This is a genomic window from Peribacillus sp. P4_B1, assembly GCF_056402395.1.
This window is the reverse complement of sequence record NZ_JBFUHM010000018.1, coordinates 1-98,019: the sequence shown is the minus strand read 5'-3', so window position 1 is coordinate 98,019 and position 98,019 is coordinate 1. Positions and strand designations below refer to the sequence as shown.

General features: G+C 40.6%; 98 protein-coding genes, 4 pseudogenes and 4 riboswitches. Of the genes and pseudogenes, 46 read left to right on the top strand and 56 right to left on the bottom strand.

All coding sequences use genetic code 11. The features are described from left to right. Positions 1-260: 260 nt before the first annotated feature. Complete coding sequence (locus tag AC1DVK_RS12820) at positions 261-419, bottom strand: YjcZ family sporulation protein (protein WP_081108718.1); 159 nt, start codon at positions 417-419, stop codon at positions 261-263. A gap of 481 nt (positions 420-900) precedes the next feature. After that, positions 901-1,330: pseudogene (locus tag AC1DVK_RS12815) on the bottom strand (transposase); the annotation flags it as partial. Between AC1DVK_RS12815 and AC1DVK_RS12810 the strand changes: the two are divergent. Then, on the top strand, positions 1,324-1,650 hold the full coding sequence (locus AC1DVK_RS12810) for a hypothetical protein (protein WP_477626612.1): 327 nt from the start codon (positions 1,324-1,326) through the stop codon (positions 1,648-1,650). The pseudogene AC1DVK_RS12815 and the gene AC1DVK_RS12810 overlap by 7 nt on opposite strands. Before the next feature lie 326 nt (positions 1,651-1,976). On the opposite strand, the gene AC1DVK_RS12805 is transcribed toward AC1DVK_RS12810, so the two are convergent. The 3 genes from AC1DVK_RS12805 to AC1DVK_RS12795 form a co-directional block, all read right to left on the bottom strand. Further along, the gene (locus AC1DVK_RS12805) at positions 1,977-2,768 is read right to left on the bottom strand and encodes an enoyl-CoA hydratase (RefSeq protein WP_061465994.1); all 792 of its coding nucleotides are present in this window, start codon (positions 2,766-2,768) and stop codon (positions 1,977-1,979) included. 99 nt (positions 2,769-2,867) lie between these two features. Continuing rightward, positions 2,868-4,484: a long-chain fatty acid--CoA ligase gene (locus AC1DVK_RS12800; protein ID WP_477626611.1), complete on the bottom strand. Its 1,617-nt coding sequence runs from the start codon at positions 4,482-4,484 to the stop codon at positions 2,868-2,870. Then, complete coding sequence (locus AC1DVK_RS12795; RefSeq protein ID WP_410864211.1) at positions 4,481-4,690, bottom strand: transposase; 210 nt, start codon at positions 4,688-4,690, stop codon at positions 4,481-4,483. The genes AC1DVK_RS12800 and AC1DVK_RS12795 overlap by 4 nt, the downstream gene beginning before the upstream one ends. A gap of 271 nt (positions 4,691-4,961) precedes the next feature. Between AC1DVK_RS12795 and AC1DVK_RS12790 the strand changes: the two genes are divergently transcribed. Next, positions 4,962-5,840: a dimethylarginine dimethylaminohydrolase family protein gene (locus tag AC1DVK_RS12790; RefSeq protein WP_176432072.1), complete on the top strand. Its 879-nt coding sequence runs from the start codon at positions 4,962-4,964 to the stop codon at positions 5,838-5,840. Positions 5,841-5,999: 159 nt separating this feature from the next. Here AC1DVK_RS12790 and AC1DVK_RS12785 read toward each other — a convergent pair whose 3' ends face one another. The 3 genes from AC1DVK_RS12785 to AC1DVK_RS12775 all read right to left on the bottom strand — a co-directional run bounded on the left by AC1DVK_RS12785 (position 6,000) and on the right by AC1DVK_RS12775 (position 7,423). Further along, on the bottom strand, positions 6,000-6,485 hold the full coding sequence (locus AC1DVK_RS12785) for an HIT family protein (protein WP_410864213.1): 486 nt from the start codon (positions 6,483-6,485) through the stop codon (positions 6,000-6,002). 127 nt (positions 6,486-6,612) lie between these two features. Beyond that, positions 6,613-7,008, bottom strand: coding sequence for a hypothetical protein (locus AC1DVK_RS12780; RefSeq protein ID WP_089364928.1), 396 nt, complete (start codon positions 7,006-7,008; stop codon positions 6,613-6,615). A 268-nt stretch (positions 7,009-7,276) separates the two neighbouring features. Continuing rightward, complete coding sequence (locus AC1DVK_RS12775) at positions 7,277-7,423, bottom strand: hypothetical protein (RefSeq protein WP_477626610.1); 147 nt, start codon at positions 7,421-7,423, stop codon at positions 7,277-7,279. 304 nt (positions 7,424-7,727) lie between these two features. Here AC1DVK_RS12775 and AC1DVK_RS12770 point away from each other — a divergent pair, with 304 nt between their 5' ends. Continuing rightward, entirely contained in the window at positions 7,728-8,171 is a 444-nt protein-coding gene (locus AC1DVK_RS12770; protein ID WP_410864215.1) for a DinB family protein, read from the top strand. 208 nt (positions 8,172-8,379) lie between these two features. Here the strand turns inward: AC1DVK_RS12770 and AC1DVK_RS12765 are convergent, their stop codons facing one another. The 5 genes from AC1DVK_RS12765 to AC1DVK_RS12745 all read right to left on the bottom strand — a co-directional run bounded on the left by AC1DVK_RS12765 (position 8,380) and on the right by AC1DVK_RS12745 (position 11,754). Continuing rightward, positions 8,380-8,541 (bottom strand): hypothetical protein, encoded by a 162-nt coding sequence (locus AC1DVK_RS12765; RefSeq protein ID WP_477626609.1) that lies wholly within the window; start codon positions 8,539-8,541, stop codon positions 8,380-8,382. Between the two features lie 242 nt (positions 8,542-8,783). Next, positions 8,784-9,056 carry a transcriptional regulator SplA domain-containing protein gene (locus AC1DVK_RS12760; protein ID WP_477626608.1) on the bottom strand — a complete coding sequence of 91 codons (273 nt, stop codon included), beginning with the start codon at positions 9,054-9,056 and terminating at the stop codon, positions 8,784-8,786. Between the two features lie 114 nt (positions 9,057-9,170). After that, complete coding sequence (locus AC1DVK_RS12755) at positions 9,171-10,037, bottom strand: Cof-type HAD-IIB family hydrolase (RefSeq protein WP_477626607.1); 867 nt, start codon at positions 10,035-10,037, stop codon at positions 9,171-9,173. Positions 10,038-10,184: 147 nt separating this feature from the next. Beyond that, entirely contained in the window at positions 10,185-10,541 is a 357-nt protein-coding gene (locus tag AC1DVK_RS12750; protein ID WP_061461998.1) for a YlbF/YmcA family competence regulator, read from the bottom strand. Positions 10,542-10,614: 73 nt separating this feature from the next. Next, positions 10,615-11,754, bottom strand: coding sequence for a DUF445 domain-containing protein (locus AC1DVK_RS12745; RefSeq protein WP_477626606.1), 1,140 nt, complete (start codon positions 11,752-11,754; stop codon positions 10,615-10,617). 137 nt (positions 11,755-11,891) lie between these two features. Here AC1DVK_RS12745 and AC1DVK_RS12740 point away from each other — a divergent pair, with 137 nt between their 5' ends. The 6 genes from AC1DVK_RS12740 (at position 11,892) to AC1DVK_RS12715 (ending at position 17,450) form a co-directional block, all read left to right on the top strand. After that, positions 11,892-13,253, top strand: a complete 1,362-nt coding sequence (locus AC1DVK_RS12740) for a YheC/YheD family endospore coat-associated protein (RefSeq protein WP_477626605.1) — start codon at positions 11,892-11,894, stop codon at positions 13,251-13,253. A gap of 16 nt (positions 13,254-13,269) precedes the next feature. Then, on the top strand, positions 13,270-14,340 hold the full coding sequence (locus tag AC1DVK_RS12735) for a YheC/YheD family endospore coat-associated protein (protein ID WP_089364922.1): 1,071 nt from the start codon (positions 13,270-13,272) through the stop codon (positions 14,338-14,340). A gap of 3 nt (positions 14,341-14,343) precedes the next feature. Further along, positions 14,344-15,711, top strand: coding sequence for a YheC/YheD family endospore coat-associated protein (locus AC1DVK_RS12730; protein ID WP_477626604.1), 1,368 nt, complete (start codon positions 14,344-14,346; stop codon positions 15,709-15,711). Continuing rightward, entirely contained in the window at positions 15,708-16,904 is a 1,197-nt protein-coding gene (locus AC1DVK_RS12725; protein ID WP_089364920.1) for a YheC/YheD family endospore coat-associated protein, read from the top strand. Before AC1DVK_RS12730 ends, AC1DVK_RS12725 begins: the two co-directional genes overlap by 4 nt. A 63-nt stretch (positions 16,905-16,967) precedes the next feature. Further along, positions 16,968-17,171 carry a YheE family protein gene (locus AC1DVK_RS12720; protein WP_061461992.1) on the top strand — a complete coding sequence of 68 codons (204 nt, stop codon included), beginning with the start codon at positions 16,968-16,970 and terminating at the stop codon, positions 17,169-17,171. Between the two features lie 90 nt (positions 17,172-17,261). Further along, positions 17,262-17,450: a hypothetical protein gene (locus AC1DVK_RS12715; RefSeq protein ID WP_061461991.1), complete on the top strand. Its 189-nt coding sequence runs from the start codon at positions 17,262-17,264 to the stop codon at positions 17,448-17,450. 185 nt (positions 17,451-17,635) lie between these two features. On the opposite strand, the gene AC1DVK_RS12710 is transcribed toward AC1DVK_RS12715, so the two are convergent. The 4 genes from AC1DVK_RS12710 to AC1DVK_RS12695 form a co-directional block, all read right to left on the bottom strand. Continuing rightward, a complete protein-coding gene (locus AC1DVK_RS12710) occupies positions 17,636-17,875 on the bottom strand; it encodes a hypothetical protein (RefSeq protein ID WP_477626603.1) in 240 nt (79 codons plus the stop codon). A gap of 120 nt (positions 17,876-17,995) precedes the next feature. Continuing rightward, positions 17,996-20,077 (bottom strand): CDP-glycerol glycerophosphotransferase family protein, encoded by a 2,082-nt coding sequence (locus tag AC1DVK_RS12705; RefSeq protein ID WP_477626602.1) that lies wholly within the window; start codon positions 20,075-20,077, stop codon positions 17,996-17,998. Beyond that, positions 20,062-23,415 carry a CDP-glycerol glycerophosphotransferase family protein gene (locus AC1DVK_RS12700; protein WP_477626601.1) on the bottom strand — a complete coding sequence of 1,118 codons (3,354 nt, stop codon included), beginning with the start codon at positions 23,413-23,415 and terminating at the stop codon, positions 20,062-20,064. Before AC1DVK_RS12700 ends, AC1DVK_RS12705 begins: the two co-directional genes overlap by 16 nt. Positions 23,416-23,940: 525 nt before the next feature. Next, positions 23,941-24,735 (bottom strand): MBL fold metallo-hydrolase, encoded by a 795-nt coding sequence (locus tag AC1DVK_RS12695; protein ID WP_061461987.1) that lies wholly within the window; start codon positions 24,733-24,735, stop codon positions 23,941-23,943. A 504-nt stretch (positions 24,736-25,239) separates the two neighbouring features. Here AC1DVK_RS12695 and AC1DVK_RS12690 point away from each other — a divergent pair. After that, positions 25,240-26,124, top strand: a complete 885-nt coding sequence (locus AC1DVK_RS12690) for a PucR family transcriptional regulator (protein ID WP_289320859.1) — start codon at positions 25,240-25,242, stop codon at positions 26,122-26,124. Positions 26,125-26,248: 124 nt separating this feature from the next. Further along, positions 26,249-27,394 carry an ABC transporter ATP-binding protein gene (locus AC1DVK_RS12685; RefSeq protein WP_061461985.1) on the top strand — a complete coding sequence of 382 codons (1,146 nt, stop codon included), beginning with the start codon at positions 26,249-26,251 and terminating at the stop codon, positions 27,392-27,394. 67 nt (positions 27,395-27,461) lie between these two features. Here the strand turns inward: AC1DVK_RS12685 and AC1DVK_RS12680 are convergent, their stop codons facing one another. Together AC1DVK_RS12680 and fumC are read right to left on the bottom strand one after the other, a co-directional pair. After that, positions 27,462-27,704: a hypothetical protein gene (locus AC1DVK_RS12680; protein WP_061461984.1), complete on the bottom strand. Its 243-nt coding sequence runs from the start codon at positions 27,702-27,704 to the stop codon at positions 27,462-27,464. Positions 27,705-27,813: 109 nt separating this feature from the next. Next, positions 27,814-29,196, bottom strand: coding sequence for a class II fumarate hydratase (gene fumC / locus AC1DVK_RS12675; protein WP_061461983.1), 1,383 nt, complete (start codon positions 29,194-29,196; stop codon positions 27,814-27,816). 336 nt (positions 29,197-29,532) lie between these two features. Then, positions 29,533-29,646, top strand: a riboswitch (SAM riboswitch). Between the two features lie 87 nt (positions 29,647-29,733). Between fumC and AC1DVK_RS12670 the strand changes: the two genes are divergently transcribed. Together AC1DVK_RS12670 and metC are read left to right on the top strand one after the other, a co-directional pair. Further along, a complete protein-coding gene (locus AC1DVK_RS12670; RefSeq protein ID WP_477626600.1) occupies positions 29,734-30,846 on the top strand; it encodes a methionine biosynthesis PLP-dependent protein in 1,113 nt (370 codons plus the stop codon). Beyond that, positions 30,843-32,024, top strand: a complete 1,182-nt coding sequence (gene metC / locus AC1DVK_RS12665) for a cystathionine beta-lyase (RefSeq protein WP_477626599.1) — start codon at positions 30,843-30,845, stop codon at positions 32,022-32,024. The genes AC1DVK_RS12670 and metC overlap by 4 nt, the downstream gene beginning before the upstream one ends. Positions 32,025-32,134: 110 nt before the next feature. Here metC and AC1DVK_RS12660 read toward each other — a convergent pair whose 3' ends face one another. The 3 genes from AC1DVK_RS12660 to AC1DVK_RS12650 all read right to left on the bottom strand — a co-directional run bounded on the left by AC1DVK_RS12660 (position 32,135) and on the right by AC1DVK_RS12650 (position 36,286). Continuing rightward, positions 32,135-32,383, bottom strand: a complete 249-nt coding sequence (locus tag AC1DVK_RS12660; RefSeq protein ID WP_061461980.1) for a type B 50S ribosomal protein L31 — start codon at positions 32,381-32,383, stop codon at positions 32,135-32,137. Between the two features lie 136 nt (positions 32,384-32,519). Continuing rightward, positions 32,520-34,538, bottom strand: a complete 2,019-nt coding sequence (locus tag AC1DVK_RS12655) for an ABC transporter ATP-binding protein (RefSeq protein WP_477626598.1) — start codon at positions 34,536-34,538, stop codon at positions 32,520-32,522. After that, complete coding sequence (locus tag AC1DVK_RS12650) at positions 34,535-36,286, bottom strand: ABC transporter ATP-binding protein (protein ID WP_477626597.1); 1,752 nt, start codon at positions 36,284-36,286, stop codon at positions 34,535-34,537. Before AC1DVK_RS12650 ends, AC1DVK_RS12655 begins: the two co-directional genes overlap by 4 nt. 507 nt (positions 36,287-36,793) lie before the next feature. Here AC1DVK_RS12650 and AC1DVK_RS12645 point away from each other — a divergent pair. The 4 genes from AC1DVK_RS12645 (at position 36,794) to AC1DVK_RS12630 (ending at position 41,108) form a co-directional block, all read left to right on the top strand. Further along, positions 36,794-36,964: a hypothetical protein gene (locus tag AC1DVK_RS12645; protein WP_155727248.1), complete on the top strand. Its 171-nt coding sequence runs from the start codon at positions 36,794-36,796 to the stop codon at positions 36,962-36,964. Positions 36,965-37,293: 329 nt separating this feature from the next. Beyond that, positions 37,294-37,959 carry a DUF2515 family protein gene (locus AC1DVK_RS12640; RefSeq protein ID WP_477626614.1) on the top strand — a complete coding sequence of 222 codons (666 nt, stop codon included), beginning with the start codon at positions 37,294-37,296 and terminating at the stop codon, positions 37,957-37,959. Positions 37,960-38,255: 296 nt separating this feature from the next. Next, a complete protein-coding gene (locus AC1DVK_RS12635) occupies positions 38,256-38,609 on the top strand; it encodes a hypothetical protein (protein ID WP_061461976.1) in 354 nt (117 codons plus the stop codon). 384 nt (positions 38,610-38,993) lie between these two features. Then, the gene (locus AC1DVK_RS12630; protein WP_477626596.1) at positions 38,994-41,108 is read left to right on the top strand and encodes a peptidoglycan D,D-transpeptidase FtsI family protein; all 2,115 of its coding nucleotides are present in this window, start codon (positions 38,994-38,996) and stop codon (positions 41,106-41,108) included. Between the two features lie 52 nt (positions 41,109-41,160). On the opposite strand, the gene AC1DVK_RS12625 is transcribed toward AC1DVK_RS12630, so the two are convergent. The 3 genes and pseudogenes from AC1DVK_RS12625 to AC1DVK_RS12615 all read right to left on the bottom strand — a co-directional run. Next, positions 41,161-41,628, bottom strand: coding sequence for a CBS domain-containing protein (locus AC1DVK_RS12625; RefSeq protein WP_125161110.1), 468 nt, complete (start codon positions 41,626-41,628; stop codon positions 41,161-41,163). Between the two features lie 68 nt (positions 41,629-41,696). Continuing rightward, positions 41,697-42,544: pseudogene (locus AC1DVK_RS12620) on the bottom strand (FGGY-family carbohydrate kinase); the annotation flags it as partial. Positions 42,545-42,600: 56 nt separating this feature from the next. Next, a pseudogene (locus AC1DVK_RS12615) lies at positions 42,601-42,690 on the bottom strand (hypothetical protein); the annotation flags it as partial. A 40-nt stretch (positions 42,691-42,730) separates the two neighbouring features. Between AC1DVK_RS12615 and AC1DVK_RS12610 the strand changes: the two are divergent. From AC1DVK_RS12610 to AC1DVK_RS12600, 3 genes are all read left to right on the top strand, one after another. Then, positions 42,731-42,901: a hypothetical protein gene (locus AC1DVK_RS12610; protein WP_477626595.1), complete on the top strand. Its 171-nt coding sequence runs from the start codon at positions 42,731-42,733 to the stop codon at positions 42,899-42,901. Between the two features lie 269 nt (positions 42,902-43,170). Next, the gene (locus tag AC1DVK_RS12605; RefSeq protein ID WP_061461973.1) at positions 43,171-43,962 is read left to right on the top strand and encodes a TIGR00266 family protein; all 792 of its coding nucleotides are present in this window, start codon (positions 43,171-43,173) and stop codon (positions 43,960-43,962) included. A gap of 65 nt (positions 43,963-44,027) precedes the next feature. Further along, positions 44,028-44,258, top strand: coding sequence for a hypothetical protein (locus AC1DVK_RS12600; protein WP_061461972.1), 231 nt, complete (start codon positions 44,028-44,030; stop codon positions 44,256-44,258). Positions 44,259-44,260: 2 nt separating this feature from the next. Here AC1DVK_RS12600 and AC1DVK_RS12595 read toward each other — a convergent pair whose 3' ends face one another. Further along, on the bottom strand, positions 44,261-45,010 hold the full coding sequence (locus AC1DVK_RS12595; protein WP_477626594.1) for a glucose 1-dehydrogenase: 750 nt from the start codon (positions 45,008-45,010) through the stop codon (positions 44,261-44,263). 248 nt (positions 45,011-45,258) lie between these two features. Between AC1DVK_RS12595 and AC1DVK_RS12590 the strand changes: the two genes are divergently transcribed. After that, positions 45,259-45,555 carry a phasin family protein gene (locus AC1DVK_RS12590; RefSeq protein WP_061461970.1) on the top strand — a complete coding sequence of 99 codons (297 nt, stop codon included), beginning with the start codon at positions 45,259-45,261 and terminating at the stop codon, positions 45,553-45,555. A 15-nt stretch (positions 45,556-45,570) separates the two neighbouring features. Further along, entirely contained in the window at positions 45,571-47,241 is a 1,671-nt protein-coding gene (locus AC1DVK_RS12585; protein ID WP_410861966.1) for an ABC1 kinase family protein, read from the top strand. A gap of 57 nt (positions 47,242-47,298) precedes the next feature. Here the strand turns inward: AC1DVK_RS12585 and AC1DVK_RS12580 are convergent, their stop codons facing one another. From AC1DVK_RS12580 to AC1DVK_RS12565, 4 genes are all read right to left on the bottom strand, one after another. Continuing rightward, positions 47,299-48,231 (bottom strand): catalase family peroxidase, encoded by a 933-nt coding sequence (locus AC1DVK_RS12580; RefSeq protein ID WP_477626593.1) that lies wholly within the window; start codon positions 48,229-48,231, stop codon positions 47,299-47,301. 264 nt (positions 48,232-48,495) lie between these two features. Continuing rightward, complete coding sequence (locus AC1DVK_RS12575) at positions 48,496-48,810, bottom strand: YbjQ family protein (protein ID WP_061461967.1); 315 nt, start codon at positions 48,808-48,810, stop codon at positions 48,496-48,498. After that, complete coding sequence (locus tag AC1DVK_RS12570; protein ID WP_284471551.1) at positions 48,791-49,009, bottom strand: sigma-Y antisigma factor component; 219 nt, start codon at positions 49,007-49,009, stop codon at positions 48,791-48,793. Before AC1DVK_RS12570 ends, AC1DVK_RS12575 begins: the two co-directional genes overlap by 20 nt. A 262-nt stretch (positions 49,010-49,271) precedes the next feature. Then, a complete protein-coding gene (locus tag AC1DVK_RS12565; protein WP_061461965.1) occupies positions 49,272-49,700 on the bottom strand; it encodes an Lrp/AsnC family transcriptional regulator in 429 nt (142 codons plus the stop codon). A 118-nt stretch (positions 49,701-49,818) separates the two neighbouring features. Between AC1DVK_RS12565 and AC1DVK_RS12560 the strand changes: the two genes are divergently transcribed. Next, positions 49,819-50,214, top strand: coding sequence for a carboxymuconolactone decarboxylase family protein (locus AC1DVK_RS12560; RefSeq protein WP_477626592.1), 396 nt, complete (start codon positions 49,819-49,821; stop codon positions 50,212-50,214). Positions 50,215-50,330: 116 nt separating this feature from the next. On the opposite strand, the gene AC1DVK_RS12555 is transcribed toward AC1DVK_RS12560, so the two are convergent. After that, the gene (locus tag AC1DVK_RS12555; protein WP_061461963.1) at positions 50,331-50,798 is read right to left on the bottom strand and encodes an Lrp/AsnC family transcriptional regulator; all 468 of its coding nucleotides are present in this window, start codon (positions 50,796-50,798) and stop codon (positions 50,331-50,333) included. A 171-nt stretch (positions 50,799-50,969) separates the two neighbouring features. Between AC1DVK_RS12555 and hisC the strand changes: the two genes are divergently transcribed. Beyond that, on the top strand, positions 50,970-52,082 hold the full coding sequence (gene hisC, locus AC1DVK_RS12550) for a histidinol-phosphate transaminase (protein WP_477626591.1): 1,113 nt from the start codon (positions 50,970-50,972) through the stop codon (positions 52,080-52,082). A gap of 95 nt (positions 52,083-52,177) precedes the next feature. Here the strand turns inward: hisC and AC1DVK_RS12545 are convergent, their stop codons facing one another. Continuing rightward, positions 52,178-53,554, bottom strand: a complete 1,377-nt coding sequence (locus AC1DVK_RS12545) for an amino acid permease (RefSeq protein ID WP_410861971.1) — start codon at positions 53,552-53,554, stop codon at positions 52,178-52,180. A 115-nt stretch (positions 53,555-53,669) separates the two neighbouring features. Here AC1DVK_RS12545 and AC1DVK_RS12540 point away from each other — a divergent pair, with 115 nt between their 5' ends. Beyond that, complete coding sequence (locus AC1DVK_RS12540) at positions 53,670-53,882, top strand: hypothetical protein (RefSeq protein ID WP_410861972.1); 213 nt, start codon at positions 53,670-53,672, stop codon at positions 53,880-53,882. Positions 53,883-53,940: 58 nt separating this feature from the next. On the opposite strand, the gene lpdA is transcribed toward AC1DVK_RS12540, so the two are convergent. The 4 genes from lpdA to pdhA are packed head-to-tail and all read right to left on the bottom strand — an operon-like array spanning position 53,941 to position 58,772. Beyond that, a complete protein-coding gene (lpdA, locus tag AC1DVK_RS12535) occupies positions 53,941-55,365 on the bottom strand; it encodes a dihydrolipoyl dehydrogenase (protein ID WP_477626590.1) in 1,425 nt (474 codons plus the stop codon). Beyond that, positions 55,366-56,646 (bottom strand): dihydrolipoamide acetyltransferase family protein, encoded by a 1,281-nt coding sequence (locus tag AC1DVK_RS12530; RefSeq protein WP_477626589.1) that lies wholly within the window; start codon positions 56,644-56,646, stop codon positions 55,366-55,368. 30 nt (positions 56,647-56,676) lie between these two features. After that, the gene (locus tag AC1DVK_RS12525) at positions 56,677-57,660 is read right to left on the bottom strand and encodes an alpha-ketoacid dehydrogenase subunit beta (protein WP_477626588.1); all 984 of its coding nucleotides are present in this window, start codon (positions 57,658-57,660) and stop codon (positions 56,677-56,679) included. Then, complete coding sequence (pdhA, locus tag AC1DVK_RS12520; protein ID WP_410861976.1) at positions 57,660-58,772, bottom strand: pyruvate dehydrogenase (acetyl-transferring) E1 component subunit alpha; 1,113 nt, start codon at positions 58,770-58,772, stop codon at positions 57,660-57,662. The genes AC1DVK_RS12525 and pdhA overlap by 1 nt, the downstream gene beginning before the upstream one ends. 706 nt (positions 58,773-59,478) lie before the next feature. On the opposite strand from pdhA, the pseudogene AC1DVK_RS12515 reads away from it, so the two are divergent. Further along, a pseudogene (locus tag AC1DVK_RS12515) lies at positions 59,479-59,645 on the top strand (transposase); the annotation flags it as partial. 62 nt (positions 59,646-59,707) lie between these two features. Here AC1DVK_RS12515 and iadA read toward each other — a convergent pair. After that, positions 59,708-60,883 carry a beta-aspartyl-peptidase gene (gene iadA, locus AC1DVK_RS12510; RefSeq protein ID WP_477626587.1) on the bottom strand — a complete coding sequence of 392 codons (1,176 nt, stop codon included), beginning with the start codon at positions 60,881-60,883 and terminating at the stop codon, positions 59,708-59,710. A 195-nt stretch (positions 60,884-61,078) separates the two neighbouring features. Between iadA and AC1DVK_RS12505 the strand changes: the two genes are divergently transcribed. Beyond that, entirely contained in the window at positions 61,079-61,387 is a 309-nt protein-coding gene (locus tag AC1DVK_RS12505) for a hypothetical protein (RefSeq protein ID WP_477626586.1), read from the top strand. Between the two features lie 197 nt (positions 61,388-61,584). Here AC1DVK_RS12505 and AC1DVK_RS12500 read toward each other — a convergent pair whose 3' ends face one another. Next, positions 61,585-63,621, bottom strand: coding sequence for a transglycosylase domain-containing protein (locus tag AC1DVK_RS12500; RefSeq protein WP_089363756.1), 2,037 nt, complete (start codon positions 63,619-63,621; stop codon positions 61,585-61,587). Between the two features lie 300 nt (positions 63,622-63,921). Between AC1DVK_RS12500 and AC1DVK_RS12495 the strand changes: the two genes are divergently transcribed. After that, on the top strand, positions 63,922-64,449 hold the full coding sequence (locus tag AC1DVK_RS12495) for a universal stress protein (RefSeq protein WP_410861978.1): 528 nt from the start codon (positions 63,922-63,924) through the stop codon (positions 64,447-64,449). Positions 64,450-64,533: 84 nt separating this feature from the next. Here AC1DVK_RS12495 and thiT read toward each other — a convergent pair whose 3' ends face one another. After that, the gene (thiT, locus tag AC1DVK_RS12490; RefSeq protein ID WP_477626585.1) at positions 64,534-65,112 is read right to left on the bottom strand and encodes an energy-coupled thiamine transporter ThiT; all 579 of its coding nucleotides are present in this window, start codon (positions 65,110-65,112) and stop codon (positions 64,534-64,536) included. Between the two features lie 109 nt (positions 65,113-65,221). Next, a riboswitch (TPP riboswitch) is annotated at positions 65,222-65,323 on the bottom strand. A 235-nt stretch (positions 65,324-65,558) separates the two neighbouring features. On the opposite strand from thiT, the gene AC1DVK_RS12485 reads away from it, so the two are divergent. The 3 genes from AC1DVK_RS12485 (at position 65,559) to AC1DVK_RS12475 (ending at position 69,401) form a co-directional block, all read left to right on the top strand. Then, positions 65,559-66,446 (top strand): cation diffusion facilitator family transporter, encoded by an 888-nt coding sequence (locus AC1DVK_RS12485; RefSeq protein ID WP_125161088.1) that lies wholly within the window; start codon positions 65,559-65,561, stop codon positions 66,444-66,446. 234 nt (positions 66,447-66,680) lie between these two features. Then, entirely contained in the window at positions 66,681-67,790 is a 1,110-nt protein-coding gene (locus AC1DVK_RS12480) for a histidine kinase N-terminal domain-containing protein (protein WP_477626584.1), read from the top strand. 279 nt (positions 67,791-68,069) lie between these two features. Beyond that, complete coding sequence (locus AC1DVK_RS12475) at positions 68,070-69,401, top strand: hemolysin family protein (RefSeq protein WP_410861981.1); 1,332 nt, start codon at positions 68,070-68,072, stop codon at positions 69,399-69,401. Between the two features lie 49 nt (positions 69,402-69,450). Here the strand turns inward: AC1DVK_RS12475 and uptA are convergent, their stop codons facing one another. The 4 genes from uptA to AC1DVK_RS12455 form a co-directional block, all read right to left on the bottom strand. Next, entirely contained in the window at positions 69,451-70,080 is a 630-nt protein-coding gene (uptA, locus tag AC1DVK_RS12470; RefSeq protein ID WP_061465991.1) for an undecaprenyl phosphate transporter UptA, read from the bottom strand. A gap of 163 nt (positions 70,081-70,243) precedes the next feature. Further along, positions 70,244-70,408 (bottom strand): Lmo0850 family protein, encoded by a 165-nt coding sequence (locus AC1DVK_RS12465; RefSeq protein WP_477626583.1) that lies wholly within the window; start codon positions 70,406-70,408, stop codon positions 70,244-70,246. Between the two features lie 104 nt (positions 70,409-70,512). Beyond that, positions 70,513-71,226, bottom strand: coding sequence for a FixH family protein (locus tag AC1DVK_RS12460; RefSeq protein ID WP_477626582.1), 714 nt, complete (start codon positions 71,224-71,226; stop codon positions 70,513-70,515). A 93-nt stretch (positions 71,227-71,319) separates the two neighbouring features. Next, positions 71,320-71,892 (bottom strand): YitT family protein, encoded by a 573-nt coding sequence (locus AC1DVK_RS12455; protein WP_410861983.1) that lies wholly within the window; start codon positions 71,890-71,892, stop codon positions 71,320-71,322. 614 nt (positions 71,893-72,506) lie between these two features. Between AC1DVK_RS12455 and AC1DVK_RS12450 the strand changes: the two genes are divergently transcribed. Beyond that, on the top strand, positions 72,507-73,859 hold the full coding sequence (locus tag AC1DVK_RS12450) for a hemolysin family protein (protein ID WP_289338042.1): 1,353 nt from the start codon (positions 72,507-72,509) through the stop codon (positions 73,857-73,859). A 346-nt stretch (positions 73,860-74,205) separates the two neighbouring features. On the opposite strand, the gene ytvI is transcribed toward AC1DVK_RS12450, so the two are convergent. Beyond that, a complete protein-coding gene (gene ytvI / locus AC1DVK_RS12445; protein WP_176431975.1) occupies positions 74,206-75,249 on the bottom strand; it encodes a sporulation integral membrane protein YtvI in 1,044 nt (347 codons plus the stop codon). Positions 75,250-75,377: 128 nt separating this feature from the next. Here ytvI and AC1DVK_RS12440 point away from each other — a divergent pair, with 128 nt between their 5' ends. Further along, positions 75,378-75,581 carry a hypothetical protein gene (locus AC1DVK_RS12440; RefSeq protein ID WP_081108978.1) on the top strand — a complete coding sequence of 68 codons (204 nt, stop codon included), beginning with the start codon at positions 75,378-75,380 and terminating at the stop codon, positions 75,579-75,581. A gap of 15 nt (positions 75,582-75,596) precedes the next feature. Here the strand turns inward: AC1DVK_RS12440 and AC1DVK_RS12435 are convergent, their stop codons facing one another. Continuing rightward, positions 75,597-75,755, bottom strand: a complete 159-nt coding sequence (locus AC1DVK_RS12435) for a hypothetical protein (RefSeq protein WP_477626581.1) — start codon at positions 75,753-75,755, stop codon at positions 75,597-75,599. Between the two features lie 304 nt (positions 75,756-76,059). Between AC1DVK_RS12435 and AC1DVK_RS12430 the strand changes: the two genes are divergently transcribed. Beyond that, entirely contained in the window at positions 76,060-76,479 is a 420-nt protein-coding gene (locus tag AC1DVK_RS12430; RefSeq protein WP_061461943.1) for a MarR family winged helix-turn-helix transcriptional regulator, read from the top strand. A 62-nt stretch (positions 76,480-76,541) separates the two neighbouring features. On the opposite strand, the gene pdxR is transcribed toward AC1DVK_RS12430, so the two are convergent. Continuing rightward, positions 76,542-77,933 (bottom strand): MocR-like pyridoxine biosynthesis transcription factor PdxR, encoded by a 1,392-nt coding sequence (gene pdxR, locus AC1DVK_RS12425; protein WP_410861986.1) that lies wholly within the window; start codon positions 77,931-77,933, stop codon positions 76,542-76,544. Between the two features lie 103 nt (positions 77,934-78,036). Between pdxR and AC1DVK_RS12420 the strand changes: the two genes are divergently transcribed. Then, complete coding sequence (locus AC1DVK_RS12420; protein ID WP_289320883.1) at positions 78,037-78,615, top strand: GNAT family N-acetyltransferase; 579 nt, start codon at positions 78,037-78,039, stop codon at positions 78,613-78,615. Positions 78,616-78,891: 276 nt separating this feature from the next. Here the strand turns inward: AC1DVK_RS12420 and AC1DVK_RS12415 are convergent, their stop codons facing one another. Next, on the bottom strand, positions 78,892-79,347 hold the full coding sequence (locus AC1DVK_RS12415) for a GNAT family N-acetyltransferase (RefSeq protein ID WP_089363786.1): 456 nt from the start codon (positions 79,345-79,347) through the stop codon (positions 78,892-78,894). 17 nt (positions 79,348-79,364) lie between these two features. After that, positions 79,365-80,381 carry a nitronate monooxygenase gene (locus AC1DVK_RS12410; protein ID WP_477626580.1) on the bottom strand — a complete coding sequence of 339 codons (1,017 nt, stop codon included), beginning with the start codon at positions 80,379-80,381 and terminating at the stop codon, positions 79,365-79,367. Between the two features lie 142 nt (positions 80,382-80,523). Between AC1DVK_RS12410 and trhO the strand changes: the two genes are divergently transcribed. Next, the gene (gene trhO, locus AC1DVK_RS12405) at positions 80,524-81,489 is read left to right on the top strand and encodes an oxygen-dependent tRNA uridine(34) hydroxylase TrhO (RefSeq protein WP_061461940.1); all 966 of its coding nucleotides are present in this window, start codon (positions 80,524-80,526) and stop codon (positions 81,487-81,489) included. A gap of 266 nt (positions 81,490-81,755) precedes the next feature. Here the strand turns inward: trhO and AC1DVK_RS12400 are convergent, their stop codons facing one another. Beyond that, entirely contained in the window at positions 81,756-82,388 is a 633-nt protein-coding gene (locus AC1DVK_RS12400) for a superoxide dismutase family protein (protein WP_061461939.1), read from the bottom strand. A 169-nt stretch (positions 82,389-82,557) separates the two neighbouring features. After that, a complete protein-coding gene (locus AC1DVK_RS12395; RefSeq protein ID WP_477626579.1) occupies positions 82,558-83,865 on the bottom strand; it encodes a CitMHS family transporter in 1,308 nt (435 codons plus the stop codon). Between the two features lie 213 nt (positions 83,866-84,078). Here AC1DVK_RS12395 and AC1DVK_RS12390 point away from each other — a divergent pair, with 213 nt between their 5' ends. Next, positions 84,079-85,290 (top strand): MFS transporter, encoded by a 1,212-nt coding sequence (locus AC1DVK_RS12390; RefSeq protein ID WP_089363747.1) that lies wholly within the window; start codon positions 84,079-84,081, stop codon positions 85,288-85,290. A 397-nt stretch (positions 85,291-85,687) separates the two neighbouring features. Next, positions 85,688-85,778, top strand: a riboswitch (cyclic di-GMP riboswitch). A 473-nt stretch (positions 85,779-86,251) separates the two neighbouring features. Here the strand turns inward: AC1DVK_RS12390 and AC1DVK_RS12385 are convergent. After that, the gene (locus AC1DVK_RS12385) at positions 86,252-86,419 is read right to left on the bottom strand and encodes a helix-turn-helix domain-containing protein (protein ID WP_410861990.1); all 168 of its coding nucleotides are present in this window, start codon (positions 86,417-86,419) and stop codon (positions 86,252-86,254) included. 250 nt (positions 86,420-86,669) lie between these two features. Beyond that, a complete protein-coding gene (locus AC1DVK_RS12380) occupies positions 86,670-86,870 on the bottom strand; it encodes a hypothetical protein (protein WP_477626578.1) in 201 nt (66 codons plus the stop codon). Positions 86,871-87,223: 353 nt separating this feature from the next. On the opposite strand from AC1DVK_RS12380, the gene AC1DVK_RS12375 reads away from it, so the two are divergent. Continuing rightward, on the top strand, positions 87,224-88,681 hold the full coding sequence (locus AC1DVK_RS12375; protein ID WP_089363744.1) for a SulP family inorganic anion transporter: 1,458 nt from the start codon (positions 87,224-87,226) through the stop codon (positions 88,679-88,681). 85 nt (positions 88,682-88,766) lie between these two features. Next, positions 88,767-88,913 carry a hypothetical protein gene (locus tag AC1DVK_RS12370; RefSeq protein WP_155727240.1) on the top strand — a complete coding sequence of 49 codons (147 nt, stop codon included), beginning with the start codon at positions 88,767-88,769 and terminating at the stop codon, positions 88,911-88,913. 98 nt (positions 88,914-89,011) lie between these two features. On the opposite strand, the gene AC1DVK_RS12365 is transcribed toward AC1DVK_RS12370, so the two are convergent. Next, positions 89,012-89,941, bottom strand: a complete 930-nt coding sequence (locus tag AC1DVK_RS12365) for a manganese-dependent inorganic pyrophosphatase (protein ID WP_061461933.1) — start codon at positions 89,939-89,941, stop codon at positions 89,012-89,014. A 293-nt stretch (positions 89,942-90,234) separates the two neighbouring features. Beyond that, a riboswitch (cobalamin riboswitch) is annotated at positions 90,235-90,416 on the top strand. Between the two features lie 139 nt (positions 90,417-90,555). Between AC1DVK_RS12365 and AC1DVK_RS12360 the strand changes: the two genes are divergently transcribed. The 4 genes from AC1DVK_RS12360 (at position 90,556) to AC1DVK_RS12345 (ending at position 94,648) form a co-directional block, all read left to right on the top strand. Continuing rightward, a complete protein-coding gene (locus tag AC1DVK_RS12360) occupies positions 90,556-92,853 on the top strand; it encodes a ribonucleoside-diphosphate reductase subunit alpha (RefSeq protein WP_089363743.1) in 2,298 nt (765 codons plus the stop codon). 46 nt (positions 92,854-92,899) lie between these two features. After that, positions 92,900-93,952: a ribonucleotide-diphosphate reductase subunit beta gene (locus AC1DVK_RS12355; protein ID WP_061461932.1), complete on the top strand. Its 1,053-nt coding sequence runs from the start codon at positions 92,900-92,902 to the stop codon at positions 93,950-93,952. Then, positions 93,942-94,361 (top strand): flavodoxin domain-containing protein, encoded by a 420-nt coding sequence (locus AC1DVK_RS12350; protein ID WP_061465985.1) that lies wholly within the window; start codon positions 93,942-93,944, stop codon positions 94,359-94,361. The genes AC1DVK_RS12355 and AC1DVK_RS12350 overlap by 11 nt, the downstream gene beginning before the upstream one ends. Positions 94,362-94,480: 119 nt before the next feature. Next, entirely contained in the window at positions 94,481-94,648 is a 168-nt protein-coding gene (locus AC1DVK_RS12345) for a hypothetical protein (protein ID WP_477626577.1), read from the top strand. Positions 94,649-94,716: 68 nt separating this feature from the next. Here the strand turns inward: AC1DVK_RS12345 and AC1DVK_RS12340 are convergent, their stop codons facing one another. Both AC1DVK_RS12340 and AC1DVK_RS12335 read right to left on the bottom strand, forming a co-directional pair. Beyond that, the gene (locus tag AC1DVK_RS12340; protein ID WP_028393295.1) at positions 94,717-94,914 is read right to left on the bottom strand and encodes a cold-shock protein; all 198 of its coding nucleotides are present in this window, start codon (positions 94,912-94,914) and stop codon (positions 94,717-94,719) included. A gap of 198 nt (positions 94,915-95,112) precedes the next feature. Beyond that, positions 95,113-95,604, bottom strand: coding sequence for a hypothetical protein (locus tag AC1DVK_RS12335; protein WP_089363742.1), 492 nt, complete (start codon positions 95,602-95,604; stop codon positions 95,113-95,115). Positions 95,605-95,720: 116 nt separating this feature from the next. Here AC1DVK_RS12335 and AC1DVK_RS12330 point away from each other — a divergent pair, with 116 nt between their 5' ends. Further along, positions 95,721-96,200 carry a GNAT family N-acetyltransferase gene (locus tag AC1DVK_RS12330; RefSeq protein ID WP_250211813.1) on the top strand — a complete coding sequence of 160 codons (480 nt, stop codon included), beginning with the start codon at positions 95,721-95,723 and terminating at the stop codon, positions 96,198-96,200. Here AC1DVK_RS12330 and modB read toward each other — a convergent pair. Next, positions 96,162-96,815, bottom strand: coding sequence for a molybdate ABC transporter permease subunit (gene modB / locus AC1DVK_RS12325; protein WP_089363741.1), 654 nt, complete (start codon positions 96,813-96,815; stop codon positions 96,162-96,164). The genes AC1DVK_RS12330 and modB overlap by 39 nt on opposite strands. Positions 96,816-97,061: 246 nt before the next feature. On the opposite strand from modB, the gene spx reads away from it, so the two are divergent. Together spx and AC1DVK_RS12315 are read left to right on the top strand one after the other, a co-directional pair. After that, positions 97,062-97,457: a transcriptional regulator Spx gene (gene spx, locus AC1DVK_RS12320; protein WP_284471583.1), complete on the top strand. Its 396-nt coding sequence runs from the start codon at positions 97,062-97,064 to the stop codon at positions 97,455-97,457. A gap of 388 nt (positions 97,458-97,845) precedes the next feature. Continuing rightward, positions 97,846-98,019 (top strand): glutaredoxin domain-containing protein (locus AC1DVK_RS12315; protein ID WP_477626613.1); only part of this gene is annotated, 174 nt, incomplete at its 3' end.

Below are 98,019 nucleotides of genomic sequence, written 5' to 3'. Positions count from 1 at the left end.
ACTTTAAGGGGACTTAAAAAATTGTCGATGCAGGCGATGCTTATTTTCGCTGCCATTAATTTAAAGAAGATGGCCAATTGGACATGGCGAGGTCCAAAAATGGCCTAACATAGTGGGCTCGTAGAGCCCCAATCTCCTAACTTCAGGCAAAAATTCAAAGGGAATCTCAAAAAGGGGTTCGGAATTTTTTAATTCCGAACCCCTTTTGTCTACAAACTGAAAAATCCGACCAATTGAGGTCGGATTTTTTTTATAATGTTTTAGCAGTATCCGCCATATCCGCCGCCGTATCCACCGCCGTACCCGCCGGCACAACTACATCCAACAATGATTAAGAGTATAAACAATACGACTATAAAGGCGAAACCTCCACCAAATCCAATACCGCCACCGCCACAACTATTGCCACAACCTGACATATCTAAACATCTCCTTTTTTTTTAGGAGGAACTCAAATGGGTTATATATTCTTATGCCCTAATCTGGAAAAAGTTACTGATTGGCAAGCCTTTTAAATGTGCGATTCTTTACATTATCTTATATTTAAATTAGAGAAAAAAAGGTTAAAGAAATAAAAAGAAAAATTAAAATTAAAGGAACTGACAGATAGGGGCAAATTCTTTAACCCATTTATTACGTCTGATACACCATATTCGCCCCTTAATTCTCTTACTGAATTACCCGAGTGATAAAGATCTACAATGGTCTTCTTGTATTCATTATTATATTTCTTCCCTGTATTCTAACGTTCCAATACGAACACGTCCTCTCAAAAATCATTGACTTAACTAAAATACGTCCATGAAACTACACTAACTCCAACCTCTCCCCTTTTTAAAAAAGAACGCACAACACCGATGCTCTCACAAAGGAATCATACGTTTGGATTGTCAAACTAAATCAAACAACTTTTTTAAGGGATAATTTTTTATATTCTAGAGGACTTAAGTAGCCAAGAGTGGCGAACTCAGTCTTAATGATTTTAAAGGTCGCTTCCGCGACAGCGTTATCATAAGGGCAACCTTTCATACTTAGTGAACGACCAATCTCAATTTGTTTAACGTTTCGTCAATCAGTTTGTTTTTAAATTCATTTCCTCGATCTGTGTGGAAGAGCTGAATATCACGGAGGTTCCCTTTTATAGATGCAAACGCTCTTGCCACAAGCTTCGCGTCCTTGTTAGGTCCTGTGTTAATCCAATGATTTCACGATTAAAGAGATCGACAAAGTCACAAATGTAATGCCATTTATTTTTGACTTTGACATATGTTAAATCGCTGACCACTACTTTTTTCTCTTCTTCTTGAAGGAATTCCCGATTTAATGCCGAATAAGATTGATTGTTTTATATTAGTCTCTCCAGCAAGAATACGGTCAGGGTCTAAATTTGAAATGATTAAGAATATTTATCTTCCTTTAATCCTGTTCAATACTACTTCATCTGAAAAATATCTCAATAAAATTACAAACATTATGTCAACTAATAGTATGAAAGAAATTGATAAACTCATTATTGGAGATATATTTAAATTTATTAAACTTGATCAAGAAATGCCTAAATTAATGGAGAAGGAGGAATTAATGCATTACAGCTGTCCAACTTTGATTATCGCAGGAGAAAAAGATATCTTTTCCCAGCCAATCGATTAAACAAAGTAGTAAGAGAAATCATATCAAATTTAATTGCATTCAAAACATTGGATATGGGACATTTTCCTTCTGGAGAACATTTAATAGAAATTAACAATGAAATTAAAGAATTTTTAAATACTCACTACGAATATCGAGTTAAATAGTATTCGAGTACACCAGATTATAAAACTTATATGCTTATTCCAGAAAAGGGCGCTTTCCGGAGTAACGAAAAAAGTCCAATTTCTCAATTTAAATGCTGAGAAATTGGACTTTTTTATATTCACTTATAGTGCAAAATAACGCTTAAAATAGATGAAAATAACTCATAAAGTGACATACAGTCATTTTCCGATGAAGTTTGGTTTTCTTTTTTCGACGAAAGCTTTTATTCCTTCTTGGTGGTCCGCTGTTTGACGCATTTTCATTTGAGCAGCTTTTTCAATCTCAAGGATCTTAATTAATAGCGGGCGATTTTTTTCACTAAGAATCTTTTTCGTTTTAATCATGGCCTGAACCGGGCTTTGCAGCCATGATTGCACCTTCTTCTCTACCGCATGTTCCAAGGTTCCGTCTGCCACTTCATGAATGAGGCCCTTTGCTTTTGCTTCAAGCGCTGTAAGCACTTTACCTTCCCAGATCAATTCTTTCGCACCTACTTCACCAAGACGGCGTTCAAGGAAAAAGTGTCCGCCGCCATCAGGGATTAATCCAATCCCGATAAAATTCATCGCAACCTTACTGTCCGAATCGGCAATAAGGTGATCGGTTGCAAGAGCTATACTCAACCCAAGCCCTGCAGCTGCACCATGAATGGCACTGATGGTCAATTTAGGCATGAAGTATAGAGTTGTCACCAATTCACTGATTCCATCCATCAGTTCATCGAAAGCGTTTTCTTTTCCAGGCGCGAGCATCATCTTAATGTCACCACCTGCGGAAAATGCTTTCCCATTCCCTTTTATAATGACGACGTCCACTTTATCATTCTCACTTACTTCCTTAAGGGCATTAATGAAATCATGCAGCATTAACGGATTTAAAGAATTCATGGCCTCTGGACGGTTCATTGCAACAGTAGCGGTCCGGTCCGAATATGTGACTAAAACAGTGCCTGCAGGTAATGTCGATTCAATACTCAATTTATTTCCTCCTCTTTTGTTCTATGAATCTATTATATAGTTTTGATAAGTTGTCAGAATAGGGTGAAAAGTTTCAATTAAATAAACATATTATCACTTCTTGATATATTTATCCTGAAGCTGATCTCGCAAAGCCCTTTTCAGGAACTTCCCAACACCCGTTTTCGGAATATCTTCCAAAAAGACCACTTCATCCGGCAGCCACCATTTTGCAAATTGCGGCTTTAAAAATTCGATGATGTCTTCTTGGGACACCTGCCCCTTGTATTCGTCTTTCAAAACAACACAAGCAATCGGTCGTTCCTGCCATTTTTCGTGAGGCACTGCAATCACCGCCGCCTCAAAGACTCCTTCATTGGCCATTAATGCATTCTCTATATCAACGGAAGAAATCCACTCACCGCCGCTTTTAATCAAGTCCTTAGTCCTGTCGACGATTTTCACGAATCCTTCTTCATCAATCGTGACAACATCCCCGGTATAAAGCCAGCCATCTTTAAAAGTATCCTCTGACCGCTCATCCTTAAAATATTCATTCGCAATCCATGGACCTCTAATTAGTAATTCGCCCATTTCTTTTCCATCAGGTTTTACTTCGCCGTCCTGGCCGATCACTTTAATTTCAATCATTGGCGAGACAAGGCCCTGCTTGGCCTTCAACTCATATAGTTCTTCTTCAGGGAGGTCTTCCTGATAGCTTTTTGGTTTGGAAACAAAAACGAGCGGGCTTGTTTCAGTCATTCCATAGGCATGCAGGAATGGAATCCCGTACTTTTGTTCAAAGGTTTTAATCATGCTTTTTGGGGCAGCCGACCCTCCGCATAAAACTGCGCGAATGCTGCTCATATCATAGCTACCTTCTTCCAGCTCCTTCAATAGGCCCAGCCATATCGTCGGAACCCCTGCTGCAATTGTAACCTTCTCCGTTTCTATAAGCTTTGCCAAAATTTTTGGGGTGAAGTAGGGTCCAGGCAAAACCATCTTAGTGCCAAACCAAACACTGGCAAAAGGCATGCCCCAAGCATTCACGTGAAACATGGGCACGACTGCAAGGGCCACATCCCGTTCGCTTATTGCTGTAGAATCAGCAAGTCCCAATGCAATCGCATGCAACAAAATCCCGCGATGTGAATAAACCACACCTTTTGGATTCCCGGTCGTGGCGGAGGTATAACATATGCCGGCAGGAGCATTTTCATCCAAAGCTTGAATGAAGGGCTGTTTTGGATTCCCTTCGGCTAATAACTTTTCATAATGATAAATTGGTGAAAGGGTCGTTTCAGGCAGCTCATCTTTATCGGTCATTAAGATATATCCTTCCACGGTCGTTAACTCATCTTTAATCGCTTCTAACAGGGGGATGACATCCGGATCTATCAGTAATAATCGATCTTCCGCACTATTGATGATATAAGAAACATGTTGGGGTGAGAGACGCATATTAATTGTATGTAGGACAGCGCCATGACAAGGAATCGCAAAATAAGCTTCTAAATGCCGATGATGGTTCCAGGCAAGTGTTCCAACACGGTCACCTGTTTTAATACCGAATTTTTCAAGGTTACTAGCTAGCCTTCTTGTACGCGCAGCAATTTCAGCATACGTAAAAGTGTGAATTCCACCATCCGTACGCGAAACTACCTCTTTCTTCGGAAAATATTTTTCAGCTCTCTCAATGATTTGAGTCATGATTAATGGAGTATCCATCATTCCAATCTCCCCCTTGTATTGAAAACGTCTTCATTATATATTCGACCAGAAAAAAAATAATCCTTTATCCCTAGGTGCTTTTTACTTTTAAGACCATATTTTTTCGCTATAGCAGATTGGCTACCCTCATTATTTAAATAACTTTGGTCAACCTGAATCTTGAATTCCTCTGAATAAGTTTGAAATTTATCCCCTTTTTTAGCCATAATAAAATTCCCTCCAAGAAATTGTGTAACATCCATGTTTTTTCATGGACTTTTTACACTGGCTACTTTAAGGGGGAATATCAACCAGATCCTTTTTTTAAAATATTCTAATCGTTCACCCTGCAGTTCTAAGAATGTCGGAATTATAGGTCAACGGCCCGTTTTTAAGTTAAAGACAAAGAATAACGAGGCAACGACCTATTTTTTATGTTTCTTTCCAGAAAAAGAGGTAATAGTAAAGATACAATTATATTTAAAAGGGAGCTCATTTATGGTAAACAAGATAAACGAAGAACTTGAGGCATATTGTGCGAGCGAATATTCAAAGCTATCACGGGTGATCGTCTGTGAACCTCGTTATATGGAGATCCGTGAAATCATTAACGAAACGCAAAAAGAGTTTATAGAAAAAAATATCGATAAGGAACTTGCCAGGGAACAGCACGCCCAATTTATTAAGGCACTTGAACATGAAGGGATTGAAGTCATCAAACTTCCGCCTAAATATACATATCCAGAACAGGTTTTTACGAGAGATATCGGTTTCACTCTTGGCAATACCGTTTACGTAGCCGAGATGGCTACAGGTATCAGGCAGGGTGAGGAACTATTATTGAAATCCTGGCTCGAAACGAATGGTATCCCATTTTTCAACCTCCGCGAAAACCATATAGAGGGAGGGGATGTCATTATCGACGGAAAAACCATCTATATTGGAGTCAGTGATAGAACGAATGAAACATCTATTAAGCATCTCCAAACCTTATTACCGGAATACGAAATCATCGCGGTGCCTTTCATTGAAAAATTCCTTCATTTAGACTGCGTTTTCAATATCATATCACCAACAGAGGCGCTTATTTTTCCAGAGTCCTTTACAAAAAAAGAGTTGGATTTATTAGCTTCACGTTATGACATAATTGAAGTGACTATAAAAGAACAATTCACATTAGGGACCAATGTGCTTTCCATTGGGAATAAAAAATTATTCAGCCTCCCATGTAATAAAAAGGTAAATAGTCACCTTCGTGAACGCGGATACGAAGTCATAGAAGTTGATATAAGCGAAATCATCAAGTCCGGTGGCTCTTTCCGTTGTTGCACCATGCCATTATTGAGGACAACGAATAAGAAGATTGATCCAGCCTGAGAAGAATGAAAAGATTTTACCGTACTTGCCCTTTTGAAGCCCTGTTTAATTCAACTTTTTCAAACATTATTGTTGATTTTTGTACAAACAAATGAGACCGCTTGAGTGGTCTCTTTAATTTTATGGAGCTCCCGCATCTGTTTGAGGAACAAGGAATAATTAAGGGTTTAGTTCTTTTTTTAAAGCCTTGATTCCATCAAGTACACTTTTAAAATTTTCATCATTGTTCAATTTATTTCTTGCATGGAGCAAAACCGGTCTAACAGATTCCACCGAACGTCCAAAATCGTACATCCATTCATATCGAGGAACCATCCAAGTATGAAAATGGTGGAGAGTATCCTCATTGTAAAAATAATAAACATGTTCTATCCCTAGTACCTCCCTTTGAGCTTTTCTAATCTTGGATAATATGTTTATGTAATCAACCTTCTCCAAGTCATATAATTCATCAAAGCACTTAATATGGCGTTTGGATGCTAAAATAACTAAACCTACAATGGGATATGCAACGTCTTGGTGAGCATGAAAATACTCGGTTTCGACTATTGCACCACCATCCGCTTCTATCTCCCCATTCGTCAAAGCACAGCTTAAACATTCGATTTCAATCGTTTTTCCATTAAACAAAGTCATTTTCCTCATAAATCCCTCCAAAAGAGTACTTAATTAACTCTGTTGATTTTCGTTAATGTACATAGATATCTATAATCTGATAATAGAATGCTTGTTTTTTTGAAATGACAGGACTTGGATATCCACTTTCTTTTAATTAGTGCAGCAGTCTTAATAGAATTTCAGAATCCTTTCTATTTAACTGTACAAACTGGCTATGTTTATCCCGCGTCAATTCCACACTATTTTCTTCGGAATTAACCCAAACATAATACACGGGTATCTTCCCTTCATCTTTATCATCATTAAAATAAAAGATATAGTCCGCCTTAGGATGACCTTTCTCCAACTCGTATTTGTCCCAGTCAGCATTCTTTATTATCTCTTTTGTTTTTTCTGTTCTTTCAATCTCTATCTTTTCTTTATATGCTTCGAATTTGTAGTTTTTACCTTCATATTTTTGAATGGAAATATGTTCTTGCTTTGTTGTACAACCTGCGGTAAATGTTATTGATAATAGGCTAAGTGCAAGCAGGAATGGTTTCCTTTTCATTACATGTCATCTCCTCATACCTTAGGTGGATTATTTATCCAATATATTTCATTATACTAGTCCACTCAAAAGAGTAATAGGAATGTTTATCGTTTTAAGCAGTAAAAAAACCTCAAGTTTTTCACTTGAGAGTTCATGCCCCCGGTATCCCTTCGGCTATAGCCTGCGTTCAACCAAACCCAACCGAAAACCATGCTTATCACACCTGTCAATCGGATGAGTGAACGATTGACTTTTTTGGACAAAGAAATTTTGACAAAGGGGATACTTAAAATCGACGTGAACAGAAGCTTGCTAAACAGAGACCCACACCCATACCAGTATGATAATGTAAATGGTACCCTGCCAGGCTGCTTAACGAGGAAAGCATTTCATCGAGATCTGTAATGATTTTCCCATCCACTTCATGTTTCAATAATAATGAGCCCAGATGACTATATCCTTCCAATAAGAGTACAGAGTCCTTCTGATCTGAAGGATTCGAAAAGCAAGTGATCCATTATCAGCCTTTTACCATCAAAATCAGCTCGGTTTCCTGCATTGCCTGCTCAACCATCGTTTTGTATACCTTTTTCGCCGACTGTGTCGTCAACATCATTGTGGCCCCTTCTTCCAAACCTTTTGAAAAGACATATCTAAAGTTTGATAATATTGAAATATCCTTGCTATAATTTCAAGAGATAGTCTTTATTAAAAAGAGATTGAAAGGGGAATGTAAAATGAATTATGTAAAAAATCAGCTAACGGTTATGCGCGGCAGTCTTTTAAAAGAAATCGAGGGAATCAAACCAGAGTTCATGGATGTGCAGCCTGAAGGTTTTAATAATACAATCCATTGGCATCTTGGACATGTCCTTACTGCAGCCGAAAATTTTTTATTGAAATCCAACAGTGAATTGCCAGCGAATTACAGCCAGCTATTTGGATATGGCTCAAAACCCTCCGACTGGACCGGGGATGTACCTTCCGTTGAAGTTTTAAAGCAACAGCTGCAAGAACAACTTGGCCGACTTCTTGAAATTCCTGAAGAACGATTGACAGAGAAAACAGCAAAGCCTTTCAACGGAATGGAAACAGTGGGGGAATTCATTAATTTCGTAGTCCTGCACGAAGCCAATCACATTGGACAAATTCATGCAATGAAACTCTTACTAACTGATTAAGCCACAGGCTGTCACTCTGAAAATGGGTGACAGTTTTTTTTATGAACAAGGATTTGCTTTCATACATAATAGGAGTTACATATATGAACCCATTAAAGTAACGCTTCTAATTTATTAGAGGGGATTTTTTTGAAATGACCATTGATCTCATTACCCCTGACTTCCAACCATTTAACCATAGGGTTTCAACAACACCATTAAATGGCATCTAGGTCACACCCTGTTTGTATCGAAAAAATTCTTTCTTGACCACCCTAAAAGTCGGCAATTTTTTTCCTGCGTAATATGCTGATTCATTCGCTAAAGGCACTAATTCTTCCGAATGGATAAACGCCGTTCCAGCCATTGAAGTACTGAGTCGACAATTCAAAGAATAATACGACCTCCTTCTCTCCATTCCCGAAGAACGCCTGAATGAAAAACTAGAGAAACCTTTCAAAGGTTTTATAACGTATGGCGAAATGGTCAATCTTGCGGCTATTTGACGAAAACTTTTCATATGGGTCAAATTCTGCGCTTCTGCGAAGATCGATGTTGCAGGCCAATTATCAAAAGGAGCCCCCGCTAAGGCGAGGGCTTTCATTTTTTCATTCTTTCTCCGTACACGTCTTCTCAAGTCATCTGGTCCTGGTTATTCATATAATCACTGTATGCTTTTTCCGCTGCGGCTTCCGAAGAGAACAATGCATCATCATCTTCAATAGTATGAAATGTATCGTTCAAGAACAAGGCAACTGCATTTGGATCTTTGGGATGCGGGACAATTTCCGCTGCCCTTATATTCGAAACGGTAGGAACATGGGGATTATTATAAATCACAAACACCTCGTCTCCGACTTGAACCTCTTTCGCGTTGATTACACCCATTGAATTCTTCCTTTCCATTACTGATTTCCTTTAGTTTATGGAAAGATGCTTAGAATTATTTATGACAAATACCAGGCCGCGTAAAGCGGAATTATATGAATGGGGCCCCTTCTATATGAAGGAGCCCGACATTCACTTAAGCATATTCATCTTCTGCAGAAAATCGATTGGATGCTGTTTCCGGAAAAATTCCCTTAGCATGTAGGCCACACCATCTTGATCATTGGAGCGCGTCACCCATTTTGCCATTTTCCTAACTTCCTCATCCGCATTGCCCATGGCAACACCCAGACCAGAACAGGCAATCATCTCCATATCATCCAATCCATCTCCAATCGAGACGATTTCCGTTCTTTTCACCTCTAAATGATCAGCTAAATACAATACACCACTCCATTTAGAAACACCCTTTGGAACAATTGTCAGCTTATGTCCTGGATGCAAGATTGCATCTACCTCAGGGAACATTTCCTTTATTAATTTCAGCATATCATTTTGATCACTTTTTTCTGAAAATATTATATCCATTTTCGTAGGGGCCATCGGCTGGTCAATGAGCTCTTCACTGATATCATCCACATAATTTTGCGCATAAATATTTTGATCATTCAGATACATAACCGTTTTGCCAAGTAAATTCTCCGGGAGGTTCACCCGATTTCCCAGCGAGTATTTTTCATGGACGAGCAAAATTTGGCACGTGGCCTTTTCAAGCATTTGTACAAGCTCTGCAGTCAGTTCTTCTGAAATTCTTTTTACCATAATGGGCTTTTCAATGGAAGCTCCGACAAAAGCTCCTTGCTGAGCAACGATCATCGGATTTATTTTTAGGGCTTTGGCCACTTTTTTTGCTGAATGATAGTTTCTTGACGTTACAAGTGCAACATGGACACCTTTTTGGTGTACATAATCGATTGCTTCTTTAGTCGATTTATTTAAACGGCCATTCGATTGGAGCAATGTCCCGTCGATATTGACCGCAAGTAGACGATATACCATGCTGATCTCCCCCATCTGTAGTATCCTCTTTCAAATTTATGACAAAAATTTAGAGAGTAGAACAAATAGTAGCTCATGCCCCTTGCATACGGTACATTCTTGGGAACAAAAAAACTCCCAACCATTTTAGAAGGGAGTCTCCAACTCTTATTGCTGTTGCTCAGGCAAGCCATATAAATCTTCAAGCGGCTTCATGATAATTTTATTGAGGTCTGCGATCACCATGCTCATCCGTTGTTCAGCTTCCATCAATTGTGAAATGGTTGGGTTTTGTTGGACAAGCTGTACCGTCTTTTGTGCTTGCTCAACCTCTTCTGGAGCGATCTCCTGTCCCATCATTTGCTTTTGCTGCAATGACATCTGCAGATTGCGGAAGTTTTCAAACATTCCTTTTGTTGCTTCATCAGAATTGACAAGATCATATAAGCGTTGCAAGTCGGCATATTCATTACTTGCCCTAATCGCCTTTTCCATTTCGTACGCTGCATCATATACGTTATTCATTTATTTCCCCTCCCTGTAATCATTGTATTCCTACATCTTTTCCACTATAACAAATCCACTTGAGAATTACACGTCATCCTATTAAAACAGTTACGAAACCTTGAAATAAACCGATGATTCCACCAAGCAAAGCCCCGAGGTATGTGATCATGGACAATTCTCTCTTAGTGATTGAAACGACCATTTCCTCAAGCCGGGACACCGAAAATGACGAAACCTGTTCTTCCACGATATCGTCCAAGTGAAGCTTTTGGAAAAGCGGCTGAAAATGCTTGATTAAATACTCGGCACCTTTTCCCACGAAAATCGGGACACCTTTTTCCACAATGGTGTTAGTGAAACTGGCTGTCAATTCTCGAACCGGCTTATTCATGATAGAAGAGACTGGCATCATTTCTGCCGTTTTTTCGGTAATCAATTGTCTAATCGTTTCTTTACCGATCAATTCCTCTATTTTCTCTACATCCCATTTCTCCAGATTTCCCCACTCTTTCATCATCATCCCTGACAATATATCAATCGTTCGGGATTGTTCAAAGAATTTTATGATTTCCGGCTGGATCTTATCAATTAACTTTTCGTTTCCAATGAACATCTGAATTAAATTGATCATCTTGCCCCGTTCCTTGAAGAAATCATCCAACATGTCTTCAAGACGGCCTTTGCCTTCTGCACTGTTAAAATACTCTTTTCCCTTTTTTACGATGAATCGTGACATATCAGGAATCGAGTCAAGTGCTTTTTGTTGAATCTGCGGCGGGACGATATCCTTCAAGCTTTTGCTCCGGTTCTCTTCCGACCATGTTTCATATTTACCAAGAATGAATGCTTGTAATCTCTGTTCTATCGTGAATGAAGAATTCTTCATTCCCAATTGATCAAGCAATTGAGCAGTACTTTTTTCCGTGGACAATGCTTTCTTTACTTCTGCCTGAACGAAAATTTTCATATTCTGTATAGAGGCATCATTGATGACTTTACTTTGGATGCTCTCTGGCGTGATTAAATGATCAACCACCAACTTACCCAACTGTTTCGCTAACTCATCCTGCCGCTTCGGGATCAACCCTGGTGTCAACGGCAGCTGTTTCCCGAAAATATAGATTGGTTTATAAGGTCTGAATAGCATTCGGATAGCCAATAAATTGGTGAAACCTCCTATTACAGCACCTACGACAACCATAAACAGTATCTTTATCCAAAACTCACCCATGAAAATTTCTCCTTTTATTGCTTGAACTATGGGCTTAATGACACCTTCTGATAAAAAAAACATAGAATGTGTTATCCACTTTTGCCCATCATTTAATTATAAAAGGATATCAAACTTAGTGCAAACGGGGAATTATTATGAACCTTAACCATCAGAAAGTTTTCATTACGGTAAACCCTGCAGTGACTAGAAAGAAGGCGCTTCTGTTTATCGAAGAAAAACTATTTGAGGAATGGGGCCTTCAATTTGGAGAACCCGTTACGATCATGGCTGGATGCCGTTCCGTCCCTGTGCTTGTCCAACCATTCCCTTCATCAATGCCTACATTGAAACTTTCATTTGACATGAACCAGATTTTATCCTTACCTGCTTTTCCAGATCCAATTTCCGTCTCATTTCATAAGGAAGGAAGGTCAATCAAAATAGGCCCTTTCTTCGCTGCACTCATGAACCAGACTCCCTTGCAAGACGGGACATTCGGCGAAATGGAAAAATTTTACCAGGAAATGAAATCATACTGTAATCAACAGGGTATCCCCTTCTATTTAGTAAAACTTCAGTCGCTTACAGATGGAGTAGTAGAAGGATATCAGACAGGGCCAGATGGCTGGCACATCTTGCCCCTCCCCATTCCTGATGTCTTTTATAACAGGATCCATTCGCGCAAACTTGAAGCATCGCATGCTTTCGAGCTGTTCAAAAATGAACTGGAGGCACGGTCGATACCGATGTTCAATGGAAGGTTCCTTTCCAAATATGATGTACACGAGCTATTGATTTCAGAAAATGATTTGCTGCCAAATTTGCCTGATACGATACTTTTTAACGAAAAGGAGCCGTTCTTGACATTTATAGAAAAGCATTCGGTAATCTACTTCAAACCGGCATCTGGCAGTCAAGGCAGGAATATTTGCAGGTTAACGCAAGTAGCTGAAAAATGGAAAATCGAGCACTCCGGACATCTCCGGGATGTACATTTTGCAGATACGGATGAAAAATTGTATAACGCCTTAAAAAGATTTTCCAGAAAACAAGCCTTCATTCTTCAAAAGGGGATTTCCCTTTTCGAAACTGATCAGAGAAAAGTTGATTTCCGCATACTGCTTCACCGGAATGATCAGCTTCAATGGAAAGTTACATCAATGGTTGCCCGGATTGGAGACCCAGGCACTATTGTTTCCAATCTTGCACAAGGCGGATTAATGAAAAACGGGCCAGATTTCCTAAGGGAAGCATTTGACCTTCATGAAGCCAGCCACATATATCAAAAGCTCGTACGTCTGGCTAAAAACGCAGCCCAGGCCTTGGTCGAAAACCATGACGATTCATTCGGCGAGCTCGGAATCGATTTAGCACTGGATACCGATACACACCCATGGATCATCGAAGTGAATTCGAAACCATCGAAAAAATTTCAAGGCAACTATGAAATCTTTCGTCCATCAGTAAAATCCATCATAGATTTCATGCTCGTCCTTAACCGCGAAAACTATCCATAAAAGGAGTTGCTAGCACGTGTTAATAGGATTAATGGCCACGTCGGATTCACATGAAAACAATTACTTCACCGAAATAGCCAAAACCGCTAAATCATTTAATATGAAAGTTTGTAAATTCACACCGGAAAATATTGATAGGGATTTAAAAAAAGTGCGGGGCGAGCGTTTTGATGCCGAGAATGAAACATGGATTCCAACTTCCTTTGATTTACCTGATTTTGTATATGATCGCTGTTTTCATGGATTATCCCGTGAGTCAACGGAAACGCGAGATAAAATCGATTGGTTAAAAGATAACTCGAATTTCTTAGGGCTTGGACTTCCTGGTAAATGGGAAGTTTACCAAATCCTAAAAAATCATCCACTCCTACAAGCATTTTTCCCAGAGACCTTTCAAGTGACAACACCTGAAGATATTACCGATCATTTGGAACGCCTGGATAAGGTGATTATTAAACCTGAATTCGGTGCAGGCGGTACAGGTATCTATCTTCTATCAAAAACCGCAGACGGAACTTTGGTTTCCATGACGAAAAAAGGCACCAAATACGATCGCCAATTCACCTCCACATCTCAGCTGAACAAATGGCTGCATCATTTATTAAATCGATACCGTTACCTTTGCCAGCCATATTTGGATCTTTGCAACGAAAAAAACGAGCCATTCGATTTACGAATTTTACTACAAAAAAACGAGAAGAATCAATGGATGGAACGGGGCCGCGGAATTCGCACTGGACAAAAAGACGGAATTACATCAAATCTCGCCACGGGCGGGGAAGCCATTTCATTGGATACTTTCATCAAAAAAAACCCGGAAACGATTTCGATTGCTGTCGAACAAAAGATCCAGCATATCCTTCGCACCCTTCCTAGAGAAACCGAGGCCGTTTTTGAAAGGTTATTCGAGTTGGGAATTGATCTAGGCATCGATAAAAAAGGGCAAATATGGATAATGGACATCAACTCGAAACCCGGCAGGAAAATCATTCAGGCAATTCAGCCGGAGGCCATGAAAGATATTCATCGTGCACCATTTCAATATAGCCGGTATTTAGCCGATCATCTTCAGAAAGCAGGTGAATAGAAAGTGAGAAAGACTTATCCTGCCGAAATTGCCGCTATCCCTGGCAATGTTCTATTCTACCCTTCAGAGCTTGGAGATTTGGCAGAGATTGAATTAATTTATTTCGGGCGGCATTCATGTCCTGCCATCGTTAAACAAAACCCGGCCATCAATCAATCAATCGTCCTATCAGAAAGTCTTGCGGAATCGCTAATATTCGATCAGACCGATATTCCTCTTCATTTATTCATATACGGCAAGAGCATCCATATTGGTCCGCTTGTCGGAATTTTTTCTTCAGGCTTCACTGGCATTTCCAACAAACCATTGGGGGAGAGATCGGATTTTTTTGCAAAGCTCCTTTCACTGAGCCGGACAACAGGCTGTATCCCCTTTGTTTTTGGAGAAAATGTAATCAATTGGGATGAGGAGACAATCAAAGGTTATGTGTTTGAGAACGATGACTGGCACATTTGTGAATTTCCTTTTCCAAATGTCATCTATGACCGCCTCCCCAATCGTTTGACGGAAAATCGCGATGGACCAAAAGAGGTGAAGCATAAATTTCAAAAAGAATATACCATTCCATGGTATAATCCAGGTTTTTTCAATAAATGGGATGTAAATGAAAGGTTATGCGCGGATGAGCGGGCACTGCCTTATTTACCTGAAACGTATCCATTTCAATCCATATCCGTGGTGGAAACCCTTCTTTCCCATTACCGCCAAGTTTATATTAAACCAATTCACGGCAGTCTCGGACTAGGCATTCATCAAATTATTTATGATAAGCATGAAGATGTTTACTATTGCCGCTATAAAAATGAGGCAAAAGAAAATAAATTGCAAAAGTTTTCCACACTGGAAGCCATCGTTAAACATATCTTTCATGACCGACCCCTTGAGAATCTTATCGTACAGCAGGGCGTCCCATTAATTCGATCTGAAAAACGCCCTGTAGATTTCCGGGTCCATACGAACAAGGACAGTAATGGAATATGGCAGGTAACCGCGATCGCCGCAAAAATAGCCGGTGCCGGCAGCGTCACGACCCATATTAAAAGCGGGGGCGTCATCAAAACGGTTGCCGAACTGTTTGGAGATGACGATGAGGCGAAAGAAGTCGAACAAAAGCTATCTGAGGCTGCACTGGTTTTAAGTGATAGTATGGAAAAGCACTTGGACGGCATAATCGCAGAAATAGGTTTTGATTTTGGATTGGATAAAAAAGGGCAGGTTTGGATGTTTGAGGCCAATTCCAAACCAGGACGTTCTATCTTTTCCCATCCAAAGCTCAAGGATTTCGAATTGCTAACCAGAAAGCTAAGCCTTGATTATGCCATTTATCTTACGGAACAGACCATTACAAATTCAATCAGTGTACAGCGATGAACATTTTCTACGATATCCCCTCTGAAAACTGGTACCACACCGAAGAGAATGCGGAACTTTTCGCCGGAGCTGCCGTAGAGGAAATAAGCTATAAAAAGGACCATTTGAATCAACCCCTAATTCCAATCACAGTATTTCCAGGTAACCGGATGCTTGTCGTCGGAATTTTGACTGCTTCCAATCCCAAAAAGGAATCAGGCTTGGGAGGAAACTTGACCCTTTTTCGGGACCTATCATCATTTTTATTGAAGCACGGGATTCTGACCTTTGCATTCACAGGAAATGCCCTTCACTCCGAGACGTTGAGAGGGTATGTTTTTTCCTCCATTTCAAACAAGTGGATTGAGTGTAAGATGCCGCTCCCAGACATCGTCTATAACCGAATCCCCTCAAGGGGCTATGAGGCGTCAGAGGAATTCCAACGTCTTATCACTCACCTTAAAGAATATAGAATGAACCTATTCAACCCTTGTTTTCTTGATAAATATGTAATGTTCGAAGCTTTAATGGAAGATGGATCCCTCACCAATCACCTTCCACCCACCATGATTCTAAGGAACAGCGATTGCCTGGATGCTTTTCTGGAAACCCACAGGCATATATACCTTAAACCCTGCAAAGGAAGCCAAGGGAAGGGCATTTATACGATCATCAAAAATCATGATGATACGCTTTTGTTCAATAGCCTGAAGCATAGTGAATCCTTCCCTGATTTCGCCTCATTCTGGGAAACGAAAAAAAAGGATTTATTAAAAAGAAGCTACCTTGCCCAACAGGCGATCAGCCCAAAAAAACTTCTTGGACATCGTTACGATTACCGGATTCTCGTCCATTATGAAAAAGGTTTTTATAAAGTGACCGGCAAAGCAGTAAGGATGTCACAAACTCAGGAAATCACTACCCACACTCCACAAGGGGGTAAGCTTTTCCCTTATCAAAACCTGCAATCAAGAAGCTTGAATCTAAAATTAGCGAATATCGCTCAAAAATGCGGAGAGATTCTTTCTAAAAAAGTCGGTTTTCTCGGTGAGTTTTCCATTGATATTGGGGAAGACGAAACAGGCTCGCTCTTCATATACGAAGTGAACTCAAAGCCCATGCAGTTCGATGAAGAGGAAATTGAAGTCAACAGGCTTTTGCATTTAAAAAACCTTTTCATCGAATTAACTTTTTCCAACCTGAAAATAAAATAACACCTCCAGCTGCCGTTTTCCATTATAATGAAATGAGAGACAGCATATATGGAGGTTATACATATGATCACCCATTTTCAATGGTCACCACTGCATAAAAATTTGCCAGGATGGAAAATTTCCTTTTATTTCAACAAGCAGGCAGTTCAAGCCATATATCATAAAGATGGATCCATCGAGTGGACAGCCAACAAACCTTCTGAAACAGAAGAAACCAAACTAAAAAGCATGATACATGACTTAATGGTCTATCATGTATATGAATGAACCCTATCCCCCCTTTTGATTTTGAAACCCCTGAACAGTATAAAAAACTCTCCTTTGCCTAAACTAAAGAAAAGGCTGGAGGGATTTATTTTGGATAAAGAAAAAATGACATTTTTGAAGGATACCGAATATGATGGCAAGGACTCTGTTTTCCTGGATATCGACCGTATCATCAATGAAGGAATGGCAGGCGGAAATGTGTATGAAGTCGCTAACCTTCAAAACATCGAGGAAGCACATGATTTTTATGATGAAACAGATCCCAATATCAATAAATAAACCCAGTAGGGGCTCTCTTTGGAGGGCCCTGATCCAATCGGAATACAAAGAATGAATCACCAGGTCAGGTAGAAATCCGACTAAGTTTTCAATAGAGATACATAAGGACAAAAAGAAAATACGAACTAAGCTCTTTTCCTTTAGCTATGACTAGTACACCCCTAATTCAAGGCTCAAATATCCTGCTATGTATCAAATACTGGCAATATCCCGAACATTTCCCCTCTCACTTTTTCATAACCATTTCTAGATTGTGCAAGTGCTTCTTTTTCATTTGAACTTTTTACATATATATTAATTTCCTTTGCCAGTTTTTTACGAGTTTTGATAAAATCCATAACCTGTGTTTTTAAATTATCGGTAAAGTATTCAACCATTCCAAACATCAATAGCCCTAATGTCCGTGCGATCATTTGACCGGACATTCCTTATGATTTGTTATTATTTAAAGAATAAAAAAACAACTTCCTCACGGAAGTTGTTTGAGTGCATACGAAACATAGCAACAAATAAATGTATTCGCCATTTTTCAATTGTAAATGTACTTATTTAGTTTTCAACCGAATTCGTTCTCCCACTCTCTTTATGGGTTTCACATTATTAAGTTTACTCCAAAGGAAACGTAACCCAGGATTACTCAAAAGCCTTGAAATCGACTGCTTGCGTTTAATCTTCTTCAACATCCCTTGTTTCTCTTGAATTCCATTATAAACTCGTTGGCTATTGGAATGATCAATGTAGGGAAGATACATTTCTCTTAAAAGACCAAAGCCTTCTTTTTCTTCAAAACCGGTTTCTGTATAATCTTTAATGGTCGATATCAACTTTTCTGTAGTGAAAACTTGATCACCAAATAACTCATGATCTAAATCCATATAACTGCCTTGATACTTATTGTATGTTTCTAGATCGAATTGGTAGAAAATTACAGGCTTTTTCTGATAAAACATATCCCACGCAACACTTGAGTAGTCCGTAATCAACATGGAAGTTTGCATTAATAAGGAATTTAAGTCCTGTTCATTAGAAATGATGATCCTATGATTATTATTTGAAAAATGGTCAATAAAGTCTTCGAATTTAGGATGCAAATAAAAATACAGCGTCAAATCATGTTGCTCCAATAGCTGGCTCAATTCTTTAGATTGTAAAAACGTCCTGAACACTTGAACATACTCACTTTTTTCCACTTCCTCAAAAGGCAAGTTTTCAAGCCAAACACGCCATGTCGGCATTAATAAAATACTTTTTCCCTTAGACTTATTTTCAATGACATCCCATCGCGGCAGGCCACTTACAATAAGTTCCTTTTTACTATAGCCGAAATGATTCTGGATGATTTTTCCTTCAGCAGGTGAAGAAACGACAAAAAGACTTGGTGCATTAATGCTTGATTTTTTAAAGATGCTATTAAGTTTCTTCAAGCCAATAACACCATGTTGTAAAAAGACAAGCGGCTTATAATTCATCGCTTTTCTAATGCGGCCCTTTTGAATGCGTATGTCGTACGCATGCCCTTTTGTTTCAGAAGACACTAGCAGCTGAGCAGAAAACATGTAAACCATATATTTAAAGCTCATGAATTCAACTACTCTATTTCTCATGCCTTCCAATTTCGGATAATCTTCTGAATCAGGCTTTATAATATAATAAGCTTGTTGATGCTTATGATTTTCATAAATATATTTAAAGAAATAATAACCGTTATCTTGGGCCCTATCAGCCGTTTTCTCGTAAATCAACCAAATATTTTTTTTCATATAATAAGGACGAAGAATATTAAAAACCCAAGAAGCAAGAATTTCTTTAAAAAAGTACATATTCGATTCGTATTCTGTTTTTTCCTTATAAGTTAATGCCAATGTACCTGATGCCGTGATATATGGATAAATCCAAAAACCGTTATCAAAAGTATAGGACATTCCAAAAAGTCTTTTATTCAACTTTCTTGATGCCGACCACGTAGGATTCTTAAATCGAATATAATGATCATTCCCATCAACCCTGACTAACAAATAAAAATCATAATAAAACGGGCGCAATTCCATTGAATCAACATCGATTTCAAAAGAAAGTTTATCTTTCCCTTTCACCTTGAACAAATACTGCTTGTCCTCGGATATATCCCTCGGCTTTAAGACTAGTCCGACCATTTCATATTCCCTTTTCATTTCAAGGCGTACGGTACCAGTCAGGAAGTTACCTTTAAAATTTAAAGACATCAGCGACATTTTTGCTGAAAGAACCTCATCCGACAGGTGGATCGGTTGTTTAATCACGATGCTTAAACCACCATTTCTGGTGATGTAGGGGGTTATCACTTGAACGCCAATAGAGGGGATTGAATGGAAATACTCATTCTTTCCCCCGCTAATTTGTATTCGATGCAGTTCCCCATTTTCTTCCACATACAATTTCCAGCGTGATGCCGCTTGATAATATTCTGCGTTAAAGCTTTTAAGGTCGATTACCATTTTTGAATCGATTATATCCGTATCGAATGTCCATCTTATTTTCATGCTTTCTTCAATGCCAATGATTTCCACTGGATGGGGATTCTTGAAATGAAAGGAGATTTTTTCATCTTTACATACTAGATGATCCACCGTGATTATCTTCTGTCCCATAGGCCGCGAACCCCCCTTTCATTCAGATTCATTAAATGATCTCTTAATGAAAAAGCCAGCTTCCTAGTTATTTTTTTGCGTTTTGCAAAGCGCCACATCTTTCTCAGCAATGTCACCTTTGTGAGTTTTTTATAAAAAGAAACTTTTCTTGGCTTTAATCTTTTTTCATTCTTTAAAATATTATTATAAATACGTTCACTGTTTTGATTGTCGATATTAGCGAAGTATTGACTTCTTTTCTCTTTAAAGATTTCTTGTTCTTCAAAGTTGTTACGTATGCTATTTTCAATGGAAGTTAACAAATCATCCGTATTCAGTGCTTGATCCCCGAATAATTCTTTATTCATATCCATGTAGCTTCCTTGTAATTCCGTATATTCATCGAGATCGAACTGATAAAAGATAGTCGGTTTTTCAAGATAGTACATATCCCAAGCAACACTTGAGTAGTCAGTGATCAAGAGTGCCGATTCACGGATCAACTTGCTGATATTAACATCACCAAACTTGATTATCTCGATCTGATCACAAGTTGTATGGAATTGATCAATAAAAGGCTGAAATTTAGGATGGACATAAAACTTCAATTCCACCTGGTGTATCCGGAGCAAGTCCATCAATTTCTCCGAATTCAATAAACCGATATAACTTTTAAAGTAATTCGATTCAATGAATGCATCATTAGACACTTCATTAAGCCAATTCCTCCATGTAGGCATTAAGAAAATTTGTCGTTTTATTGGAGTTTCTTCTTTGTTTACGTCATCCCATCGACTTAAACCGGTAACGATGATATCCTTCTCGTTATATCCAAAATAATTTTTCACGATTTCTTTTTCAAAATCTGAAGAGGTAACGAACAAATCCACTTCCTCTGATGAACCCTTATTTAGCGTACTATCGATTTTCTTTAAACCCAGCACTCCATGTTGTAAAAAGACAATTCTCTTCCTTCTTAAATACTCAATCACTTTACCCTTTTGTACACGCCAAACATAAGAATGTCCCTTGGTTTCTGATGCGATGAGCAGTTTAGAGGAAAATAAATAGATCAAGTGTTTAAAGCTCATAAAGTGGATTACACGATCCTCAAACCCTTTAAGGTTAGCCATATCAGGAGAATCTTTTTTTATAATATAATAGACATTTCTCTCCGGTTGTTCATTATAGCAATATTTAAAAAAGTGATAGCCATTATCCTGTGCGGTTTCTGACATCTTCTCGTAAACAAGCCAAATATTTTTATGATCATAGTACCTATTAAGCATTTTATAAACGAAGTAGGATATTTTTTCTTTCCACTTGAAAATTGGTGCTTCATAAACACTTTTCATTCTGTATGTTAACGCAAGAGAGTTACTTCTTGTAATGTAAGGATATACAACATGGTCGTCCTCTTTTGAATATGAATAATCATTAATAGTCCTATTCAATTTTTTACGGACATTATCTGTTGGACGTTTAAGTTTTAATTCGTAATCCTCACCTTCTACGTCAACCAATACATAAAAATCCCAATAAAACTGTTCAAATTCGTGCTCGTCCAAATTGACTTCAGATAATATGCTCTTCTTCTTTAAAGTCACGGGAAGTCGCGTAAATGCCTCATTGTTACGATGCTTAAGTAACATTCCCTTTACTTGATAACTTTGAGCGTCTGGCAAAGAGAGTATTATTTCGATTTCAAGTATCGATTTTTTTAGAACAACATTCTTAATCAGAATTTTTGACTTTAATTTTTCATGCCGAAGTGCAAACTCTGTACCAATAACAAAGGAGAGTTCATTCCGGGCTGTTAAATAAGGTGTAAAAACATTCTCTTCATCTGCCTGAATCGAAGGTAAATATCTTTCTTCCATAGGAAGTTTCTTTTGGTCGTAAAAACCAACCCGATTCAATTCCATTACATTCGCATACGTTATCTCAATGAAAACATCCCACCTTGATGGAATTATCCCACTTCTAATAAATGGCTCCAAATTCGAATGGACTTCAATTTGTCGGGAGTTTATTTTTAGAATCGATGGCACTCGATGCATTTCTCCGCTTTTTCTATTTTTAATAACTACGTACGCGGAATTAACCTTGGCATCTTGGATATCTTCCATGGAAAAAGATAATTCATATTCATGGAAGCTTAAGTCATGTATTGGCAGTCTATTCTTCGTAATATAGAAACGTGCTTTATTGACGTCTTCACTTTCACCCAATAGAATTCCCAACTCAGCTTTAGGCGAGATATAAGCCATGGCGTGAGTTTTCACCAGTTCAAGAGGTAGCTGTTCCAATTGAGGAAATGCAAATGTTGATATGGGTTTTAATTTACTTAACTGTACATCCCCGGCAATGACCTCTTTAACATAAACCTTCCACTTTTGACCAGTTTTAAAAAAGATATCATTAAAGATTTTTTTCAAATCGATTACTAAAAGTTGTCCATCCTGTCTGAATTCGTGCGTTTGAACCCATTCTGCTGATGTGCTTTTTTCAAAAACAACGGAAGTGGGCTGACAGGAAGGCTCCATCAATCGAACAAGAAGATGGTCACCCTTTATTTCAAGTTCATCAAAATATCGTGTTTTAATGCTTTCCAATGAATTAGCCAACGGATCCATTTCGTAAAAGGAAAGCTCACTATGTCTGTGAACAAGGTTGGAATTGAACTGAAGTTTGTATGACTTTAAAACCTTGCCGATTTTCGCTTCAACATACAAGTTGGCAGAGGAAGGAATTTCAGCAAGTTTTGATAAATCCACTTCTATTGTATTCCTTTCACCCTGCACGGCTCCAATTGCTGAGGTGCACTCGGTTGCAGGATCATATATTGTCAGAAATAGCTTACCTAACTCTCCTTCTTCATGGAAAAACCTTGCCTTTTCCCCCTCCACTTCCATAGCGGAGATGTATAAATTATCCGAAACCACTTTACAGGATGCACGAAATATGCTGGCTGAATTGCCATACATTATACTTAGGGTGTTTTTTTTGTTCAGAAAGATGATTGCAGTCTCGTTTTGTGAAATTTGATAATAAGAACGGGCGAACAATCGATTCTTCATTCTTTTTATAGTAGGTTTGACCAGTCTGAACAACTCTTGGTTCATTTTAAGCAAAATTGTATAAGTTGTCCTATGTACATCTGGCCAGTTCATATTATCAAGTGAAATGGTCAAACAGGTTTCCTCATTCAAACTTTTACAAATTACTTTATCGTAAATATGTTCTTCTTTCGTTTCATTATCTTGCAATATTATATCGGCTGATTCTATATTTTCATTTATGATTATTTCAATCTTTGAGCCTCTTAAGTTAAAACTGGTTGCATGAATTGTTTCCACTAGTTGATCACCTTTTTTTCAATGTAATGTAGCTTGTTCATATTCTATGACTATCATACTATAAAAAGCAGCCCATTTTTAATGAAACTGACAATCCCTCGTTTAAATAAATATTCAAATAATTTCATGAATTTAAACAATAGGCCTCTTGTTATGATATTGTGAATTGCATACTTTTAAACATATGATTATACCAAATCACGTGAACATCAAGAAAGCGGCCCGAGGCAAATGCGTTTAAACTTTGATTATTTTAGAAATTCATTTCTATTCACCCGATTAGATTTTACCTCCTATGCATTACTCTCGGTATTCTCATGGAGTTCGGATCCTTTTTCTTTCCATACTGTCTATCCCCTGTATCTACCTATGGTCACGCAATTTCCGTTTGCGCATTAAGTCTTTTTTAGAAAATTATGAAGACCCAAGATTTAACTCCTACACTCTTCCATGAAAACGGCAAGAAGCGATAACCCCTTGCCTTCAATGGAAAATCCCCCTTATTTCATTCATTCTCCCTTGCGCTCAAAATATTTCCTTTAGTATTGATGTAATGATATGCTCCGAATCCCATTCATGCTCAGATATCTCGATAAGGGGATATCGATTCGGTAAAACGAGTTGCTGTATCTCATGAACGGTCAGTCCTTGATGATGTAAACGCAAAATTTCACCACGGAGGTTTTCCAAATAATCTAGTTTTTTTCGGAACATTTCCTTTCCATCCGGAACATGCCCGGCATGACAGCAATACACTTCTCCAAAATCATATTGGAGTAATCTTTTTATAGAATCGATGATGATCGGGACAGACTCTTCCCGTAAGACAAGCTTTGTTTTTGGTGTTACGAAAAGATCTCCGGAAAAGAGCATGCCATTACTGTGATTCAAATACACCATATGGTCCTTCGCATGACCAGGGGTAAAAATCGGCTCCCACTTTTGGGTGCGGGAATGAATGGCCTTCCCTAGCGGATCAGCCTTAAAGGCGTCTCTCTTCCCCCAAAATATTTTGCGATACTCAGGATATTCAGCATCCTTCGCACAAGCATCGACCGACATCGGATGAATGAATATCGGAACCTTTTTATGTTCCATTATCCAGGCTGCGCCCCCTGTATGGTCCTCATGATAGTGTGTCAGCGCCACTAAATCGAAGTCTGCGGACTCATAGAATGGAACAAGCCCTTCCAATAATATCTGCGCACCTGTATCTATCAATAGGCCATCCGTTAAAAAAACATAGACACTCATCCCCGACTTGCCGCTAGGAGTCCCGTGCACACAAACCACATCATTTACTGTCTTTATCTCTATCATGCATTTCCTCCCCATTATTGGAAAAAGTAGTTTCATCTGCCTTTTTTATATTATTATAATACATGTATTATCTCTTTACCCTTTTGACAAGAAAATAATGGAATAATCAACCTGGATGGAAAGGCTTGATAATTGTCATTTAGCCCATTTTTAGAGGAATGGTTTTTAACGAAAAGCACGGAACAAAAAGCAGGAGCAAGCCGAGGGCGGACCACCCGCGGAAAGCAAGTGCCTTTTGTTCCAATCAACGTTCAAATTACAAGCCATAAAAAAACTGTAGGCAAACTTGAACTGCCCCGTAAATGTTAGACACCAAACTAACATTTACGGAGTGTTTTTCTATGGCTAAATTTTCTGCCGAACAGAAAATATTTATTACGTGTCTTTACCTAGAAGGAATGCACTTTCCCTTCTCGGAAAAACTGGCAATATCCTATCCTATTCTTTTGAACTTTATTCTTTTTCGCTATAATGATATGGAAAGGGAGAAAGAAGGTGGAAATGATGCTTGAAAATCTCAAACAAAAATTCCCGAACGCTCTTACCAATAAAAAGGATACTAATGATTTTACTGACTATGTTTGGTTCGAAGACACAAGAAGTATACTTGGCATTCCCCGTTCAGAAATCACAGCTGAAGAAATCCGTTTATTGGAACTGCTTTTTGTTCCTTCCATAAACCAAAATAACCTCAATACGTTTCCAGGCACATCATGGAAAACTTTTTTATCCGAACCGAATGCACCATTGCCTTTAACAAGCTGGGAGAATGTTCGATTCATTCATTTCAAGCTTACTCATGCTGATTATTCCCACTCCGATTTTGAAGACGCCTTCCTCGCTTTCGTTCCATCTGACGCAGCCATTGTCTGGGAAAATGAAACGGCAGGAATCTTAATTGAAACCGACAAGGATGAATCTTTATCAAATAAAGAACTAATCGCCATTTCTTCCACGCTTGAAAGTGACTTTTATGTAAAGACCCGAATGTTCACCGGGCGCTTTCACCCAGTAAATCAAGACCTGCATCATCATAGGAATCAGGAGAAAAAATGTTTTGCTTTGGCACAAGTAAATCTGCCGGATCTAAAGGTGGCTGATTTGGCAGACATCATCCCCCATTCTTTAATAAATGACCTATCCGTTACGAATTCAAAGTGGTATATCAATGAGATTCTCGGCAAGACCAAACAGGATACTGAACTTATCAAAACGATTAAAACGTATATCGAATGTAACTCCAATGCTACCTATGCCGCCAAACAGCTTTATATACATCGGAACAGCTTACAATACCGGATAGATAAATTCACTGAAAGAACTGGTCTCGATATTAGAAACTTTCGTCACGCCTTGACTGCGTACTTGATTATATTAATGAATGATTAATTTTCATCAAGAACAGGGATTGTCATCCATTTTTGTGCAATGTGCCCATACTTTTTTCTAAACTGATAGCTTAGACTATAGTTAATTAGTACAAGTAATCAGGAGTTTAAAAGGGGGATTTTTCATGGCAGAGTTAATATTAGATCATATATTCAAGATTTATGATAAAAAGGTAACGGCTGTTAAAGACTTCAACCTTCGTGTTGCCGATAAGGAATTCATAGTTTTTGTGGGACCTTCAGGTTGCGGTAAATCGACGACATTAAGGATGATTGCCGGACTGGAAGACATTTCCCAAGGGGATTTATATATAGACGGCAAGCGAGTCAATGATGTCCCTCCGAAAGATCGTGATATTGCGATGGTTTTCCAGAACTACGCCTTATATCCCCATATGTCCGTCTATGACAATATGGCATTTGGATTGAAGCTCAGGAAAACACCAAAAGCGGAAATCAAGCAAAGGGTCAATGATGCTGCAAGGATCCTCGGACTTGAAGAGCTGCTAAACAGGAAACCTAAAGCCCTTTCCGGTGGTCAGCGCCAGCGTGTGGCACTTGGCCGTGCAATTGTAAGGGACGCAAAGGTTTTTTTGATGGATGAGCCACTATCCAATCTCGACGCAAAGCTGCGGGTTCAAATGCGGGCGGAAATCGCTAAACTACATAAACGGCTGGACACCACGACGATATATGTCACACATGACCAAACAGAGGCAATGACAATGGCGACACGTCTTGTCGTAATGAAAGATGGTATCATCCAACAGGTCGGTGCACCAAAGGACGTTTACGAGAAACCCATTAACGTTTTCGTCGGCGGTTTTATCGGATCGCCTGCCATGAACTTCTTCACCGGAACATTAAAAGAAGGCACGATTAAAATTGGTGCACAAACGCTAGAAATACCCGAATTGAAGATGAAAATGCTGCGTGATCAAGGATATGTCGGAAAAGATATAATCCTTGGCATCCGTCCGGAGGATTTCCATAATGAAGGAGTTTACTTCACGGAGTCCCCAAACACAACATTCACAACCCAAATTGATGTAGCCGAGCTCATGGGCGCAGAGATCATGCTTTACTCCACATTAGAGGGGCAGGACTTCGTCGCACGGGTCGATGCCAAGAATATTATCCAGGCAGGCGAGAAAATCAAACTTGCCCTTGACATGAATAAAGCCCACTTTTTCGATAAAGGGACCGAACACCGCATTTTAGTTGAAGAAGATGAACAGATGCAGGAAAGCATGAAGTTATCTGCTAATTAAACGCAAAAAGACCCGTTCATGAATGGGTCTTTTTGCGTTTATTCAAATAATATCTAATGGGCAAACCCTATTCCTGGACCAAAACCACTTCATCATGTCCGCATTCAGAGCATTTCATGAGATGCGGGCATTGGCCTTTTTGAAGGGATTGAGGGTATCCGTCGTTTTCTTTAAGTGTGTCGATATCCATATAAGCACTGTAATCATCAGCGTAATCCATGAATTTCCCTTTATCATCAAGACCACTGCTGCACTCCGGGCAATTTACATGAATTTTTCTTAGACCGTTGCAAAGCGGGCATAAAGACATTGTTTTTCCTCCTGTCCCCGATACTTATGATTTCATTATTTGCTGATTCCATTATTTTAACATATGGGAACACCCTCCCTAAAACCAGCGGGAGGGCACTCCTATGCAATTATTTATTAACCATGTCAGCAGGATCTACCCATGCTTTGAATTCAGCTTCCGTCAGGAATTCTAATTTCAACGCCGCTTCTTTTAACGTTGAGTTGTCCTTGAATGCAGTTTTGGCGATCTTGGCTGCTTTTTCATAACCAATATGCGGGTTCAATGCTGTTACCAACATAAGTGAACGGTCTACATTTTCTTTGATTTTATCTTCATTTGCAGTGATGCCAACTGCACAATTAATGTTGAAAGAGTGAATGCCTTCCGTCAATAATTTCACCGTTTGCAGGAAGTTATAGATGATGACTGGTTTGAATACATTCAGTTCAAAGTTACCTTGGCTTGCTGCAAAGCCAATCGTCGCATCGTTACCCACGATTTGTGTCGCAATCATGGTAAGCGCTTCACTTTGTGTAGGATTGACTTTACCTGGCATGATGGAGCTGCCTGGTTCGTTTTCAGGAATGGCAATTTCGCCGATTCCGCTTCTAGGGCCACTTGCCAGCCATCTGACATCGTTCGCAATTTTCATTAAATCCGCTGCCAATGCTTTCAACGCACCGTGTGCGTAGACGATTTCGTTATGGCTTGTCAATGCATGGAACTTATTATCCGAAGTGACAAAGGGATGTCCTGTATCTGCTGCAATTTGTTTGGCCGAAAGTCCTGGGAATTCTTTTTTTGTATTGATTCCCGTTCCTACAGCCGTTCCGCCTAGGGCCAGGTTCAATAATTTTTGGCTGCTTTCCTGAATCATCGCGAGATCTTTATCGAGCATCGCTTTCCAACCGGAAATTTCTTGTCCCAAAGTCAGTGGTGTTGCATCTTGAAGATGTGTCCGGCCAATTTTCACGACATCCCAAAATTCTTTTTCTTTTGAATCGAAAGTATCACGAAGTGCTTTGATGGCAGGAACCAATTTTTCAGCGACTTCCATAAAGGCTGCAATATGCATGGCGGTCGGGAAAGTATCATTGGAGCTTTGTGCCTTGTTCACATCATCATTCGGGTGAAGGGTTTCGGATTCACCATTTTCTTTTAACCATTCATTCCCTTTGTTAGCGACCACTTCATTCACGTTCATATTACTTTGCGTACCGCTTCCCGTTTGCCAAACTACAAGTGGGAAATGTTCATCAAGCGTACCTTCAAGGATTTCGTCGCAAATCTTAACGATGGCATTCTTTTTAACCTCCGAAAGATCGCCAAGATCAAAGTTCACCTTTGCCGCAGCTTGTTTAACGTATGCAAATGCACGAACTAATTCAATCGGCATTTTTTCGTTACCGATTTTGAAATTGTTACGGCTTCTCTCCGTTTGTGCACCCCAATATTTATCGGCAGGAACTTTCACTTCACCCATCGTATCTCGTTCGATTCTGTATTCCATGTGTTCTCCTCCTATTGTTTGCACTATTCATCGAAGACCATATGTATATGAAATGAATAATGTCATATTATTCTTTCTCTTTATACATTGTACAAACTTTATTTTTTTAATGCAAAAATAACCGGCCAAGCCTCCCCCTTTTTCTTTAAAATCCATTTAAAATCGTGTTTATCCCTGGACCCATGCAAATTTTGGATATTCTTTTTAGATACATAAAGTGTTGACACCGCTAGTCTCCAATTGCCCTTTTCATGAAAATCAAAGCATTATCATCCAAAATGTTCTTGACAGCATTTTATATATATAGTAAATTCAAAAGAAATTGAATAATCTAAACTCTTATCGAGAGAGGTAGAGGGAATGGCCCGATGACACCTCAGCAACCTTCATTTGTTTCAAACCAATGAAAAGGTGCTAATTCCACAAGTTTGTGAACTTGGAAGATAAGAAGAATGACTCGTCCCTATTTAATCAAAGTCTTCTTCTTAAAGAAGACTTTTTTTTATTTTATTTAACTAAAAAGGAGCAGTGAAAACTATGTACAAAACTGAAACATATCTTGCTCAATTAGGAAATCGCAGTGAAACGGCGACAGGAACAGTCAATCCGCCAGTTTACTTTTCAACAGCTTTTCGCCATGAAGGAATCGGCCAATCGACTGGATTTGATTATACAAGGACAGGTAATCCTACACGCCAACTATTGGAACGATCCATCGCAGATCTGGAAAAAGGCGACCAAGGGTATGCCTGCAGTTCAGGAATGGCAGCCATTTCTACTATACTGGCCTTATTTAAATCAGATGATGCATGGATTGTCAGCGAAGATCTTTATGGCGGTACATATCGTCTGTTGGAACAAGGGTTTAAGAAATGGGGATTGAAGTGCGACTATGTGAACACTTGTTGTTTGGAGGATATTGAAAAAGCCATCACTCCTCACACGAAAGCCATCTTCATCGAAACTCCCACTAACCCTCTTATGCAGCAAACGGACATTAGCGCCGTTGCAGCATTGGCCAAACGATTTAATTTATTGTTAATCGTTGATAACACTTTTTACACGCCTCTTATTCAACAACCCATCCTGCTTGGAGCAGATATTGTGATCCACAGTGCAACCAAGTATCTCGGTGGTCATAATGATGTGCTCGCTGGACTGATCGTTGCTAGCGGCGCTGAATTATGTGATGCACTTGCCTTCCATCATAATGGCATGGGAGCTGTCTTGAGCCCCTTTGATTCCTGGCTGCTGATGCGCGGAATGAAAACCCTGGCATTACGGATGGAACGTCATGAAAAGAATGCCAAGATACTTGTAGATTACTTGGCGGAACATGATTGTGTTACAGATGTATTGTATCCCGGTAGAGGCGGCATGATTTCATTCCGGATCATTGATGAAGCGGCGGTCAACCCATTTTTACAATCACTCTCATTAATTTCGTTTGCAGAAAGCCTTGGAGGGGTTGAAAGCTTCATCACCTATCCTGCTACACAAACACATGCCGATATACCGCTTGAAGTCAGAACGGCGAACGGGGTTTGCAATCGCCTGCTGCGCTTCTCCGTCGGCATTGAAGACAGCGAAGATTTGATCCAGGACTTACAGCAAGCATTCGCACATGTAAAAAGGGAGGCACTACAATGACCACTCATGATTTCAGCTTTGAAACCAAATTACTTCATAATCAACATAAATTCGATCCTGCAACAGGCGGTGTGAGCGTCCCCATTCAGCACGCATCCACTTTCCATCAATCCGATATCGATCAATTCGGCAAATATGATTACAGCAGAAGCGGGAACCCAACTCGCGAAGCACTGGAAGATATCATTGCCGAACTTGAGGAAGGCACTCACGGTTTTGCCTTTTCATCAGGTATGGCAGCCATTTCAACAGCTTTCCTGCTGTTGTCTGCCGGAGACCATATCGTCATTTCCGAAGATGTGTATGGCGGTACGTTCAGGATGGTCACAAACGTTTTGACGCGTTTCAATATTGAGCATACATTCGTTGACATGACGGACCTTGAAAGCATTAAAGCTGCCATTCAGCCAAATACGAAAGCCATATACATCGAAACGCCTTCAAATCCATTACTTAAAGTGACCGATATTAAAGCAGTATGTGATATCGCGAAAAAAGCCGGTGCCTTAAGCTTTGTTGATAATACATTCTTGACCCCAGCATTACAAAAACCACTGAATCTGGGCGCTGATGTTGTCCTTCATAGCGCAACGAAATTTTTATCCGGCCATAGTGATGTGATAGCTGGACTTGCCGTAGTAAAAGATCCGGATTTGGCAGTAAAACTCGGTTCCCTCCAAAACTCCTTTGGAGCGGTTCTTGGTGTACAGGACGCCTGGCTTGTAATGAGAGGTCTGAAAACCTTGTCCGTTAGAATGGAACACTCCCAAAAAGGGGCAGAAAAGATTGCCGCCTACTTAAATGAGCAGCCTTTGGTGAAAAAGGTTTATTATCCTGGCCTGGCCGATCATCCACAGCACGAAATCCAGCAAGGCCAGTCGCTTGGTGCAGGGGCGGTCCTATCATTTGAATTGGAAAGCGAAGAAGTCTTCCGCTCTTTCGTGAACACTGTCGAGCTTCCTGTCTTTGCCGTAAGCCTTGGAGCGGTCGAATCGATTTTATCCTACCCGGCCAAAATGTCCCATGCTGCCATGCCTGCTGATGAAAGGGAAAAGCGAGGCATCACGAACAGCTTGCTCCGCCTCTCTGTCGGACTTGAAAATCCGGACGATTTAATCAAGGATTTCGATGCTGCCCTCGTAAATATTGCAAAAGGGGAAGCAATTGCTGCAAAATGATTAAAGGATGGGTGCCTCATAAATTATGGGCACCCACTTGTTTGCATCATTTTAATTCTTTTTCAACCTATTAATAAATAAAGGCCAACGATTTCTCGATGGCCTCTCTTTCATTTCTTCATATTATATTTATCCAAAAATCGGTCCACCCGTCCGCCTTTTTCAGCAAACTTCTGCTTTCCAGTATAAAAAGGGTGGGTATCTGAACTGATCTCCACTTTTAATAACGGATACGTTTGCCCATCTTCCCACTCGATCGTTTCATTGGACGTTTTCGTGGAACCTGTCAAAAATTTATAACCACTGTTGGTATCCATAAATACTACTTGTCGATAATCGGGATGAATTTCTTGTTTCACTATTATCACCTCATTGTTAATATGGGTATACGTTAAACGTAATCATTACTATTATTAATCATTTTGCTTGAAGGTGCCAATAACCGGCACCTCCTTATAGTTTAATCTTGATTATCCATACTTATTCAATTGTGCTTCAACCGGCCATCCCGTTATGCGGACCGGCCTGCAGTTCATACATTTGATAATACTTCCCTTTTAATTCCATTAATTCTTCATGTGTACCTTGCTCGGAAATCCGCCCTTTATCCAGTACAAGAATTTGGTCGGCATTTTTAATCGTGGAAAGTCTATGTGCAATGATGAAGGTCGTTCTCCCTTTTTTCAGCACATCCATTCCCTCCTGGATAATTGCCTCGGTTTCAGTGTCGATGCTTGCAGTCGCTTCATCCAATATCAGAATCGCCGGATTGAATGCAAGAGCACGTGCAAAAGAGATGAGCTGCCGCTGTCCAGAAGATAACGTTCCTCCTTTTTCAATCACGGGTTCATCCAGCCCTAAAGGAAGATGCTTCAGCACTTTGTCCCCTCCTACATCTTTTAATGATTTTTCAACCATTTCCCTTGTGATGCCTTTATGATTCAGACTGATATTGGAAGCGATGGTGCCAGTAAATAAATAGGGATCCTGTAGGACGATTCCCATATGCTCCCTAAGCGTTTGATGGGGGATATCCAAAATATTCCTTCCATCAATTTTGATTTGCCCTTCGCTGCTATCATAAAAACGGAACAGTAAATTCATTATTGAACTTTTTCCTGATCCAGTATGGCCTACTAAAGCGACCGTTTCCCCTTGCTTAGCTGAGAAGGAAATGTCCCTTAACACATATTCTTCATCCTTATAGCCAAAAGAAACATTTTCAAATTGCACGTTTCCTTTGTATCTGGATATGTTTTCATCACTGACAGCCAATCCCTGCTCATCCAATAAACTGAATGCCCGCTCCCCTGCAACAAGTGCCTGTTCTAGGTTGGCGAACTGATTGACGATTCCGTGAAGCGGATGAAGCAATCGGCTGATCAAATCAACAATTGCATACATCATTCCTAAAGAAATGGCTGAACTCGCTGTAAGGGAAATCCCGCCGAAATACCAGACGAATGCCATTAGCGCCAAAACCTTAATGACACCAATCAAGTTTCCACCCGTCAACGAATTCAAATGGAGCATTTTATTTTGATAGGAATAATGCTCCCGGTTCAAATTTTCAAATGTTTGCTTCGTTTCCTTTTCACGTCCAAATGCCTGAATGATGCTCATTCCAGAAATGGATTCATTGATCATCCCATTAATATCGCTGACCCGTTCCCTAATGATGTGATTATATTTCGAGGCGAATTTACGGTATACAGTCGTCCAGATAACGATGATCGGAATAAGTAAAAGACCAATGGTACCAACACGTGCATCCAGAATAAACAAAGCAATGAGAACGCCGAAGATATTAATTGTGCTCGAGAAAAAGTTGGCGAGCACGGTTACATATAATTCCCGGATCGCTTCCGTATCATTAGTGACCCTTGCTACAACTTTTCCCGCTGGCATATTATCGAAATAACGTATCGGTAAACGGGAAATATGCTTAAAAATATCATTTCGCATCTTCTGAATGATTCGGTTGGCCGCTTTCTGCAAATAAAAACTCTGCCCATATTGAAAAATGGAAGAAATGATGACAAGGCCAAAGTAAAAAGCCACAAGCTTAAGGATCCGCGGAATTTCCGGTTGGTAAAACCGCATCACTTCCTGACTGGTCAACTTCACTGCTTGCACCCGTTGCTCTTTTCCGTCTTTCTTGATGATCAACGATTGGTTCTCCAAGGTTCTGCGTCCATCCATTGGTACAGCTTCATTTACGAAGACAAATTGATTGCCAACCTGCAGAACGTGGACTTCCCTGCCTTTCTTCTCACCTTCAGTGAAGTAATCAGCCCGTTTATACCATTTTTCTTCATACTCCACAGCATCTTTTCCTTTAACCGTTTCATACCAGGAGGATTCGATGCCAAGTATATGTGAATCAATGATTTTCTTGGCAACGAACGGACCCGTTAAATCGGCCGCTACCGAAAGTGCCAGCATGATCAGGGCGCCAATGATCAATTTTTTATAAAGGGCAGCATAATTAAAAAGTTTCTTTACGACCTTCATGCCTTCACCCCCGTTCCTTCATCAACCTGCTGCCGCTCGTATTGCTCCCTATACCAGCCATTATCCTGCAGTAAATCTTCGTGAGTCCCCTCTTCGATGATCTCTCCGCCATCCAACACGATAATCCTATCCGCGTGCTGAACGGCTGATAAGCGATGGGTTGTGATGATGGTCGTTTTCCCTGCCCGTTCATTTTGGATATTTTCAATGATGGTCGTTTCCGTTTTCGCATCCACAGCGGATAAGGAATCATCCAATATTAGGATTTCTGGATTTTTGATCAGTGCCCTGGCAATCGAGATCCTCTGCTTTTGCCCTCCAGATAGAGCGACACCCTTCTCACCGACAAGTGTCTCAAGGCGGTTGGGCAGCATCATTAAGTCCTTCTCAAAATCCGCAAGCCGGATAGCTTCAGCCAGTTCATCTTCCGTTGCATCCATTTTACCGAATAAGATATTTTCCCTCACAGACTTTGAGAATAAAAAATGGTCCTGTGGGACATAGCCGATCCAATTACGAATATCTTCAAGGTCCAGTTGCTCCAGCGGTATGCCTGCAAAAGCAATTTCTCCTCTTCCTAAAGGATATTCCCGCAGCAATTGCTTCACGAATGTCGTTTTTCCACTTCCTGTCTTCCCAACTATCCCTAATGTTTGACCACGCTCAAGCTGAACGGAAATATTGGATAGATTCACAACTGTTGAGGATGGGTATGTAAAAAACACGGAATTGAATTGGATATTTTCCGGATTCGGAATACTCTCCAGACCCAATGAGTTCTTCACATCCGCCTCATATGAAAGGGTGTCTTGAACACGGTCAAGCGAAGCATTCCCCCTTTGCATGACATTGATCAGTTCGCCCACCGCGATCATCGGCCAAATTAACATACCTAGGTAAACATTGAACGAAACAAGTCCGCCAAGCGTTATGGCCTGTTGAAAAACAAGATAAGCCCCGTAGCCCAAACCGATTAAATAACTGATGCCGATGATAATGCTTATCGTCGGATCAAAGAGGGCGTCGATTCTTGCCACCGCGAGATTTTTGCGATAAACATCCTCTGTCATTTCATCAAATCGCTTTTCATCCTCCCGTTCCTGGACATAAGCCCGGATGACCCGGACACCTGAAATGGATTCAAGGACCTTGTCATTTAAAGAACCAAAGGCTGCTTGTGCATCCGTAAAACGTTTGTAAATTTTCTTCACGTAGATTTGCATCATCACTGCCATGATCGGAAGTGGCAGCACCGCCGCAATCGTCAACTCCCAGCTGATGGTGGCGCCCATCATGACCACAACCGTAATGGTGAACAGAACCGAGTCAACGAGCGTCAATATCCCGAAACCAGCTGTGAGGGAAATTGCCTTTAAATCATTGGTTGCCCTGGCCATTAAATCCCCTGTACGGTTTTTTTCATAAAAAGTCGGCGTCATTTTCAGTAAATGGCTCATAAATCCGGACCTTATTTTTCGTTCGACCAAGTTTCCGCCGCCGAATAACAGAAAACTCCATAAGTAACCAAATAGGTAGCTTCCGCCCAGTACCATAAGCAAATAAACAACGTATTTCATGACACCCTCCTGCGTCATGCTGCCATTGTTCATATCATCGATGGCATTTCCGACGAGCTTTGGCGGGATAACCTCCAGGATATTGACTAGACATAGAAATAAAATGGCATAGGTATAGCGCTGCCACTGTTCTTTAAAGAACCAGGACAGCTTTTTAAAAATCGCAAACATGAATTCCCCTCCCTTTTGTTAAAACCTTTCCCTTCACTAACCGCTTTCTGGATCTCCGGGCTGCAGTAAGACTCCCAATGTCATTTGTCTCATTTAAAACTCCTCCTATCTCTTATATGGAAAGGCCGCTATTGCACCTGTATCCCCAAAGCCAAAAAGCCTCCGCCAATTAGCGGAAGCTTTTTTAGATGTGTAAGAACACATATAAAGGCGCAGGCCGCGAAAATTCACAACCTGCGCTTTAAAATGATCAATGAGCACGTTCTAATCCTTTGTTCTAGAAAGACAAAGTTTCAGGGCAGGCGGACGTATGATATTCAATTGTGATATCTATGTGCTTAACTGATTTAGTCATGACGTTCGCCTCCTTCTCCTTGATTAATGGTAATATTTAACTTATATTAAAAGATTACTACGTGTGTATATTTTTGTCAATTGTGACTTTTCTAGATTATTGATGGATAATCCTTTATTCTTATAATGACGTAACCTAAGGAGGTTCAGCATATGCCATGGAGAAAATATATACTCCTAGCGGTTCCCTTTTTATTATCATCCATTTTCATCTTATTTGCCGTACCGGTCCAATATAGACCGGTTTCCTTCATTCCTGTTTTACTTTTCTGGATAGTTTATTATATTTTATTGTACCGGGAAAAGAAGAAGAAAAATAACTGATGACGAAAGAAAACCATCAACAATCAACTTGAGGGCGTTGCAAATGCAACGCCCCTTTCTTGACGGCCCTGCATATAATGATCGAAAAACATTCGTGGTGATTGTATGTTCTCGCAATATGTGCAGAAGCTGTTAGGCAAACTCCCTGTCAAAACAAAACCCATCATCGATGCTGAAAGATATGACACGCTAAAATCCCATTTACAAAAAGAGCTTTTTCAGCCTTTGGATGTGTCTAAAGCTTTTTTACCTATGGAATCGGCTCTTATAAAAAGCATTCGAACCGAAGCAGCTGCCTGGAACCGGAATAATGCTACAAGAACTCATATCTGGCCTTTTATAATCGTAATCCAGAGGTCCATTGGGCCTTTTTAGCACATATGGTTTCGAGGAATGGGGGATACCATATGACTGATTTGAAAAGTTCATCCATGACCCATCTCTTTGACAGAGCGGAACGGCAGAAATTTTTCCAGTTCCTTGAGCGCGCCAATTCAGCGATATTTGCCGATGCCTTCCCCCAGCTGCTTTTATATGAACATTCTAAACAAAAAGAACTTCCAATACGGAAATATTTTCCGGTATTCCGCATTTCAAGATTCATGGCCCCGATTTGGGAATCTTTCATCGAAGAACCCCATTCACCCCTTTTGACAACATCCCTTATCATTAATGAACAAAGAATGCTTCAGGAAAGGGTAATAAAACGCACCCGCCATGGTGAAATCCTTCGAAGGCTTGATTTTCAGCTGCAGGAATACTTAGGCTTCATGAACGTTATCTTTCCTTACGCGAATAAACAAGACGGACTCCGTTCCTTGACCGGCCTGACCGTAGACCGCTTTGCCAATCCGAAACAGCGTATTGAAACGGGAAAATTCTTATACGGGCTTCTTTTTCAGGATCCGGTTGTTTTTCACGGTGTTGGCCAATTTACAAAAGAGGTTACACACTGGTTCAAGAGAGGATTACTGGGAAAGCATATATACCTCTGATGCATCCGCGGCAAAAGATGATAAAGTTTATAGCCCCATTCTTCATGATGCATGGGCAGATCAAATTGTCTTTCCTCCCCCTTCCATTGATTGGTTCACGAATGAAAGCTTCATAGAAGATTTAAGAAGTTCACCGATTATAAAAAAAGCGGACCTGACCAACAAGGTGCTTGAAAATGTAAAGCATCTCAAAACCCTTAACGGAATGAAAGCCATTTTCTAGATCAAGCCTCTTACTTTGAATATCCCATCCTCCATTTGGCAAGAATGGTTAGCAAAAAGAATGGGTGAATCGAATGAGAGGCATTGTACTATTGAATCCAAACTACAATATCGGGGATTTACATGCAAACGAAAGCTTTGCAATCCAAAAGATCGTGACGGACAAGTATATAGACGAAAATAATATTTCCCCGGTCATATTGAATCCGTATCAAATCCATCCTTATTACACCATCCCGCATGAGCTTCTTTTCAATTTACAGAATCGAAAAAAGTGTCAAATCGATTGCCTGGTGCTTCACTCTCTAGCTACGATAGAACGTTTCATCTATATTTACCCTGAAAAGTGGCTTGAGCTATGCGGATATTTCAAAGAGACAATCAGTGTGGCGACTCAAACTCCCGTTCGGAAATACGAAGCAAATTAATGCTTGAATAAAAAATCATGGTACTTAAGGCATTGTGGATCGATTCTCCAGGGTGAAAAGTCCTTGATTGTTCATTTACAATAACCATCATTCTATTTGAGGCTCCCTTTTTTACTGAGCTACACGATAATAAAACTCTTTTATTATTGGCGCCGTATTCTTCCCCCTCTTTTTTATCTATTAAAATCCCTCGCAAATCATTGGCAATTAATTCGTATTAATTTTCCCAATTGCGCGATTACTAGTATTTTTATAACTCCTAAACTATCTTTTGGAAATATAGATAAATTTACGGATAAAGCATAGAAAAATAAGTTAATTTTATATATCATTGGAGATAGGAATTTTCTTATTTTTTACTTTTACTAGAAAGGAATGTTAATGATGACCAAAGAAAAAAAGAAAAAAAACCCAATTCCTTTCCGATTGAACATTTTTTTCTTTTTAATATTCATTTTATTTTCAAGCTTAATAATCCGGCTTGGCATCGTCCAAATCGTGTATGGGGATGATTACCTCCGTGAAGTCGATCGAACGGAAAACGATGTGGCCAATACCCCCGTTCCCCGTGGGAAGATGTATGACCGGAACTTAAATCCGGTCGTTGATAATGAGCCACGCAATGCCATTACCTATACGAAATACCCGAATACGAAAACGGCCGATATGGTAAAGACGGCTGAGGTCCTTGCTACCTTGATAGAAAAAGATACAAAAAAGGTAACGACCCCGGATAAAAAGGATTTTTGGATTTTAAAACATCCGAAAAAAGCCGAAGCTTTGATTACCAAGACCGAGAGGAAGAAAGTAGACGAAAAGAAACTGAAGCAAAAAGATTTATACAAACTTCAAATGGAACGGGTAACCGATGAGAATATCAAGGAATTCACCAAGGATGAATTGGAAGTGATAGCCATCTTCCGGGAATTCAATAGTGGCTATGCCCTCGCCCCTTCCATCGTGAAGAACAAAGATGTCACTACAAAGGAATATGCCAGGGTCAGTGAGCATTTGGATGAAATGCCAGGCGTTGACGTAACGACTGATTGGGAAAGGACCTATAAGTATGACGAGACCCTCCGCTCGGTTCTGGGCAAAGTCTCTTCTTCCGAAGAAGGGATTCCCAGTGAAAATATTGACTATTATCTGGCACGCGACTATACCAGGAATGATCGGGTCGGAAAAAGTTATCTCGAAAAACAATATGAAGATGTCCTGCGCGGCCAAAAGACGCGGGTTGAAAATGTGCTGAGCAAAGGGGAGGTCATCAAAACGAATACCCTCACCGAAGGACAAAGCGGAAAAGACTTGGTCCTGACAATCGATATGGAGCTGCAGCAAAAGGTAGAAGCTATCATCGAGAGCGAATTGCGGAGGGCGAAAGCTAAGGGAAATACCTATTTTTTGGATCGTGCCTTCGTCGTTTTGATGGACCCGAATACAGGCGAGGTGCTTACGATGGCCGGCAGGCAATACGGTCGTAACAGTAAAACCGGCTTGACCGAAATGAACGATTTTGCCCTTGGAAACATTACGACCTCCTATACGATGGGATCATCCGTTAAAGGAGCCACTGTCTACACAGGCTTTCAAACGGGAGCCATCTCACCAGGGTCGGCTTTTTTTGACAGAAAACTCCTTTTAGCAGGGGCTCCTAAGAAAGGCTCTTATAATGATTTAGGGTATGTAACGGATGTCACCGCGTTAAAGAAATCGTCGAATGTCTATATGTTCATGACGGCAATCAAAATTGCCGGAGGGCATTATGTTCCAAATCAGCCTCTAGGAATCAACCGGGAAGCTTATGCCATCATGCGGAATCATTATGCCCAATTCGGATTGGGTGTCCGTACTGGCATCGACCTGCCAAATGAATCCGTAGGGTTTAAAGGAACCGATATGTCAACAGACGGATTGCTGCTGGATTTATCAATTGGCCAGTATGATACATATACTCCTATGCAATTGGCACAGTACGCATCGACGATTGCAAACGGTGGAAAAAGGCTTGAGCCACATATGGTCAGGGAAATCAGAAATCCTTCTGACGCACACAAAGAATTGGGGAGCGTTTTTAAAACGATGAGTCCCAATGTATTGAACGATTTAGGCGGGAAAGATGTTTGGATCCAGCGTGTCCAGGAAGGATTCAGACAGGTTGCCCAGGAGCCGGGCGGGACGGCATATAAATATTTCGGCGGTAAGTCCTACCGTGCGGCAGCGAAAACGGGGACAGCCGAAGCCTTTTACGACGGACCGCGAAGAAATCAATATAGTGAACCAGTCCCGACTATCAATCTAACACTTGTAGGTTATGCACCTCACAATAATCCAGAAGTGGCATTCTCTGTCGTCGTGCCATGGGTCTATCAAGGTAAGCCTTCTGACGATATTAACAAACAGATCGGGAAGCAAGTAATGGACACCTATTTTAAATTGAAGGAAGATAGATTAAAAGGTGAATCTGATGCAGACAATGCAATAGAAAGCACACAATGATGGTTTACACAAAAGGCCTGCTCGATTAAGAGCAGGCCTTTTTGTGCTCCCACTACTCCAGCTTTTGAACGAATTCCTTATATAGAGCCCTTAGTGCATCTCCCCTGCTGATGATGCCGACGACTTTATCATTTTTGTCCACGACGGGGATTTTCTTGAAATGATGCTTGGAAAGGACTTTTATCAATTCATCTAACGGATCTTCGGGGGAGAGCTTTGTAATTCTTTTATTTCTTATGATTTGTGAAACTTTATCATTCATTTTGGATGTAACCTTTTCATCCAATTCTTCACCTGGAAGAACCGTAATGTATGTGAAATACCCCATGATGGCTTCCTCAGCAGGTTTCAAATAACGAAGGATATCCCCGTCCGTCACCATTCCCAATAGCTTATCGCGTTCATCCACAACCGGGACCCCGCCCACTTTATTTTCGATCAAGATTCGCAGAATTTCCTTTAGTGTAAAATCAGGACGGGCTACATAGACTTCCCTTATCATGAAATCCTTAACTAACATAATACCACCCCTTTTTTTTAAGTTCGTCTTCTAAATTCATCTCCTTTCTATTTATACCCTTTTTTGCTCTATTTAAAAACCCTTGCTGCCTGGACTGCCTTTTTCCAGCCATTATATAAATCCTTCCGTTCCTGCTCTTCCATCTTAGGTTCGAATTCCTTATCGACGGCCCATAGCTTTGAAATCTCTTCCTGGCTTTCCCAATAACCGACTGCGAGCCCAGCTAAATACGCTGCCCCTAACGCTGTCGTCTCACTAATAACCGGCCTTTCGACTGGTACATTCAAGAGGCCGCTTTGGAATTCCATCAAGAAGTCGTTTTTGCCAACGCGCCATCGACCCTCAATGCCTTTAGGTTAATTCCTGAATCGATTTCCATGGCGCAAAGGACATCTTTTGTCTGGTAGGCCAAAGCTTCCAATGTTGCCCGTACGAAATGCTCCTTCGATGTCCCCCTTGTTAATCCGAATACCGCTCCCCTCACATCACTATCCCAATAAGGGGTACCTAATCCAACAAATGCTGGGACGACATAGACGCCATCAGCTGAATTGACCCGTTTTGCATACATTTTCACTGTCTTTCGAATCATTCAAGAGTTTTACCCCGTCCCTTAACCATTGTATGGCCGAACCTGCAACAAAAACACTGCCTTCCAATGCATATTCGACTTTTCCGTTCAGCCCCCATGCAATCGTGGTCAATAGGCCATGCTCTGATTTCACTGCCTTTTCTCCTGTATTCATCAGCATAAAGCTCCTGTACCGTACGTATTCTTGGCCATTCCTATTTCAAAACATTCTTGGCCGAACAAAGCGGCCTGTTGATCCCCCGCTGCCCCGGCAATCGGGATTTCGTGGCCAAAGAAATGATGTGGCGCTGTATTCCCATATACCTCCGATGAAGAACGAACATCCCAGCAATCTGTTCTGGTTTTATATTCATTTCCGATAAACAGGAAGCGATTACCGATAAAATGGAACCCCAAATTGCATTTGCATTGTGCTCCACCCATCCAGGATTCGGGAAATATTGGATGAATTCCTTTTGGGCAATATGCAAACCTTCCCTTCTTTTATTAAGGCTCTTTTCGTAAAGATTGTTGTTTTTAAAACGAAACTATTTAAGGTTGATTGGAGCGGAAGTGCGAGACGCATGCGAGAGCAGCGGGACAGGTGAGACCCCACAGGCGTTTACGCCGAGGAGGCTCACCGCCCGCACCAAGGAAAGCGAGCATCTGGAGGGGAAATCACCACAACTCACTACCTGGTAAATAGCAACAAAGTATGTGAAAACAGCCTTTATTAAAAAACGGCCCGGGAACTTGTCGTTCCCTGATCCAATGATAATATGTAAGTATCCATGGTTGTCTCCTCCTACACTTAAGATTCCTAAGTGTCTTGCTGTTTTTTCTTTCTTCATTTTTCTTGATATACCCGTAAAAACATAAAATATATAAAGTACGGCGAAAAACTGAAAAATATTAGCAGGTTAAGAGATTATCTTTTACAATGAACATAAGTTGGATAGGAGGAATGGAAAATGAATAATCATGAAATAGATTTTAAAATATATGGAGATGACATGCAGTTTGTTGAAGTGGAATTGGATCATCAGGAAACGGTTATTGCAGAAGCTGGAAGTTTAATGATGATGGAAGATCAAATCAAGATGGAAACCATCTTTGGTGATGGGTCTTCGAGTAGCGACGGCGGAATGATGGGGAAGCTATTTGGCGCTGGAAAAAGGCTCCTTACAGGTGAGAGTCTTTTCATGACGGCTTTTACGAATGAAGGAAGAGAAAAAAAACACGTTTCCTTTGCCTCACCTTATCCAGGTAAAATCATTCCGATGGATTTAAGCGAGCTCGGTGGGAAAATCATTTGCCAAAAAGACGCTTTCCTTGCTGCAGCGAAAGGTGTTTCGGTCGGAATTGAGTTTCAGAGAAAAATAGGTGCAGGCTTCTTTGGCGGCGAAGGCTTCATCATGCAAAAGCTTGAAGGAGATGGAATGACCTTCGTGCATGCTGGTGGCACAATCCATAAAAAAGAATTGGTTGCAGGAGAGATCTTACGCGTGGATACAGGATGTTTAGTAGCCATGACTAGCGGAATAGATTATAACATTGAATTCGTAAAAGGCGTGAAAACCGCTTTATTCGGAGGCGAAGGTTTATTCTTTGCAACATTAAAAGGACCCGGAACCGTCTGGGTGCAATCTTTGCCATTCAGCCGTCTTGCCAGCCGTGTATTCGCTGCAATGCCGCAAAATGGCGGATCTTCTGACGAAGGCAGTGTTACTAGAGGTTTATTCAATTTATTCAACGATAAATAAGAACCGGAATCAATGGCTGCCATCATGGCAGCCATTGATTACTTTTTTAAAGGATGGATATCTACATGCAGCTTGTTAAGTGGTCCTACATGAGACGCAATAATATCAGGGCTTTTTTTGATCAATTCCCGAATTCGCCTGTTATTTTCCGTAAAATAAGAGATTACTATTTTGTTTATACCGTTCACTGGACAGCTGCCGATGCCCCTATCGGCATAAAGGAGCTTGAAGAAATGGAACAGCTGCTCAACCGTGAGCTCGGAACTGAACTTCAATATCTTTATCGGAAAAAATGAGTTCACTCCTCGTACATCATTTTTCTTGTCATGCCTCCATCGACGATAAGATCAGCACCCGTAACGAAGTCATTTTCCGTTGCCGTCAAATAAAGACATGCCCTTGCTATATCTTCCGGTTTGCCAACCCGATTGGAAAAATGCTGTTGATGATCTTCATCCCTCAACGAGTCATAATCACCCGTTTCAATCCACCCCGGAGAAATCGAATTGACCGTAATTTTCTCATTACTGAATGAAGCGGCAAGTGCATGGGTCAGGGCTTTGATCCCTCCTTTTGTCGCAGCATAGGATTCCGAATCCGGCTCAGACATTATCGCTCTTGTTGATGCTAAATTGATGATTGCACCTCCCATTTCATTATTCCGCATCGATGCAGCCGCTGCCCTGGAACAAAGGAAAACACTGCGTAGATTCGTATTCATCATATCGTCCCATTCCTCAATCGTCAGCTCATAAAGCGATTTGAACAATGCCTTTCCCGCATTATTGATTAATATATCAATGGTCTTATATGTTTTTAGAGTGACATCCATCAAATGCTGGATGTCAGCTTCCTTGCGAACATCCGTCTTAACGAACATGGCTTCATGCCCATTATTTTTGAGCTCTTCCGCATACAGCAGACCTTCCTGCTCGTCCATATCTGCGAGAACCACCGATGCACCGCTTTCTGCATAACCCTTTGCTACACCTCTCCCAATACCATTTGAAGCGCCCGTTACAATCACCGTTTTGTTTGCAAAACCCATCATTTCACCCTCACTTTCGCCAGCTTATTTTTCCTTATCATAATATCCAATTCGCTTCACTACAAACACTACCCTTGGGTGATCAACAAATCCGTTTCCTACCCATCAACAATCAGCAGGACCCATTATATTTTTGTAGCGGCCTCCAATGATGTATGATAATAAAAACAGCAAGAAAGAACCAGGGTGAAGGGCACCCGCTATTATTTTTCTTAAAGTGTAAAAAATTTATATTGGAGGAATTAAAAATGGACTTATTAAAAAATGTGTTTTCTTTAGGATTAGGTGCTGCCGCTGCTACAAAGGAACAAATTGAAAAAGCAGTGGACTCTCTTGTAAAAAAAGGCGAAATCAGCAAAGAAGACTCCAAGGATCTTATTAAGAATTGGGTCGAAAAGGGGGAACTAGCCCAAAAACAATTGGATGATTCCGTCAAGGCCAAAGTCAATCAAGCGCTCAACGGCCTAAACTTGGCAACCAAAGAAGAAGTTCAGGACTTAGAGCGCCGCATCCAAATTTTAGAGAAACAGAACCAACAATCGTGATTTGGAGGTACTTGAATGTTTGGCAAGCGACTGAAACACGCACATCGTTACCAGGAAATCATTAATGCCTTTTTGAAAAATGGTTTTGGTTACTTCATCTATCGCCTTGGATTATCCGAGAGTAAAGCGGCATCGAAACTCCAGCCCGACGAAAACCTGAACCTCCGCTCAATCGGAGAGCGGCTGCATACGATTTTACAAAGCCTGGGACCTACATTCATTAAACTTGGTCAGATTGCAAGCACGAGGCGTGACTTCGTTCCGGAAGAAATCATCCGCGAACTTGAAAAGCTGCAGGACCAGGTCACCCCCTTTCCATTTGATAAGGTTCGCAAAATTATTGAAGCCGAATTGGGTGATTCTTTGGAAAACATTTTTCTTGAATTCCATGAAAAACCACTGGCTACCGCTTCGATTGGGCAGGTCCATACTGCACGGCTTCCATCACAGGAAGTCGTAGCAATCAAAGTGCAGCGGCCCGATATTCTGCCGACTGTGGAAACGGATTTGGAAATTCTCGATGATTTGGCAAGACTGATGGAAGCACGCATATCTTGGGCCAGACGCTACCAAATCAGAAAAATGATTGATGAATTCGCTAAATCGCTTCGCGCAGAACTCGATTATAACTCCGAGGGCCGAAACGGGGAAAGAATAGCCAAGCAATTCATCGATGATCAAGGGTTTAAGATACCAAGAATCCATTGGGAGTATTCCACAAAAAGGGTCCTGACGATGGAATTCATTCAAGGAATTAAGATCAATCATTATAAACAGCTTGAAGATGAAGGTTATGATCGTCGGAAAATCGCAGAAAGATTAGCGAATTCCATGCTTCAGCAAATATTGATCGATGGCTTTTATCATGGCGACCCCCACCCTGGCAACATCATCATTTTGCCAGGAAATGTCGTCGCACTCATGGATTTCGGGATGGTGGGACGTCTGGAGGATGAAACGAAGTATCAGTTCGCCTCGCTTGTCATCAACCTGAAACGTGGAAGCACCAATGGACTGATCAAGACACTTTCAGAAATGGGTCTTCTGACGGACGAAACCGATATGGCGCCATTAAGGGTGGATATTGATGAACTGCGAAATAAATATTATGATATACCATTGAGCCAAATCAGCTTAGGCGGAGCGGTCAATGACCTGTTCACAGTTGCCAATCGGCACCAAGTCCAAATCCCTCCAGAATTCACGATGCTCGGCAAGGCTCTGCTTACCATGGAGGCCATTGTTGAAGGACTAGATCCGCATTTCAGCATCATGAAGGCAGCTGAACCTTTCGGGGAAAGGCTTTTTAAGGAGCGCTACAATCCAAAAAATATTGCGAAGAACGCTTGGAATCAATTCATCGAGTCTGCCGAAGCCATTGCTGAACTACCCAAGGATATCAAGGAAGTAACAGGTATCATAAAAAAAGGGAAATTGCGACTGGATATCAATATTCCCGAACTTCAAGTTTTTTTGCATAAGCTTGATCAAATCTCGAACAGGCTTTCTTTCAGTATTATCCTGCTTGCGTTCAGCATAATCATGGTCGGTCTCATTATTGGCTCGGCAATAGGTGGGGAAACCCTGATCCTATGGAAAATACCGGTTATCGAGATTGGATTTGTCGTTGCAACCCTGATGTTCTTACTTATGCTTTACACCATTTTCAGATCCGGAAAAATGTAAACTTACGAAAAAGGGCAAACCCTCTAATAAGGGCTTTCCCTTTTTCATGTTTTCATTTCATTGGTTATTTATCCGACGTTCATATGAAATGGCATACGCCCTATGGCGAAAATGTAAGATTGGATCTTCCGAGCACTCGATTCCTTCAGTAATATTGGTTGGATCAAACAATAAATGATCTCTAATCGTTTCCAATTTATTAGAAATCACTAAATGGCCGACCGTTATTACCTGTTTTTCTTCCGACCAAGCAGTGGTTGGATCGTCAGACGGATCATTTTCCCCTCCTATTTGAATGTTCAATTTAAAGCCCACCGGACCTTGCCTGAGCCTCTCTTCCATTTCTTCTTCCAGATATTCTGCCGAATGCTTGGCTACCTCCTCTTTTGCTAGCATACTAAGGCCGGCATCAGGTACCCACTCATACTTAATAGCCTGACGCCGTCCTTCCGCATTAATGAAATAGAATGCATGAATGGAGTAATATTGACATGTTGAGAAACTGGCTGGAGAACGCATTTCTTTAAGCATTTGCAGGCTTGCCTTGCTTTCAGGGTATTTCAACAGTATTTTTGTAAGCTCTTTCAGATTTGGGAAACCTTCTTTTGCAGACTTGAAAAAGTCAGCAATATCAACAAACGCTTCCGGTGTTTTCGCAAAGAATAGCGGAATGGTGACAGTAATGAGATCTGATGCCTCTCCATTCGGCAATTTAAACTTGACTGCCATGCCCTTCACAGGGGATATGGCATCTGGATGGCTTGGTATCGGCGAGCTATTTGAGAACCGAATGATCACCGGCACGGCTTCTTCCTGAAGATGCGAAGCCACCGTTAATGGGGACGCTTTTCCGTTTGGGGTAAAAACCCCCTCATAAACATATCCCCTTGCATGCACCCGCCGATAACCGGGATATGTTCCAGCTACATTTTCAATCACATTAACTGCTTCTCTGACTAGTTCAGGTTTAAAGTTGTCATTTCCCTCCATATACCTCACCCCATCTTTTCAAATTCCAATCCATGTTCTTAGTTATTACCTGTACCCCCTATCCCATTAGCTTATTCAAGGTAAACTTCCGTTCATACATGCACCTGAAGCATTGATCGTTAAAAAACGCCTGGAAAAATCCAGGCGCTGCACAAATCATGTAATAAAAGTTTTTCTATATCGCTTTTATAATTATAGGAAAAATAGTAAGTAGAACAAGATGGCAAGACCTTATGAACCAGAACTAAAGATCTTCACATTCAATCATTCAACATGAACGGCAGTGCCATAAGCAATGATTTCACTAGCGTTTTGCATGATAGCCGATGTTTCCAGGCGCATTGCAACGATGGCATTCGCCCCTTTCTCTGTCGCTTCATCGACCATCCTGCCAATTGCTTTTTGTCTGGCTTCTTTCATCATTTCCGTATACTCCGTGATTTCACCGCCGACAATGGTCCTCAATCCCGCAAGAATATCTTTTCCAATATGTTTCGATTGAACGCAGTTCCCCTTAACAAGCCCCTTCAGTTCTTTAATTTCTTTTCCAGGAACGGTATTAGTAGTCACGATAATCATATAGTTCGTCCTCTTCCTTTTTTTTGATTTTTTTTACGATCAAATAAAAAATTAACGGTATTGGGGCTTGAATCAAACCAAGAATACCCCACATCCACTGGTTAAAGCCATTCTTCCTTGCATCGACAAATAGATATATGCTTTGGCTCAATAAAATAACCCCACATACAATCAAGGCAAGTTTTTCAAAACTACTCATGAACTCCACTCCACCTACCTTTTTAAATAAAATGTATTATAATCAGTGAAGATTTATGTTATCACCTAAAAAGCTAGAAACCTTCATATAGATGTATTACCTTTTCATATTATACCTTGATGTACACGTGATTTTTCGGGTTCTTCAGAAACTATTCAGGAATGATTCAAAAATATGGCTTCCTTTTTTGCCGGTTAAACCGTTCTGATTCTTCCATTTATGATTAGCCACTTTCATAACAGTTGAAAATAAATAAAAATACTCATTCCTGTTCACGCTCCACTTGAGAAAGGATTACATGTGTAACGGTTGCAGCAAAAGGAATTGTCCGATTGATGAATTCCTCCACTTCTTCAAGGTTCTCACTGTGGATTTTCAGCATAAAGCAAGCCTGCCCGGCAATTCGATAGCAAAAGTCAACATTCGGCAGCTTCGAGATATACTTTTTGAATTTCTCATATTCCCCATTTTTTATCGTTGCTTCCACGATACACTCAATAGGAAAACCGATCTTTTTATGATCAATCTCGGCAACATACCCTTTAATGATCCCGAACGACTCCATTTGCCGTACCCGGTCGGTAACGGTTGGGGCAGATAGATTTACTTTCTTTGCCAATTCCCTCATGGAAATCCGGCTATTCAGCGTTAATTCTGCAAGGATGCTCCGGTCTTTTTCATCTATTTTCATTTAGAAATTATTCCTCTCTTTTTCTTTATATTTATACAATATTCAACCGAAATATTTTACAAGCGTAATTAATATTCCTGTTTTTTTATATTAGGATTATCTCAAGGGGGAGATGCTCATGACAAGAATAAAAAATTCGCCGATTGGCTCCAGTCCGTATCAAAGATTATTTCATTCAGAAGAGATTTCGCATAAATGGTCGGACCTCTCAAATTGCATATCTGCGGATGGGAAACTATCGAAAGAGTTAAAGGAAAACGTCAGAAGGGAACTGGCATACGGTAATGGCTGTTCATACTGTCAGGCAAAAGGTATTCCATTAAAGCCAGAAGATGCGAAAGAAAGCTATGCAATCGCCTTTGCAGAAGTATTCCTCATTCAACGTGAAAAAACAGAGGAAAAGTTTTTCCAAGTATTGAAGGAGGTATTCTGTGATGAAGAGATTTCTGAACTATTGGCATTCATTTGTTTTACGACGGCCCAGCAATATTTCGGGGCTTTGATGGATTTATAATAACGCAAATAAAGGAACAGGCATCTCGCCTCGTTCCTTTTTGCAAAAAGCCTATAAACCCTTCAGTAGTTTGACCCGTCCATTCGGGTCATATACCAGCATAAATTGAATTCCAGCTAGGTTTTCGCACCATGATCATCCATTTCATTGATCCTTGGAAGAATGGAGCGGGAAGGCACCGGGGATGTCAAAACTACGGAAGTATTCAGATGTCCATAGGGTATTAATCGATCTATAAGTAATCTCATGCTGTCCATATCAGCTAAAGCCGCTTTCAAAAAATATCCAACTGTTCCTGTTACACGATGGCATTCGATAATGTCTAAATCATTTTTAACTAACTGCTCGAAATCGGAAACGGAAACCTTAAGTTCACTTACCTGAATGAACACAAGTACACCTCTTCCTATTGCCAGTGGTGAAACCCTTGCACTGAACCCCTCAATGATTCCCTTTTCTTGCAGGCGATACATACGTTCAGAAATACTGGGCCGGCTGAGAGCCAATTTCTTCGATAGTTCACTAATCGTAATGCGTCCATTCAACTGTAAAAGTTCCAGTAAACAAACGTCTATTTCATCCATGAAGCAACCGCCTTTCATAATGAAGGATTATTAGCTAATATATCTGTAAAATGTTGTATGGAAAGTGAAAAAACATTCTTTTTTGTATGTAATTTTAACAGTTAATATTCTATCATTAAAATTAGTAAATGAAAAAGAAAATTCAGAATTCAACTAAAGGAGGAACCTGCATTGACCTTTACGAAAATCCCGGTTCGAAAAAACATTGAAGACATAAGCCCATATGTTTCCGGTAAGCCAATTGAAGAAGTGCAACGTGAACTTGGTCTTGAAACGATCGTTAAATTGGCATCCAATGAGAATCCATTCGGTTGCTCAACTCTAGCAAAAGAAGCCATGCTTACCGAAATGGAGCAAATCTCCTTTTATCCTGAAGGTATGGCACCTGCATTAGCTGAAAAGCTGGCAAGGAAATTGAATATCAATCAAGATCAAATCATCCTGGGAAATGGGTCTGATGAAGTGATACGTTTGTTAACAAGAACCTACATCCAACAAAATGATGAAGTCATCATGGCTGATGTTACATTTCCACGGTATGAAACGAATGTATTGATTGACGGCGGTACACCTGTAAAGATACCTCTTATTAATGGTGTACATGATCTGCAGGGTATGTATGATGCCATAACTGAAAAAACAAGAATGATTTTTGTCTGTAACCCCAATAATCCGACAGGAACGATCGTCGAAAAAGAAAAATTAACATCTTTCATCGAGAAGGTGCCGAAACATATTTTACTGGTCGTTGACGAAGCATACTATGAATATGTCGATGATGAAGATTATTTAGAAACTTTGCCGCTTCTAAATACCCATTCAAATCTGGTCATCTTACGCACTTTTTCAAAGATTTATGGATTGGCTGCATTAAGGATTGGATACGGTTTAATGGATGCTTCCATCATACAAGAGCTAGTTAAAGTGAAAGAACCCTTCAATACCAACCGTTTAGCACAGGCTGCGGCCTTCGCTTCCCTCGATGACCATACATTTGTAGAGCAATGTGCTCGTAAGAATGAGGAAGGAAGAAGATATTTAGAAAACGAACTAAGCGAGATGGGATTAACATTCTTCCCTTCACATGCCAACTTCTTGATGGTCAAACTGAACCATCCTGGCAGGGACATTTTCGAGAAGCTATTGATTTCTGGTGTCATCATCCGTTCTGGTCATTTGCTAGGCTATGAAAATACGATCCGCGTGACCATCGGCACTCCGCTTGAAAATGAGAGATTCATAACCTCCTTACAACATGCAATCAAAAAAACGTCCAGTACTTGAACTACGAAATGAAGTTGCAGTATGATTGATGATTAATAGATAAAAGATACGACATAGACGCCTTTGCCCATGTCGTATCTTTTACGTGGATTTATTTAACAAGATTCCTTTTCTATTCTAGTTGTTTCCTGTTCATCCACACTTTTAAATTTAAAGATCGAGATGGAGATCAATGTAGCCAACACAATAAGGCAGGCAACGATGCTGATCCGATTCTGTTCACTGAACACGAACGTGACACAAATGATGCTTAAGGCGATTACTGCAAATAAGGTTATATATGGAAAGCCCCACAATTTAAAACTCGGAGCTTTAGGATATGAATTGCGAAGTTTTAGCTGCGCTAAACAAATGCTGATCCATACAAGTGATACTACAAAACCCGGAAACGCCATTAATAAAGTAAATGCCCGATCCTGGGCAACGTAGGTAATCATGGAGCCGACGACCAATGCAGCGGCACTTAGGATTAAACTATACAAGGGAACGCCATTCTTTGATACATAAGAGAATGACCTGGGTGCCTCCCCTTCTGCAGCTAAAGAATGCAGCATCCGAGTACACCCATATATTCCGGAGTTAGCGGCAGATAAGACGGCCGTAATTAAAATGAAGTTCATGATGTGGGCAGATCCTTGAAAACCGGACATTGACAAAACTTGTACAAACGGACTTGCTTGGTCGCTAATTTCGTTCCAAGGAATCAGACCGCAGATTACAAGTATCGGTAAGGTAAAAAATAATACGACTCTCCAAATATAACTTTTAATGACCTTCGGTAAAATTCGTTCAGCATCTTTTGCTTCCGTTACCGTCAGGCCTATTAACTCGGAACCGCCATATGAGAACATAACGATCAGTAATGCTGAAAAGATGGACATCCACCCATTTGGGAAAAATCCTCCGTGCCCTGTGAAGTTTTGCAGGTAATTAGATCCGCCGCTTGGGATGGCCCCAAATAAAATACAGGCTCCCAAGATAATGAATAGAATGATCATTGTAATCTTAATGCCGGCAAACCAAAATTCGAATTCACCATAATTTTTAACATTCATCATGTTAACCCCAATGATTAAAGCAGCACACCCTAAACTCAATATCCATAGCGGGATTGTTGGGAGCCAATACTGCAAAAAGCTTCCTGCCACCACTACCTCAATGACACATACGGACAGCCACATGAAACAATACATCCAGCCTATAATGAAGGAACTTCGCTTACCGAATGCTTTCTGAACGAAACCTTTCATATTCGTATTGGGATAGGCGATTGCCATTTCCGCTATAGCTCCCATGACTACAAGAAGTAATAATCCTGCAAAAATATAAGTAAAAATGACTCCTGGCCCTGCTAACGATATGGTTTCGGCACTTCCTTTAAAAATCCCAGTACCTATTGCCCCTCCCATTGCCATCATGCTAATATGCCTCGGCAACAACCTCTTTTGCAGTGACCCACCATTTGATTCCATTACAGCTGCCTCCTTTTTCCCATAATTTTTCTTATAAAAATCAAAACCCATTTCAATCGTTGAAAGGCGAATAGATAAGTTATCTCATCAATCCTTATGGTTTAGGAGTGGAAGGATGCAAAGCCTTCTTGAAAAATCACCTCATACTTCACCAAATAAAAATGATATCAATATGCCGTTAGTTTTACAAGAGTATGATTGCAAGCTAATACTGCTCCTGTTGGTCAAACGCCGTTATCCGGGCCTGATCCTTCAATATGGAGTAAATTTCCTGATAGCCTTGCCTTATGGGGGACCAATGACCAGGTTTCTAAAACTATTAAAATGAAACACTCCAACCGGGGACTACATTGGTAATCCCCATGAATTTACATCTTCCAGTTATCTTATTTATTTACGATGTGAATCGCATGTCCCAAAACTGCCTCCGCCGCTTCCATCCACCCCTCGGTCAAAGTTGGATGAGGATGCATGCTGAGGGCTATATCTTCGACCCGAGCTGCCAACTCAAGTGCAAGGACCCCTTCACCTATAAGGTTGGAGGCATCTGCACCAACCATGTGCATTCCAAGCAATATGTGGCTTTTTGCATCCACAATCACTTCAGCAAATCCCTCTGTTTCATTCGTTGCAAGCGCCCTTCCATTGGCACTGAACGGGAACTTCCCGGTCTTGACTCTGTATCCCTGTTGTTCTGCTTCTTCACTGCTTAAACCAACCCCTGCTATTTGTGGTTCCGAGAAGATTACATATGGGACATACGGGGAGTCAATGGCACTTGGCACCCCCCCGATTACTTCCGCTGCCACGATACCCTGTTTGGACGCTCGGTGTGCAAGAGCCGGCCCAGGTGTAATGTCACCGATGGCAAAGATGTGCGGCACATTTGTACGGCATTCCATATCTACAGCTATATGGCCCTTTTCACTAACCTTAATGCCTGCCTGATTCAGACCAATCTCTTCTGTGTTAGGAATCCTGCCAATTGTAACCAGGGTCTTTTCGCTCACTACCACTTCCGCCCCCTGGTTTTCCGAGGAAACATGAAGGTGTACTTGGCCATCCACTACACTCGCCTTTTCTACCCGCGCCGATGTTTTAATATCCATGCCTAGCTTCTTGGCATTACGGGTAACTTCCTTGACAAGGTTCTCGGCAACCTGGGGGAGAATGCGGTTGGCCATCTCAATGATGGTCACTTTAGTACCTAACTTTGCAAATGCCATACCCAATTCGATTCCGATATAGCCTCCGCCTATGATCGACAAACTAGATGGGACTTCATGCAGCTGCAAACTTGCTGTTGAATCCAAAATATACTCTCCATCGACTTTAATGAATGATGGAATGAAAGGTCTGGATCCCGTCGCAATAATTGCCTGTTCAAACTTGTAGGTTTCAAAATCGCCATCGGTTTCGACTCCGATACGGTCATCAGATAAAAAGAAGGCTTGACCTTTAACCACAGTCACTCCATTTTCTTTACACAGATGGGCAATACCTTGGTTCAACTGGGAAGTGATGCCCTCTTTCCAATCCTGCCAAATTCCCAAGTCCATTGTTGTTCTTTCTTGAGACAGCCTGATCCCCATTTTCCCTAAATCGTTAAGCTTTTGGTATTGATCGGCTGCGTGAATTAAAGCCTTCGAAGGTATGCAGCCCCGATTAAGACAAGCCCCGCCCAGCTTATCCTTTTCAACAAGCACGACCGATTTCCCTAATTGTCCGAGACGGATCGCCGCAGCATATCCCCCCGGACCTCCTCCCATGATGATAACATCCGTCTCTACAGCAACTTCCCCTACTACCATTTATCTCATCTCCACAACTAAACGAATTGGATTTTCCAGCAGTTCCTTGATTCTATTTGTAAAATGCACAGCTGTAACACCATCTATTAAACGGTGATCGAAAGATAAAGACATATTCATCATTAAACGGATTACACCTTCCAAATCGCGGACGACCATTCGTTGTTCCATTTTATGCAACGCTAATATGGCCGCTTCCGGATAGTTAATGATCGGGGTCGCATGCATCCCACCGATGGGTCCTACATTGCTTATCGTAAATGTACTGCCTGTGATTTGATCTATGCCCAACTTCCCTTCCCGGGCTTGGTTTGCCAATTGCCTGATTTCATCAGCCAGTTGGAAAATGGTTTTTTGATCTGCATGCTTTATGACAGGAACAATGAGACCCTCTTTTGTATTCGTTGCAATCCCAATATGATAATAATTTTTCAAGATGATTTCATTGGTTTTTTCATCAATTGAAGCGTTTAAAGTTTTAAACTCCTTTAAAGCGATTACAATGGCTTTTACGAAAAATGGCAAAAAGGTCAATTTAATATCCTTATCATCGGAATACGCCTTTAATTGATCTTTCAATTCCTTCAATCGATCCATTTCCAATTCATCTACATGGGTTACATGAGGAATGGTCGAAACCGACTTCACCATATGTTCAGCGATCTTTTTACGAATGCCCTTAAGGAGAATCCGCTCTTCCCACTCTTTTTCCAATCCTTTTGCCTTGACGGCATACTTCATTGGGGACATAACTTGAAGAATCTTGTCATCATTGTTATTGGCATTTTCCCCTATTATCGAATTATTTTCTTTAAACTGCTTCAAGTCACTTTCGATTATTCGCCCAGCAGGACCGGAGCCTTTAACCTGCTCGATATCAACCTTCATTTCCCTTGCCATTTGACGCACGAATGGGGTAGCCAACACACGCACTGCATCAAGATGCGGTTTGCCTGTAACATGCTCTCCATTTACTTTTACATCATCAGATTGAATGACTTGGATATCTCCTTCACTAATGCCTGTTTCCGGAGCAGGCATATCGTTCCCTTCTTGAATTGTGAATATAGTGGTTCCCACTTCCACGATATCCCCTTCGGAAAAGAATATTTTCTTGACCACTCCCGTTGCTGGGGCAGTCAATTCCGCATTAACTTTATCCGTTTGCACCTCAACAATGGGTTGGTCCTGCGTCACCGCATCCCCTTCCTTGATCAGCCATTGGATAATTTCTCCTTCATGCATCCCTTCCCCTACATCAGGAAGTTTAAATTCCATCATGCGCCTTCCTCCTTTTCCCTTAATTATCAATTAAAATGAAATCGTCTCCACTATTCCTTGTTTTACCCGGTCAACAGTCGGTAGATAATGATCTTCTATTGAAAACGGCGGAACCGGAACATCAAATCCTGTTACACGCTTGATCGGAGCTTTCAGGTAAATAAGAGCTTCATCATTAATGATGGAAATAATCTCCGCACCTAATCCGGCAGTCTTATGGGCTTCATGGACGATTAATGCACGACCTGTCTTTTTAATGGATTGCACGATGGTATCCCTATCTAAAGGGTATAATGTTCGAAGATCAACCACTTCACACTTCCAGCCTTTTTCGCTTTCAATCTTTTTCGCGGCATTCAATGCCTCCCTTAACATAGCCCCCCATGCAAAAATCGTCAGATCGCTTCCCTCCTGGACCACTTTTGCTTGACCAATTGGTATACGATACATTTCTTCGGGAACTTCTTCCTTAAAAGCACGATACAATTTAGTCGGTTCCAAAAAGATTACCGGATCAGGATCTTCAATTGCGGCAATTAGAAGCCCTTTTGCGTCGTATGGATTACTGGGTGCAACTACCTTTAAACCCGGAGTATGGGCAAAGAAGGTTTCGACACTTTCGGAATGAAGTTCAGGTCCTCTGATTCCAGCACCATATGGCGTACGGATTACGAGGGGCACGCTAAATTGCCCACGAGTCCGGTATCTCATACGGGCAGCATGGGAAACGAGTTGCTCGAATCCCGGATAAATAAAGGCGAGGAATTGAATCTCCACTATGGGCAGCAGTCCGTTAAGGGCTAAACCAATGGCAGAGCCAATGATTCCGGATTCAGCTAATGGCGTATCCACAACTCGATCTTTTCCATACTTTTCATAAAGCCCTTCCGTCGATCGGAAAACTCCGCCGTTCACTCCAATATCCTCACCCATGATCAACACACGATTATCATGACCCAGCATTTGGTCCTGCGCTTCCGTAATAGCCTGGAGCATCGTTAAACTTTTGCCCATTATTTCTTCACACCTTTCTTTAAGATTTGGTTCAATTCCTGCTTCTGTTCCTTTAGGTGCCATGACTCCTCAGCATATACATGTTTAAACATTTCGAGCGGATTGGATTTCGGATAACCTTCCGCCTTTTGGAGGTGAGCATCTATCAGTTCGTTGAATTGTTTTAACACCATTCCTTCCTGTTCTTCATTCCAGTAACCCTCTTTATTCAAATACTTTTTAAGACGCGTTATCGGATCACGATTTTCCCTCCAGAACGTTGAAACTTCGTCCTGATCGCGATATATGTTCGGATTGTCTGCAGTAGTATGGGCACCATAGCGAAAGGTTATGGCTTCGATTAAAGTAGGTCCTTCACCTTTAAGCGCCCTTTCGACAGCCTCTTTTACAGTCAGCCATACTGCAAAGATATCATTTCCATCCACTCGAACCCCATGTATGTCATAAGCAGCAGCACGCTGGGATATAGTTTTAGATGCTGATTGCTTTTCAAAAGGCACACTGATCGCATAGCCATTATTTTGGCAGAAAAAGATTGTCGGGGTTTTATAAACACCTGCAAAATTCAGTGCCTCATGAAAGTCCCCTTCAGAAGTGGCACCATCACCAAAATAAGCAATGCTTACATTCTTTTCCGCTTTAATTTTACTTGCCCAAGCCGTTCCTACCGCATGAACCATTTGAGTGGCAATGGGAACACTAGGAGGTAATATCCTTTTACCTTCCGGACAAATTGAACCCTCAAAATGTGCCATCCAGTATAGGAAAACACGATACAATTCCTGTCCATGAATGATCGCCGCTCCATGATCACGGTATGTGGGAAACATCCAATCACCTGCCGACAACGCTAAAGCGCTTCCTGCCTGGGATGCCTCCTGTCCTTCGAAAGGTGCATAAGTTCCCATTCTGCCTTGGCGCTGGAGATTAATTGATTTACGGTCAAATGTTCTGAGCAGTAGCATGCTCTCATACATCTTTAACATTAATGATTTATCGATTTTCCCATCAATCGTTCCAACTATTTCTCCGTCAGGTGTCAAAACACGAAACATTTCCGGCTCACCTTCATTTGAATACGCTTTCATTATTGGGTTTCCCGTCTTTTCCATTTCATTTCTCCCCTTAAGATAGATTTGTTTCGCAAACTTACCAAGGATTTGAACAGTCATGAAATAACAGCCCAAAAAGTTTTCATTGGTCTTTTATGTCTGTGAATAATTACTGTTTCATAAACTACATTTGCTTATATAAAAGGATAATACATCCAAGATTTTAATAATATGTTAAATAGAATGAATTTTTCGTATATTACCTTTATTTAGAATGTGTTTTCTTATATCTCACCTTCATTTTGAAAATATGCCCGATTATGGAAAAATCCAATGTAAAATCAGCGGGTTACCGGCAAGTTTTGGGATATGCTCCGACCTTTTCAAGTCACTTGTTAGCTAGCATCCATTCAAGGGCTGCCTAAATAAAAAAAGTACATCCACTATCATCAAAATCAGGATCCAGCACAAAAAGACCCATTATAATCATGGGTCTCAGACTGTTGACAAACGTTTTTTTATGGCTTGTACAATTTGAACGTTGATTGAAACGCAGTGCACTCCCTTTCCGTGGGCGGTCCTCCCTCGGCTTGCGCCTGCGGGGTCTCGCACCATCCGTTTCATCAGCTTTGTGATAAAATTAAAATCTCTTTTGCCTACAGTCTTTATTGTTTAAAATAGAAGCATAAAAACTTGGGGTGATAAGGATGCTTCCAAACATGATTCTAATCAGCGAAATCAACTTGAAATGATTACTTTAGATTAACTGGTGCCAGCGAACCATTTGGTTCGAAAAATGGAGGCCGCCATTGACTTCGCATTCATATATGACTTGGTGAAAGATATGTATTCAGAGGTAGACGCCCAAGTACTAATCCAGTTATTTTAGTTAAACTGACATTTATTCAATATACCTTAGATATTCGCTCGATCGAGGTTTACTTTACCAACAAGATTTCATTTTTCCTTACCCCGCTACACGGTATTAGTAAGATCTATTTTTCAAATGTGCCTTTCACGACCGCTTCACCATCTTTGACCATGATTTGCCCCATCGCGATAACCCTATTTATTTCTAACGTTTGTTTCTTCAATATGATGATATCGGCGTCATTCCCTACCTCAAGCCGACCCTTCTTAGTGAGGTTTAAAATATTTGCCGGATTTTCCGTCACAACTCGTATGGCATCGGCAATTGACACTCCATCCTCGGTGACCGCATCTACGACAGAATCATATAAGGACATGCATGTACCAATGTTCAAACCGCGCAGGTTGCCACTGCCATCGAAGTCAGGCAGGCTTGCTTGCCCATCTGAAGTTAAGGTGATCTGCCTGATATCTACCCCTTCTTCTAGTGCTCTCTTTATTGCTGTACTTGCTTTGACCTCCCCATCTTCAAGGAACTTCTTGATCGTACTTGTCGTAAAATCAATATAACCCCCTTTTTTTGCATATTCCATCCCTGCTTTGAATAAATGCGGATTTCGATTTATATGTGTAGGGTAAAACTGTGTGATCGGTATTTCCGTTGTCTCGACAACTTCTTCAATTACCTGCAAATGGTTTTGACTGTAGCCGACATGAATGTTGACGATACCGCTTTTCCCAGACAACAGACCTCCATTACGCGCTTGAGAGGCCAATTTAGCCAGTTCAGCTACAGTCGGCTGTGAAGAACGATGATCGGCAATGGCAATTTCGCCAACACCGATAATTTTATCCACAAGAATCAAATCATCTTCGATCTTACCGGTTAACGTCTTGACTGGAACTTGATAGGAACCAGTATGAACGAAGCAGCTAATGCCTTCTTCTTCAAGCGCTCTCGCTTTAGCAAGCAGTGCTGGCATGGTCCTTGTCGTCCCATCTGTTCCGATGACCCCTACCAATGTCGTTATACCCGCTAAAGTGGCATCTGTTAATTGGATTTCTGGTGTCCTCGTTTTAAAGCCCCCTTCCCCACCTCCGCCGATAATATGTACGTGAGCATCTATAAAACCCGGAACCACAATTTGGCCACTCGCATCAATCACTTTCATTTCAACGAACTCTGCAGGGACATCAATCTTGTCCTCAATGAAGCCAATTTGCTTTCCAACCAAGAGGATATCTTTTTGGCCCATATATTCCGGACCATAAAGCTCCCCATTTTTAATAAGTGTTAGCATAGTTCGTTCCCCCTCCAAAAATTGAAATTTTCAAATAGGTTTCAAAATCTTTCACTCGGGTAAATATACAACATGACCCGCTAACAATTACATAAAAAAGACCAAACATACTTGTTCATTTTAAAAAGTGTTGTAGCTGAATTGACATCTTGATTATGCTTTTCCAAAAGTATAAAAACAAAAGGAGTAAACGACATGAATAAAGTGATTTCTTCTGATATTAAAACAAATAAAAGATTATCCATGCGACAAATCATGAACCTATATCAAGTTACAAAAGAATTTAAAGGGAATATATATTTTATCTGCAACCATAAATTGGTCGATGCCAAGAAACTTTCGACTTTCGTATCCTTTGTGCTCATTCTTCAAGAGTGTGCAACCATGAAAGTCATACTTGAAGGCGAGAATGTACATGCCATGCTAGAAAAAGTACAGGCTATTTGTAAAGAAAATGATGAAAGTGCATTTGGATTCCAATCGGACCAAACCGTTAATATTTAAATGATTCCAACTACGTCATGAAGAGGGTGTATAGAAGTGAGAACCATTTTAATGGTGATAGGCGCAATCGTCGTAATCGGCATAATAGCAAATCTCATTTTTTAATGAATGATGAAAGACTGTCAATGATTGACAGTCTTTTTTTTATGCTAATTTATTGGAAAGTACGGGCGTGCCATGCTCCCATTTCATGAAAATTACCACGGCACATCCCAATCCCTCCATTTTTTCAAACCATTCCGAATTTCTTTTCCTTTATCAATCCAATATTGCTTCCTTTTGTCCTCCTCTTCTTTCTTTACCTGTTGCTCAGCTATAACTGCCTGTTGTTTAGCTATAAGCGGTCCGATATCTTGAGTATTAAAAGATTGAGATGCTTGATTCTGTAATGCTCTCGACATTATTTTTTGAAAGATGATTGCAGTTCCCTGACTGCTGTGTGTCGTTAAATAATGCTTTTCATCCGTTTTATCATATCCAGCCCATACTGCACCGACCAACGAAGGTGAATAACCGATGAACCATTGATCTTTAACCCCTGATATTCCTTCGATGGGAACTTGTGTTGAACCTGTTTTACCTGCTATTTCATAACCCGATACAGCTGCGTTTTTCCCTGTGCCATATTCCACTGTACCAAGCAACATGGAATTCATTTTATCGACGACGCCTTTAGAGGTTACTTTGGTGCTTTCCTTTTTCCAGGCGGCTACCTCTTTTCCATCATTATTTTCTATTTTTACAATGGCATGGGTTTCCATACGTTCCCCGCTGTTGGCGAATGCTGAAAAGGCTCCTGCCATCTGCAGCGGGGACACACCTTTCTTCATCCCTCCTAAAGCAAGCGACAGATTTCGATCATCCTTTTCATAAGGAATCCCAAACCGTTTAAGAGAATCCAGCCCCTTATCGATGCCAATCTCATTCAAAAGCCAAACCGTTGGTACATTCAAGGAATTCATCACCGCTTCATACATGGGTACTTCTCCTTTATATACACCGCTCAGGTTTGTTGGCTCATATTCCCCAAAGCTCATTTTTTCATCCTTCAAAGGGGCAGTGATGCCGTATCCCTCTTCAACCGCTGGAGTATAAACGACAAGTGGTTTAATGGATGAACCAGGAGATCTTGTCAGCTGGGTTGCCCGGTTATATCCCATAAATTGATGCTTTCCTCTCCCACCGACAATTGCCCTTATCCCTCCTGTTTTAGGATCAAGGAGGACTGATCCACTTTGAACCATTTCTCCTGTACTCGTTCCAACTGGAAAATTGGCTTCATTCGCATACACGGATTCTGTAGCCTGCTGCATGGATTGGTCCAGTGTCGTGTATATTTTATAGCCCTTTGAAAGCAGGTCCTCAAGCTTTATTCCATATTTGCTTGATGCTTCCGATAAAACATGATCGACATAATAAGGGTACTTCCCTTTTAATGGATCGGTTTCCTTCTCCCCCATGTGAAGTGTCACTGTATCTTTTTTTGCAGCCGCTGCTTCATCTTTCGTCAAATAACCATGTTCCGCCATTTTAGAAAGAACCAAATTACGCCGCTTCACTGCCCCGTCTAAGTTCTTATATGGATCAAGTTTGGATGGCAAGTTAATGACACCTGCCAGCAAGGCTCCCTCGGCAACGGTCAATTCAGAGACCTCTTTGGAAAAGTAAATATTTGCGGCCTTTTTAATTCCCCATGCCCCATGGCCAAAATAAACTTGATTCAAATACATATCCAGAATTTCAGCTTTTGTATATTTATCTTCAACTTCCTGGGCCAGAAAAAACTCTTCAATCTTCCTCTTCAGTGTTCGATTCGACTCCAGCATCGTAATCTTCACAAGCTGCTGGGTAAGCGTGCTCCCTCCTTCAACAACACTTCCGGCCTTCGCATTTTTAATCAGCGCTCGCAAAATCCCTTGATAATCTATGCCGTGATGTTCATAAAAACGGTGATCCTCAATGGAAACCACCGCTTGTTTCATATGTTCCGGTATTTCATCTATCGAAACACCTTCGGATTTATTTGCCGTGATCGTGCTGGCAAGATTTCCATCCCGATCATAGATTCCTGTTGGTTGCTGAAGAATATTTTGAAGATGGCTTATATCTGCAACCTGTCTGAAATAAAAAAGTGAACCGGCGCCTAAAACCACAATCACCAATATAATAATTAGACCTAATTTCACTAACCCTCTCATTTGTACCCCCATTTTCCAATCTGCGACATGTTTCATTAAAAATATTTTACCCCTTTTATTAAAGAAAACTCGTCGATTGACTAAAAGGCCTAAGCTAAGTCGCCTTTTCTTTAGCACTATACCCGGGTATCGGTTTCGTTGCCGATGATACCCCCTTCACCGAATGAAAAATAAGCCCGCGACTAATTGAAGGACCAGGATTTTCATCCTACCATTTTTAATAATGACCGTATCTATCCTTTACCCGTAATTTGCAATCTATATACCGATTAATGGCGTGAACCCCTTAAAAAGTGGGTATAACACTTTAAAGACTTATAAAAGGGGAGAGATGGCATGAAAAAAAATTTAAAACATATTGTCGTCGCTTTTGATGGAAATGAAGAAAGTAAACGTGCAGTGGAATATGGAGCAACATTGAAAAAGGCCTTTCCTGAGGCCGAGCTGACCGTAGTTCATGTCCTATTTGATAAGGTTGAGCAGCGTATCATGGGAAACGCCTCGGCGCCGGGGTTTGTACCGGCTGCTGGATTTTATGTGGATCCCGTCCAGACACATCCCGTCGTTGAAGTCGAACAACCAGAAATTCAAATGGTCAATAACACCCCTTCCGCCGTTGAGAGTAGTGTTCAGAACGCAGAAAGTAATACGTTGAGATTGCTAAGTGAATGTCAAGTCAAGGGGAAATTCGAGATATTGGAAGGACATGCGCCAGATAGCGTATGTGAATATGCGGCAAGAACTGCTGCCGACCTCATCGTTGTAGGCAATAGCGCTAAAAGCGGTTTGGAAAAATTCTTTCTTGGCAGTACAAGCAGCTCCATTGCGAAAAACGCACCCTGTTCGGTATTCATTGCAAAATGAGGATTGAGCCGTTTCGCCCTGTAAGACTCAATTTGCTTAATCTCCGAAAAAAGCCGAATTCTTTATAGAATCCGGCTTTTTTTGTTAATAGGCTTTTTTCAGTAATACACTTGAAGCAGCCGAATATAACATCATCACCACAAGGGCCGATAAAATAAAACTGATCAGCATATAAGTCCCATTATAAATGAATGAATAAATCACTACTGGCTGTCCTTTTGGAGCTGCAGAGCCAAAAAACACGATTCCGGATATGAAATGACACAGAAACCTCAGAAAACTGCCCAAAAACATGCCGCCAATCCCATACCACTTCGCTTTGGAACGCTTTTCCTTTTTATAGCTATTTACAAACTTATTCATGAATACACCGGATATCCCGACAACCGTAAAGGCAAGATAATAATCAATGAAGCCTTGAATCGGCGTGCTGATCCATGCTGTACCACTGACGATCTGCAAAAGCCCAAGTAACAATCCGGTTAACATACCACCTTTGATGCCCCACCGATATGCCATCAGAAAAATCGGTACCATGGCTATTGAAATCGAGCCTCCTTGCGGCCAGATTCTTGAAAAAATGAATCCAGAAACCAAATCCAGTAATAAAGCCAGTGAAGCAAAAATGGCAACCTCTGTCATGAATAACGTTTTATTTTTCATCATGTCTCTCCCTTCTCCAAAAATGAAAAATGTCCATGAGTTCCCTCCCTGCCAGATTTTGCACAAACAAAAAAGCAACACCGGGGCGGTAATGGATGCCCAGTATTGCTTGTATCCAAAACCACATCCCTACGCTAGTGTTAACTATCAGGTTCATAGGGTCTGAACTCAACCGTTCACTCTCAGCCTTTTGGCTCCCCTTGTGGAAGTATTTAATTTTCGATCCTCGGTTAGAATATACTACTAGTTTCTATAAAAGACAACTTAAAGAAAATGTCATATCATAAAAACTTACCACTCCCATATTTATGGAGGTACCCTTTCTTTTAACCAACTTCAATACATCTGCAATTAACCAGGTTAGATGGCTAAATGCAACAACTTTTCTATAGACTCACTAAGGTTTGTTTTGATATCTTTTAATTTACACCGGGGAGGGATTAGACATGGATAAACATTCGATTTCAGCTGAAAAAGGCGCCTACATAAGCATTGCCGCTTACATATTCTTGTCTGCTCTTAAATTGTCATTCGGTTATTTCGGTGATTCTAAAGGGCTTTGGGCAGATGGTTTAAATAATACGACCGACATCATCGCTTCCATAGCCGTATTGATTGGTTTGAAAATTTCGAAGAGACCTCCTGATGATAATCATTCATATGGTCATTTACGGGCAGAAACCATAGCCTCGCTGGTAGCTGCCTTCATCATGATTACCGTGGGCATCCAGGTTGTTTACAGTGCTATAGAATCCTTCTTCCAGCAAGATTCAACAACCGTTCCAAATATGCTGACCGGTTATGTCGCTCTTTTCTCTGCAATCTTCATGTACGGAATCTACCGTTATAACTTAGCGTTAAGTAAAAAGATCAACAGCTCTTCCATCTACGCCGTTGCACAGGATAATCGTTCCGATGCCCTTGTCAGTGTTGGTGCTTTTATAGGAATCATCGGTACTAAGATGGGAATCCCTTGGCTGGATGCGATAGCTGCTGCTGTAGTAGGGATCATCATCTGTAAAACGGCCTGGGATATCTTCCGTGATGCATCCATCTCTTTAACCGATGGTTTCGACGAGCAGCTCCTGCAAAAGATCGGACAAACCATTATACTGACAGAAGGCGTTAAGGACATGAGTGAAATTAAAGCCCGTATGCACGGAAGTGAAATCCTGCTCGAAACTACCGTACATGTTAACCCTCTTTTGACCGTCATCCAAGGTCACGATATTACGGTTAAAATCGAAGAGAATCTTTTGAAGGAATATAACATCCAGCATGTGATCGTTCACATTGAACCATATGCATTTAATAAAAAAGGTAACCGTCATTAACTTTGCGGATACCTTTTTTTATTATTAAATCCTGCAATTCCTTTAATAAAACTGTGTCAAAAAAAGGTATTTATCGATTAATTGCCGAATATTTATCCAATTGACACATGTGTAAAAAACATTAATCTGTTATCATAAAAGCAAAATAATTATTTTAATATTTTGTATTTTATTCAAATAAATTAATTTCTGGGTCGAAAGTAAAATTCATTTTCCTACAGTATGGAGGGCAAAATGGTATCTAATCGAGAAATGACCATTCACTTTTTATCTTCTCAAAAAAACAGCATCATTTCCAAATGGAAAGATCAGTTGCTCCATTTATCGGACGGATATATGGGGTATTTTAAAGGAGAAGTGGAACATATTTTCAATCTGCTAATGGATCAGCTTGGGAAATCGGATACTGACATAGACGATGTACTGAAGGTCGTAGGTGAAAAAATTGCGTGTGATCGAGTCAATAAACAATTGGATATGGAAAATTTCTTTTCCACTGCAACCATCGGCAGATCCACCATCGTTGAGCACGTTTTGAATTCCGAGGCAACGAAAGAAGAAGTATCCGATTTAATTAAGCAAATAAACGTTTACTTCGATAAACTAATTCATTTTGCATTATCCTGTTATACCGAATTGAAAACGATGGAACTTAAAGAACACTATCAATTCATTAGCCCAAACCATAAAGACCGTTTGACGCTCCTTGGCCAAATGACCTCAAGCTTCGTCCATGAATTCCGAAATCCACTGACTTCCATAATGGGATTCATACAATTGTTACAGGCAGAGCAACCGCAGATAAAATATCTTGATATCATTTCAAAGGAATTGGATCAGCTCAATTACCGGATCACTCAATTTCTTAATATTTCCAAAAAAGAAACTTCAGAAGCACAAACTGATCTATTTTCGATTGCTCAGCTAGTGAATGAGGTAATCGAATTTTTATATCCCAGCATTTTGGAAGTAAATGCTTCGATAACATGTAATATTGCCGATGATGCCGTCATTTCCGGTTCTAAAGAAGAGTTTCGCCAAGTTTTACTTAATATCATTTTAAATGCTCTTGATGTGGTCGCCGGAATGCCATCCCCGTCCATTTATATATCAGGCTCTGAATCACCACCCGGCATTCTTACTTTAAACATTTCCAACAATGGGCCAAAGATACCGGACGAAGTCCTGCCGAATATTTTTGAACCATTCATCACCACAAAAAAAAGGGGAACGGGATTGGGACTATTCGTCTGTAAAGAAATCGTTTTAAAACATCAAGGAACCTTATCCTGCCACTCTACCGATTTCCTGACGACCTTTTCCATACAATTGAAAACTAAATAATGGATAAATATCCTTATTTCCTTGGGTTTTCAGTTTGAAATTTTTGACTGATTGGCGTCCAGTTACTTATACTAATAGTTAGGTTCCACTACTAATCGAGGTGAATGACCAATAGTTTGAAAATAAAAACCATCATAATTTCATACAAGATAAACGATACTTATTTTTCTTCTAACATTTAATACACTACCATCAGTTCATTCATTATTGGTTTTGGGAGGTGACTGGGATAATTAAGTCGTTCGGTACATCAGGCGATTCAATTAAGTCCCACACTAATTGGACATATTAAGTTTTTTATTAGTCATTATTTTAATCGCTTTAACTGCCTTTTTTGTAGCTTCGGAATTTTCGATCATAAGGGTTCGCAGCTCTAGGATTGATCAATTGATTGAAGAGGGAAACAAAAAAGCCATTGCGGCCAAGAAGGTTACATCCGATCTGGATGAATACCTATCCGCCACACAGCTTGGAATCACCGTTACCGCTCTAGGATTGGGGTGGCTAGGACAACCGACCATCCTCAAATTGGTTGGGCCTTTATTCAATGCCTTGAACATCCCACAAGAAGTCACAAACATTCTGACATTTGTCATTTCGTTTTCCCTGATAACGTTCCTGAATGTGGTTGTAGGTGAATTGGCTCCAAAGACCGTTGCCATCCAAAAGGCCGAGCAAGTAGCCTTGGCTATTGCCAGCCCTCTGATTTTTTTCCATAAGATTGCCTTTCCCTTCATCTGGATATTGAATCATTCTTCTCGTTTCGTTGTCGGATTATTTGGCTTCAAGCCTGCATCCGAAAGTGAAATAGCACATACGGAAGAAGAATTGCGTTTCATCCTATCTGATAGCTATAAAAGCGGAGAGATTAACCAATCGGAATTTAAATATGTCAGCAACATTTTTGAATTCGATGACCGTGTTGCTAAGGAAATCATGGTTCCTAGGACAGAAATCATGACCATATCAAAAGATGAAACGGTACAGGAATTCGTCGATGTGGCCAAATTGGAGAAATACACTCGATATCCTGTTGTCGAAGGTGATAAAGACCATGTCATCGGCTTAGTGAACTTAAAGGAAGTCTTCTCGGATCTTATAAAGAATCGTGAAATCCACATCAAAGCGATTGAAAATTACGCTCGTCCGATCATTCGAGTCATGGAGAATATACCCATCCACGATTTGCTGTTGAAAATGCAAAAAGAACGCATTCATATGGCTATTTTGATGGATGAATACGGCGGAACTTCGGGCCTTGTCACAGTTGAAGACATCCTAGAGGAAATCGTTGGGGAAATTCGTGATGAATTCGATATCGATGAAGTTGCATCAATCAGGAAAATTAAGGATGGACACTATATATTAGACTCTAAACTTCTTGTAAAGGAAGTGAATGATTTACTTGGCATTCACTTAGATGAAGATGATGTCGATACTATAGGAGGATGGGTCCTTACTGAAAATTATGATGTGAATGTAGGGGACATCATGGAAAAAGACGGATTCTGCTTTAAAGTGATTGAAATGGAAGACCACGCCATTCGTTCCATCGAGGTAACAAAAAAGGTCGTACAGCTTCCTTTGGAAGAGGACCTTCCCCAAGGATAATTATTTAAGAAAAGCCACGTATAAAGTCATTTTACGTGGCTTTTTGTGTTCACTTATCGGATAACCGTCCCATTTTTTTGACCGTTACGATTGGAGGCGTAGTATTTTTTTTCCATATGATATAAAGCATAATAAGGACAACGGAAAAACCAGCTCCCGGAATTATATAAGGTGCAGTTATTTCCCTGATTTGCTGCCAATTTTCGCCGAGGATCCGTCCTAAGGATAGAAACAAAATGGTCCAAGGGATGACAGCGGCAACCGTATAAAATATAAACTTCCAAACAGACATCCTTGCAATTCCCGCAGGGATGGAAATGGCATGGCGAACCACAGGAATGAATCGAGCCGTAAAAATCACGCCTACCCCATAACGTTGAAACCACTCTTCAGCCATTACGATATGATTTTCTTTAATTAAAATATATTTTCCATACTTTAAGAGAAAGGGCCGTCCGCCATAATAACCAGCCCAATAAAGAAATAATTGTGCCATCGTCCCACCTACCACACCTGCAAGGACAGCTCCCCAAAAAGTCATTTTCCCCAGGCCAACCAAATAACCACCGTATCCGAGAACAAGCTCACTCGGGATGATTTCAACCATCAGCCCCAATAAAATCCCCATATACCCCATTTCTGCAAACCAATTCAATATAGTCATAATAAGCTGTGATATCATGCAATCGGACTCCCCTTACCGCTGATTTCAAATTGTTTGTCCTTCTATCCTATTTCAGCTTATAAGGTTCTATTCGATTTTTCATATCCTGCTTCACTTTATATCACTTTTAGGAATGCACAAAAAAAGACCAGCTGATATGTGCTCCGGTCTCATTGCATCAATATTCTTTTAGCTCCCGTTTTTGGGAAAATTGAGAAAAATCAGCCGTGGTGGGTAAGGATGAATCATTTTGTGAAACATTAGTGAAAATCTCCTGGCGTGATTTCGTTTTTTCAATATGAATCCCGAGATTTTTATACTTGTTGATCATTTGATTATTCATGCTTACCCTCCCTTTCAGCTGTATCGTTATCCATTAACTTCCCATTTAACGAAAGGATAAAACCTATTTAAAACATTCCTTCCAAAAAAACATTTTACACGGAGTCAATTTACTTGAATGGTTTGCAGTTGATGTTCATGCACTTCATCTTTTTCTACATGTACCTGCACCTTATATGTTCCCGATTCTTCAAATGATACCTTATTTTGATATGTACCATTTCCATCTTCTTCTGCTTTGGTGAAATGACTCTCCTCACTGCCTTCCTTCCACACCTCGAAATTCACATCTGCATTTGTCAGTGGCTTCCCATCCAATTCTACGTTTGCTTCAAAGTTCGAACTTTTTCCTGCCTTTACAGGGTTACTTTGAAACTCGATTGATACATCCGTACTCGGATGAGCTGATGCACCTTCACTTTCATGTTCTGGAACGACAACTTCTTTTGCCGGCATCACATGAAGGCCTTTGGCAGTTACATGGGAAACCACAATATATTTGCCTTGTTCATCAAATGTATGCATCACTTGATACTTGCCACTTCCAGTACTCTTCGATTCCAGCATTGTCCGTTTATCCTGTCCGGACTTTCTCACTTCAAACATTACCTCATCAGCTTCATTCACCAATTGGCTTCCTTGTTTTACTGTCGTTTCAAGAATGACTTCTTTTCCAGGCTCCAATTTCCCTTTAATGACGATCGATGCATCCATCGATTCTGGAACAGCGCTGTTCACTTCTTTATCCTCTGGCATTTCAGACTCTTGGCACCCAGCCAGCATGAATAACAACGCAGAACACATATAGAATTTTTTCATAATAACTTCCCCTTACAATTTATTTGACTAGAAATCTACTCTTTCCATATTCCCCATCCTTTCCTTTTTTCGGATTTTTATACATCATCCACATCAACCAGTTCTCATCACGGTAACTGAAGTCAGCATGGCTACCGCGATGATGGTTAAAAATGAATATAAAAAAATGGAAGTCCCTACAACGCTTAATCCGCAAAGCAGTACGCATCCATCAATGATAAAAATCAGCAAACCGACATTGAGCCCACTCTTCCTGGAAAGGATCTGTGCCAACATATCCGTTCCGCCTGTAGAGGTCCCATACCGAAGCATCAAGCCTATTCCAAGGCCAATCAACCCTCCCCCAATTATCGCACTTACATATATGGGGAGATCCCATCCGGTGACGGCATCGGAAAAAATATCGATGCATAAAGAGGAAAAAAGCAAGCCATGCAAGCTGTTCAGAAATAGTTTTTTTTCAAAGAACCAAGCATATATATATAATGGAATGCTGCTCAAAATCACACCAAGGCCTGTTGGCAGTCCAAAATAGTAATGAAAAATCAGGCCAATACCTATCATGCCCCCATCCAATAAATGAAAAGGTATCAGAAAAAAATTGATACCCACACCCACTAGCATGCTGCCGGCAATGATCGCTGCCATCCTTTCCATGATTTTCATGGCCGCCACCCCCATTAATCTGCATTAAAACCTGTCCAGTTTCTATAGAATATGTTTATACCGTCCAAAAAATAATGAAACTGACCAATTTTTTATGAAGCAGGTCCTCGGTTTTCTGAATATTCTATAATAGAATGCAATAAAGTAAAGAAAACAGTCAAATATCGCTAAATATTAGCTCAAATTGATCCTTTACAAGCAATTTACCGGATTTAAGGAGCCGTAAGCTATTTGACTGAATCATTAACTCTTTCTATAATGAAAGTATTTAAATTAATTAAATTGAGGTGATTTGATGGGGCATTAAAGAATGTTCGTTTTGACGGACGGACGCTGCTTTGCGTAACGGATATGTGCATATTCTTGAAAAATGGCTGCACTCCTTCATACAGAAATTCTTCTATTTCCCGTCTACGCATCGCTTATCGGCATATACTTTTATTCTCTTCATCACTTAAAAAAATGGGAGTTCAAGCAGCTGCACATCCATATACCATAGCTAGTTTGAATGATTCCCGAAAATATTCAGCAAGGCAAAAAAAATATACTTGTATATTTTAAAATGTAGGAGGTGGACTCCTTATTCGTCTCGTAGGCGAGTTAAGGGAGACTATTTGGACATAATAAACTTGGTTCTTATTGCCATTTTAATTGCTTTAACAGCATTTTTTGTAGCTACGGAGTTTGCGATTGTTAAAGTGAGAAGCACGAGGGTCGATCAATTAATTGAAGAAGGAAAGCCGAATGCACTTTCAGCAAAGAAGGTAATATCCAACCTGGATGAATACCTCTCAACATGCCAGCTCGGGATTACAGTTACCGCTTTAGGGCTTGGGGTGCTTGGGGAACCGACAGTTGAAACCATTTTGCACCCGCTCTTAAATCAATTGAATCTTCCAGATTCCGCTTCACAAGCACTCTCAGTTGCAATTGCCTTTTTTTCCATTACCTTCATACATGTGGTTGTAGGGGAATTGGCACCGAAAACATTGGCGATTCAAAAAGCGGAGCAAGTAACATTATTGGTTTCCAAACCTTTAATTGGTTTTAACAAGGTCATGTATCCTTTCATCTGGGTACTGAACGGCTCTGCAAGGACGCTTACAAAAATGCTAGGATTAAAAGCAGTTTCCGAACATGATTTGGCTCATACAGAAGAAGAGCTACGTATCATTGTTTCTGAAAGCTACAAAAGTGGCGAAATTAACCAATCAGAGTTTAAATATGTGAATAAAATTTTTGAATTCGATGATCGGATTGCAAAAGAAATCATGGTTCCACGTACAGAAATAGCAACGGTATCCAAAGATGATACGATCCAACAGTTTTTCACCGTTATGGCGGAAGAGAACTTTACACGATATCCTGTCATCGATGGGGATAAAGATCATGTTATCGGAATGGTCAATATCAAAGAGCTATTCACAGAAATGATCGACAAGAACAACCAGGCCGCATCAGTGATCAACCGATATGTTCGTCCGATCATACGTGTCATTGACAGCATCCCTATTCATGATTTACTTTTAAAAATGCAAAAGGAACGCATTCACATGGCTATCCTCATGGATGAATACGGCGGTACATCAGGTTTGGTGACCGTTGAAGATATCCTTGAGGAAATCGTCGGCGATATCCGCGATGAGTTCGACCTGGATGAAGTGCCGGATGTCCGCAAATTAAAAGAAGATCACTATATCATTGATGCCAAGGTATTAATCAGTGAAGTGAATGATTTACTTGGATTGGATATCAACGATGAGGATATTGATACGATGGGCGGATGGATCCTTACCGAGAATTACGAAGCCAAACAAGGTGATATCCTGACTTATGGTCCCTATAACTTTAAGATAAAAGAAATGAAAGATCACCATATCTGTTATATTGAAATATATAAACCAGCTAAAGTCGTAAGCGAAGTAAAAGAATTTCCGATGATATCACAAACTGAAATTGTTTCATGATAATAACCCCCTTTCCTAATTGACATTAGGAAAGGGGGTTATTTTTTTTCAACCGGTACATGAAATAAAATAAATACATATTATATAAAACCTGCTGCATTTAGATTGAATGATAATAATTAAGTATAGTTCTACCTTTATTGTTTCATACTGTTAGAAAAGCGATACTTTTTGAAGGAGTGAGGAATTATGAAACTCATAACCATTTGCCAACACTGCAAAGGGAAAGGGAAAACCCGTTTTCTACAATTCTTTTCCCGGGACTGCAATCATTGCAAGGGTCAAGGAAAAGCGATAAAAGATATGTCAAATTTAAGAAACCAGGCAAAAAACCTCTAATAATCTTTCATATTTTGAAGTTGGATTTAATGACACCAGTTTTTTTTAACGTATCATAAACGATCAATATCGAAGGTCCAAGGAAAAGCCCAATGAAACCAAGCATTTTAAACCCTAAATAAAGACTGACCAACGATGCCAATGGGCTCAATCCCATATTTGCTGAATAAATTTTTGGTTCGATGGTCCTTCTTATAATGGTAATGACCAGGAACAGGATAACGAGGCCAATCCCTAGATGATGGTTTCCTTGCGCCCAAACAATTATTGCCCAAGGAACCAGTACAGACCCCGTCCCCAAGATAGGAAGAATGTCCACAACAACTATTAACAGTGCCAATGGAATCGTATACTTCACATTTAACAACCATAGTCCTCCATAAGCCATGATGAACGTAATTAAACTCAATAGGATTTGTGCCTTGATGAAGCCAACTGCTGCTATACTTAAATTTTGATAAACTAGCGATATCTTTTGATAGGTGGATATCTTCAAATAAAGGAATGCCTTTTTTCTTAACTTTGGCAATTCAAGACTAATTAAGAATAAAGCGATTAAATAAATTAAAAAATCAATGAAAAATCCCGGAATAAGCGTAACGAATTGCACCATATCCTGAACAAAGCCCTCTGTGAACCCCTCTAGAGCCTTGACCCCCTTTTCCATCGTTTGTTCTATTGACAGAATGAGATTTGGCGGCAATGTTTGGGAATATCGTTCCCACTGCCTTATGACTGGCAATATCGCCGTCAAATACATTTCACGTATGAATCCAGGAAATTCTTCAGAATAGACAATGATCTTCTTGATTAAAACCGAAAAGGAAAAATAAGTGATGCTCATAAGCCCGCCTACATATAAAACAAATGAAATCAATACTGCCCAAAGCCGATGCAGTTTTGCCGTTTCACCAATCATGCGGACCAATCCATCCAATAGAATGGCTGTGAGTAATGCTAAAATCAAAGCCCATGAATAGGGAATGACGATTAATATGCCTAAAAGGAAAATACCCCTCCAAAACCAGCGGAAAAAGACAGCGACATTCACTGAACAAACCCTCCTTGCACTTTCTTGTTCTCCTTATATTTATGAAACTGGGTCACATATATTTCGCTTATACGTTTTATTTTCTCAATAAAGGGAAAAAGAGTTACAAAGAGATGGAGGGATTGACATTGGATAATAAAGATAAAGAAAAGTATCTTGAAGAACGCAATGATAAATCCAAGGCATTCAAAAAAAATCAGGAAAAACAGCTGGAACGTGATCAAGTAGTCATGCCCATTGAAGATTTACCAATTGATGAAATTAAATATGAACGACAAGAAGAAAGAAATAAAAAGGAAACAAAACACCGCTCCACCAGCGACAGGTTTTAAAGCAAAAACCAGCCACTAAAGAGGCTGGTTTTTTGTTTGCGGGATATCTTTGCATTCAGCTTCAAAGTGTGCTATTTGGCAGCCCTTTTCTTGAAGAAATACAGTTACCGATATGGGCACCTTTTGAATGATGGTATTTTCCATCCCCGTTTTCACCATTGCTTTTTTTATCATATCTGCTTTTCATGGGAAATCAGTCTGTTTTCCATCAGGTTACGGGCAAAAAAATTCATTTACATGGAAAAAAATATGCGCATCCATTATTAAGCTTCCTCTTATCAGCTTGTATATCCTTCCCCCATTGTGAGGATTTTGCGAGTCTGGGTTCTCGATTAATTCTATTCATTCAGCCATTATCTTTCCCATTCCTGAAGTGTTTCCAAAAATAAACATTGACTGAAATAAATGATTCATTACAATAGACTTTTAAGAATTAAAGAATATAATGGACTGGTCGACCATTATAAAGGAGAATCCTATGACGAACCCTACTCAATTATTTCATCAATATTTACAAGTATCCAGATCATTAGTCAGCAAAATGAATGAACAAATTACAGCCCTTGAAATTTATCATAATCAGTGGACAATCCTGAATTATTTAAAAAACTGTGGATATTCCACAATCCCAGATATCTGTAATTACTTGGATGTAGATAATGTTATTATCACACGTTCGGTCAACAGCATGGAACAGAATAATATGATTAAACAGGTCCCTGGTAAAGATGAACAGGAAAAACGGATCGAGCTGACTCCCCGGGGCAAAGAGGTACATACAAAATGCCTTAAAATTGCAGAGAAAATTGAAGGAAAAGCCCTGGATGGCATTACTGAAGAAGAACAGGACTTGTTTTTCCAGACGGTCCTTAAAATCCTCAATAATATAAGAAACTGAATGGGTGTCTTATATTATTGTTGAGAGAATCACGGCCTTTCCATTTTCCTGTACGAATCAAGCTATAGCCATACCTTTTTTAAAAGTCGGATTCCTTCTTCGATTTCCCTTTCGGTTAAACCACCGTACCCAATCAAAATAGTCGGCCCTTTTACGTTTTTTGAGTGATAAACCGAAGTTGGATGGACTGTAACCCCAACACTGGCAGCTTTTTGAATGAGCTCTGACTCACTTATGCCGTTTTTTACTTTTAAAAGAACGTGTAATCCTGACTTTTCACCGATTACGGCTACATGATCATGGAAATTCTCTTCAATTGCATTCAGCAACACCTTATTCTTTTTACGATAAATCGTACGCATTTTATTCAGGTGGCGTTCCCAATGTCCATTTATCATAAAAAGACAGAGCGTTTCCTGAATAATTCTGGAAACGGTCTGTTTGTATCCTATTAACTTCTGCTGATAGTCGAAAGCCAACTCCTTGGGTAAAACCATATAGCCCACCCTGATTGACGGGATTAGCGACTTTGAAAACGTGCCAAGATAGATGACCTTTCCATTTGTGTCCAACCCCTGCAAGGATGGAATCGGTTTACCTGCATGACGGAATTCGCCGTCATAATCATCTTCAATAATATAACCCTCTTTTTCTACTGCCCAATTCAATAATTCCACCCTTCTAGTTATCGGCATGATCATGCCGGAAGGAAATTGATGGGAAGGAGTGACATAGGCAACATTCGCTGCACTCTCTTTCAAAGAGTCCACACTAATTCCACCTTCATCTAATGGAATGAAAGCCATATTGGCTCCCTCCAACCTCAGTACCTCCCTAACCCGATGAAATCCAGGGTCTTCCAACCCAAAAATCCGCTCATTTCCAAGAAGCAACAGCAGAAGATGGATGAAATACTGTGTACCTGCCCCAATGATGATTTGATCAGCGCCACAGCGAACTCCTCTCGATTGAAATAGATAGGAAGAGATCTCAGCCCGGAGCCCCCATTCCCCTTGGGGATCACCACTCATGAACATTTTTCTTTCCTGTAGATACAAAGTATTGTTTAAGCATTTTTTCCACACAGCATGCGGGAAAGAATCCATGTCCACCCGGCCATGATTGTAATCGATCATATTCCTTTCATCCTTAGGGCCCATCTTCTCTTCGGTAACATGCAACGGTTCATTCAAAGGTGAGATCGGTTCTAAATCAGCTACGTAAAAACCTTTCCTTAATTGACTTTCCACATACCCTTCTGCCATCAACTGCTGATAAGCAGTATCTACTGTATTAAGGCCTATTCCTAAATGCATGGCTAGTTTTCTTTTAGAAGGCAGTTTCATTCCTGCCTTTATTTGCCCATTCTCGATTTCCGTTTTAAAGTATTTATACAATTGGACATATAAAGCTTCTTTATTCGTCTTATCTAAGGTTAGAGTGATTTCAAACATTTGGTCCTCCTAAAAACTGGTTCCATAAATTATATCAGCCTTGGTCCTTATTATAGGACCAGGATATTTTTATAATGAAAATATCAATCAAGAGGAGGAGATTATGGAACATATCGAATTACTCGGGAAACACGTGATACTAACCCCAATGATGGAGCATCATATCGAACCGCTTTACGCTGCTTCCCTGCCACCTGAAATATGGAAATGGAGCGCAACAAAGATCTTGTCATATGAAGAGGCGATTTCCTATGTAAAGGAAGGCATCCGAGCAAGGGAGCAGGAACTTCATCATCCATTTGTCGTTATCGATCAAACTAATGATACGATAGTTGGCAGCACTAGCTTCAGAAATATTCAATTTCATAATCAGTCCCTGGAAATCGGTTCGACTTGGTATCATCCCGATAAATGGCGGACAGCCATTAACACAGAATGTAAGTACCTGCTATTGCAGCATGCTTTTGAAAAGTGGCACATGACACGGGTTGAATTCAGGACGGACGAATTGAACAAAAGGTCGCGTGCAGCAATAGCCAGGCTCGGTGCCCTTGAAGAAGGCATTTTACGGATGGAGAAAAAACTGCAAGGTGGAAGGATAAGGAATACGGTGGTCTACAGCATTCTCGAGCACGAATGGTCCTGTGTGAAAAAGAACTTGGAAGCTTTTTTGGCAAGGTGAAGAAGGAGAAAAAAAGTGCCGCTTATTTTTGGGACACTCTTTTTCTCTTGCTGTTATTTTTCAGGTGAATCTTTATGACCCGATTCAATTTTAGTTAATGAATCCTTTTGCCTTTTTGTTGATCGAATGAATATGAAAACGTCAATCGCAAATAAAAACATAGTAAAGTAAAAAGAAGATAAATCATATCTCCAACGAACAAGTTCATTCCCTCTAAGCAATGCGACGCGCATTTTTGTCTGTAAAGCTTTTTCGTCAAACTTGGATGATCATTGCTTAGTCTAAACTTTGTGACAATCGAATCATATCCTGACACTGAATCCCATTTTCATAAATGGCCTCGGAATAGTTTCTATTAAAAAAATCGCGATCGACCCCAGTTATTCTAAAACCGCATTTTTGGTAAAGGGCAAGCTGCCCTATCCCCGAATTTCCCGTGCCGATTTCAATCGTTTTATAACCTTGTTCCCTTGCATGGCTTATGGCGTGTTCAATCAATTGCTTTCCGATTCCTCTTCCATGATGCCGTTCATCCACTGCGATGTTCATTATCTCTATCAATTCAGGACCTTTTTGCAGCAAAACATAAACTCCGATGATTCGCTTATCCATCTCGGCAACAAAGCACGTCCCACTTCCCAAGTATGCTTTTACCAATTTCCTTGAAGGATCAGCCAAAAGCAACAAATGCATCGGCGGTGACTCATCCACCAATAATCCCCTTATCTTCATCCCCATACAAACCCTTCTCATTTTAGTTCTTCTAAAAGAAGTTCCATCAATTCTGCTGCCGGAAGTTCCCTGCTCAACTTATACCCTTGCCCTGCCCACAAAGCCATCAATTCAGGATTGTTTTTTTGTCCCGCCGCTTTTCGCATTTGCTGTGTCATGTGATGGACATAAGGATATGCGACGGGTGCAATGCTATCATATTCCCTTAAAAAGTGATTCACCAACCCGCGTGCCCTCCGGCCGCTGAAGGCGCGGGTAACTGAGGTCTGGGTAAAACGGGGATTTCCGAGAGCTGCCTTATGGACGGGACTTGCCCCGCTTTCGGGACAGCGAAGGAAAGCTGTTCCCAATTGTGCGGCTGTCGCTCCCGCTGCAAGCACAGCAGCGATATCCTTTCCATGCATCAGTCCACCCGCTGCAATGATTGGTAACTTCAGTTCATTTTCAATCATCCGTATTAATACTAAAAGACCGTAATCGTCTTCCGTGCCGTTTTCGAAGCTGGCTCGATGCCCTCCTGCCTCAATCCCCTGTACACATAGAACATCCGCACCTGCACCCGCCGCCCTTTTTGCTTCCTGAAGGTTGGTTACTGTCACGACAATAAGGGAACCAACGCTTTGGAGCTCCCTTATTACATCTTCCGCAGGACAACCAAACGTAAAGCTGACGACATCGACCCGAGCCTCTTTTAATGCAGTTAGTTTATTTTCCCAATCATCATCATCACTATCGGCTTTTCCAATCTCAACCCCTACATTCTTGGCCTCCTTTTCAATTTTTTCACGATAGGCAAATAATAAAGTTTCATCCACCACTTCGTTACCTGGAACAAATACATTCACGCCAAATGGGCGCTGGGTCAAGTTACGAGTCTGCCCTATCTCGTCTTTCATCTGTTCTGCACTCTTATAGCCAGCGGCAAGAAATCCCAATCCTCCCGCATTGGATACTGAAGCCGCAAGCCGTGGAGTGGAGGCTCCTCCTGCCATCGGTGCTTGAATGATTGGATATCTCAGTAAATCTTTGAACATTCCACACAACTCCCTTTTGATTTTTACTCATGCCCTTATCATTTTTACGTTTTCTTGATATAATGATTATCTGTAAGAGATAAGTGTCTAAATGATCACCCTTTATATCTTGCAAATATAAAACATAGGTGGTAATTAAAAAATGGAAACAAAACCATATAGAGTATTACTTTATTATTTGTATGTACCTATCGAGAATCACGAAGAATTTGCAGCCGAGCATCTTGCGGCATGTAAAGCACTTGAATTGAAAGGTCGTATTCTGGTCGCCTCAGAAGGTATCAACGGAACTGTTTCAGGTACGATCGAGCAAACCAACCAATATATGGACATGATGAAAAGCGATTCCCGCTTTGCCGATATCGTGTTTAAAATAGATGAAGCTGATGGACATGCTTTCAAAAAAATGCATGTTCGTCCGAAAAATGAACTTGTCACGCTTCGTCTGGAAGATGACATCAACCCGAACCGGACGACAGGCCAATACTTGAGCCCGAAGGAGTTCTTCGAGCAAATGCAAGATGAAAATACTATCGTCCTTGATGCCAGAAATGACTATGAATTTGATTTAGGACATTTCAGGGGTGCAATCAAGCCGGAAATCACAAATTTCCGCGAACTTCCGGATTGGGTCCGTGAAAATAAACAAATGTTCGAAGGCAAAAAAATCCTTACGTATTGCACAGGCGGTATCCGCTGTGAGAAATTCTCAGGCTGGCTTGTCGAAGAAGGCTTTGAGGATGTTAGCCAGCTTCATGGCGGCATCGCAACATACGGGAAGGATCCCGAAGTCCAAGGTGACCTTTGGGATGGACAAATGTATGTATTCGATGAAAGAATTGCCGTACCCATCAACCAAAAGGAACACGTCATTGTCGGACGCGACATTTACTCCGGCGAGCCTTGTGAACGCTATGTCAATTGCGCTAACCCTGAATGCAACAAGAAAATCCTATGCAGTGAAGAGAACGAACACAAACATATGCGCAGCTGCACTCACGAATGCCGAGTGCATCCACGTAACCGCTATGTAGTCGAGCATAACCTTTCTGAAGAAGAAGTATCTGAGAGATTACAGCAAATCGAAGAAACCTTCACGGCAAAATGATTAAGCAAACCCGAATCAGTGGACATGATCCCTATTCGGGTTTTTTTATAGCCTATATCCAATTTTCCGAAGATTAAACTTGTTAACTTTCAAAACTGCCCAAACCGGAAAATTACTTACATTCTTACTTCTATATCAAAATAGAAAAAACCTTCTTTATAAGCAAAAGAAAGAATCAATCCGCTAACTTCTAAAGCTTTTTCATGATTGTCCCTTCATGAAAAAAGCGATTCCTCTTAAAAGGAATCGCTCCTGCATCAATAATTTCAGTTTGCCTCTGCACTCACAACAATTCCGCAAGCTTGTCTATCGCCCGCATCACCAGTTTTCAATGTATCTCCATCAGATCCTTTTTCTCCACTGGCTTCATAACGATCAGGAATATTGGCAAAGTTGTCAGGATTTGCATGAACGATGACAGCCAACTCTTCTTTCTTCAGTTGGTCTATTGTCATGTTATCCAATGTTGCCGTATATTTTGCTGTCCCATCTTCTTTTACATAGAGAGGGGGCATGTCCCCTGCATGATTCGAGTGCGTTTCATCAGTTGGATTGAAGTGTCCTCCCGCTGTAGTGAAAGGGCCTTCCTTAGCACGTGCGTCACATGTTGCGTTTTCGTGAATATGGAATCCATGATAGCCTGGCTCAAGGCCTTCCAAAGTGGTCTCGATCACCACAGCATTCTCTTCCGCGGAAAAGTTTACAGTACCAAGGGTTTTACCTTTTATATCTTTAACTTCTGCTTTCACCTGCGGATCCATCTCTGTATCTGTTCCTTGTCCCACTGTATTCATATCTTCGGCATTTTTGTCGCCCTGATTTGAATCATCCGCTGAATTACATCCATACAGTAAAAAGGCAGCACACATAGGCAGCACAAATTTTTGCTTATAGTTCATGATAAATCCCCTCACTCTCTTATATGTATATTCCTCTTATTATTTACCACTATTATGGAAAAATAAACAGAAAGCGGGATAAATAGGAAAATAGATTATACCAGCGAGCAGAACCTCTTACTAAATTCACAGACAAGGATCTTATATTATAGCTTAATGGGCTCACATATTACAAAGTGATGACACCGAAAGCAATGGCTGCAATCGTCATGATGATGGTTGTCCCAAACGCCCATTTAAACAGGAATTTTTGGTGATCCCCAAAATCCACCCCTACAAGACCAATCAATATGAATGTGGCAGGCACCAATGGCGATAATGGGAATCCTGTGGTTGAATGACCTAATAAAGCCGCCCTTCCGATTTCAACAGGGGCAATACCGAAGTTCGATGCCGTTTCACTGATAATCGGCAGAATGCCAAAGTAATAGGCATCAGGTGAAAAAATGAACCCCATCGGAATGCTCGAAAGCGCTACGACCAGTGGCAAATGTGCCCCAAGCCAATCCGGAATGACGGTTACAATTGAAGCGGCCATCGAGTCCATCATCTTCGTTTCTGTGAATACACCCGTAAATATCCCTGCAGCAAAAATGAGTGTACAGATCATTACGAAACTATTGGCATGACTTAAAATCCTTTCCTGCTGTTCTTGTGGGTTCGGAAAGTTAACCAATAACGCAATAGCAAAAGCGGAGGCAAATAGGATTTGGATTGGCAGCAATTCCATCACCAGCAATACCATCAGTAAAATCGTCAAGAGCCAATTAAACCAAAATAACTTGGATGTTCCTTCAGGTGTGGTTTCAGCGGCTGCAGCCTGTTCACTCATACCAGGTGGCATGGTCCTTCCCATCGACCTGACTCCTAATCTCTCTCTTTCCTTTTTGCCAAGTACATATGCCGAAAAAAGTGTCCATAAAAGCCCGCAAATCATGACTGGAATGAGAGGAATGAATAACTCCGATACTTGAACTTGAAGGCTCGCGGCCGCTCTCACCAAAGGTCCTCCCCAAGGAATCATATTCATGACCCCCGCGCCTAAACCAACGACACAGGCCAATACGAGTCTATTCATTCCTAATTTCATATAAAGCGGCAGCATGGCGGAAACGGTGATCATGAATGTAGAAGAACCATCCCCATCCAAACCTACCAACATGGTTATTATGGCAGTTGCCATGACAACCTTTAGCGGGTCGCCTTTTACAAAACTCAGTATTTTAGCGATCATGGGCTCGAATAAACCAACGTCAATCATTAATCCAAAATATAAAATAGCAAAAACGATCATGACTGCTGTTGGTGTTACCTTTAAAATACCTGCCACCATCATATCCCCCATTTCAGATGCAAACCCGCCAATCACACCAAAAGCAATCGCCGTGAGGATAAAAGCGACGACTACGGATAGACGCTTTGTGATGACTAATACCAAAAACGTTAAAATCATGCTAAATCCTAAAATAGTCAACATGTAAAAAACTCCTTTAATTTGAAAATGAACGCCTTTCATTTTATCTAATTTTTCGGAAAAATCAATATTTTCAAATTATACCATTTGCACATTCATTAAAAAACCAGTTTTTATAAGCAAAAATCAAATTCATTTAATAAATTAGTTAATTTCTGTATACTATTATTTAGGAACCCGAAATTTTTTTCGAAGGAAAGAAGTGTTGCATGTAAAATGAATGCTCATAAAATAGCTAAACGGAATCTTTTCATCATGTGGTTCGCCAACTTCTTCATAGGCGGAAGCATGACAATGGTTCTTCCATTCATATCTTTATACATTGGTACATTCGGGGATTATTCGACCCAATATATCCAGCATTGGTCCGGATGGACATTTGGTATCACCTTTGTGACTGCCTTTTTATTTTCTCCTATTTGGGGACGGATTGGCGACCGGTATGGCAGAAAGAAAATCTTGATTGCCTGTGCCTTTGGGATGGGACTGTCCATTTTCTTGATGGGATTCGTTGAAAATGTTTGGCAGCTTTTCGTCTTAAGGATGTTCACGGGAATATTCACTGGCTTCATTTCCATGTCACAGGCCTTCATATCAACGCAGACTCCGAAAGAGATTGCCGGACGCGTACTGGGAACACTGCAAACTGGAAATATAACTGGTTCACTTTTCGGACCATTGCTTGGCGGCATTCTTGCAGACACACTCGGCTATTCAACCGCCTTTAAATTCACCTCTATCACCATTTTCATCTCTGGACTTCTTGTTTTTGCAACCAAGGAGTATCAAATGGAACGGCAAAAGGGAACAAAGTCGAGCTATACAAGCAAGGAGGTTCTCTCGCATATCATGCGGAACCCGATCCTAGTGAATGTCATGCTCATTTCGACCCTTGTTCAAGTAGCCCACTTCAGCATCCAGCCCATTCTTTCTTTATACGTTGGCGAGCTGCATGGAACTTCCAATCTTGGATTTTATTCAGGTATCGCCTTTTCTGCGGCAGGCCTAGGGAATTTATTGATGGCGCGTCACTGGGGCAAGATAGGTGATCGGCATGGACATGTGAAGATTCTTGTGCTGCTTCTTTTTCTTACTGCCACTGTCTACTTGCCTGGTGCCTTCATCAATCATTTTTGGCAGCTTGTTTTTGTACGTTTCATACTGGGCATGGCAATAGGCGGCATCATCCCTGTAAGGATTGCCTACATTCGCCAAGAAGCGCCGGTCGCAATGCAGGGGGAAGTACTTGGGTACAATACGAGCCTGCGCTTTTTAGGCAATATCATCGGACCTGCAATGGGCGGTATGGTAGCTGGTTTCTATGGATTCTCCGCTGTTTTCATCACGACCAGTACCTTGCTCCTTATCGCTGGCCTGGTCCTCTATTACGCGATGCACCGCAATCCGGAGTTGGCCAGATCACATTAATCAAATTCGGGCGAGAAAACCTGCTTCCAGATGGAAGTCAGGTTTTTATCTGTTTAACGCATATACAGCCGTATTGCCAGATACATCTGAAGCTGGATCTTGTTTCGGTCGGATCCCGATTAAGGCAGTGATGCCGAGATCGACTACTTTATTCAAAAATACGTATCATCAAACATCAGAGTTATTGTGAATGCGGAATCATCGAAGGAAACCAGAAAAGGATTTGAAGCGAGTGCACTTTCAAGCCTATCAGTTAAATAACATGCTTTGTAAAGATAGGTTCCAAAGAAATGAATCAAACTTCCTGAAGGTCATAGCTTTAGGCTAACCACTTTAATATCATCATACCCACCCATAAACTGATAAGTATTTTTTCTGCACTTCAATTTTATGTTAAGATTATTTTAGGCAAATTTTATGAAAGTAAAAGACGCAAAGCCACGGGCCTAAACCAACAACTTAGTTGTCATGGCAGCCGGGCCGCCATGATTTATCTTGATTAAATCGCTTAATCATTTATTTCGTGCCCCTTTTTAATTTGCCTAAAAATTTTAAAAAAGAGGGTTATATATGTTTTTTCCAACCATTTATTCAGCTGCTACGGATGAGAGACACATAGTTAAAGATAAAAATACATGTGCATGCGGCACAAGATATAATGTATTCGCAACGTTGACAAGAAGCGACCTTCGAAAGATCAGGTTCAAGCATTATAAAGAAGTGACATGTCCAAAGTGTAAATCCAGTATCCTTGATAAGGAATAGCCACTTAACACTGCCCTCTACGAAGTAGGTGAAAGGGAAAATATCGTTCCGGTAAGTAAAGCTTCCTTACTTTATGCCTAATCAAGTTAAGGCACAAAACGACATAAAAAAAGATCCTTCAAGGACTTTTATCATTGTCTTAAAAGGTGTACGGTCGGACTATAATTGGCTCGATTGGTATAAACGGTGCAGTTTATCAGCAATCATCAGATTCAATCGTGTTTTCTGCATCTTCTAAAACCATGTCCGGAATGTCATGGATCCGTTCCATTCGGTAACGCAATGCACTGCGGTGTTTGAAAAGTGAAATCGATAGTATTTTTGAATTACCGTTATTGAATAGGTAGACACTTAATGTACCCATCAGATTTGCTCCCCCCTTCGGCATGTGCAGGGTCTTTCAAATTATCCAAGAGCTTGTAAGAGCCCAATTCGTCAAAAATGGCCAAGCTATTTTTTTGGAAATCCAGTTCTGCTGAATTTATAAGCATGCATGCCCTGTTTATAGACCTAATAATAATCCTCCAGCTTAATGGTGGTGCCCATCCCAATATGTAGCGCCAAGGAAAGCTTATTGAAAATAGCTGTCCATTAAGATAATGCTATATCTCCTCCTATACGGGGTGCGAGTTCACTTTCCCTTCCACGGATACCATTATATCATCGCTTTTAGTCATGATGATTTCTTTATTAAGATACAGTTGTTCTTTCATATGATCCCATTCCAAGGCTTTTTCTGCCTGCCTTACAATCAGGTTCAGATGGTTAGGCAGTGACTCGCCCCAATGTAAATCATTTCCGCAGTCTTGAGACACACTACCAACAGAACCGGCAACTGAAACCCACCCGATTTTTCAGTGAAAGGAAAATAGGCATGTAATTCATTCTCCCCCCATTACCGTAATCGTTTACTAAAGTTTTGGGGATCCTATCGAAGGGCTTTGTAAACAAACATAGTTTACCGATCCTTCGTATAGATAAATCGAGGCATCTTCAGCCCTGGTCCCCCCACATGATAGCTCAAGCACTTTTTGCACCAATGCTTCCTTCTTTAGGCATGAATAGTCCTGGAAATATCCATATAGATAGAAAGAAGGTCACATGCTATAATTTAGTGCGTTAACAATGAAAGTAACACACATATATAAAAGAAAGAAGGAGTGTTTCTTTGAATACATCAGCATACAAACAGGAATGGTTCGGTAACGTACGGGGGGATGTTCTTTCCGGAATTGTCGTTGCCTTGGCATTGATTCCAGAGGCGATTGCCTTTTCGATCATTGCTGGTGTTGACCCAATGGTAGGTCTATATGCCTCATTCTGCATTGCCATCGCCATCTCATTTTTCGGCGGAAGGCCGGGAATGATATCGGCTGCCACTGGAGCAATGGCACTCGTAATGGTCGATCTTGTTAAAGATCACGGCTTGAACTATTTACTTGCTGCAACTATATTGACTGGTTTGCTGCAAATTTTACTAGGGGTTTTAAAAATCGGGAAATTAATGAAGTTCATCCCGAAGCCGGTCATGACTGGTTTTGTGAATTCTCTAGCCATCTTGATTTTCACGGCACAGCTTACCCATTTCGTGGGCGAATCATGGATCATGTATCTCATGACAGCCATTTCATTAGCTATCATTTATCTTTTTCCGCTGATCACGAAAGTCATACCTTCACCACTTGTCGCCATCATATTCATGACAATCGTTGCAGTTACCACGGGAGCTACGGTGCGTACGGTTGGGGATATGGGGCAATTGACTGAAGCCCTTCCGATGTTCATGCTTCCAGACATCCCTTTGACCTTCGAAACTTTGGCGATCATTTTCCCTTATTCCATAGCCCTTGCGTTTGTCGGGTTGCTTGAATCATTATTGACCGCTCAAATAGTCGATGAGATGACTGACACGGACAGTAATAAAAATAAGGAAGCCAAAGGCCAAGGAATTTCGAATATCATTGCCGGATGTTTTGGCGGAATGGCAGGATGTGCGATGATCGGCCAATCCGGTATCAACATTAAATCGGGAGGAAGGGGCCGGCTTTCCACTTTTGTAGCTGGCGCATTTCTTATGGTATTAATCGTGGTATTGAATGATGTCCTTGTTAAAATACCGATGGCTGCCCTTGTCGCAGTCATGATCATGGTTTCAATCGGGACCTTTGACTGGTCTTCCCTAAAGCGGCTCACTAAAGCTCCAAAGACGGATGCAGCAGTGATGATCGTGACGGTCCTCATTGTTCTTTATACACATGACTTATCTAAAGGGGTATTTGCTGGAGTGCTCTTGAGCATGATTTTCTTCTCGGCTAAAATTTCTAAAGTGGCTGTTGAGAAAACGGAAGACATCCATGCTAAGAAAATCATTTATCGTATCAGCGGACAAATATTTTTCGCTTCGGTTCAGGACTTTGTTTCTAAGTTCGATTTCAAGGAAAAAGCCGAAACGGTCATCATCGATTTTTCCCATTCTAAAATATGGGATGCTTCTGCAGTCGGTGCTGTTGATACGGTTGTCCTTAAATATCAGTTTCAGGGTACACCTGTCCAGGTGCAAGGCCTGGACGAGGAGAGTTCGTTATTGCTTGAAAAACTCGCCACCTCAGAAAGTAAAATATCTTGAAAAAGTATAATTCTGCTGAATAGAAACTTTTCAAACCGACAAAATAGATAACATGAAATATTTCCTTTTGAAAGGAGCGAAAAGCATGACATCCGATCAGGATTATACAGCAGCGAATCTGTCACCAGATTTATTGAATGAACTGAAAAGCTTTGAAAGCAAACTTGGCGAGGAAGCCAATAAAGAACTGATTGTCATCGCCTATGAAAAAGAAAAGGAAACCTTAAATTAAAAAAAAAGACTCAAACACCTTTAAATGGATGGTTGAGTCTTTTTTTGATGTACAGAAAAGGGGGCCCAAAGTATTGAATGGGCACCCCTTTTCCAATATTATTTACTGAATACGTCCGTTAAAACCGGAACGATTTGTTTTTTACGCGATACAACGCCCTCTAAGACGGCAATGTTATTGTTTAATGAAACGTCATATGCCTTTTCCACTGCATCAGCCGCTTTTCCAAGAGCCAAGGCCACAGAATCATTGGTCAAGATATCCGTTACGACGAATAGGAATAAATCCAATTCCTTCACAGCGATGACCGATTCAATGGCTGCTTCTATTTCAGCTTGCTTAGCAAGAACTTCGTTCGGATCTACAGCATTGACCTGAGCTATCTCAACTTTAGCCATTCCCATGGAGAATTCTTTTGCATCAAGAGTGATTAACTGGGCAATCGTCTTGTCGCTCAAGTCAGCTCCCGCCTTCAACATTTCCAAGCCATATGTTTCAGCGTTTACTCCCGCAATATCAGCCAGTTCCATAGCTGCTGCAACGTCTTGCTCTGTGCATGTCGGGGATTTGAACAATAAAGAATCGGAAATTATGGCAGATAGCATAAGTCCGGCGATCGCTTTAGGGACTTCAATGCCGTTTTCTTTATAGATTTTATTTAAAATCGTTGCCGTACAGCCAACTGGCTCCGCACGGTAATATAAAGGATCGCTTGTTTCAAAGTTAGCGATACGGTGATGGTCGATAACTTCCAACACACGGACTTGGTCAATATCTTCTGCACTTTGCTGGCGTTCGTTGTGGTCGACCAGAATCACGCCATCCGCTTCCCCTGCCACTTTTTCCACAAGGCGGGGAGCTTCGAATTTGAATTGGTCCAACGCATATTGAGTTTCACCATTCACTTCACCCAGACGAACTGGTTCAGCGTTGATACCTAGTTGCTTTTTAAGATCTGCATAAGCGATTGCTGAACAGATTGTGTCTGTATCCGGGTTTTTATGTCCAAAAACTAATACTTTTTCCAAGATTTTAACCCCTTTTTCATAAATATTTTTCCGCGAATCCCCTCATCGCAATAAGGGAGACCCACCTTTACTATACACTTTATTTTAACACAAAATCCCGTAAATTCAGTGCTCGAATTACCCATTCCCCAATAAAATCTTTCATTCTCAATCCCTCTACCTTCACTTTGTCAATAGATAAGGGTTGGTTTTTCTCAAATATATTAGTTGAATTATCATCGTATATGGCTTACGATAATATAAGCAGAAATACTAGATATTGATTACACAAACAATACTAATAACTATATATAGAATATTTTATAATCCAAGGTGCCAGTGATGGCTGAAAAGGGAATCCGGTGTAAACCCGGAACTGTCCCCGCAACTGTAAATGTGACGAAATGAGAAACCACTGTATAGCTCTCTCTATACGGGAAGGACTCAAAGTAGGATGATCATGAGTCAGGAGACCTGCCTTGATTTTTTCATGTTTCTTATTCTTCGGGGATTGAGATGATGAAACGATAGTATAATGGCTATTTTTTCATGGTTCTTTTATTCTATCGTTTGATCCGCTCAATCCATTTGGGCGGTTTTTTTATTTTAGCGGAAGTTTACAAGGAGGATTATTAATGACTCAAACATATAACTCTACCATAAGCGAAAATGACACCGAAACGAATTCAATCCAGCTTGAGATGTTATCAAAGGAATTCGAAGGCCGTCTCGATATGGAAAAGTTCAAAAAGCGTTTTATAAAATGGCTTGATCGCAAAAGTGACTCAACCGATGAACAGGCATCAAAAAAACTGATTCAGCTCGCTCTTGAAAGTGTGGATATAGATGCTCCCGATTGGACGTTCGTTGCTGCAGCAGAACTATTGAATACGATGTATAGGGATGCACAGGCAAATCGAGGTTATGAAGGCATGAGTTATGGCCCATTCTATGAACTGATCACGGAACTCTCGCAACTTTCAGAAGGCCAGCGTTATCCCATTTATAAATCAGAACTGCTAGCTTCTTATACGAAAGCGGAAATTGAGGAATTGGGTTCGGTGATCGACCCGGAAAAGGATAAATTATTTTCTTACATAGGCATTTACTTATTAAACGATCGCTACCTAGCCCGCCCAAAAAAAGACAAGGTCTACGAACTGCCTCAAGAGCGCTTCATGATCATCGCGATGGAAATCATGCGAATGGAAAAAACGGAGCATCGTCTTCAACTAATAAAAGAAGCTTACTGGGCTATGTCCAACCTTTATATGACTGTTGCGACGCCTACTCTATCCAATGCAGGTAAAACGCATGGACAGTTAAGCTCTTGTTTTATCGACGCAATTGAGGATTCCATTGACGGCATCTATCTATCTAACTACGATGCTGCAAAAGTATCAAAATTCGGCGGCGGTGTAGGTCTTTACGTTGGTAAGATTCGTTCGCTTGGTTCTGATATCCGAGGTTTCTCTGGAAACAGTTCCGGCACGACTCCCTGGATCCGGCTATTCAACCAGACAGCTGTCAGTGTCGATCAATTGGGGCAACGTAAAGGTGCCATCGCGATTTACTTGGATGCCTGGCATAAAGATATTATGAGCTTTCTTGATTTGAAGACCCAAAACGGGGATGACAGATTAAAAGCCCATGATATTTTTACAGGTGTATGTATTCCTGATTTGTTCATGGAGGCTGTACGCGACAGAAAAGAATGGTATCTTTTCGATCCGCATACCATCAAACAAACCCTTGGATTCTCACTTGAAGATCTTTATGACGAGAAGAAAGGCGAAGGAAGCTTCAGGAATCATTATGCACTTGCTGTCGAGGCCGCAGAAAACGGTACACTTCCAAACTATAGCTTTGAAAAAATCAATGCGATGGACATCATGAAAAGCATCATGATTTCTCAATTAGAAGAAGGCGTACCATATATGTTCTACCGCGATGAAGTGAACCGGAAGAATCCGAATAAACATAAAGGCATGATTTATTGTTCTAACCTTTGTACGGAGATTGCTCAAAACTTAAGCCCTTCGACGATCACGGATGAATATGAAACAGAAGATGGAGATGTCGTTGTGGTCCGTAAAAGCGGCGATTTCGTTGTCTGCAACCTATCATCCATTAACTTGCCCCGTGCGGTGAGCAGCGATGTTTTGGAGAGGTTAATTCCCATTCAGATCCGGATGCTGGATAACGTCATTGATGTCAATAATCTTCCGGTCAAGCAAGCATCCATCTCGAACAAACGTTACCGGGCAATTGGTCTAGGAACGTTTGGATGGCATCATTTACTTGCCACTCAGAATATTTATTGGGAATCGGATGAGGCTGTTCACTATGCCGATGCTTTATACGAAAAGATCGCTTACTTAACAATCAAAGCATCCAACGAGTTGGCCAAGGAAAAGGGATCATACCCATATTTCGAAGGATCCGATTGGCATACAGGGGAATATTTCGAACTTCGTGACTATACAGATCAAAAATGGATGGATTTAAAAGCAGATGTGCAGGAGCACGGTACCCGTAATGGATATTTAATGGCTATTGCCCCCAATTCATCGACTGCTAAAATCGGTAATTCAACGGATGGAATCGATCCTTTGTATGAAATTGAATTTTACGAGGAAAAGAAAAACTTCAAATTCAAGGTGACCGCACCAGGATTGACGCCAAATACGTATGAATATTATAAAAAGACCCGCTTTAATTTGGACCAACTGGAGAGCATCAGGCAAAATGCAGCCCGCCAACGCCATATTGACCAAGCAATCAGCTTTAATCTGTATGTACACAACACAATCAAAGCGAAGGTCCTATTGGATATCCATTTAACGGCGTGGGAATCCGGGTTGAAATCAACGTATTATGTTCGTTCGACTTCTTCCGAATATGACAATGCCTGCGAAAGCTGTTCTAGTTAACGACGATCAAACCCTTAGTAATCTATTCTTAAAGGAGTTTTCACGAATGACCAATCATATAAAAAAGATCCGGATGCTGGAACCAACGCATCCAACTAAAGCGACCGGTGTTTTCAAAGGAGAAGCTTCAGGCTTTCTCCTTTGGAACGATATTCAGTATGAGAAATTCTATGATACCTATACACAGCTCATCAATAACTTTTGGAAGCCTTCAAGCGTGAACATGATTCAGGATAAAAAGCAGTGGGGAGAATTGGACGAAGATATCCAGGACGCTTTTCTTGATATCCTTACGATGATTGCTGGAATGGACAGTCTACAAACGCCTACTTTAGTAGAAATCCTTCGGTATATAAAGGATCCTGCGGCAAAAGCTATCCTGGCAAACATGGCCCAGCAGGAATCCATCCATAATGAATCCTATTCCTATATCCTTGCTTCCCTGATACCGGTAGGCAAGCAAAAACAGCTTTTCGACCGCATTAAAGAACATCCGGAAGTGATTAAGCGTAATCAACCGATCGTGGATGCCTATCAAAAGTTTGTGGACGATCCAAGCCCTCAGCATTTATTCGAGGCACTGATCCATTCAACGAACCTCGAAGGGATTTATTTCTATCTGGCTTTCGCCTTCTATTATAATTTAGGACGCCAGAACCTTATGACCGGCTCGGCGACGATGATATCCTATATCCATCGCGATGAAATGGTCCATTTCGATTTCATTGGAATGCTCGTTCAAATCTTGATGTATGAATATCCAGAGTTAAATAATGAAGAAAACACGAAATTCATCTATAAAACGATTGAAAAAGCCGTCGAACTCGAAAAGGAATGGTCTGAGTATATGCTTGAAGATATCCAAACCAAAGCCGACCTCGATTTGGAAGAGTTCAATGAATACATCGAATATATCGCCAACAAACGGCTTCGCATGCTAGGCCTTGAAAACTTGTATAAAGAGTATAGTGAAAACCCGATGCCTTGGATCAAAACGTTCGATGATGAATCCATCGGCCTTACCAAAACCGATTTCTTCGAACAGAAGTCAAGGACCTACAGTCAAGTAAATGCCAGCAATGGATTCGATGAGCTATAAAGTTGCCATTGTCTATCATTCTGCCGGAGGAAATACAAAAGCTCTTGCTGAAGCCATCGCTTCCCTATTACCTGGAGCTGGACTATATCAACTGCATGAATTCGATTTAGGTACATTGCCCGATTACGATGCATTGATCGTCGGTACCTATACATGGGGAAATGGGGAGCTTCCTGCCAAATCAGCAGCCCTTTACAAAGAACTGGAACAGTTGCCTATTGCTCATCTGAAAACGGGAGTCTTCGGCACTGGTGAAACCAACTATAATCATTTTTGTGGAGCGGTCGATCATTTCCGGGACATGTTATTCGCCAAAAGCCAGTTATTGGTGACATTGAAGATAGAACAGATGTATCAAGAATCAGACTTGCCCAGACTTCAAAAGTTCGCCTCGCTATTCCAGAACTGACTAAAAGGTGATATGCGTTTTCGCATATCACCTTTTAGTATTTTTTTAAAAATTTGTCTCCCTATATCATAGCAGCGGTAAGCATGAAGTATAATGGAATAAAAAGGGGATAATATCCAATGACTGAAAATTTAACCCAGTTCCTGCCTATCCTGTTTATGCTAGTGCTTGTCGTATTCGTTATATTCATCGTTTTTTACCTGGCAGGGCATTTTAATCGTTCTAAACGGATCGAGGAAAAATTGGACAAAGCATTAAGGGAAATGGCCGAAAAAAAAGAAGAATAAACGTGGTTTCCCTTACAGGGGAAAATAAAAAGACTCCAGTATCGGAGTCTTTTTTTATATGTGTTCAATTATTTTTGAACGTTAGCTGCTTGTGGTCCACGAGCGCCTTGCTCGATTTCGAAAGAAACTTCTTGGCCTTCTTCAAGAGTTTTGAAGCCTTCGCCTTGGATAGCTGAGAAATGTACGAATACATCGTCTTGGCCTTCAACTTCGATGAAACCGAAACCTTTTTCTGCGTTAAACCATTTTACTTTACCTTGTACCATGATAGTTCCTCCTGTGTTTGGAAAAATCCATTTTATTACTATTTTTGGTTCTGGATAATGTTTCAAGAGGAATCCTATAACAGTAAATCCTTCTATCAAACTTATTCCGAACAAAAATAATTACTCATATTATATCATGGAAAATCCAAAAAAAACAAGATTATCGCAGTAATTCCACCGACAAATTATCCTAAAATTCTACATTTTCCGCTTCTTGCTTTGACGGAAACCTTCGTCCAATAAGTAGCGCTCCGCCTCTACTGGACTCTCGAAACACTCCTCAAGATTCGAGCCTGAATACACGTTCCAAAGCTGATCTTCCCTTTCAAGTGAAAGCTCTTGCTTTTCACGGCCAATCCATGTTCCTTCCAACCTAGCGAACTCGTTTTCCTCTTCTTCGATTTCAACAGGAGGTTCAGAAAGATAATCCATGCTTTTTTGAATCAATTCTTTTAATTCCGCTTCATTATAGTCACGTATATTGATAAATCCTTTACGGTCAGTATCTTTTTTTCTCATATGCCCAGCGTAAACGAATCCATTTCCATTGGGATGCAAATGCTGAACGACTATCTTTTTCTCCTGGACACTTTCTGGGTAATGGAAATTCACACGCCCCAATGAAACGTCTTTTCGCTGTAATTCCGGAAAAGTTTCAATGATGCTCAATTTTTCTTCAAATGTTAACAAATTTCTTCCTCATTTCATTAGTTCATATTGTTTGTCGATTATAACACAGACTGATAAGAAACAATAATCTCCCTCTTCCTTTATAATGTAATGAAAGGAAGTGATATGATTTGATCATGAAAATTCGGGACTTGGATTCCGATTTTGGCCAGCAGCTTTTTAAACTTCAAAAAAAATCCTATACGGTGGAAGCGGATTTGATCGGCTTTGCCGATATCCCTCCTTTATTGGAAACATATGAACAATTCATTCATTGTAATGAATCGTTCATATGCTTTTTAGAAGGTGATGCCTTAGCTGGAGCGATATCCTATACAATAGAAAATAGACTAATGCGGATTTGCAGAATGATCGTCCATCCCGCTTATTTTCGTCAGGGTATTGCGGATGCCCTTTTGAATGACCTTCAATTACAAGGCGGCTGGGAAAAGATATCCGTTTCGACCGGTAAAATGAACCTGCCTGCACGGAAGCTATATGAAAAAAACGGCTTTACCCATAAAGAAGACATAGAAGCCGCACCTAATCTTTTCATAAGCATATTTGAGAAACAGCATTCATTTTATGTACGTCACGACAAAAAGCATCATGAATGAGATGACGATGATCACAGCAACCCATAGCCAGGCCAATGTCATATTCCCGGAGTCCATGGCGACATATATCGCGGTTGGTATGGTTTGTGTCTGTCCGGGGATGTTTCCGGCAAACATTAGTGTCGCCCCGAATTCCCCCAATGCACGTGCAGAACTCAATATGGCTCCTGTGACGATGGATCTGACTGCCAATGGAAGGGATACAAAAAGGAACAATCTCCACTCGCCCGCCCCGTCAACTCTTGCTGCATTTTCGATTTCTTCATCAATACCTTCAAAGCCTGTTTTAGCGGATTGGTACATAAGCGGAAAAGCTACCACGGTGGATGCAATAACCGCCGCCCACCAAGTGAACATTAAGGGCTGATCAAAAACCCTTTCGATAAATTGGCCTGGTATTCCATTCTTCCCAAAAATCACAATCAATAAAAAACCTACGACAGAAGGTGGCAAAACGAGCGGCAATAAAAATGCTGTTTCCAACAGGACTCTTCCCCTGAATTGCTTTTTAGCCATCATTCGCGCCAGGATAATCCCTAAAATGAAAACAAGGATACCCGCTAGTCCCGCCACCTGTATCGATAGCCTGACAGGTGACCAAAAATCCCCTGTCATGGTATTATCCGCACATCCATGTAAAATATCAGCCTATGCAGGTCCTTGATCGGCCATATTACCGAATCGTTTTTTTTTTCATTAAAGGCAGATTGCATTTCATTTTCTCCCTTTCCTTTTGAAATAACTATTAAGTTTATTTTTCTTGACATCTTGCTGACACATAGGAACGTTAAAGTAAGAGTATCACAAATATAAAAATAATTTCATCCAATAAACTTTTAATTTTGAAGGAGTCGATTTTAAATGGTAACAATTTATACTACTCCAAGCAGTTTAGCCTGTCGTAAAGCAAAAGCTTGGCTTAAGAAAAACGAAATTTCCTACAATGAACGCAACCTWTATTCCCAACCTCTTTCYATTGAAGAAATAAAAGAGATTTTACGTAAAACGGAAGGCGGWACAGATGAAATCATCTCAACCCGTTCCAAAAAATTCAAAAGCCTGAATATCGATATAAATAGTACACCACTTAATGATCTTTGCAAGCTTATTCAAGATAACCCGGATTTACTTCGCCGTCCGATCATTTTCGACTATAAGAACTTGCATGCTGGATATAACGAAGAAGAAATGGGACGTTTCCTTCCAAGGCAGGTCCGTCATGTACAGTTATGGCATGCAATCAGCCAATTGGCTTAATCAGTTAGCATGTACAAGTGCCATAAAAAGGGTTGTCCGATAATGGACAACCCTTTTTTATATCTGATCCGCTTTCTCTATAACGAACGTGAAGGTGGCGCCTCTTTCATTGCTTTCCTTACGCACAAGATCTCACTTTTGCGCTTTTGCTAGCATCTTRCTGAAYGGCAGTCCYARACCTAAACMRCGTAYCTTMWRCTTTTTGTYTTCACCYCGATARAAYGGTTCGAACACATACTGTTGTTCAKGTACAGGAATTAAAATAAYTTTYAAGTTTATTTTTCTTRACATATTGCTGACACAAAGAAACGTTAAAGTATGAGTATAACAAATACACAAAAATAATTTCATTCCATAAACATTAACACTTTGAAGGAGTCGATTTTATATGGTAACAATTTATACTACTCCAAGCAGYTTAGCCTGTCGTAAAGCAAAAGCTTGGCTTAAGAAAAACGAAATTTCCTACAATGAACGCAACCTTTATTCCCAACCTCTTTCCATTGAAGAAATAAAAGAGATTTTACGTAAAACGGAAGGCGGAACAGATGAAATCATCTCA

Bases quoted from the DNA above. Each gene is read 5' to 3' on its own strand.
- AC1DVK_RS12580 (WP_477626593.1), bottom strand. From the start codon at position 48,231: ATGGAGGGAAATGACAACTTTAAACCTGAACTAGTCAGAGAAGCAGTT.
- AC1DVK_RS12590 (WP_061461970.1), top strand. From the start codon at position 45,259: ATGGACTTATTAAAAAATGTGTTTTCTTTAGGATTAGGTGCTGCCGCT.
- AC1DVK_RS12760 (WP_477626608.1), bottom strand. From the start codon at position 9,056: ATGGAAAGGAAGAATTCAATGGGTGTAATCAACGCGAAAGAGGTTCAA.
- AC1DVK_RS12670 (WP_477626600.1), top strand. From the start codon at position 29,734: ATGTACAAAACTGAAACATATCTTGCTCAATTAGGAAATCGCAGTGAA.
- AC1DVK_RS12485 (WP_125161088.1), top strand. From the start codon at position 65,559: ATGGATAAACATTCGATTTCAGCTGAAAAAGGCGCCTACATAAGCATT.
- AC1DVK_RS12585 (WP_410861966.1), top strand. From the start codon at position 45,571: ATGTTTGGCAAGCGACTGAAACACGCACATCGTTACCAGGAAATCATT.
- trhO (WP_061461940.1), top strand. From the start codon at position 80,524: ATGGAAACAAAACCATATAGAGTATTACTTTATTATTTGTATGTACCT.
- AC1DVK_RS12795 (WP_410864211.1), bottom strand. From the start codon at position 4,690: ATGGCTAAAAAAGGGGATAAATTTCAAACTTATTCAGAGGAATTCAAG.
- AC1DVK_RS12350 (WP_061465985.1), top strand. From the start codon at position 93,942: ATGAGCTATAAAGTTGCCATTGTCTATCATTCTGCCGGAGGAAATACA.
- AC1DVK_RS12330 (WP_250211813.1), top strand. From the start codon at position 95,721: ATGAAAATTCGGGACTTGGATTCCGATTTTGGCCAGCAGCTTTTTAAA.
- AC1DVK_RS12465 (WP_477626583.1), bottom strand. From the start codon at position 70,408: ATGAATAATCAAATGATCAACAAGTATAAAAATCTCGGGATTCATATT.
- AC1DVK_RS12455 (WP_410861983.1), bottom strand. From the start codon at position 71,892: ATGAAAATCATGGAAAGGATGGCAGCGATCATTGCCGGCAGCATGCTA.
- modB (WP_089363741.1), bottom strand. From the start codon at position 96,815: ATGACAGGGGATTTTTGGTCACCTGTCAGGCTATCGATACAGGTGGCG.
- AC1DVK_RS12745 (WP_477626606.1), bottom strand. From the start codon at position 11,754: ATGGGTGAGTTTTGGATAAAGATACTGTTTATGGTTGTCGTAGGTGCT.
- AC1DVK_RS12435 (WP_477626581.1), bottom strand. From the start codon at position 75,755: ATGATAAAAAAAGCAATGGTGAAAACGGGGATGGAAAATACCATCATT.
- AC1DVK_RS12685 (WP_061461985.1), top strand. From the start codon at position 26,249: ATGGCAGAGTTAATATTAGATCATATATTCAAGATTTATGATAAAAAG.
- AC1DVK_RS12565 (WP_061461965.1), bottom strand. From the start codon at position 49,700: ATGAAAATAGATGAAAAAGACCGGAGCATCCTTGCAGAATTAACGCTG.
- AC1DVK_RS12780 (WP_089364928.1), bottom strand. From the start codon at position 7,008: ATGAAAAGGAAACCATTCCTGCTTGCACTTAGCCTATTATCAATAACA.
- AC1DVK_RS12595 (WP_477626594.1), bottom strand. From the start codon at position 45,010: ATGGGTTTTGCAAACAAAACGGTGATTGTAACGGGCGCTTCAAATGGT.
- AC1DVK_RS12505 (WP_477626586.1), top strand. From the start codon at position 61,079: ATGAATAAAGTGATTTCTTCTGATATTAAAACAAATAAAAGATTATCC.
- AC1DVK_RS12545 (WP_410861971.1), bottom strand. From the start codon at position 53,554: ATGGAATCAAATGGTGGGTCACTGCAAAAGAGGTTGTTGCCGAGGCAT.
- AC1DVK_RS12570 (WP_284471551.1), bottom strand. From the start codon at position 49,009: ATGAGTAGTTTTGAAAAACTTGCCTTGATTGTATGTGGGGTTATTTTA.
- AC1DVK_RS12680 (WP_061461984.1), bottom strand. From the start codon at position 27,704: ATGTCTTTATGCCCGCTTTGCAACGGTCTAAGAAAAATTCATGTAAAT.
- lpdA (WP_477626590.1), bottom strand. From the start codon at position 55,365: ATGGTAGTAGGGGAAGTTGCTGTAGAGACGGATGTTATCATCATGGGA.
- pdhA (WP_410861976.1), bottom strand. From the start codon at position 58,772: ATGGAAAAGACGGGAAACCCAATAATGAAAGCGTATTCAAATGAAGGT.
- AC1DVK_RS12525 (WP_477626588.1), bottom strand. From the start codon at position 57,660: ATGGGCAAAAGTTTAACGATGCTCCAGGCTATTACGGAAGCGCAGGAC.
- AC1DVK_RS12800 (WP_477626611.1), bottom strand. From the start codon at position 4,484: ATGATGGATACTCCATTAATCATGACTCAAATCATTGAGAGAGCTGAA.
- AC1DVK_RS12820 (WP_081108718.1), bottom strand. From the start codon at position 419: ATGTCAGGTTGTGGCAATAGTTGTGGCGGTGGCGGTATTGGATTTGGT.
- AC1DVK_RS12390 (WP_089363747.1), top strand. From the start codon at position 84,079: ATGAATGCTCATAAAATAGCTAAACGGAATCTTTTCATCATGTGGTTC.
- AC1DVK_RS12530 (WP_477626589.1), bottom strand. From the start codon at position 56,646: ATGATGGAATTTAAACTTCCTGATGTAGGGGAAGGGATGCATGAAGGA.
- AC1DVK_RS12400 (WP_061461939.1), bottom strand. From the start codon at position 82,388: ATGAACTATAAGCAAAAATTTGTGCTGCCTATGTGTGCTGCCTTTTTA.
- thiT (WP_477626585.1), bottom strand. From the start codon at position 65,112: ATGAAAAATAAAACGTTATTCATGACAGAGGTTGCCATTTTTGCTTCA.
- pdxR (WP_410861986.1), bottom strand. From the start codon at position 77,933: ATGTTTGAAATCACTCTAACCTTAGATAAGACGAATAAAGAAGCTTTA.
- AC1DVK_RS12705 (WP_477626602.1), bottom strand. From the start codon at position 20,077: ATGGGACAGAAGATAATCACGGTGGATCATCTAGTATGTAAAGATGAA.
- AC1DVK_RS12655 (WP_477626598.1), bottom strand. From the start codon at position 34,538: ATGAAGGTCGTAAAGAAACTTTTTAATTATGCTGCCCTTTATAAAAAA.
- AC1DVK_RS12495 (WP_410861978.1), top strand. From the start codon at position 63,922: ATGAAAAAAAATTTAAAACATATTGTCGTCGCTTTTGATGGAAATGAA.
- AC1DVK_RS12355 (WP_061461932.1), top strand. From the start codon at position 92,900: ATGACCAATCATATAAAAAAGATCCGGATGCTGGAACCAACGCATCCA.
- AC1DVK_RS12575 (WP_061461967.1), bottom strand. From the start codon at position 48,810: ATGATTATCGTGACTACTAATACCGTTCCTGGAAAAGAAATTAAAGAA.
- AC1DVK_RS12540 (WP_410861972.1), top strand. From the start codon at position 53,670: ATGCAAAGCCTTCTTGAAAAATCACCTCATACTTCACCAAATAAAAAT.
- AC1DVK_RS12740 (WP_477626605.1), top strand. From the start codon at position 11,892: ATGAACCTTAACCATCAGAAAGTTTTCATTACGGTAAACCCTGCAGTG.
- AC1DVK_RS12650 (WP_477626597.1), bottom strand. From the start codon at position 36,286: ATGTTTGCGATTTTTAAAAAGCTGTCCTGGTTCTTTAAAGAACAGTGG.
- AC1DVK_RS12430 (WP_061461943.1), top strand. From the start codon at position 76,060: ATGACGAACCCTACTCAATTATTTCATCAATATTTACAAGTATCCAGA.
- AC1DVK_RS12770 (WP_410864215.1), top strand. From the start codon at position 7,728: ATGAATTATGTAAAAAATCAGCTAACGGTTATGCGCGGCAGTCTTTTA.
- AC1DVK_RS12395 (WP_477626579.1), bottom strand. From the start codon at position 83,865: ATGTTGACTATTTTAGGATTTAGCATGATTTTAACGTTTTTGGTATTA.
- AC1DVK_RS12785 (WP_410864213.1), bottom strand. From the start codon at position 6,485: ATGAGGAAAATGACTTTGTTTAATGGAAAAACGATTGAAATCGAATGT.
- metC (WP_477626599.1), top strand. From the start codon at position 30,843: ATGACCACTCATGATTTCAGCTTTGAAACCAAATTACTTCATAATCAA.
- AC1DVK_RS12645 (WP_155727248.1), top strand. From the start codon at position 36,794: ATGCCATGGAGAAAATATATACTCCTAGCGGTTCCCTTTTTATTATCA.
- AC1DVK_RS12725 (WP_089364920.1), top strand. From the start codon at position 15,708: ATGAACATTTTCTACGATATCCCCTCTGAAAACTGGTACCACACCGAA.
- AC1DVK_RS12340 (WP_028393295.1), bottom strand. From the start codon at position 94,914: ATGGTACAAGGTAAAGTAAAATGGTTTAACGCAGAAAAAGGTTTCGGT.
- AC1DVK_RS12630 (WP_477626596.1), top strand. From the start codon at position 38,994: ATGACCAAAGAAAAAAAGAAAAAAAACCCAATTCCTTTCCGATTGAAC.
- AC1DVK_RS12600 (WP_061461972.1), top strand. From the start codon at position 44,028: ATGCAGCTTGTTAAGTGGTCCTACATGAGACGCAATAATATCAGGGCT.
- fumC (WP_061461983.1), bottom strand. From the start codon at position 29,196: ATGGAATACAGAATCGAACGAGATACGATGGGTGAAGTGAAAGTTCCT.
- AC1DVK_RS12720 (WP_061461992.1), top strand. From the start codon at position 16,968: ATGATCACCCATTTTCAATGGTCACCACTGCATAAAAATTTGCCAGGA.
- AC1DVK_RS12635 (WP_061461976.1), top strand. From the start codon at position 38,256: ATGAGAGGCATTGTACTATTGAATCCAAACTACAATATCGGGGATTTA.
- iadA (WP_477626587.1), bottom strand. From the start codon at position 60,883: ATGCTAACACTTATTAAAAATGGGGAGCTTTATGGTCCGGAATATATG.
- AC1DVK_RS12710 (WP_477626603.1), bottom strand. From the start codon at position 17,875: ATGTCCGGTCAAATGATCGCACGGACATTAGGGCTATTGATGTTTGGA.
- AC1DVK_RS12790 (WP_176432072.1), top strand. From the start codon at position 4,962: ATGGTAAACAAGATAAACGAAGAACTTGAGGCATATTGTGCGAGCGAA.
- AC1DVK_RS12605 (WP_061461973.1), top strand. From the start codon at position 43,171: ATGAATAATCATGAAATAGATTTTAAAATATATGGAGATGACATGCAG.
- AC1DVK_RS12755 (WP_477626607.1), bottom strand. From the start codon at position 10,037: ATGGTATATCGTCTACTTGCGGTCAATATCGACGGGACATTGCTCCAA.
- AC1DVK_RS12415 (WP_089363786.1), bottom strand. From the start codon at position 79,347: ATGAAGATAAGGGGATTATTGGTGGATGAGTCACCGCCGATGCATTTG.
- AC1DVK_RS12480 (WP_477626584.1), top strand. From the start codon at position 66,681: ATGGTATCTAATCGAGAAATGACCATTCACTTTTTATCTTCTCAAAAA.
- AC1DVK_RS12410 (WP_477626580.1), bottom strand. From the start codon at position 80,381: ATGTTCAAAGATTTACTGAGATATCCAATCATTCAAGCACCGATGGCA.
- AC1DVK_RS12695 (WP_061461987.1), bottom strand. From the start codon at position 24,735: ATGATAGAGATAAAGACAGTAAATGATGTGGTTTGTGTGCACGGGACT.
- AC1DVK_RS12385 (WP_410861990.1), bottom strand. From the start codon at position 86,419: ATGGGTACATTAAGTGTCTACCTATTCAATAACGGTAATTCAAAAATA.
- AC1DVK_RS12560 (WP_477626592.1), top strand. From the start codon at position 49,819: ATGACAAGAATAAAAAATTCGCCGATTGGCTCCAGTCCGTATCAAAGA.
- AC1DVK_RS12460 (WP_477626582.1), bottom strand. From the start codon at position 71,226: ATGAAAAAATTCTATATGTGTTCTGCGTTGTTATTCATGCTGGCTGGG.
- AC1DVK_RS12690 (WP_289320859.1), top strand. From the start codon at position 25,240: ATGCTTGAAAATCTCAAACAAAAATTCCCGAACGCTCTTACCAATAAA.
- AC1DVK_RS12625 (WP_125161110.1), bottom strand. From the start codon at position 41,628: ATGTTAGTTAAGGATTTCATGATAAGGGAAGTCTATGTAGCCCGTCCT.
- AC1DVK_RS12810 (WP_477626612.1), top strand. From the start codon at position 1,324: ATGCCGAATAAGATTGATTGTTTTATATTAGTCTCTCCAGCAAGAATA.
- AC1DVK_RS12750 (WP_061461998.1), bottom strand. From the start codon at position 10,541: ATGAATAACGTATATGATGCAGCGTACGAAATGGAAAAGGCGATTAGG.
- AC1DVK_RS12500 (WP_089363756.1), bottom strand. From the start codon at position 63,621: ATGAAACATGTCGCAGATTGGAAAATGGGGGTACAAATGAGAGGGTTA.
- AC1DVK_RS12360 (WP_089363743.1), top strand. From the start codon at position 90,556: ATGACTCAAACATATAACTCTACCATAAGCGAAAATGACACCGAAACG.
- AC1DVK_RS12370 (WP_155727240.1), top strand. From the start codon at position 88,767: ATGACATCCGATCAGGATTATACAGCAGCGAATCTGTCACCAGATTTA.
- AC1DVK_RS12345 (WP_477626577.1), top strand. From the start codon at position 94,481: ATGACTGAAAATTTAACCCAGTTCCTGCCTATCCTGTTTATGCTAGTG.
- AC1DVK_RS12420 (WP_289320883.1), top strand. From the start codon at position 78,037: ATGGAACATATCGAATTACTCGGGAAACACGTGATACTAACCCCAATG.
- AC1DVK_RS12555 (WP_061461963.1), bottom strand. From the start codon at position 50,798: ATGGATGAAATAGACGTTTGTTTACTGGAACTTTTACAGTTGAATGGA.